The sequence below is a fragment of the uncultured Aquimarina sp. genome, from assembly GCF_947496855.1.
GTDB lineage: Bacteria > Bacteroidota > Bacteroidia > Flavobacteriales > Flavobacteriaceae > Aquimarina.
Genome location: NZ_CANMED010000008.1, coordinates 346,030 through 453,151 on the forward strand (window position 1 = coordinate 346,030; position 107,122 = coordinate 453,151).

At 32.3% G+C, this 107,122-nt stretch carries 100 protein-coding genes (1 of these 100 cut by a window edge); 44 read left to right on the plus strand and 56 right to left on the minus strand.

Going from position 1 to position 107,122, the window contains the following annotated elements:
• Both sucC and Q0921_RS23105 read right to left on the minus strand, forming a co-directional pair.
• Window positions 1-385, minus strand: partial view of an ADP-forming succinate--CoA ligase subunit beta gene (gene sucC / locus Q0921_RS23100; RefSeq protein ID WP_299261218.1) — the 5' portion only. 809 nt of this gene lie to the left of the window's left edge; 385 of the gene's 1,194 nt are visible here — the first part of the coding sequence; the start codon lies at window positions 383-385; its stop codon lies off the left edge, out of view.
• Between the two features lie 155 nt (window positions 386-540).
• Entirely contained in the window at window positions 541-1,176 is a 636-nt protein-coding gene (locus Q0921_RS23105; protein WP_299261220.1) for an LON peptidase substrate-binding domain-containing protein, read from the minus strand.
• 178 nt (window positions 1,177-1,354) lie between these two features.
• Here Q0921_RS23105 and lysA point away from each other — a divergent pair, with 178 nt between their 5' ends.
• Window positions 1,355-2,587 (plus strand): diaminopimelate decarboxylase, encoded by a 1,233-nt coding sequence (lysA, locus tag Q0921_RS23110; RefSeq protein ID WP_299261222.1) that lies wholly within the window; start codon window positions 1,355-1,357, stop codon window positions 2,585-2,587.
• An 82-nt stretch (window positions 2,588-2,669) separates the two neighbouring features.
• Here lysA and Q0921_RS23115 read toward each other — a convergent pair whose 3' ends face one another.
• The 5 genes from Q0921_RS23115 to guaA all read right to left on the minus strand — a co-directional run bounded on the left by Q0921_RS23115 (window position 2,670) and on the right by guaA (window position 9,326).
• Window positions 2,670-4,241, minus strand: coding sequence for an amidohydrolase family protein (locus Q0921_RS23115; protein WP_299261224.1), 1,572 nt, complete (start codon window positions 4,239-4,241; stop codon window positions 2,670-2,672).
• A 180-nt stretch (window positions 4,242-4,421) separates the two neighbouring features.
• Window positions 4,422-4,646 carry a DUF3820 family protein gene (locus Q0921_RS23120; protein ID WP_299261226.1) on the minus strand — a complete coding sequence of 75 codons (225 nt, stop codon included), beginning with the start codon at window positions 4,644-4,646 and terminating at the stop codon, window positions 4,422-4,424.
• A gap of 24 nt (window positions 4,647-4,670) precedes the next feature.
• Window positions 4,671-5,204: a DUF922 domain-containing protein gene (locus tag Q0921_RS23125; RefSeq protein WP_299261228.1), complete on the minus strand. Its 534-nt coding sequence runs from the start codon at window positions 5,202-5,204 to the stop codon at window positions 4,671-4,673.
• Between the two features lie 361 nt (window positions 5,205-5,565).
• Window positions 5,566-7,734: a LysM peptidoglycan-binding domain-containing protein gene (locus tag Q0921_RS23130; protein ID WP_299261230.1), complete on the minus strand. Its 2,169-nt coding sequence runs from the start codon at window positions 7,732-7,734 to the stop codon at window positions 5,566-5,568.
• A 59-nt stretch (window positions 7,735-7,793) separates the two neighbouring features.
• Window positions 7,794-9,326 carry a glutamine-hydrolyzing GMP synthase gene (gene guaA, locus Q0921_RS23135; RefSeq protein WP_299261232.1) on the minus strand — a complete coding sequence of 511 codons (1,533 nt, stop codon included), beginning with the start codon at window positions 9,324-9,326 and terminating at the stop codon, window positions 7,794-7,796.
• Between the two features lie 134 nt (window positions 9,327-9,460).
• Between guaA and Q0921_RS23140 the strand changes: the two genes are divergently transcribed.
• Together Q0921_RS23140 and Q0921_RS23145 are read left to right on the plus strand one after the other, a co-directional pair.
• Entirely contained in the window at window positions 9,461-10,237 is a 777-nt protein-coding gene (locus Q0921_RS23140; RefSeq protein WP_299261234.1) for an alpha/beta fold hydrolase, read from the plus strand.
• 87 nt (window positions 10,238-10,324) lie between these two features.
• Window positions 10,325-10,870, plus strand: a complete 546-nt coding sequence (locus tag Q0921_RS23145) for a pyridoxamine 5'-phosphate oxidase family protein (protein ID WP_299261236.1) — start codon at window positions 10,325-10,327, stop codon at window positions 10,868-10,870.
• Here the strand turns inward: Q0921_RS23145 and Q0921_RS23150 are convergent.
• The gene (locus Q0921_RS23150) at window positions 10,867-11,877 is read right to left on the minus strand and encodes a ThuA domain-containing protein (RefSeq protein ID WP_299261238.1); all 1,011 of its coding nucleotides are present in this window, start codon (window positions 11,875-11,877) and stop codon (window positions 10,867-10,869) included. The two genes, Q0921_RS23145 and Q0921_RS23150, sit on opposite strands and share 4 nt — an antisense overlap.
• 131 nt (window positions 11,878-12,008) lie before the next feature.
• Here Q0921_RS23150 and Q0921_RS23155 point away from each other — a divergent pair, with 131 nt between their 5' ends.
• Complete coding sequence (locus Q0921_RS23155) at window positions 12,009-12,452, plus strand: GNAT family N-acetyltransferase (protein ID WP_299261240.1); 444 nt, start codon at window positions 12,009-12,011, stop codon at window positions 12,450-12,452.
• 2 nt (window positions 12,453-12,454) lie between these two features.
• On the opposite strand, the gene Q0921_RS23160 is transcribed toward Q0921_RS23155, so the two are convergent.
• Entirely contained in the window at window positions 12,455-12,790 is a 336-nt protein-coding gene (locus Q0921_RS23160) for a helix-turn-helix domain-containing protein (protein ID WP_299261405.1), read from the minus strand.
• A 113-nt stretch (window positions 12,791-12,903) separates the two neighbouring features.
• Here Q0921_RS23160 and Q0921_RS23165 point away from each other — a divergent pair, with 113 nt between their 5' ends.
• The 3 genes from Q0921_RS23165 to Q0921_RS23175 are packed head-to-tail and all read left to right on the plus strand — an operon-like array spanning window position 12,904 to window position 14,714.
• Window positions 12,904-13,503: an NAD(P)H-dependent oxidoreductase gene (locus Q0921_RS23165; RefSeq protein WP_299261242.1), complete on the plus strand. Its 600-nt coding sequence runs from the start codon at window positions 12,904-12,906 to the stop codon at window positions 13,501-13,503.
• A 10-nt stretch (window positions 13,504-13,513) separates the two neighbouring features.
• Entirely contained in the window at window positions 13,514-13,810 is a 297-nt protein-coding gene (locus Q0921_RS23170) for a putative quinol monooxygenase (RefSeq protein WP_299261244.1), read from the plus strand.
• Between the two features lie 40 nt (window positions 13,811-13,850).
• Window positions 13,851-14,714, plus strand: coding sequence for a DUF4437 domain-containing protein (locus tag Q0921_RS23175; RefSeq protein WP_299261246.1), 864 nt, complete (start codon window positions 13,851-13,853; stop codon window positions 14,712-14,714).
• A 695-nt stretch (window positions 14,715-15,409) separates the two neighbouring features.
• Here the strand turns inward: Q0921_RS23175 and bshC are convergent.
• Window positions 15,410-17,005, minus strand: a complete 1,596-nt coding sequence (gene bshC / locus Q0921_RS23180; protein ID WP_299261248.1) for a bacillithiol biosynthesis cysteine-adding enzyme BshC — start codon at window positions 17,003-17,005, stop codon at window positions 15,410-15,412.
• A 211-nt stretch (window positions 17,006-17,216) separates the two neighbouring features.
• On the opposite strand from bshC, the gene Q0921_RS23185 reads away from it, so the two are divergent.
• The 12 genes from Q0921_RS23185 to Q0921_RS23240 all read left to right on the plus strand — a co-directional run bounded on the left by Q0921_RS23185 (window position 17,217) and on the right by Q0921_RS23240 (window position 31,816).
• Window positions 17,217-19,697: a M14 family metallopeptidase gene (locus Q0921_RS23185; protein WP_299261250.1), complete on the plus strand. Its 2,481-nt coding sequence runs from the start codon at window positions 17,217-17,219 to the stop codon at window positions 19,695-19,697.
• 97 nt (window positions 19,698-19,794) lie between these two features.
• Window positions 19,795-21,963: a M3 family metallopeptidase gene (locus Q0921_RS23190; RefSeq protein WP_299261252.1), complete on the plus strand. Its 2,169-nt coding sequence runs from the start codon at window positions 19,795-19,797 to the stop codon at window positions 21,961-21,963.
• Between the two features lie 45 nt (window positions 21,964-22,008).
• Complete coding sequence (locus Q0921_RS23195) at window positions 22,009-22,659, plus strand: DinB family protein (protein ID WP_299261254.1); 651 nt, start codon at window positions 22,009-22,011, stop codon at window positions 22,657-22,659.
• 8 nt (window positions 22,660-22,667) lie between these two features.
• A complete protein-coding gene (locus tag Q0921_RS23200) occupies window positions 22,668-23,378 on the plus strand; it encodes a hypothetical protein (protein WP_299261255.1) in 711 nt (236 codons plus the stop codon).
• 23 nt (window positions 23,379-23,401) lie between these two features.
• Window positions 23,402-23,857, plus strand: coding sequence for a tRNA (cytidine(34)-2'-O)-methyltransferase (locus tag Q0921_RS23205; protein WP_299261256.1), 456 nt, complete (start codon window positions 23,402-23,404; stop codon window positions 23,855-23,857).
• Window positions 23,858-23,868: 11 nt separating this feature from the next.
• Window positions 23,869-24,381: a GTP cyclohydrolase gene (locus Q0921_RS23210; RefSeq protein WP_299261258.1), complete on the plus strand. Its 513-nt coding sequence runs from the start codon at window positions 23,869-23,871 to the stop codon at window positions 24,379-24,381.
• Between the two features lie 578 nt (window positions 24,382-24,959).
• Entirely contained in the window at window positions 24,960-25,112 is a 153-nt protein-coding gene (locus Q0921_RS23215) for a hypothetical protein (protein WP_299261260.1), read from the plus strand.
• A 47-nt stretch (window positions 25,113-25,159) separates the two neighbouring features.
• Entirely contained in the window at window positions 25,160-25,336 is a 177-nt protein-coding gene (locus Q0921_RS23220) for a hypothetical protein (protein ID WP_299261262.1), read from the plus strand.
• A 549-nt stretch (window positions 25,337-25,885) separates the two neighbouring features.
• A complete protein-coding gene (locus Q0921_RS23225) occupies window positions 25,886-26,752 on the plus strand; it encodes an AraC family transcriptional regulator (RefSeq protein WP_299261264.1) in 867 nt (288 codons plus the stop codon).
• Between the two features lie 95 nt (window positions 26,753-26,847).
• A complete protein-coding gene (locus tag Q0921_RS23230) occupies window positions 26,848-27,561 on the plus strand; it encodes a pirin family protein (protein WP_299261266.1) in 714 nt (237 codons plus the stop codon).
• Window positions 27,562-27,572: 11 nt separating this feature from the next.
• Entirely contained in the window at window positions 27,573-28,202 is a 630-nt protein-coding gene (locus Q0921_RS23235; protein WP_299261268.1) for an NAD(P)H-dependent oxidoreductase, read from the plus strand.
• A gap of 1,643 nt (window positions 28,203-29,845) precedes the next feature.
• On the plus strand, window positions 29,846-31,816 hold the full coding sequence (locus Q0921_RS23240) for a peroxidase family protein (RefSeq protein WP_299261269.1): 1,971 nt from the start codon (window positions 29,846-29,848) through the stop codon (window positions 31,814-31,816).
• 87 nt (window positions 31,817-31,903) lie between these two features.
• On the opposite strand, the gene rimO is transcribed toward Q0921_RS23240, so the two are convergent.
• Window positions 31,904-33,205 (minus strand): 30S ribosomal protein S12 methylthiotransferase RimO, encoded by a 1,302-nt coding sequence (rimO, locus tag Q0921_RS23245; RefSeq protein ID WP_299261270.1) that lies wholly within the window; start codon window positions 33,203-33,205, stop codon window positions 31,904-31,906.
• A 143-nt stretch (window positions 33,206-33,348) separates the two neighbouring features.
• On the opposite strand from rimO, the gene Q0921_RS23250 reads away from it, so the two are divergent.
• Window positions 33,349-34,461 carry a serine hydrolase gene (locus Q0921_RS23250; protein ID WP_299261271.1) on the plus strand — a complete coding sequence of 371 codons (1,113 nt, stop codon included), beginning with the start codon at window positions 33,349-33,351 and terminating at the stop codon, window positions 34,459-34,461.
• Here Q0921_RS23250 and Q0921_RS23255 read toward each other — a convergent pair.
• From Q0921_RS23255 to rpmB, 5 genes are all read right to left on the minus strand, one after another.
• On the minus strand, window positions 34,458-36,125 hold the full coding sequence (locus Q0921_RS23255) for an amidase family protein (protein ID WP_299261273.1): 1,668 nt from the start codon (window positions 36,123-36,125) through the stop codon (window positions 34,458-34,460). The genes Q0921_RS23250 and Q0921_RS23255 overlap by 4 nt on opposite strands.
• A gap of 99 nt (window positions 36,126-36,224) precedes the next feature.
• Complete coding sequence (gene ftsY, locus Q0921_RS23260; protein WP_299261275.1) at window positions 36,225-37,178, minus strand: signal recognition particle-docking protein FtsY; 954 nt, start codon at window positions 37,176-37,178, stop codon at window positions 36,225-36,227.
• A 127-nt stretch (window positions 37,179-37,305) separates the two neighbouring features.
• Complete coding sequence (locus Q0921_RS23265; RefSeq protein ID WP_299261277.1) at window positions 37,306-37,458, minus strand: DUF4295 domain-containing protein; 153 nt, start codon at window positions 37,456-37,458, stop codon at window positions 37,306-37,308.
• 4 nt (window positions 37,459-37,462) lie between these two features.
• Window positions 37,463-37,645 (minus strand): 50S ribosomal protein L33, encoded by a 183-nt coding sequence (rpmG, locus tag Q0921_RS23270; protein ID WP_118461813.1) that lies wholly within the window; start codon window positions 37,643-37,645, stop codon window positions 37,463-37,465.
• 24 nt (window positions 37,646-37,669) lie between these two features.
• Window positions 37,670-37,909 carry a 50S ribosomal protein L28 gene (rpmB, locus tag Q0921_RS23275; protein WP_118461811.1) on the minus strand — a complete coding sequence of 80 codons (240 nt, stop codon included), beginning with the start codon at window positions 37,907-37,909 and terminating at the stop codon, window positions 37,670-37,672.
• Window positions 37,910-38,420: 511 nt separating this feature from the next.
• Between rpmB and Q0921_RS23280 the strand changes: the two genes are divergently transcribed.
• The 4 genes from Q0921_RS23280 to Q0921_RS23295 all read left to right on the plus strand — a co-directional run bounded on the left by Q0921_RS23280 (window position 38,421) and on the right by Q0921_RS23295 (window position 40,467).
• Complete coding sequence (locus Q0921_RS23280; protein WP_299261279.1) at window positions 38,421-38,822, plus strand: hypothetical protein; 402 nt, start codon at window positions 38,421-38,423, stop codon at window positions 38,820-38,822.
• Window positions 38,823-38,948: 126 nt separating this feature from the next.
• Window positions 38,949-39,284 (plus strand): hypothetical protein, encoded by a 336-nt coding sequence (locus Q0921_RS23285; protein ID WP_299261293.1) that lies wholly within the window; start codon window positions 38,949-38,951, stop codon window positions 39,282-39,284.
• 169 nt (window positions 39,285-39,453) lie between these two features.
• The gene (locus Q0921_RS23290) at window positions 39,454-39,855 is read left to right on the plus strand and encodes a hypothetical protein (protein WP_299261295.1); all 402 of its coding nucleotides are present in this window, start codon (window positions 39,454-39,456) and stop codon (window positions 39,853-39,855) included.
• A 201-nt stretch (window positions 39,856-40,056) separates the two neighbouring features.
• The gene (locus Q0921_RS23295) at window positions 40,057-40,467 is read left to right on the plus strand and encodes a hypothetical protein (RefSeq protein WP_299261296.1); all 411 of its coding nucleotides are present in this window, start codon (window positions 40,057-40,059) and stop codon (window positions 40,465-40,467) included.
• Here Q0921_RS23295 and Q0921_RS23300 read toward each other — a convergent pair.
• Together Q0921_RS23300 and Q0921_RS23305 are read right to left on the minus strand one after the other, a co-directional pair.
• The gene (locus Q0921_RS23300) at window positions 40,464-41,705 is read right to left on the minus strand and encodes a CinA family nicotinamide mononucleotide deamidase-related protein (RefSeq protein ID WP_299261297.1); all 1,242 of its coding nucleotides are present in this window, start codon (window positions 41,703-41,705) and stop codon (window positions 40,464-40,466) included. The two genes, Q0921_RS23295 and Q0921_RS23300, sit on opposite strands and share 4 nt — an antisense overlap.
• A gap of 3 nt (window positions 41,706-41,708) precedes the next feature.
• Entirely contained in the window at window positions 41,709-42,047 is a 339-nt protein-coding gene (locus tag Q0921_RS23305; protein WP_299261298.1) for an Hpt domain-containing protein, read from the minus strand.
• Between the two features lie 329 nt (window positions 42,048-42,376).
• Between Q0921_RS23305 and Q0921_RS23310 the strand changes: the two genes are divergently transcribed.
• A complete protein-coding gene (locus tag Q0921_RS23310) occupies window positions 42,377-44,737 on the plus strand; it encodes a TonB-dependent receptor (protein WP_299261300.1) in 2,361 nt (786 codons plus the stop codon).
• Window positions 44,738-44,739: 2 nt separating this feature from the next.
• Window positions 44,740-45,210, plus strand: a complete 471-nt coding sequence (locus tag Q0921_RS23315) for a thioredoxin fold domain-containing protein (RefSeq protein ID WP_299261301.1) — start codon at window positions 44,740-44,742, stop codon at window positions 45,208-45,210.
• Window positions 45,211-45,227: 17 nt separating this feature from the next.
• On the opposite strand, the gene Q0921_RS23320 is transcribed toward Q0921_RS23315, so the two are convergent.
• The 3 genes from Q0921_RS23320 to Q0921_RS23330 form a co-directional block, all read right to left on the minus strand.
• Window positions 45,228-45,839: a fumarylacetoacetate hydrolase family protein gene (locus Q0921_RS23320; RefSeq protein ID WP_299261303.1), complete on the minus strand. Its 612-nt coding sequence runs from the start codon at window positions 45,837-45,839 to the stop codon at window positions 45,228-45,230.
• Window positions 45,840-45,857: 18 nt separating this feature from the next.
• Window positions 45,858-46,637 (minus strand): 3'-5' exonuclease, encoded by a 780-nt coding sequence (locus Q0921_RS23325; protein WP_299261304.1) that lies wholly within the window; start codon window positions 46,635-46,637, stop codon window positions 45,858-45,860.
• An 82-nt stretch (window positions 46,638-46,719) separates the two neighbouring features.
• Entirely contained in the window at window positions 46,720-47,403 is a 684-nt protein-coding gene (locus tag Q0921_RS23330) for a metal-dependent transcriptional regulator (RefSeq protein ID WP_299261306.1), read from the minus strand.
• Between the two features lie 170 nt (window positions 47,404-47,573).
• Between Q0921_RS23330 and Q0921_RS23335 the strand changes: the two genes are divergently transcribed.
• The 5 genes from Q0921_RS23335 to Q0921_RS23355 all read left to right on the plus strand — a co-directional run bounded on the left by Q0921_RS23335 (window position 47,574) and on the right by Q0921_RS23355 (window position 52,319).
• Window positions 47,574-48,488 (plus strand): zinc ABC transporter substrate-binding protein, encoded by a 915-nt coding sequence (locus tag Q0921_RS23335; RefSeq protein ID WP_299261407.1) that lies wholly within the window; start codon window positions 47,574-47,576, stop codon window positions 48,486-48,488.
• Window positions 48,488-49,225 (plus strand): metal ABC transporter ATP-binding protein, encoded by a 738-nt coding sequence (locus tag Q0921_RS23340; protein WP_299261307.1) that lies wholly within the window; start codon window positions 48,488-48,490, stop codon window positions 49,223-49,225. Before Q0921_RS23335 ends, Q0921_RS23340 begins: the two co-directional genes overlap by 1 nt.
• Window positions 49,226-49,304: 79 nt before the next feature.
• Window positions 49,305-50,435, plus strand: coding sequence for a metal ABC transporter permease (locus Q0921_RS23345; protein ID WP_299261308.1), 1,131 nt, complete (start codon window positions 49,305-49,307; stop codon window positions 50,433-50,435).
• Window positions 50,428-51,591 carry a metal ABC transporter permease gene (locus Q0921_RS23350; RefSeq protein WP_299261309.1) on the plus strand — a complete coding sequence of 388 codons (1,164 nt, stop codon included), beginning with the start codon at window positions 50,428-50,430 and terminating at the stop codon, window positions 51,589-51,591. Before Q0921_RS23345 ends, Q0921_RS23350 begins: the two co-directional genes overlap by 8 nt.
• A 74-nt stretch (window positions 51,592-51,665) precedes the next feature.
• A complete protein-coding gene (locus Q0921_RS23355; RefSeq protein ID WP_299261311.1) occupies window positions 51,666-52,319 on the plus strand; it encodes a hypothetical protein in 654 nt (217 codons plus the stop codon).
• A 242-nt stretch (window positions 52,320-52,561) separates the two neighbouring features.
• On the opposite strand, the gene Q0921_RS23360 is transcribed toward Q0921_RS23355, so the two are convergent.
• From Q0921_RS23360 to Q0921_RS23390, 7 genes are all read right to left on the minus strand, one after another.
• Window positions 52,562-53,392, minus strand: coding sequence for a DUF2306 domain-containing protein (locus Q0921_RS23360; protein ID WP_299261313.1), 831 nt, complete (start codon window positions 53,390-53,392; stop codon window positions 52,562-52,564).
• A gap of 77 nt (window positions 53,393-53,469) precedes the next feature.
• Window positions 53,470-54,147, minus strand: coding sequence for a DUF4386 domain-containing protein (locus Q0921_RS23365; RefSeq protein ID WP_299261315.1), 678 nt, complete (start codon window positions 54,145-54,147; stop codon window positions 53,470-53,472).
• Between the two features lie 96 nt (window positions 54,148-54,243).
• Window positions 54,244-54,786, minus strand: a complete 543-nt coding sequence (locus Q0921_RS23370) for a DUF2807 domain-containing protein (RefSeq protein ID WP_299261317.1) — start codon at window positions 54,784-54,786, stop codon at window positions 54,244-54,246.
• Entirely contained in the window at window positions 54,773-55,153 is a 381-nt protein-coding gene (locus Q0921_RS23375) for a GntR family transcriptional regulator (protein WP_299261319.1), read from the minus strand. Before Q0921_RS23375 ends, Q0921_RS23370 begins: the two co-directional genes overlap by 14 nt.
• 2 nt (window positions 55,154-55,155) lie before the next feature.
• On the minus strand, window positions 55,156-55,908 hold the full coding sequence (locus tag Q0921_RS23380) for a hypothetical protein (protein WP_299261321.1): 753 nt from the start codon (window positions 55,906-55,908) through the stop codon (window positions 55,156-55,158).
• Entirely contained in the window at window positions 55,892-56,743 is an 852-nt protein-coding gene (locus Q0921_RS23385) for an ATP-binding cassette domain-containing protein (protein WP_299261323.1), read from the minus strand. Before Q0921_RS23385 ends, Q0921_RS23380 begins: the two co-directional genes overlap by 17 nt.
• Before the next feature lie 174 nt (window positions 56,744-56,917).
• The gene (locus Q0921_RS23390) at window positions 56,918-57,628 is read right to left on the minus strand and encodes a metallophosphoesterase family protein (protein ID WP_299261325.1); all 711 of its coding nucleotides are present in this window, start codon (window positions 57,626-57,628) and stop codon (window positions 56,918-56,920) included.
• A gap of 468 nt (window positions 57,629-58,096) precedes the next feature.
• Here Q0921_RS23390 and Q0921_RS23395 point away from each other — a divergent pair, with 468 nt between their 5' ends.
• From Q0921_RS23395 to Q0921_RS23410, 4 genes are all read left to right on the plus strand, one after another.
• On the plus strand, window positions 58,097-58,594 hold the full coding sequence (locus tag Q0921_RS23395; protein WP_299261327.1) for a MarR family transcriptional regulator: 498 nt from the start codon (window positions 58,097-58,099) through the stop codon (window positions 58,592-58,594).
• A gap of 290 nt (window positions 58,595-58,884) precedes the next feature.
• Complete coding sequence (locus Q0921_RS23400) at window positions 58,885-59,241, plus strand: hypothetical protein (protein ID WP_299261329.1); 357 nt, start codon at window positions 58,885-58,887, stop codon at window positions 59,239-59,241.
• Window positions 59,242-59,295: 54 nt separating this feature from the next.
• Window positions 59,296-59,469: a hypothetical protein gene (locus Q0921_RS23405; protein ID WP_299261331.1), complete on the plus strand. Its 174-nt coding sequence runs from the start codon at window positions 59,296-59,298 to the stop codon at window positions 59,467-59,469.
• A gap of 43 nt (window positions 59,470-59,512) precedes the next feature.
• The gene (locus tag Q0921_RS23410) at window positions 59,513-59,704 is read left to right on the plus strand and encodes a hypothetical protein (protein WP_299261333.1); all 192 of its coding nucleotides are present in this window, start codon (window positions 59,513-59,515) and stop codon (window positions 59,702-59,704) included.
• Window positions 59,705-60,173: 469 nt separating this feature from the next.
• Here Q0921_RS23410 and Q0921_RS23415 read toward each other — a convergent pair whose 3' ends face one another.
• The 4 genes from Q0921_RS23415 to recR all read right to left on the minus strand — a co-directional run bounded on the left by Q0921_RS23415 (window position 60,174) and on the right by recR (window position 64,320).
• Window positions 60,174-60,938 carry an SH3 domain-containing protein gene (locus Q0921_RS23415; protein ID WP_299261335.1) on the minus strand — a complete coding sequence of 255 codons (765 nt, stop codon included), beginning with the start codon at window positions 60,936-60,938 and terminating at the stop codon, window positions 60,174-60,176.
• A gap of 178 nt (window positions 60,939-61,116) precedes the next feature.
• Window positions 61,117-62,454, minus strand: a complete 1,338-nt coding sequence (locus tag Q0921_RS23420) for a dihydrolipoamide acetyltransferase family protein (protein ID WP_299261337.1) — start codon at window positions 62,452-62,454, stop codon at window positions 61,117-61,119.
• A 90-nt stretch (window positions 62,455-62,544) separates the two neighbouring features.
• The gene (locus tag Q0921_RS23425) at window positions 62,545-63,672 is read right to left on the minus strand and encodes a glycosyltransferase family 2 protein (RefSeq protein WP_299261409.1); all 1,128 of its coding nucleotides are present in this window, start codon (window positions 63,670-63,672) and stop codon (window positions 62,545-62,547) included.
• A 27-nt stretch (window positions 63,673-63,699) separates the two neighbouring features.
• Window positions 63,700-64,320: a recombination mediator RecR gene (gene recR / locus Q0921_RS23430; RefSeq protein ID WP_299261339.1), complete on the minus strand. Its 621-nt coding sequence runs from the start codon at window positions 64,318-64,320 to the stop codon at window positions 63,700-63,702.
• A 319-nt stretch (window positions 64,321-64,639) separates the two neighbouring features.
• On the opposite strand from recR, the gene Q0921_RS23435 reads away from it, so the two are divergent.
• From Q0921_RS23435 to secA, 4 genes are all read left to right on the plus strand, one after another.
• The gene (locus Q0921_RS23435) at window positions 64,640-64,786 is read left to right on the plus strand and encodes a hypothetical protein (RefSeq protein WP_299261341.1); all 147 of its coding nucleotides are present in this window, start codon (window positions 64,640-64,642) and stop codon (window positions 64,784-64,786) included.
• Entirely contained in the window at window positions 64,758-65,333 is a 576-nt protein-coding gene (locus tag Q0921_RS23440) for a cob(I)yrinic acid a,c-diamide adenosyltransferase (RefSeq protein WP_299261343.1), read from the plus strand. The genes Q0921_RS23435 and Q0921_RS23440 overlap by 29 nt, the downstream gene beginning before the upstream one ends.
• A gap of 138 nt (window positions 65,334-65,471) precedes the next feature.
• Window positions 65,472-65,693, plus strand: a complete 222-nt coding sequence (locus Q0921_RS23445; protein ID WP_299261345.1) for a DUF2795 domain-containing protein — start codon at window positions 65,472-65,474, stop codon at window positions 65,691-65,693.
• A gap of 235 nt (window positions 65,694-65,928) precedes the next feature.
• Window positions 65,929-69,285 (plus strand): preprotein translocase subunit SecA, encoded by a 3,357-nt coding sequence (gene secA, locus Q0921_RS23450; RefSeq protein ID WP_299261347.1) that lies wholly within the window; start codon window positions 65,929-65,931, stop codon window positions 69,283-69,285.
• A gap of 80 nt (window positions 69,286-69,365) precedes the next feature.
• Here secA and Q0921_RS23455 read toward each other — a convergent pair whose 3' ends face one another.
• From Q0921_RS23455 to Q0921_RS23480, 6 genes are all read right to left on the minus strand, one after another.
• The gene (locus Q0921_RS23455) at window positions 69,366-69,974 is read right to left on the minus strand and encodes a hypothetical protein (protein WP_299261349.1); all 609 of its coding nucleotides are present in this window, start codon (window positions 69,972-69,974) and stop codon (window positions 69,366-69,368) included.
• Window positions 69,971-70,309 (minus strand): PadR family transcriptional regulator, encoded by a 339-nt coding sequence (locus Q0921_RS23460; RefSeq protein WP_299261351.1) that lies wholly within the window; start codon window positions 70,307-70,309, stop codon window positions 69,971-69,973. Before Q0921_RS23460 ends, Q0921_RS23455 begins: the two co-directional genes overlap by 4 nt.
• A 667-nt stretch (window positions 70,310-70,976) precedes the next feature.
• Window positions 70,977-71,618: a hypothetical protein gene (locus Q0921_RS23465; protein WP_299261353.1), complete on the minus strand. Its 642-nt coding sequence runs from the start codon at window positions 71,616-71,618 to the stop codon at window positions 70,977-70,979.
• A gap of 350 nt (window positions 71,619-71,968) precedes the next feature.
• Window positions 71,969-72,658, minus strand: coding sequence for a peptidoglycan DD-metalloendopeptidase family protein (locus Q0921_RS23470; RefSeq protein WP_299261355.1), 690 nt, complete (start codon window positions 72,656-72,658; stop codon window positions 71,969-71,971).
• An 84-nt stretch (window positions 72,659-72,742) separates the two neighbouring features.
• Window positions 72,743-73,129, minus strand: coding sequence for a hypothetical protein (locus tag Q0921_RS23475; protein WP_299261357.1), 387 nt, complete (start codon window positions 73,127-73,129; stop codon window positions 72,743-72,745).
• A complete protein-coding gene (locus tag Q0921_RS23480) occupies window positions 73,113-73,700 on the minus strand; it encodes an RNA polymerase sigma factor (RefSeq protein ID WP_299261359.1) in 588 nt (195 codons plus the stop codon). The genes Q0921_RS23475 and Q0921_RS23480 overlap by 17 nt, the downstream gene beginning before the upstream one ends.
• Window positions 73,701-73,850: 150 nt before the next feature.
• Here Q0921_RS23480 and Q0921_RS23485 point away from each other — a divergent pair, with 150 nt between their 5' ends.
• Window positions 73,851-74,201, plus strand: a complete 351-nt coding sequence (locus Q0921_RS23485; RefSeq protein ID WP_299261361.1) for a DUF6249 domain-containing protein — start codon at window positions 73,851-73,853, stop codon at window positions 74,199-74,201.
• A 102-nt stretch (window positions 74,202-74,303) separates the two neighbouring features.
• Here the strand turns inward: Q0921_RS23485 and Q0921_RS23490 are convergent, their stop codons facing one another.
• The 6 genes from Q0921_RS23490 to Q0921_RS23515 all read right to left on the minus strand — a co-directional run bounded on the left by Q0921_RS23490 (window position 74,304) and on the right by Q0921_RS23515 (window position 80,416).
• Entirely contained in the window at window positions 74,304-74,942 is a 639-nt protein-coding gene (locus tag Q0921_RS23490; protein WP_299261363.1) for a hypothetical protein, read from the minus strand.
• Between the two features lie 363 nt (window positions 74,943-75,305).
• On the minus strand, window positions 75,306-75,575 hold the full coding sequence (locus tag Q0921_RS23495; protein WP_299261365.1) for a hypothetical protein: 270 nt from the start codon (window positions 75,573-75,575) through the stop codon (window positions 75,306-75,308).
• Between the two features lie 295 nt (window positions 75,576-75,870).
• Complete coding sequence (locus Q0921_RS23500) at window positions 75,871-77,250, minus strand: hypothetical protein (RefSeq protein WP_299261367.1); 1,380 nt, start codon at window positions 77,248-77,250, stop codon at window positions 75,871-75,873.
• Window positions 77,222-77,833 carry a hypothetical protein gene (locus Q0921_RS23505; RefSeq protein ID WP_299261369.1) on the minus strand — a complete coding sequence of 204 codons (612 nt, stop codon included), beginning with the start codon at window positions 77,831-77,833 and terminating at the stop codon, window positions 77,222-77,224. The genes Q0921_RS23500 and Q0921_RS23505 overlap by 29 nt, the downstream gene beginning before the upstream one ends.
• On the minus strand, window positions 77,817-78,308 hold the full coding sequence (locus Q0921_RS23510; protein ID WP_118464003.1) for a sigma-70 family RNA polymerase sigma factor: 492 nt from the start codon (window positions 78,306-78,308) through the stop codon (window positions 77,817-77,819). Before Q0921_RS23510 ends, Q0921_RS23505 begins: the two co-directional genes overlap by 17 nt.
• A gap of 509 nt (window positions 78,309-78,817) precedes the next feature.
• Window positions 78,818-80,416, minus strand: a complete 1,599-nt coding sequence (locus Q0921_RS23515) for an NAD(P)/FAD-dependent oxidoreductase (RefSeq protein ID WP_299261371.1) — start codon at window positions 80,414-80,416, stop codon at window positions 78,818-78,820.
• 86 nt (window positions 80,417-80,502) lie between these two features.
• Between Q0921_RS23515 and Q0921_RS23520 the strand changes: the two genes are divergently transcribed.
• Window positions 80,503-81,063, plus strand: a complete 561-nt coding sequence (locus Q0921_RS23520; RefSeq protein WP_299261373.1) for a DUF2911 domain-containing protein — start codon at window positions 80,503-80,505, stop codon at window positions 81,061-81,063.
• 93 nt (window positions 81,064-81,156) lie between these two features.
• Window positions 81,157-82,215, plus strand: coding sequence for a methylmalonyl Co-A mutase-associated GTPase MeaB (meaB, locus tag Q0921_RS23525; protein ID WP_299261411.1), 1,059 nt, complete (start codon window positions 81,157-81,159; stop codon window positions 82,213-82,215).
• Window position 82,216: 1 nt separating this feature from the next.
• Here meaB and Q0921_RS23530 read toward each other — a convergent pair whose 3' ends face one another.
• Complete coding sequence (locus Q0921_RS23530; RefSeq protein ID WP_299261375.1) at window positions 82,217-83,458, minus strand: acyloxyacyl hydrolase; 1,242 nt, start codon at window positions 83,456-83,458, stop codon at window positions 82,217-82,219.
• Between the two features lie 220 nt (window positions 83,459-83,678).
• The gene (locus Q0921_RS23535) at window positions 83,679-83,969 is read right to left on the minus strand and encodes a hypothetical protein (RefSeq protein WP_299261377.1); all 291 of its coding nucleotides are present in this window, start codon (window positions 83,967-83,969) and stop codon (window positions 83,679-83,681) included.
• Between the two features lie 268 nt (window positions 83,970-84,237).
• Here Q0921_RS23535 and Q0921_RS23540 point away from each other — a divergent pair, with 268 nt between their 5' ends.
• Window positions 84,238-86,484, plus strand: a complete 2,247-nt coding sequence (locus Q0921_RS23540; RefSeq protein ID WP_299261379.1) for a transglycosylase domain-containing protein — start codon at window positions 84,238-84,240, stop codon at window positions 86,482-86,484.
• 71 nt (window positions 86,485-86,555) lie between these two features.
• Complete coding sequence (locus Q0921_RS23545) at window positions 86,556-87,485, plus strand: expansin EXLX1 family cellulose-binding protein (protein ID WP_299261381.1); 930 nt, start codon at window positions 86,556-86,558, stop codon at window positions 87,483-87,485.
• Window positions 87,486-87,705: 220 nt separating this feature from the next.
• Here Q0921_RS23545 and Q0921_RS23550 read toward each other — a convergent pair whose 3' ends face one another.
• The 10 genes from Q0921_RS23550 to Q0921_RS23595 all read right to left on the minus strand — a co-directional run.
• Window positions 87,706-90,960 (minus strand): VIT domain-containing protein, encoded by a 3,255-nt coding sequence (locus Q0921_RS23550; RefSeq protein WP_299261383.1) that lies wholly within the window; start codon window positions 90,958-90,960, stop codon window positions 87,706-87,708.
• 80 nt (window positions 90,961-91,040) lie between these two features.
• Entirely contained in the window at window positions 91,041-91,604 is a 564-nt protein-coding gene (locus Q0921_RS23555; RefSeq protein ID WP_299261385.1) for a phosphatase PAP2 family protein, read from the minus strand.
• 44 nt (window positions 91,605-91,648) lie between these two features.
• Window positions 91,649-91,879 (minus strand): hypothetical protein, encoded by a 231-nt coding sequence (locus Q0921_RS23560; protein WP_299261387.1) that lies wholly within the window; start codon window positions 91,877-91,879, stop codon window positions 91,649-91,651.
• 117 nt (window positions 91,880-91,996) lie between these two features.
• Entirely contained in the window at window positions 91,997-93,067 is a 1,071-nt protein-coding gene (locus Q0921_RS23565; protein ID WP_299261389.1) for an OmpA family protein, read from the minus strand.
• A 141-nt stretch (window positions 93,068-93,208) separates the two neighbouring features.
• The gene (locus Q0921_RS23570) at window positions 93,209-94,597 is read right to left on the minus strand and encodes an MATE family efflux transporter (RefSeq protein ID WP_299261391.1); all 1,389 of its coding nucleotides are present in this window, start codon (window positions 94,595-94,597) and stop codon (window positions 93,209-93,211) included.
• A 129-nt stretch (window positions 94,598-94,726) separates the two neighbouring features.
• Complete coding sequence (locus Q0921_RS23575) at window positions 94,727-96,895, minus strand: glycoside hydrolase family 9 protein (protein ID WP_299261393.1); 2,169 nt, start codon at window positions 96,893-96,895, stop codon at window positions 94,727-94,729.
• Between the two features lie 267 nt (window positions 96,896-97,162).
• Entirely contained in the window at window positions 97,163-99,502 is a 2,340-nt protein-coding gene (locus tag Q0921_RS23580) for a carbohydrate-binding protein (RefSeq protein ID WP_299261395.1), read from the minus strand.
• 129 nt (window positions 99,503-99,631) lie between these two features.
• On the minus strand, window positions 99,632-101,899 hold the full coding sequence (locus Q0921_RS23585; protein WP_299261397.1) for a carbohydrate-binding protein: 2,268 nt from the start codon (window positions 101,897-101,899) through the stop codon (window positions 99,632-99,634).
• A gap of 214 nt (window positions 101,900-102,113) precedes the next feature.
• On the minus strand, window positions 102,114-106,469 hold the full coding sequence (locus Q0921_RS23590; protein WP_299261399.1) for a carbohydrate-binding protein: 4,356 nt from the start codon (window positions 106,467-106,469) through the stop codon (window positions 102,114-102,116).
• Window positions 106,470-106,869: 400 nt separating this feature from the next.
• Window positions 106,870-107,122: T9SS type A sorting domain-containing protein (locus tag Q0921_RS23595; protein WP_299261401.1), on the minus strand; the 253-nt coding region annotated here is incomplete at its 5' end.

A 107,122-nucleotide genomic window follows, 5' to 3' on the forward strand; every position in this document is an offset into this window, starting at 1 on the left:
GTCCAGTAGTACGATTTAACAATACAGAAACATAAAATTCGTCTGGTTCACTATCTCCAGGATAATATACATCTTCTGCAACTAATACTTGGTGTACTTTTTTTCCTTCTGCTGATGTCTGAGGAGTTATCAGGTTCATCCCAATGATCTGTCCTGCTATATCTTCTACTTCCTGAAGATTTTTAGCAAGCTTCACTCCACCGCCTTTTCCTCGACCACCTGCGTGTACTTGTGCTTTTATCACATGCCATCCAGTACCTGTTTCTGCAGTTAATTGTTTTGCAGCAGCAACTGCCTCTTTTGCATTCTGTGCAACAATACCGCGCTGGATACGCACACCAAAGCTGCTTAATATCTCTTTACCCTGATATTCGTGTAAGTTCATAGTCTTATTTTTTGCCTTTTGAATAGGAGTCCCAAAAATAGGAAAAGTGAAGTTACTGTGCCAATCTTTTGTGGTAAAAAAAGTTATATTGAAATAGGAGTCTTGTAATCTAAAAAGTAGCCTTGTAATTTATCTAAAATTGAAGGATAACTTAATTATAATTCAAAATCCTCAAAATCCAGTGGATCAAAATTCTTGAAGTGGCCATTCATCTTAATTACTTCCTTAGCACGATTCATTTCTCTAACTACAGGAATCGTAATTTTAAGATGACCGATCAAGTAGTTCAGTCGTTCTAGTTCACTTCGTAACTTTAGTAAATGATATTCCTGATGTAATGCTAACCCAACCTTATGTGCTACTTGATAACTCACAAATGGAATATTAAAAACAGGAGGTTTTTCAATGGTTAATTCTATATATAAAATAGCAATATTTTTCAGTAATTCTTCTTGGAGTTCTTCTACTCCATTCTCCCTATCTTCTAAATATTCAACCTCACCCCCCGCATATAATTTACCTGGTAATTGTTTATGAAAACTCTTAATCTTAAAAATTCTCGTACCTATACAAATTACGTCACTAGCTCCATTAGGATGTCTTTTTTCTACTTTTTGCAAGGTAACTTCAGTGCCATATTCTAATTTTTTATCGATATAGGCTGGTACTCCAAATGAGATACCTTCCGTTTCGCAATCAGAAATTAACTGCTGATATCTCTTTTCGAAAATATGCAGCGGTAGTCGCTCGCCTGGATACACTACTAATTGTAAAGGAAAGAGTGCTAACATTTTTTATTTTAAAAATACTAAATAAACGCCTACCCTATGTATAATATCTGTTCAAAAATTAAAAATTCGTTATTTAAAGCCACTTTTTTTCAAGTTTAGATAATTTTATACTAATTACGCGGCGCTTAGAGGTAATCTATAGTAAAAATAGTAATTTCGTAAGCTTAATTTTATCAAAATGGAAAACGCAAATTTATTAGCAATCGCAAAAGAGTTTGGGAGTCCTATATATGTCTATGACTCCGAAAAAATTGTTTCACAGTACGAACGCCTAACCGGTGCTTTTAAACAGGTGAAACATGTAAAACTTAACTATGCTGTCAAGGCATTGTCTAATCTTGCGATATTAAAACTAATGAATTCATTAGGTGCCGGATTAGACACCGTATCCATCCAGGAAGTTAAACTAGGATTATTGGCGGGTGTCGAACCAACTAATATCATTTTTACTCCAAACGGAGTTTCCTTAGCAGAAATTGAAAAGGTTTCTGAAATGGGTGTACAAATAAATATAGACAACTTATCAATTCTTGAACAGTTTGGGACAAAACATCCTGATGTACCTGTTTGTATTAGAATTAATCCACATGTTATGGCTGGAGGAAATAGCAAAATTTCTGTAGGTCATATTGATAGTAAGTTTGGTATTTCTATTCATCAGATTCCACATATTCTTAGGATTGTGAAAAACACTGGAATGAATATTAATGGTATACATATGCATACAGGTAGTGATATTTTAGATATTGATGTGTTTCTATATGCAAGTGAAATATTATTTGAAACTGCTAAAAACTTTAAAAATCTCGATTTTATAGATTTCGGAAGTGGCTTTAAAGTTCCTTACAAAGAAGGAGATATTGAAACCAATATTGAAGAGTTTGGTCAAAAACTCACAAAACGTTTTAATGATTTTTGTAAAGAGTACGGAAAAGAATTAACCCTTGGTTTCGAACCGGGTAAATTTTTAGTTAGCGAAGCAGGATATTTTCTAGCAGAAGTAAATGTTGTGAAACAAACAACTTCTACCGTTTTTGCAGGAATTGATAGTGGTTTCAATCATTTGATAAGACCTATGTTTTATGATTCTTATCATGAAATCGTAAACATATCAAACCCTAAGGGTAGAGAACGGTTTTATTCTATCGTAGGATACATATGTGAGACTGATACTTTTGCTACCAATAGAAGAATTTTAGAAATTACTGAAGGTGATATTTTAGCTTTTAAAAATGCCGGTGCTTATTGTTTTTCTATGGCTAGCAATTATAATTCGCGTTTCCGTCCAGCAGAAGTGCTTTGGCATAATGACCAAGCTCATTTAATCCGTAAACGTGAAACTTTTGAAGACTTAACCAAGAATCAGGTAAACACAGAAATCTTTTCTAAAGTTACAGAACCAGCTTCATAAACAATATATTTTTTTATATAAAAAATGCATGCAGATTATTTCTGGATGCATTTTTATATTCATTCAATCGTTTTCAATAATGCTACTCCTTAATACCTGGTTGAACTATTGAAAATTTTTCATTTTTTTTAGCCTCATCTACCATTCTTTTCGCATCCGCAAGTAATTCTTTTGCATTATACACGATGCCATCTTTAATTGTGTATTGAACACCTCCTGCTCTAATCACTTTATTGTCCTTTGTTAATCGAATTGCTCCGGTTCCATAAAGTACCTTTAGGTTTTTAAGAGGATTTTCATTTACCAATACGAAATCGGCAAATTTACCGACCTCAACAGATCCAATTTTATCGGAAACTCCTAAAGCCTCAGCTCCATTTAATGTTGCAGCTCTAATTACTTCCATAGGATGAAAACCTGCTTCTCTTAAAAGTTCCAATTCTCTGATATAAGCAAAGCCATACAACTGAAATATAAACCCGGAATCAGAACCCGTAGTAACTCTTCCTCCTCGATTCTTATATTCATTTATAAAAGTCATCCATAAACGATAATTCTCTTTCCAAGCTACTTCTTGTTCGGTTCCCCAATCGTGCCAATAAGAGCCATGTGAGATCTTACTAGGCTGATAGAATTTCCACAAAGAAGGTAGTGTATAGGTCTCATGCCACTCTGCTCTTCTAGCTCTTTGTAGATCTCTACTAGCTTCATAAATATTAAAAGTAGGATCCAATGTGAAATCTAGCTCTAAAAGTTCATTCATCACTTTATTCCAATGATCTGAATATGGTTTTGCTGCTTGTTTCCATAGTTTTCCGGCTTCTTCAAACCTATCTTGCTCGTTCTGATAATTATAATCTAAAGGATAATGTTGAATAGTTTTATCTTCAAATAGCGCTTCGGGTAATCCATACCAATGTTCCATTGTTGTTAATCCTGCTCTGGCTGAATTAAGGACATTCCACCGAGCTACATCAGTTTGGGCGTGATGACAAGCAGAACCTAATCCTAATTTTTTGTTCTCATCTAGTGCAGCTTTCATAATTTCTGGAGCAGCTCCAAAAAGCTTTATTCCATCCGCTCCTTTTTTAGCATTTTCTCGAACCCAATTCCTAGCCATTTCCGAGGTACTTATAGGCTCTTTACTTCCTTGTCCAAAACCTGTATATGCATAAATACGTGGTGCTATAATTTCATTTCTTTCACTTGATTTTTTGAGTTTCAATGTCCAATCAATTCCTCTTCCGCTTGGCTCTCTAACTGTTGTGATTCCATGAGCCATCCATAATTTAAAAACATAGTCTGAATCAGCTCCTTGGGCAACTCCTCCGATATGACCGTGCATATCTATAAAGCCCGGTAAAAGATACATTCCCTGAACATCTAACTCTTTACCTCCTGGCTTCAATTTTGGTCGTTTGGTATCATCTATATCAACTCCAGGATAACCAACCACTACAATATCTTTAATAATATTTTTTTCTACAACAATATCAACCGGACCTCTAGGAGGTGATCCATTACCATTAATCAAGGTGACTCCCCGAATAATAAGTTGAGAGAATGGCCCTTCTTTAAATTTTTGTGAGTGGATTTCTGTATTACAAACAATAGAAAGAATGAAAAACCCGATGATCAATTTATATATATTCATTTAGATGATTTATATGATATTAGGTAAACGACAATCAATATTTTGAAATAAAGTTACCTAATTCTTGACAAAATCACAGAACTTATGACCAAAGTTTATCTACGACTAAATAACCAAAGAATATTTAAACAAGAAAGTGTCCGACAATAAAGAAGTATAAATAGAAAGAATAGATCTTAATCAAAGTTTTCTAATATTTCTTATCAAATACTCAAGGCCATTCAACTTTAGTTCATAAACGGTCTGCATTTGTTGACCAAGGGTTCCTTTTGGAAATCCTTTGTTATGATACCAAACAATATAATGTTCTGGTAAGTCAATAAGATATCTGTCCTTATATTTACCAAAAGGCATTTTGGCATTGGCAAGTTTGACTAAAAAATCCTTTTGGGATTGTTGATCCATAAATTCGTAGAGGATGAAGTGAGTCTATTTGGTATATGCTTTATAGTATCGCATTAAACTTTTAACCTTCTTTTCCCATTTTCCTTGACTAGTTTTATTTTTAGAATGATCAGTTTCTAAATCATACTGTTCCTGCATATTAATTCTCATTCGCTCCACCCTTTTATACATCTTATTAAGGTCCTTACGAACATTTTTACCAGGTTTATACTCTTTTAATTTCTTACGCATGATTCTTGCGTGCAATTCGGAAATATCAAAATGGAGTTGTTCATGTAGGAGCAAGTATTTAGTAGACTGACCTTTTTTAACCCATGATAATGACGGGTAACAAAAGCTGTCCACTTCGTACTTCAATTCAGTTTTCCCATAATCCTTACTTATAGACCATTGATAAGTTATACCCGTGTTGACGCTAGCATCAAAATGACTGTCTGTTTTAGGTTCTCCTCTAAAATCTGACCAATCTAACTTACTCTTTTCTGCATAAGAAAAACGCTCTACATATCCGTGATTAGCAAAAACTAAAACTAAGAGAATAGTAAAAATTTTACCCATAATTGCAATAATTATGCCCGGCTAAAAGTTGTTGTTTTCTATTTTAGCATCCAAATATATAATACGGGGCAAGTATTAATAATCTTTACTAAAATAGATTTTATTTATATTCAGATATAAAAATTTATATCTGTCCCAATCTATACAATTTTTCCAAAATTCAGTAATTACTTTAGTTTATCCAAATCGTTTTTAAATTCTATATCAATTTCCATGCCATGAGTTTAAAATCAACTGAAAATATAAACCAAAATATACCATTGTTTTATTTTTACATTAAAAAACAAAACAATTCAGCATCTAAAAATAAAAAAAATGATTTTAAAATCCGCTGTAAAATCAATTATTGATGAAATAAATTTTATTCTATCACAGTGAGCTTCAATTCATCATCAAATTTAATAATATAGGAAGCCTTGTTATAGTAGCCTCCCAAGAGCTTTTTAGCGTAATTAAATTTATTTTCCACATATTCTGTTGTTCCCTCAAAAGTTGCTGCGTGATACAAATCATCTGCTGAACCTAATCTCATCAAGATATCATATGTAATATCAAAACCTCTTACTGCATACTTGCTCGGGATAGTTCCATATTCCTTTTTATATCTTGCTACAAAAGGGGTCATATTATTTTCATCATAATTATCAAATTCCTTATCTATTGAAGGATAATGTAAATGTAGATTAGATAAATATTCATTTTTTATATTGTCGTCATCAAATGCTTCGTCCTTATCTGTCGTAAATAATGTAATATTATGACTCTCTGCTTTAGCATTTAGCAAAGGTGTTACATTACTAATCATTGCTACATCATCAGACTCTAAAAAAACCCAATTTGGCTTCTTTTTGTCTAAAACTTTATTCAGATGTAGTTCATATAGATAATTACCCTCTTCTATTCTTGCTATTTTAGCATCTGGAAATTTGGCAATCAACTTATTTTTTATATCCTCATGTTTCTTTTTTCCTTGTTGCACGACAATAATAATATTCTTATCAGTAGAATCCTTTTCTACATAATTAATCAATTTATCCTGAAGCATTATGTCTGTGGGTATAGTCTGAAAGAAATTACTATAGAGTTTAGATTCTTTATTAGACAAAGGAGAAAGGACCGGCGTTTCATATTTTTTTAATTCTGCAGTTACAGCTTCTACATTTGTTTGATATAAAGGTCCTATAACAACATCCATCTCATCAAAATTATTTTGATCAATTAGTTGTTTTATATACCGTGCATTATTATTTCTTTGGGTGTCAAAAACGGTAAGATCAACACTAAGTCCTTTTGTCTTTGCTGAATCAACAGCCATCTGAACTCCTTTATAAAAATCAAGAGCAACTCTAACTCCTCTGGCTTTTCTGCTTTTTAAAAATTCTTCTGTTTCTTGCCTGGCATTAAGATCTAATGTATCCAAACCAAATGGTAACATTATTGCTAATTTCTTTATCTTAAAATTATACAACATATTGTCAAGTGGTACCACTTTTCTTTCTGGAAAATCAATAGCTAATGAATCAACTTCATTTCTTTTAGGGATTGTTATAACCATACCTGCTTTAAGACCATCTCTTAAATATGGATTCATATTAAACAACGAATCTGATGAAATTTCAGTTCGTTTAAGAATACTGTATATAGTTTCTTTCGGTTGAACTTCATACAATTCGAATTCAGGCTCTATAATTTCTTGTAATGGAACGAAAATGGTAGTTGGTACGATAAGTTCCATACCAATAGGGAAACTTGGGTCCAATTCAGGATTCAATTGATTTAATTCGCCAACAGTAATACCGTGCCTTCTAGAGATACTGTATCTTGTGTCTTTTGGTTTTACAATATATTTGGTGGTGGTAGAAACTCTACTATTTAAACTATCTTTAGGAGTTTCTGTTTCCACAACAGCTTCTTCTGCATATATTGGAACTCGAAGCTTATCACGTTTTCGAATTTGTTCAGAGTATAATCTTTTATTATGCTTTTTGATGTCATCAACAGTAACATTATACTTTTTCGCTATACTATACAAGGTTTCTTTTCTTTTTACCTTATGTGTTTTAAATCGAATAATTTGTCGTATTTCTTCTAATGGCTTGATACTATCCAAGATTGGATCACTCACATTTTCTGTAGCAATATTTTTATCAGTATCATCGCTTTTTACCAATTTAGCTACTCGTAAGATTTGTCCAAGATTAATACCGTTAACTGCATCTGGATTTAAGGCATAGATTGCTTCTGGAGTTGTATTATATTTTTTTGACAAATTATAAACAGTGTCTCCATCCCCAATTACATGAATTTCATATTCCTGATCATCGATTACTGGAATTGCTAAAATTTGTCCTTCTTTAATTCCTTCTTTTGCTGTTGGATTTATTTTATAAATTGCCTCCGGAGTTGTATTATATCGTTTTGCGATTCTATATACATTTTCTCCTTGAGCTACTTTATGACTTTTATACTGCTGAGCAAAACCAATATTGGTCAGAAGAAGTACAAAAAAGAACAACAATACTTTTTTCATTCGATTTAATTTTAATGGATTTGATTCTTAAAGAACCAAAGCGTTAATACCTTTTTTAATTACTCCCATTCTATTGTCGCAGGAGGCTTAGAACTGATATCGTACACTACTCTATTAACGCCTTTTACCTTATTTATTATTTCATTAGAAGTTTTTTGTAAAAACTCATATGGAAGATTTACCCAATCAGCAGTCATTCCGTCTGTACTTTCTACAGCTCTTAATGCCACACATTTTTCATAGGTTCTTTCGTCTCCCATTACCCCAACACTTTGCACAGGTAACAATATAGCTCCTGCCTGCCAAACTTTATCATAGAGACCATTATCTTTTAGTCCATTAATAAATATGGCATCAACTTCTTGCAAAATACTAACTTTTTCTGGAGTAATATCTCCTAATATACGAATTGCTAGTCCAGGTCCAGGAAATGGGTGTCTTCCTAACAAATCAGGATCAAGTCCCATAGACTTTCCTACTCGTCTTACTTCGTCTTTAAATAACATTTTTAAAGGTTCCACTACTTTTAATTTCATGAAATCAGGTAATCCTCCTACATTATGATGCGATTTAATGGTAGCTGATGGACCTCCACTTACAGAAACAGATTCTATAACATCTGGATAAATAGTACCTTGTGCCAACCATTTAGCATCTTCAATTTGATGAGCTTCATCATCAAAAACTTCAATAAATACCCGTCCTATTATTTTTCGTTTTCCTTCAGGGTCACTTTCTCCAGCTAAGGCATCCAAAAAACGTGCCGAAGCATCTACACCTTTTACGTTAAGTCCCATTCCTTCATACTGATCTAATACAGAAGAGAACTCATTTTTACGAAGTAATCCGTTATTCACAAAAATACAATGAAGATTACTACCAATTGCCTTATGAAGTAATACTGCAGCCACAGTAGAATCAACTCCTCCACTCAATCCTAAAACTACCTTATCATTTCCTAACTGTTCTTTTAAGGTTTTTACTGTTTCTTCAACAAAAGAATCTGGAGTCCAATCCTGAGCAATACCCGCAATGTTCACTAAAAAATTCTCTAAAAGTTGTGTCCCGTCTTTAGAATGATATACTTCAGGATGAAATTGAATCGCATAAGTTTCTTCTCCTTCAATTTTAAAAGCTGCATTTTCTACATCTTGAGTACTTGCCAGAAGTGTTGCCTTAGTTGGTAATTCTTTAATTGTATCACTATGACTCATCCAAACCTGAGACCCATCGGAAATATTTTGGAACAACTCATTTTTGCTTATATATGACAAGTTTGCTCGACCATATTCTCTTGTATTCGATTCTTCTACACGCCCACCACCAAAATGTGCTAAATATTGGGCTCCGTAACAAATACCTAATAACGGTTTTTTACCCTGTATCTCTGAAAGATCGGGATGCGCAACATTATTACCTCTCACCGAAAGTGGACTACCCGATAAAATTACAGCATTATAATCGCTGATATTTTTTGGAGGTTTATTATACGGATGTATTTCTGAATAAATATTGAGTTCTCTTACTCGGCGTCCTATAAGTTGTGTTACTTGTGACCCGAAGTCTAAAATAAGTACCTTGTTATTTTGCATAGGCAAAAATAAAATTAAATTGCAACCCCTGAAATCCTAACTGACATAATTTTTCACTTAGGTGATTATTTTATAAACACCTTGTTAAATGTCCCAAAAAACAACGACATACTTAGTATATTTATACAAAAACTATGAAATATTTATTTTTACCCCTCCTCTGTTTTGGTTTTCTCATTACCATTGCTTCCTGTAAAAGCGGATTGGACAATAGAGGTTCCAAAGATTATATAAGTAGTATAAATGCAGAATCTTTTAAAGAAATTCCACTAACTCCTGGCAACATAATTAGCACTATCAAAGTCAATGATAAAGAATCTGAATGGAAATATGATCTTACTATTCCCGAAATTAAAGAAGGTGAGAAGGTGCCGCTGTTTATTTTACTACACGGAGGTATAGGTAGCAAGAATTACATTAAGTTCAGTAATTGCCTTGTCTCTCCTGCATTACAGGACGCCGGAGGTTTTATTTTTAGTCCTTCTGGAGCCTGGAGAACTTGGACATTAGACTATCTAGAAAAAAGAATTTTAGATTTTATTGATCTAGCTAAAAAACACTGGCCCATTGATCCTAATAAAATTATATTAGTAGGATATAGTAACGGTGCTATGGCAGGATGGCAATATGCCAAAGATTACTCAACTATTTTTTCTGCTATGATACTTATGGGGTCTGATTGTAAAGTGAAAGAAAAGGTAAACATCCCCATTTATGTTATCCAAGGAACAAAGGATCAATTTTTTTCTATAAAAAAGGCAAGAAAACGTATTGCAGAAGCCAAAGCCTTAGGATGTAATATCACTTTTGTAGAGGCTGAAGGAAAAACACATATAAAAGCTTGTGAATACCAAGAAGTATTAAAAACTACCATTCCTTGGATGGAAAAAGAGGTATGGAAAGCTAGGTAAACATTGCCTAATATTAGTATCTGCTTTTTTTGAGGTTGGCCTATAAATTAATTAACTTTATAATATTCTTAATAAACCCAGCAACCCATGACCGATATTATATTTTCCTCTATTACCGTAGATCTAAAAACAGCTATCGAAACTAAGACACATCCATTTCGGTATTTCACACTAGCCACTTCCGATTTCAATAGTATCCCAAGATTAAGAACTGTGGTTCTAAGAGACGTGGATGATAATTTAAATATGACAATATACACTGATGAAAGATCTAAAAAAATTGCAAATATCCAAGCAAACAATCGAGTAAGTCTTTTGTTTTATGATCAAGAACGGTTATTACAAGTCACTATAAAAGCAAAAGCAGAAATTATCACAGACGATAAAACTACACAACAAATATGGCAAAAAATTCCGGAACAATATAGAAAAGACTATTCTACTGAATTATCTCCAGGTATAGAAATCAAAAACCCGGATAACATTGATTACCTAGCGGGAAAACATTTTTTTTCTGCGATTAGGATTATTCCTATGAGAATAGAATATTTACGTTTAAATAGGCCAAATCATATTCGGGTTGTATTTAAAAAAGAAAACAATAATTGGAAAGGAGCTTATATAGTCCCTTAATTCTTTTTTACCAATTTGAAATTACTTTGTTGTTTCCCTGATGTTATACTCCCTATGTATAACCCATTCGATAAGTTTTCAATATTAATATCAGTAGAAACCACTGAGGAAGGAATTTCATTCTTATATACTAATTGCCCATTAATATCATAAATCCTTAATGATTTTGTTTTTACAACATCAGAAGTAGTAAATCTAAAGACATCACTTACGGGGTTTGGAGCAATATGAAAAGGTATTTCTTGATCCGGTCTGCCCATACTTAATGTATTACCGATCACATATTTTATTCCTTCTTCTACATGCTTTATAAAATCAATATCATTTGTATAATCACTAGAATTGTGACCTAAAGCTGTATAAAAAGAGCGTCCACCTCCATATTCTTTATACCACGATATCGGTCTTTCCTCATCATAATCATTAGAACCTGTAGATTCTACTACAAGAAGATCTATATTACCATTAAATAACTGTCCACCATTATTTTTCCAATAATAATACTCCTCGGATTTATTCCAAGTAGTTCCTAAAAAATCTACGGCTGGATGCGAATTAACAACAGTCATATCCGCATTAAAATTATTACTTGTATGATTGGGGCCTGATTGTACAATACCACCCACGAGTTCATTATAAAATGACCAACTTCGATCTCTATAGGTATCTGTAGCTGCATGGATACCTAAAAAACCGCCGCCATCAGCAATAAAATCTTCAAAAGCTTGTCGTTGCGAAGCATTCAATAAATTATTACCACTGGTATTACACCATATTACAGCACTATACTGCGCTAAATTATTTGCATTAAAATCATTTGCATTATTTGTCTCATCCGTTGTCCAAAGTCCGTTTGCATTACCAAGATTGGTAATCATGGTAACTCCAGCTCCTATTGAAGGGTGTGTAAATCCATTTGTTTTAGTAAACACCAATACTTTATTCTGAGCAGAAAGAAAAAAAAACGAAAAAAGAAATAAGGTTGTTAAGAGGGTTTTTGAATACATGACGTTATGAGTTTAATTTCATAACGTTTATGTCTATTTTAAATTATATTTGTTATAAAAATATACCTGTATTAATTAACAAACACTTCTCTTTTAAAGATATTGTTTATCAGACCGTTATACTTTTCAAAATGAAAACAATCACTGATTTTACTATTGAACCTTGCAATAAGAAAAGTGTAAAAACAATAGTTGATGGAATTAACACATACAATTTAAGCAGAGTTCCTGCTATTTCTGATGTCTGGACACCTCTAGAATTTGTAGTCAAAAATAAAAGCGAAGATGAAATCGGAGGTGTTTTAGGAGGTATTGGTTATTGGAATGGATTAGAAATCAAAATTTTATGGGTAAAAGAAACACTTAGAAAAAAAGGTATTGGAACCCTTTTACTCAGACACATTGAGAAGATTGCTAAAGATAAAGGAGTGGAAGTCGCAATGCTAGACACTTTTGATTTCCAAGCAGAAGCTTTTTATTTAAAAAATGGTTACACACCGATTGGAGAAATAAATAATTTTCCTAAAGGACACAAGAGAATTTATTTTTCAAAAGAATTAACTAACGGAATATAACCCTAATCAGAGTAATTTTCCATCACCAAATCTCCCCAATTAGCAATAGATTGAATTAACGGTGTTAAAGTTTTACCAAAATCTGTTAAGGAGTATTCTACCTTTAATGGAGGCTTAGAAGTATACACTTTTCTATCAATCAATCCGTCTTCTTCTAACGCTTTTAACTGCAAACTTAGTGTCCTCTCTGTAACCGTTGGCATTTCTTTTCTTAGCTCGCTATACCTCAGTGTCCCACTCATTAAATGAAATAAAATAACTGTTTTCCACTTACCTCCTATGAGTCCCATAGTTAAACTTGCGCAACAGGGATATTCCTTTCCTTTAAATTTTAACATTCTGTGCTCAGATACATTCATTTTTTATACTATCCTTTTTGACCGTTATTGCAAAGATATAGAACTATAGTTAATTTTGCTACTATAATTTTTATAGTAATAAATAAGAACTTATGAGCTTTCTAAATTCAATGCAAAACCGGTATACAACAAAAAAATATAATCCTTCAAAAAAAATTGAAGAACAAAAATTACAAGAGTTAAAAGAGATTTTACACTTAAGCCCATCATCCATAAATAGTCAACCTTGGAAATTTACCCTTGTATCTAATCAAGAAACTAAAGAAAAACTTTCGAAAGTATCTTGGTTGAATACCAATAAAGTGATAGAATGCGACACTGTTGTGGTTTTTAGCAGAATCGATAACATTTCACTTTTCGAAAAACAAATAGAAGAAGAATTACCTGCTGGAGCAGTCGGTTATTTTAAAGAATTTATCAAGCCACAATCAGAGGAGCAAATAAAATCTTGGTTTGGACATCAATTATATCTTTCCCTAGGTGTATTCTTAAGTGCGTGTGCAGAAATGGGAATCGATGCAACCCCAATGGAAGGAATTAAACCTTACAATTACAATAAAATATTAGAATTAGAAAACCACCATACGCTAGTGGCAGTTGCTATTGGTTATAGAGATCCTGAAGATAATAACCAACCAAGCAAAAGACCAAAGTCCAGAAGAAAAATTAACAAAGTAATAAATACTATTTAAAGCCTAAAAAATGACAAAGCAAAAACTCACCATTGTTGCAAAAATTCTTGCAAAAGAAGAAAAAAGAGATTTAGTGAAATCTGAATTACTAAAACTGATTGATCTTACTAGAGCCGAAAAAGGATGTATTAATTATGATTTGCATCAGGATAATGAAAATGCAAACCTATTTTTGTTTTATGAAAATTGGGAAAGTAAGGAGTTATGGCAAGAACACATGAATAATTCTCATTTGGCAGCATATATGAAAGCAACTGATGGTGCTGTAGAAGAATTCGTATTAAACGAAATGTACCAAATTGCATAACATAACTTAAAAGTTTTTAATTGTTACAAACAATCAAATAATGAAAAAGATTACCAAAATTTTCACTTTCTTAGCTATAGCAGTACTAATATCTTGTAGCAATTCTGAAAACAAAACAGCGAAAAAAGTTTCTGAAAACATTAAAAACCCAACCAATAAAGTTGTGCTAAGCTCTGAAATTGAATGGGAAAAACTAAATCCAGCTCGAGGTGATCAAAGCCCCCAAGCGGGTACAATATGGGGAGATCGAAAAGGAACTGTAGCGACAGGATTTCTTGCGAAATTTGTAGATGGTTTTTCTTCTCCACCTCATATACATAATGTAACTTATCGTGCAATTGTTATTAACGGTCTGATACACAACGATGACTCCAGTGTAGAAAATATGTGGATGCCTTCTGGTTCTTTTTGGACACAACCAGCTGGAGCACCTCATATAACTGCTGCCAAAGGACAGAAAAATATTGCATATGTAGAAATTGACAAAGGGCCTTATTTGGTGAAACCAACAGATCAAGCATTTGATAATGAAGAAAAACCTATTAATGTTGATGCTTCTAATATTATCTGGTTAGATAGTAATAAAACAAACTGGATCGACTCTCAGAGTAAAGCAGAAATTAGTTTCTTATGGGAGCACAAGGCTAATAAAATGCTTAAAGGTTTATTTATTAAACTGCCAAAAGAATTCAGTGGAGTAATAGAAAGTGAAGGAACAATTCTAAAGTCAGTAGTTATAAAAGGAGAAATAAATTACAAAATTCCTCAAACGGAGGAAATAAAAATTCTAAACCCAGGAAGTTTCTTTAGTTCTTCTGATAAAGCAATACACTCTATTAGTAATCAAAATGATTTAGAGGCTATTTTATACTTACGAACTAACGGAAATATCTCAATCAAATAATTCAAACATTATAACTAAAAAAAGTATTTATAGCTTATATTCTGTATTAGAGGTGACGTCATCAAATGATAACTAGGTAATTGACTATGCTTCTGCATAAGGTGAAATTGAAAAATCAGGGAAGAAAATATTTAAGCAGAATAGCCACAAATGAGAAACATATAATTCCTAATGTTCCTGAACAAAGTATCCTAATAACTGAAACTGATTCAACCAAAACACTGTGAGAATTAGATAGTGCTGTTGATTTTGATTTAGTATATTGTTATCAGAAGGGTCATTTAATTTCCAAATGATTTTTTATCCACAATTAATAAAAAATATAAAACATTGCAAAACCTGTCTTTAAACAAAAGAGAGAAACAAGAATCTGTAAATTAAACTCTGTCTTTTGTTTCAATTCCTCTGGGGCTAACCCCATAGGAATTGGTGTCTAATGTTTAGGGAGATCCTCTCTCCAAATTTAATATAAAGTTCTTGGAATGAACTTGTTATTACAACCATTCGATATTTGGCTATTTCCAAAATGACATAAAAAAATATAACATTATTACCCTTATGGATATATTTACCATTCTGTGACATCGATTCGTAAAATAGTAATAATTAACCAAACAAGCCTCGAGGTATTAAACCTTAAATAGAATAAACAACTATCCCAGATATTACATCAGAGATATACATACTACTGTGCACTATTGTTTTAAAATTACAAATTCCCCTTGTAAAGGATTTAGATTCTTTATCAATTCGGAAATCAAGTTTTCACCGTATTCCAAATACATTTCGGAGAAATTGGTATTCCGTTCCTGTAAACTTTGATTAGGAAATAGTTCGTTTTGGATTGCTGTTAAACGTTGTACCTGATCGCTAAGCTTTATTCTTTGGGCTTTTAGCAATCTTTTTTCTAACACATCTAATCCTTTGAGTTGCTTTACTTCTTGGGCCTTTACTGCATTTACAAAAGTAACATCAGTTTGCTCAGCTAATGCATACATTTCTTCAAATTGCTCTTTTAGAAGCTTACGCTGAGGATCAAAATTAATATCAATATTGGATATTTGTCGCACCTTTCGATTAATCAGCTCATATTGCTTTAAAAACAATTCTGTATCAGTAATAGTTAACTTCTTAATTTTATCCGCTTGTTTTTTGGTTTGAATTAAAACAGAATTACGTAATAATAACATTGGAAATGGAATCTGAACAGCTTCAAAATAATCTTTTAACTCCAACCAATACGCTAATTCTCCTCCTCCACCTATATAGCATAGATTTGGTAAAATTACTTCTTGATACAAAGGCCTCATCATCACATTAGGGCTAAATCGCTCGGAAAACTCAAAGATTTCTTTTAATAGCTCACTCTTGCTCCAAGAAATCTCTGTATCGTTAACAAAATAACTTCCTTCCTTTTCTATAATACGTTCTCTTAACCCATCTGACAGATAAAATAAATTAATTTCTCTGGGATTAACTTGTACTTTATATCCTTTTGCTTCTAATTTTTGAGCTTTTGACAATACACTATTATAAGAAACTTGTTCTTCTAATTCTTTCTTTACATATGGAATAAACAAACGTTTTAACTCTTTATCATCTGCATCTACCACTACCAAACCATATTCTCTAAATAACTCATTCGCCAAGTATCTAGTAGCGTCAGCCAATTTATTATGCTTTAAATAGGCTTCTTTAAAAAGAGACTTTAATCGTTCTGCATTGCGTCCAGAACCAATTTCTGAAGCAAATATTTCAAAAACTTTATCCAATCCTTCCGTATCAAAAACACCTACTGCACCACCATCTTTTCGGTTCCATTGAATTTTTTTCCCTTTAAAATTAAAATAGTTGATTTCATCAAAATCGTGATCTTCTGTTGCCATCCAATATATCGGAACAAAATCATATTCTGGATGCTTCTCTTTTAATATGTTAGTGAGATTAATCGTAGAAACTATTTTATACAAAAAGTATAATGGACCTGTAAATAGATTTAACTGATGTCCGGTAGTAATGGTAAATGTAGTGTCCTTATCAAGAAGATCAAGATTCTTTTGCGTAGCTTCAGAAATATTGACATTTTTATATTGAGAAAACAAAGATGTTTTCAATACCACACGGTTTTCTGAAGGAAAAGATTGTTGCTTTTCCTGAAGTTGATCCTTAAAATTATCAAGCTTTGGAAATCGATGATAAAACTCTTTTAGTTCTGGTTTTTCGTCTAAATAGTCACAAATAAAAGATGAAAAGTAATTTGTTTCTTTAAACGGAATACAGTCACTAGGCATAGGGTCGTCTTTTTAGGTCGATAAATATACGGTAGATTGTTGTTGCATCTGTTTTTTTATATTTTTTTTAATAGTAACTCAGTTAACTTCATTTGATAACAACCTAAAACCGAAATTTATGAATATAAGTTATCTCAAATCCTAAAATTTAGTTAATACAATTTAGATCCTAAATTTAAGGCGGTATTTTACAAAAATTAAAAGTTCATCAATGAAAAAAATTCTCTTAACGCTCCTTGTTGTATCCACAACATGGGTATTCGCACAAAATAATGTTCAATCTCCAGCTTCATTTTTAGGGTATGAAATTGGCAGTCAGTTTACGCGTCACGCAGATGTAGTAAACTATTTTAATCACGTTGCTGCTAACTCTGATTTAGTTACTTATCAAACCTATGGAAAAACAAATGAGCGAAGACCATTAACCTATGCCATCATCACCAGTGCTGAGAATCAAAAAAATATTGAAAACATTCGTCTTGACCACCTTAAAAATACTGGTATCGTGGCAGGAAGTAGTAATCCACAAATTGCAGTAGTATGGCTTAGTTATAATGTTCACGGTAATGAAGCTTCTAGTACCGAAGCATCTATGAAAACTATTTACGAGCTTATTACTACAAAAAAAGAATGGCTAAACAATACGGTAGTTATTATGGATCCTTGCGTAAATCCTGATGGAAGAGATCGCTATGCCAATTGGTACAACCAAACCAAGGCCACACCTTATAATGTAGATCAAAATGCCACTGAGCATAACGAACCATGGCCGGGCGGAAGACCTAATCATTATCTTTTTGATCTTAATAGAGATTGGGCTTGGGCTACACAAGTAGAATCCTATAGCCGTCTAACAGCTTATAACAAATGGATGCCACACGTTCACGTAGATTTTCATGAGCAAGGTATTAATGAACCTTATTACTTTGCCCCAGCAGCAGAGCCATTCCACGAAATTATTACACCTTGGCAAAGAGATTTTCAAACTGAAATTGGCAAAAACCACGCAAGATATTTTGATGCAGAAGGTTGGTTATTTTTTACCAAAGAACGTTTTGACCTATTGTATCCTAGCTATGGAGATACCTACCCTACTTTTATGGGAGCAATAGGCATGACTTATGAACAAGCAGGTCATGGACGTGCAGGGTTAGGTATTCAAACTGATGAAGGATATGTTCTGACATTAAAAGACCGAGCTTTACATCATACAACAACAGGATTATCTACAGTAGAAATTTCGTCGAAAAATGCAGTAAAACTAAATACAGAATTCAAAAAATTCTTTAATAATTCATCGTTAAAATACAAAAGTTATGTACTGAATGGTCAAGTAGATAAAATCAAAGCACTAACGAAACTATTAGACAAGCACGAGATAAAATATGGATACACAAATAGTGCTAAGATATCAGGCTTCAATTTTAGAGAAAATAAACAAGGTAGCATTAATGCAAATGGAGCATTAGTTGTAAGTACAGACCAACCCAAAGGTAAAATGGTGAAAGTACTATTCGAACCCGATGCAAAATTAAGTGAACCTCTCACCTATGATATTACAGCATGGAGCATTCCACACGCATATGGATTAGAAGCAATCGCATCTACTTCTTTGATATCTGCAAATGGAAATAAAAAAAGTAATCAAATTGATAATACTGCCAATGCATCTGGAGCGGGATATATTGCAAAATGGAATAGTCTAGATGATGCAGCTTTTCTGGCTGATCTTTTAAATAATAAGATTAGAGTACGGTTTAGTGAAAAAAACTTCGAAAACAGTGGTAAAAAATTTAAAAAAGGAAGTCTGATTATTACCAAAAGTGATAATCGTAAAACAAAAGATTATGATAAAATTGTAATTGATATTGCTAACAAGCATGATCGTAAACTATACACCACAACGTCTAGTTTTGCTTCAAATGGAATTGACTTTGGATCACCCGATGTGAAACTAATTAATAATCAGCGCATAGCAGTATTAAAAGGAAACTACACTTCGTCTCTAAGTTATGGTGAAATCTGGCATTTCTTTGAGCAACAATTACAATACCCAATTACTTCTATTGATACAGACTATTTCAAAAGAGTTGATCTAGACAAATACGATGTATTGATACTTCCTAATGGGTATTATGGTGGGTATCTGGATAAGAACTCACTCGATAAACTAAAGGAATGGGTTGGAAACGGAGGAAAAGTAATTGCAATTGCTAATGCGGTAAATGTTTTTGCTAACAAAGATGGTTTTGACCTAAAAAGCAACAAACCTGACGAAGAGAAAAAAGATTCTATTGGCAACCTTATACCATATGACCAACGTGAACGTGAACGAGTTAAGGACTTTATTACCGGAAGTATTTACAAAACTAAAGTAGATACTTCACATCCTTTGGCTTTTGGATATGAGGATACTTATTTTAGTTTAAAATTAGGAAGCAGTTCCTATAAATTTTTACAGGATGGATATAATGTAGCTTATATGAAAGAACCTACAAGTGTTTCTGGTTTTTCTGGCAAAGACGCTTTTAAAGGCCTTAAGAATTCGCTAGTTTTTGGAGAAGCAAGAATAGGTAATGGAAGCGTTATTTATATGATAGATAATCCATTATTTAGATCTTTCTGGGAAAACGGAAAACTGTTTTTTGTAAATGCAATTTTCTTTACCAATAACAATAAGTTTAGACTATAGTTCGTGAGTATGTTGACTAAGCTTGGCTTTTGAAAGATAAATCATTTAGAAAAACACTCATAAACTCAATACAAACAAAATAAAATACTCAATCAATATGAATACTCAGCATATCTCAAAAACACTTCAGGCGATAGCGATCTGTTCACTAATTGCCGTGACTAGTTGTAACAAAAAGAAAGACACTGTGGAAAAATCAAATCCAGAAGAAAAAACCTCAAATATATTATTATCAGAATGGACGGGACCTTATAGCGGTACTCCTGCTTTTGACAAAATGAATATTGTCGATATCAAGCCAGCTTTGGAAAGAGGTATGGAATTGAATATAGCAGATATCGATGCTATCACCAGTAATACAGAAGCTCCAACTTTTGAAAACACTATTGTTCCACTAGAAAAGTCAGGACAAGAACTGAACAGAGTTTTTACATATTATGGAATTCTAAGTAGTAATATGTCATCTCCTGAATTTAGGGAAATTCAAAAGGAAATGGCTCCAAAATTATCTGATTTTCGTTCTAAAATATCTCAAAACGAAATTTTATTCCAAAGAATTAAAACGGTATATGATAATGCTCAGAAACAACCTTTGGAAGCAGATCAACAACGTGTAGTGCAATTGACCTATAAACAATTTGCTATGAATGGCGCTGAATTAGATGTAGAAAAAAAGAAGCGCTACGCGGAAATAAATAAAGAATTATCGGAATTATACACCAATTTTTCGAATAACATTTTAGCAGATGAAGAAGGATATGTAACTTATCTTACTAAAGATCAACTAGAAGGATTATCAGAACCATTAATCAAAGCATATGGCAAAGCAGCTATAGATAAAGGACAAGAAGGTAAATATGCAGTAACCAATACAAGATCTTCTATGGATCCGTTCCTCAAGTATTCTAAAGAGAGAACGCTACGAGAAAAAGTTTGGAGAAGTTATTACTCTAGAGGTGATAACGGAGATGATCAAGATAATAATGAGAACATTGCTAAAATTCTAAAGTTAAGAAAAGAGCGTGTAGCATTGTTGGGGTATGATAATTATGCGGATTGGAGATTACAGAACAGAATGGCTAAGAATCCTGAGAATGCCATGAAATTAATGAATGCTGTTTGGCCAGCTGCTATTGGCCGAGTAAAAGAAGAAGTCGCTGATATGCAAGCTGTAGCAGATGCTAATAAAGATAATATCACTATTGAGCCTTGGGATTACAGATATTATGCAGAAAAAGTTAGAAAGAAAAAGTATGACCTTGATTCTGATGAAGTAAAGCAATATTTACAGCTAGGTAAGCTTAGAGAGGCCATGTTTTTTGTTGCTGGAGAATTGTTTAATTATAAATTCACTCCAGTAACAAAAGGAAATGTTCCTGTATTCCATGAAGATGTAAATGTCTGGGAGGTAACCGATAAAACTTCTGGCGAACATATAGGTTTATGGTACTTAGATCCTTTTGCAAGAACAGGGAAACGTTCTGGTGCTTGGGCTACAACCTATAGAAGCCACACTACTTTTGATGGTAAAAAAACAGTGTTAGCATCTAATAATTCGAATTTTGTAAAACCAGCTCCAGGAGAACCAATTTTAGTTTCTTGGGATGATGCAACAACATTTTTTCATGAATTTGGTCACGCACTACATTTCTTTTCATCAGAAGTAAGATACCCAACATTAAATGGTGGTGTTAGGGATTATACAGAGTTTCAATCTCAATTATTAGAACGTTGGTTATCTACAGATGAAGTGATTGATACTTACTTAGTTCATTATAAAACTGGAGAACCTATGCCAAAAGAGCTAATAGCTAAGATAAAAAAAGCAGCTACTTTTAATCAAGGGTTTGCTACTACAGAGTATTTAGCTTCTGCTTTAATGGATATGAAATTTCATTTAGCAGATCCATCAAATATTGATGTAGATACATTTGAAAAAGAAACTTTAGCATCACTTAATATGCCTAATGAATTAGTTATGCGTCATCGCACTCCTCATTTTGGACATGTGTTTTCTGGAGAAGGATATGCAACTGCTTATTATGGATATATGTGGGCTGATGTACTAACATCTGACGCAGCAGAAGCTTTTGCCGAAGCTCCTGATGGATTCTATGACAAAGAAGTAGCAGCAAAATTAGTTAAATACCTATTCGCTCCTAGAAATGCGATGGATCCGGCAGAAGCTTATAGATTATTTCGTGGTCGTGATGCTAAAATAGAAGCACTAATGAAAGATCGTGGATTTCCGGTTACCGTTAAATAAAACAAGGTCAAGTGCATAGCTATAATATTCCAAAATATTTTAATGATGAAAAAATCACCTAACAAGACCAGCAGAAGAAAGTTCATCAAAGGTTCAGCAATACTCACTGCGGGACTTGCAGCTACTCCTTTGATGAGTTTTAGAAATGAAGTTGCTAATCTAGATATTTCTGATAACATCTATTTAGTGGGTCCTCAAAAAGGATATTCTCCACAAATTGGCACATTGCTATCTACAATGACCATGATGAGAGCTTGGGTAATAAGAACTGTTAAAGATCTTACCATAGAACAATTAGATTTTCAGATAGACGAGCAATCCAATTCAATTGGTGCCATGTTATTGCACTTGGCAGCAACAGAAAGATATTATCAGCTTAATACTTTTGATGAAATCTCCTGGAATAAATGGGACGAAGACATAAAAAAAGAATGGGATATTGCCAGTGGTTTAGGCAAAAAGGGAAGAGAAATAATAAAAGGAAACTCTATTGATTATTATCTTCAAACACTTGAAGAGGTTAGAGAAGTAACCAAAAAAGAATTTGCCAAAAGAGATGATGAATGGATCATGAAGTCAGAACCGTTTTTTAGTAATCAACCTACCAATAATTATGCTAAGTGGTTTCACGTATGCGAGCACGAATCGAATCATCGTGGGCAGATGAAATTTATTATTAAAAGGCTTCCTACATAATTAAGGATATGAGTAACCCTTTAAAACTGGATCCCGAAAAAATAATCGATACCATCTCATTATTAGAGAAGCGAATCTCTGATCGATTTCCTGATTCAGGGCTTAAAAAAGTATGTCATAATTTTTTACAAACTGCCCAAGACAGTAAACAAAATATAGATTGGATTTCTAAACCAAACCTCTCTTTGAGAATTTTTGCCTACTTGGTCATATTAATTGGATTAGGTGGATTAATATATAGTATTACCTATGTAGATTTGCAAATCAAAAATACAACGCTTGGAAATATCGTTTCTATATCAGAAGCAATATTCAATGACATCATCCTATTAGGTGCAGCGATTTTCTTTTTGGTTACATTAGAATCAAGATTAAAAACAAAACGTGCGCTTAAATCTCTTAATGAGCTTAGAGTTATCGCTCATGTGATTGATATGCATCAGTTAACCAAAGATCCTAACCTTACTGATTTACCAGAATCAGCAACAAAAAATTCACCAAAACGAACTTTTACTAGATTCGAATTGCAAAGGTATCTAGACTATTGTTCAGAAGCTACAGCATTGGTTGGCAAAGTAGCAGCGTTATATTCGCAAAGCTTACCAGATGAAGCTGTGGTAAGAGCAGTAAATGAGATTGAAGTACTTACAACAGGCTTAAGCAGAAAAATATGGCAAAAGCTTATTATTTTGAACGAATCAAATTCGAATAAAAATTAAAGAGGATAAAAGTAATATAAAGAATGGCATATAATATTGTTCTTGTAGAACCAGAAATACACACAAACACAGGGAATATTGGCCGATTAAGTCTCGCATCCGGATCAAATTTACATTTAGTAAAACCGTTTGGCTTTGAATTAAGTGATAAAAGGCTAAAACGAGCTGGACTGGATTATTGGAAACATATTTCATTAAAAACTTATGAAAGTCTAGATGAATTCTTATCTATACATAAAGGAAAGAAAATGGCTTTTTTCTCTAGTCACGGAAAAACAGATCATTGGTCTATTGATTATGAAGATGATATGTTTCTTATTTTCGGAAAAGAATCAGTGGGCTTACCAAGCAAGATCACAGAAGCCCATTCGGATGATACTTACAAAATACCAATACTAAATGAAAATATCAGAAGTTTAAATCTAGCCAATGCAGTTAGCATTGTAGTATATGAAGGACTGAGAAATCTTACTAAATAAAATATATAAAAGTGATAGTTAAACTTGCTGAGACTAATTTAAAAACCAAATTTGGGGAGTATTGTGAAATTTTGTTTTACGATGGTCAGAAAGAATCCTTTGCTTTAGTAATGGGAAATGTAAAGGATAAAGAAAATGTATTATGTAGAGTACATTCTTCTTGTATTTTCGCCCATCATTTTAATAGTATAGAATGTGACTGCAGGGAACAAATGGAAATCTCACAACAACTTATACAAAAAGAAGGTACAGGAATCATTATTTGGTTAGACCAGGAAGGTAAGTCTAATGGACATCTAGCCTTACTTAAAAGCATTGAATATAAAAACAGAGGACTCTCGCAAGCAGAAGCTTATGAAGCTGCTGGTTTTAAAAAAGATGCTAGAGACTTTTCTCCAGCAGCAAAAATCTTGAATGAATTAGGGGCAACATCTATTCGAATGCTAACCAATAACCCTAAAAAAGTAAACACTTTAAGTGAACTTGGTATTAAAGTTACTGGTATACAACCAACAGTTTTGTAATCTAAAATATTCTGATTATTATCTCCATATCAAAACTGTTATAGATACAAAAAAGGAGCAGTAAGAAAATATGACTAGAACTTATCACACCAAGTGCTATAAATATCTAGTCATAAAAGGTTCCTTATTCTTAAATCGCAACTTTTAGTCAATATCAAAATTAAGAACTACATAAACAGTAGTTTATTTCACTAAACATAACAGTGTGTTGTGTGAGTTATTTTTGAAATATTCTTACAAAAAAGATGTTTTAACAAAGAAATCATCAAAACAAACATTAATAAAGGCTCCAATGTTATCAAATCGTTAATTTGGGTAGTATTTTACTTTTATTCGATTTCTAACATTTACCTCAAAAGATTGCGCATAATTTATCGATTTACTTCAATATGATACGATATATGCAAAATTCCCTCCTATTTATTAAAGACTAAGCACTGCTAACATTACCAAAACCCTTGTAAGTAAAGGGTTGTTAAGATTTTTTTAAGAGTTTAAACTCTTTTTTTAAATACATTTGCACCCGTTTTGAAAAAATAAGGAAACTTAAAAATAACACCTAACTAATTTTTATTAAAATGATCAAAAAAATCCCATTTCTATTTATGCTTGTTATTGCTTTTGCATCTTGCGAAAGTACATCTGTGGAAGACGAAACATTTAATGCAGAAAATGACAAGCCAGAAATCATCGATATTTACGAAGATGAGAGTCACGGCTTAGGAAACTAAAACATAAAATATCCCAAAATAGAATTAAAATAATAAAACAAATAAAAATGAAAAAATTCACATTCCTATTAGTATTAGCTTTAGCTACAGTATTCGTTTCTTGTGAAAACGAAACTATTGAAAGTCAAGTTTTCAACGAAGAAAACAACAATAACGATAATAATGATAATACCGAAGACGATAACACCGAAGGTGATGAAATCGTAATAGGTGGTAATGATTAATTACAACAAATCTCTTTTATAGATTAGAATTAGCAAATAATAAGAGTAAATCTTATTTTAAAGGGAAAGTCCAAACGACTTTCCCTTTTTTATTTGTATTATTATTAACTAATTAAAGAAAATAACTAGATAAATGAACTAAAAAAAGAATTATGAAACCGGTTTCTTTTTATAGTAGCATTCTTTATCAAACAAATAAATATTCATTGATCAAAACTCACTTGGTCAAAATTATAAATTGCTGGTTAGAAAACTCGAAGAATAACTAGGGTTTTATTTTTCGAAAAATGAATGATTACCATACAGATTACTTAGGAACAGTTATAAAAGAGTTAAAAAAAAATCCAAATTTACCAGAGAAGGTTTTCAAACAACTACTGCCAATGAATCTAGGTTTAAGAATTCGCTAATCACTGAACAATTAGAACATCATTATGAATATAATATTTGATGAAGCTATAAACTTTCTTATCAAGAAGGAATAGGTATTGCAGAAGAGATGATCATCATATTATAATAACAAAAACATATCTATACTTAAATCAACAAATGACTTCCATCAAAACATATAAGCTGACGGATAAAACAGAAAAGCAGATCATTTTTGATATAACAAAAATGGAAGATATTTATGATAAAACTAGAGGTGAAATTGACACACCACATCGACACGATTTTTATATCATCCTTTTAGTCTCAAAAGCTAAAGGCACTCATATTATCGATTTTAATAAATTCTTACTTGAAGATTGTCAAGCATTTTTTCTCAGTCCTGGACAAGTACATCAAATTAAGGAAGAACAGAAATCATATGGTTGGGTAATCACATTTTCTAGACAATTTCTTGCTAAGAACAATATTGATCATCGTTTTATCGAAGACATCAACTTATTTCAGGATTATGGTTACACTCCACCTCTTTCTTTAAATGAAATACAATTAAAAAAATTGAATACATATAGTTCACAAATTTTTGAAGCATATCATACTTATTCGAAATTTAAAATAGAAGCTGTTGGTGCTTTATTAAAGCTTCTTTTAATCTATAGCAATACTATTTGTAACGTTGATAAAAAAAATCCGCAACAACTACATTCAGGTTCTATTATACTTAAAGAATATAAAAATCTTGTAGAAGAACATTTTTCGAATTGGCATAAAGTACAGCAATATGCAGAAGTATTGTATGTAACGCCTGATCATCTAAATAGGACTGTAAAATCTCTGATAGGAAAAACTGCTAAAGAATATTTACAATCCAGAATTATTGTCGCTGCAAAAAGACTTCTAAGTTTTTCGGACAAAACTACTAAGGAAATTGGATATGATTTAGGATTTTCCGAGCCCGCTAATTTCAGTAACTTCTTTAAAAAATGTACTGGCTTCCCTCCTTCTCAATTCAGACAACCACATTAAACATCGGATTTTTATAACATTCTTCCGTATTATTATATTTTAGATCATTGTCTAAAAATCGAACTTTGTATTCAAATATAAAGAAAGGATATATTATGAAAACGGTAATGCATAAATCAGATACCCGAGGAGAAGCTAATTTTGGATGGTTGAACTCTTATCATTCTTTTAGCTTCGGAAATTATTACAATCCAGAAAGAATGAATTTTGGTGCATTAAGAGTGCTTAACGATGATACAGTATCATCAGGGATGGGATTTGGTAAACATCCTCATGACAATATGGAGATTATATCAATTCCTTTAGAAGGTGATCTAGAGCACAAGGATAGTATGGGTAATACAACCATCATCAAACAAGGAGATATACAAGTAATGAGCGCTGGAAAAGGTGTCTTTCATAGCGAGTATAATAAAAATTCGGATAAGGAAGTAAAGTTTTTACAAATATGGGTAACTCCTAATAAGAAAAATGTAGCTCCCAGATATGATCAGATTACAATAGAGAATAAAAATATCAAAAATGAATTGTATCAAATCCTGTCTCCCAATCCAGATGACAATGGAGTTTGGATTCATCAGGATGCTTGGTTTCATCTAGGTGAGCTAGAAGATGGCAATAAGCAAACCTATACATTAAAAAATAAAAAAAACGGAGTCTATGTTTTTGTTTTACAAGGAAGTGTTACTATCGAAGATAATTTCTTAGAAAAAAGAGATGGATTAGGCATCTGGGATGTAGAAAGAATTAAAATTAAATCTAACGGAGCTTCTAAAATATTACTTATGGAAATTCCAATTACACTATAAATCATATTCATATGGAACTATTAAAAAATTTAGAATGGCGTTATGCCACTAAGAAGTTTAACCCTAACAAAAGGATTTCTGAATCTGACCTTGAAAAAATTAAGCAAGCTATTTCATTATCCGCCTCTTCCTATGGACTACAGGCGTACAAAGTTTTGATTATAGAAGATCCTGAGATTCGTAAGCAATTACTGCCAAAATCTTGGGGGCAGTCTCAAATTGTAGATGCATCGCAATTGATTGTATTTTGTAATTACTTAAACGTGAATGATAAAGTAATTGATGACTATTTAAAATTAAAAGGAGCTATACAGGATTTAAGTTCAGATGACCTAAAAGGATATGGTGATTTTATGAAGTCCAAAATTACTAAATTCAGCGATGAAGCAGTAAAATCTTGGACCACTAAGCAAACTTATATAGGTTTAGGCAACCTACTTGTTGCCTGTGCGGAACTTAAAATTGACGCATGCCCGATGGAAGGTTTTGAATCAGAAGCCTATAATGACATATTAGATTTATCCGAAAAAGGTTTATCCGCTGCAGTAATTGCAACAATTGGGTACCGATCTGAAGAAGATTTAGCTCAACATAATAAAAAAGTGCGAAAACCTATCAATGAGCTATTCGAAACTATATAAATACGAACTCTAATATCAACATAAGGAGACTTGAAAACTATTAAAATCAAGTCTCTTTTTCTATATCCTATAATAGATAAAAAAATGTTTCAAACTCATTTATTAGATTACAATCAATTTACCATCTCTTTTTTATAGAAAATTATCAAAATAGAGTTTTCAACCTCTAATATTACCAAATTGTTAAGTTTATAATGTATTAGATAAAAATAGCAATAAATATATTTCAATGAAAACGTAAAAATAATACATTCAAACAACTCATTATTTCATAACGTTATTAATATCTCATCCCTTGCCTTTCCTGAGTTACGAAAATCTCAAGTTATCATTTCTTTTAATTATAGAACAAAAACAACCATCACCTTAAATTAAGAATTTCGTATCTCTTTTTTAAATATTTTTGCGCCCGAATAAAATTAAATTAAAAATAAAGCGTTTAACATAAAACTTTGTCCCTTAATAAAATAAAGAAATAAAGTTCTCTCTTATATTAGAATTAGCCAAAAAATCTAAAGAGTATTACGCAATAGAATCGAGGATCGTTATGGTCCTCGATTTTTTTTATCCTTAAAGTAAATTAGAAATACAGATAGCATAAAAACCCAATTCTATCATAAGGTAATCTTAATAGCAGCCTTCAAATTAAAATACATACTAAAAAATAGTTTTTTGTAGTCATTATAAACGCAGAAATTTCTAGTAAAACACCTAAATAAATAAGCTGAGTACGTGTTCGCTTCTCCACTTAAAATTTTTAAGTATTACAGTTATATAAGTTTTCTAAGTAATACCAAAAATTTAGATTATGAACACATAACAAAACTCTTTTAAAAGCTTAAATCTTTAACAAATTTTAAAAAAACATTCATTGAACACTAGCTACTTTTTACAGAAAAGTAGCTGTTTTTTACATAAAACCTCTTTTAAACTATATAAGCCTGCTACTATAAATTTATCTTTATATAGTTTCACATACCATAATTGAATTTTAATCTTTATAAAACCAACCAATGTTTAAAGTTATCTTCTTACCTAAAAACTTATTCTAATGATTGCTTAACAAAACTAGTCCAGGCACCTTATTATAATGAACAAACCTTTAAATCTAACACAAAATCATCATGCTTAAAAAATCTAAAACTATTACGCAAGATCTAAATCAAAGAGTTGACGAAAACAGATATTTCCAAACTACAAAAGACATCTCTAACCAGCATAAATATTATTTTCAAAAATATTAATGGTTCTATCAACCATCACAACGAATTTAATAAAAGAACCTAGCAAGTAGTGCTACTCACTATATAAAAAGACTAAAGTTCAAGTAATTATCTTAAGAAACTTAAAACTATACATTCCTAATTTTATATTATTTCTAAAATTTATTAACCAATAGAAATGGTATCAAGCTTTATTTATTTGGAAATAGTGCACTAGCCATATGTTACACTAGTTTCTTTACTCTTCTTTGGATCTAGCTATTACTTTCTCAAACATAGCTATAAAAAGTTATGCTGTGTTGAATCATAAAATTATTTAAACAACCAATTTAAAATTTTAATTTATAAACACTAATCATTATGTTACACAAACTTTCTATTCTTAAGCTTTTCATAAGCTTTAACTTACTTTTTTTGTTGATGATATCAACAAAAACTATGGCTCAACAGCCTTCAAAAAAAAATATAGGTAAATATTTAACAGGTACTTACTACAGGAATTATGATACTAAGAGTCCCGACAGAAGTCATAATAACCGTGATGAATTTAGATCTATAGATGGCTCTAACAACAACATTAAACCACAAAGAAGAAGTTGGGGTGCTGCAAATAGTATTTTTTATCGAGAATTATCATCAAACTATGGCTCTGAAAACCAAAATGGTGCTTTAAATGATGATAATCGTCCTTCTGCAAGAGAAATTTCTAATCTGGTTTGTGACGAACCCGTTACTCAGTTCAACACACTAGGTATTAACACCATGCATTACTTTTGGGGACAATTTATCGATCATGATATGACTGTAACACCTACAGGTGAAACGGAATACGTGCCTATAGAACTTCCTCAGGATGAGGAGTTATTTACTGTGGATATTCCTTTTTTTAGAAGTGAATATATTACGGTAAATTCTCAAAGAGAACAGTTTAATGGTAATACTGCATATCTAGACGCATCTATGGTATATGGATCAGATAAAGAACGTGCAGATTGGCTTCGAACTTTTGAGGGCGGAAAGCTAAAGATGTCTGAAGATGATTATTTACCATTTAACACCTTAACTAGTGAACGTAATGGCGAAATCGATCCTGAAGCTCCTTTTATGGATGACGATGAAGGAGGAACAGTTAAAGTTTTCGTAGCAGGGGATCAACGAGCTTCAGAAAATACAATTTTGACCTCTTTACAGGTAGTCTTTTTAAGAGAGCATAATAGAATCTGTGATGAATTACTTTCTAAAGGTTATACAGATGATGAAAAAATATATCAAATAGCAAGAAAAGAAGTAGGAGCTATCATACAGGCTATAACTTATAGAGAGTACCTACCTGCTTTAGGAATAGAGTTACCAAAATATAGAAGATATAAGAGTTCTGTACGGCCTGATATTATGAACACATTTGCAGCAGCTTCTTTTAGAATCGGACATACGCAAGTATCCGATGATGTAGTAGTGGTAGATAATGATTGTGAAGAAGTAGGGCCAGGAGAGTTTGAATTAGTAGAAGCTTTCTTTAATACAGACCTTTTTTTGGAATATGGTCCGGAAACTTTTTTGAAAGGAGCTACTGTACACAGGCTTTATAAAACAGATACCAAAATTAATGATGTGTTACGAGACTTCTTATTTGGTAATGTAACTGATGAAATTCGTTTTGGATTGGATCTTGGTAGTATCAATATCCAAAGAGGAAGAGATCATGGGTTACCTGATTATAACACTGCAAGAAAACACTATACCGGTAGAAGAGCTAGAAGGTTTTCTGATATTTCCTCTAATGACACCGTTGCAAGAAATCTAGAGTCCTTATATAATGACATCGACCATATTGATCTTTGGGTAGGTCTTCTATCAGAAGACGAAATAGAAGGGAAATTAATAGGCCGCACCATGTCAGCTATGCTATCTAAACAATTCACTAACCTAAGAGATGGTGATTATTATTATTATGAAAACGATCCTTTCTTTTCTAGATCAGACAGAAGAAGAATCCAAAGAACATCATTAACAGATATTATCCATAGAAACACTTCTCTAACTAGCTTATTCGATGATGCTTTTGAACTTGATTTATGTTTTGGTGATGGAGTTCCTGAAGACAGAAAAGCGATCAACAGTGTAAAAGTATTAGCAAGCGAAGAGAATATAAAGCAAGTAATCTATCCTAGTCTTGTGAAAGATATAATCAATATATCCTTTAATGAAACTTTTGAAAATGGAATCATTGAAATTTATTCCCTTACAGGTTCACTTATTAAAACAAAACATATTGGCGGAACTTTAAAAACTCACCAACTAGATTTAAGTAATTTTAAATCTGGAATATACATTGTAAAAACAAAAACAGATAAACACACAGCGCTGGTTACCAAAATAGTCAAATTGTAAAATTTAACTGACAGATTGGAATACGGTTATTTCTATATACAAAGAGATCGAACTTAGAAAAATATTCGATCTCTTTGTTTTTTTATATTAAATCACTTCACCATATAGATCAAAATCCTCGGCTTCATATATTTTGACAGTAGTATATTCTCCAGTTTTTAAATAAAACTTAGAAGCATCAACTAACACCTCGTTATCTACATCAGGAGAGTCAAACTCTGTTCTACCTATAAAATAAGGCCCTTCTTTTCTATCAATAACCACCTTAAATTCTTGTCCTATTTTCTGTTGATTCAGTTCCCAAGAGATTTGCGATTGTATTTCCATGATCTCGTTAGCACGATCCATTTTCACTTCTTCTGGAACATCATCCTCTAAGTTATAAGCGTGTGTATTTTCTTCATGAGAATAGGTAAAACATCCAAGACGTTCAAAACGCATTTCTTTTACCCAGTCTCTTAGTGTTTCGAAATCTTCTTGTGTTTCCCCTGGATACCCAACAATTAATGTAGTTCGAATTGTCATTTCCGGTACTGCTGCTCTAAACTCATTAAGAAGCTTAGTAGTTTTTGCTTTCGTAGTACCTCGACGCATTGACTTAAGAATTGGATCCGCTATATGCTGTAATGGAATATCGATATAATTACATATTTTAGGCTCTTGCTTCATTACTTCTAATACTTCCATCGGAAATCCTGTAGGAAATGCATAATGTAAACGTATCCATTCTATTCCATCTACTTTTACTAACTCTCGAAGTAAATCTGCCAACTTTCTTTCCTTATAAATATCAAGTCCGTAATAGGTTAAATCTTGAGCAATCAGTACTAGTTCTTTTACACCGTTAGCTGCTAATTTTTCTGCTTCTGTTACCAATTCTTCAATCGGTGTAGATTTATGTTTCCCTCTCATTATTGGAATTGCACAAAAAGAACAAGGTCGATCACAACCTTCTGCTATTTTTAAATACGCATAATTTTTAGGAGTTGTAGTTAATCTTTCTCCTATTAATTCGTGTTTATAATCAGCTCCCAATGCTTTTAATAAGCCAGGTAGTTCTGTGGTGCCAAAATATTGATCCACGTTAGGAATTTCTTTCTGCAAATCTGGCTTATATCTTTCCGACAAACAACCAGTAACAAAAACTTTATCTACTATACCCTGATCTTTTTTCTGTACATATTCCAAAATAGTATTTACAGACTCTTCTTTGGCATTCGCAATAAAACCACAAGTATTAATAACTACAACATTTCCTTCTTCTTCATGAACCACTTCTTTATTGTTCGCTTTCAGTTGTCCCATAAGAACCTCACTGTCATACACATTCTTACTACAACCTAGTGTAACTACATTGATCTTATTTTTCTTTAAAGTCTTTGTTCTCATATCTTCCGGATAAAGGTTTGCAAAGATACAATGAATAACTAAAGTTTAGCACATAATTACCAATAACTCTAGCTGTTAAAAAAAAAGAAAATATTTAAACCTTTTGTATATTGTATTGTCTAAATCTACATAAGCCCCAATGCATGAGAAATTTTATAACTCCATTTCTATTTTTTCTTCTTAGTTTCATCTTTTCTTGTTCTGAGGATGTAAATGAAGCTATCGAAGATGCGGTCATTATATATCCTAACCCTGATCAAAACGAGTTATATTTCCCTCCTGTTACTTCTGAAGAATGGGAAACCATAACTATTACTAACTTGGGATGGAATACCGCAGCAGAACAAACTCTTTATAATTTCCTGGAAGAAAAAGACACCAAAGCTTTTATCATTCTTAAAAATGGAAAAATTGTAGTAGAAAAATACTTTAATGGAGGTTCTGTATCCGATAACAATCCTTGGTATTCTGCAGGAAAAACATTGACTGCTTTTACTGTCGGATTGGCACAACAAGAGGGGTTACTGGACATTAATGAATCTTCTGCAACATACCTAGGAACTCAATGGGCAAACATCGCAACAGATCAGGAACAAGCAATTACAGTCAGAAACCATTTAACGATGACTACAGGCTTAGATTACACTAATATTCTTTTGCAAAATTGTATTAATTTTGATTGTCTTACGTATCTTAATGAACCAGGGAGTTTTTGGTATTATCATAACGCAGCCTACACACTACTGACAGATATCGTTGCTGAAGCTGTAAACACAGATTACAATTCCTATTTTGACACTAAGCTAAAAAGCAAAATTGGAATGAATGGAACATGGGTAAATATTGGATACACTAACATTTATTATAGCACAGCTAGAAGCATGGCTCGTTTTGGGCTATTAAATCTTAACAAAGGAACTTGGAATAATACTCAAATTCTTACGGATCAAAACTACTTTACCCAAATGATTACTACTTCACAAAACCTAAATCAATCTTATGGATATTTATGGTGGTTAAATGGCAAATCGAATTTTAGAGCACCTGCATTCGAAAATGAATTTTCAGGTGAGTTGATACCAGCTGCTCCTGATGACCTCATAGCAGGTTTAGGCAAAAATGATCAAAAACTATATATAGTACCCAGTAAGAATTTAGTTATTATCAGAATGGGTGATGATACTGGACAGGCGTTACTGGGCCCATCAAGTTTTGACAATGATCTTTGGATAAAAATTAATGCGCTTATTAATTAATTATAGTTAACAGGTATTTTACGTTCTTTAGATATCGATTCATACCACAACCCTAATTGTAACAACTTAGCTTCTGAAAATGGCTTTCCGATAAAAGTAAGTCCTTTAGGCTCACCTTTATTTGTATACCCCATTGGTACTGTTAAAGCAGGATATTTAGCCACTGCAGCATAACCTGCGTGGTAATTATTTATTGACAACACAACATCTAGGTTATGTTTATCAATTTGAGAATCGAAATACTTACGAGCTGTAACTTTAAGATCTTCTTTTATTTTTTCCAGATCTTCAGGAGTAGTGCTATCTTTTACAATTCCTTCAAATATCCCTTGTCCATATGGAATCCTAACAAGTGTATCTTGTAAATTGAATGCAATTACATCTTCTATTGTTTTTATATTGACATTATCACTGGCATATAAATTAATATAGTTAGGAAGATCATTTTTCATATCTATATTCAAAATACTAAGAAATCCTGGTAGCGAAGTTTGTTCTGGCTCCACCTCTACAATTTCTCCACCTGCATTTTTTATCTTATCAATTGCTCTAGCATATACAGAATCTTGCAACAAACTCTTAATAACACCAAAACGCTTTCCTTCTATAATAGAATCTTTTATAGATATTATAAAATCTGTTTCGGTATAAACAGAAGTAGCATCTTCTGGATCTTTGCCGATCATTGCATTTAACAAAATAGCATTATCAATTACACTTTTTGTCATAGGTCCTGGTGTATCTAGCGTACTAGAAATCGGAACAATACCAGATCTACTTAACAAACCAATCGTTGGCTTCAACCCTACAACAGAATTCTGACTAGAAGGAGATAAAATGGATCCACTTGTTTCTGTTCCAACTGCCGCTATACAAAAATTTGCTGCTACTGCTACCCCACTTCCAGAACTAGAACCACCTGATTCAAAAACCATTCTCCCATAAGGATTAAGCGTTTGACCACCAATTGCGCTATATCCAACTGGGCAGCCAATACATAAAAAATACGCCCATTCGCTTAGGTTTGCCTTGCCTAAAATTAATGCATCCTGCTCTAATAGTCTTTTAGCAATAAAAGCATCACCAGTTTTATTATCCTGAAGCGCTACCGCACCAGCCGTGGTCTTCATGTATTCGGTTCCAATATTGTCTTTCAACAAAATCGGCATGCCAAAAACCGAATTAACATCAATAGTATTTTTATCAACTTTATCTAATGCTCTTGCCTGTTCTACTACTTTTGGATTTAAGGATATAACTGTATTTAGAGATAAAGAGTTATCACTCTCATACATACGGATTCTATAAATATAAAACTTAACCAATTCTTCATATGAAAGCTCACCTTTTTTGACACTTTGCTGGATAGCAGGTATATCTTTCTCAAGTACAAATTTCTTTAGCTTATTGTAATCTTCTGCAGAAAAATAATCCAGTTCTGACTCTAAAGGTCTCCATATATCATTCTTATCCAAAACTTTAGAATTTACAAGTTTCAAATGCATCCTTTCTTGGTCCAATTTTTTCGTCGACTCTAAATCCTCTATTTCATCATAAGACTCCCAAACTACCTTAGATTGTATCCCTTCTTGTTGTTCTTCTTTCTCTTTTTTACAGGAACTAAAAATCAGAAGTGATATAAATATATATATTAGTTTTCTCATAGATTGATGGTTTGTAAATATTTTGAGAGTTTAAAATATAAAAAAAGGTGTTATGAATATAACATAACACCTTTTTAACTCTTCTATAACAGTCTTAAATTACTTAAAAAACGAATCCACAAATTCATATTTGTTAAACACTTGAAGGTCTTCAATCCCTTCTCCTACTCCAATATATTTAACCGGAATCTGGAACTGATCACTAATTCCTATAACAACACCACCTTTAGCAGTTCCATCTAATTTTGTAACTGCCAATGAGGTTACCTCCGTTGCAGCTGTAAACTGTTTTGCCTGTTCAAAAGCATTTTGACCTGTAGAACCATCTAAAACCAATAAGACATCGTGTGGAGCATCACCGATCACCTTTTGCATAACACGCTTTACCTTGGTCAACTCATTCATTAAATTCACCTTATTATGCAATCTTCCGGCTGTATCTATGATAATAACATCTGCATCCTGATTCACTCCAGATTTTAACGTATCAAAAGCTACAGACGCAGGATCACTACCCATATCTTGCTTTACGATAGGAACATCCACACGATCAGCCCAAACCTGCAACTGATCTATAGCAGCAGCTCTAAACGTATCAGCAGCTCCTAAAACCACTTTCAAACCTTTTTTATTAAATTGATAAGCTAATTTACCAATGGTAGTTGTTTTTCCAACACCGTTTACTCCTACCACCATTAAAACGTATGGTTTTTTATCTACTGGAATCTCGAAATCTGTAGCTTCGCCAGAATTCGTTTCAGAAAGTAAACCTGCTATCTCTTCTCTTAAAATTTGATTTAATTCGTCGGTCCCTAGATATTTATCCCTAGAAACTCGACCTTCTATTCTTTCTATAACTTTTATTGTAGTTTTCACACCTACATCACTAGTTACTAAAACTTCTTCCAGATTATCCAGTACATCATCATCTACTTTGGATTTACCAGCAACAGCTTTACCTAATTTAGAAAAGAAGCTAGTTTTAGACTTCTCTAACCCTTTATCTAAGGTTTCTTTTTTCTCCGAAGAGAATATTTTTTTAAACAAACTCATGTATTATATTCAGAATGCTAATAAGTTAAAATTAAAACACTAACATAAAATCGCATAAATATATAAAAAGAAAGAGCCATTCCAATTAAATTGAAACGGCTTCTTTATAAAATATTTTTCTTGCTAATTACTTTTTACTAAAAAAGTCATTTACTGCATCTGGTTGCATAATTGACTCTACAAAAGTATACGCTCCTGTTTTCGGAGATTTTACCATTTTAATAGCTTTGGTCAACCTCTTTGATCCTGTCTGTAACGATGCTACTGATTTCTTTGCCATTGTCTTATTTTATTTCTTTATGAACAGTCATTTTCTTAAGAATAGGATTAAATTTCTTTATTTCCATTCTATCCGGAGTGTTCTTCTTATTTTTTGTTGTAATATATCTAGAAGTACCTGGTTTACCAGTTGCTTTATGCTCTGTACATTCTAAGATTACCTGAACTCTATTACCTCTCTTTGCCATTATAGTATCTTTTTAAAAGCTGATTTATTTTGTTAAGAAACCTTTAGCTCTTGCTTCTTTTAAAACAGCAGCAATACCGTTTTTATTTATATTTTTTAAAGCCGCAGTAGACACCTTAAGTGTTACCCAACGATCTTCTTCTGGAATATAAAAACGCTTTTTTATTAAATTCGCGTTGAATTTACGTTTTGTTTTATTCATAGCGTGAGAAACGTTATTTCCCACCATCGCTTTTTTACCTGTAAGCTCGCAAACTCTTGACATCTCTTCTTAATTTTGGTATTATTTCAAAACAGGGTGCAAATTAACGAATTATTTATCGAACCACCAATAATAGTTTTGTAATTTTTTTCTCTTTTTTAAAATTTTATTTCAAGACGTCGTTATAGAGTAAAATAAAAGGTTTTTGACTTTTAAAGCATACTTATTAATCGGTTTGATATTCGCGATAAAGATAATGCATTAGTTTTCAGAAAACTACCTCATATTTCTGAAAAAACAGGTATTTATACCTATAGAGTAGGTCGCACATAGCAATTACCTTTACACCAGTTAGTTTTCATAACTGTAACTAACTACTTGATATGGGGTAATTGAGTAGTAAACAAGCGGATCTTAGGATCCGCTTTTTTTATGCATTCGAGTTAAGGTAATATCTAAAACCAAAAATTCTTATTATCAAAATTTTATACAACTAAAAAAACTTAAGAGAACTTCTGCCAAATGATTGATTTTTAGAACCCTAAATTGTATATTAGATAAAAAAACGATTGTTATGTACCAAAATAACACGAATGACTTCATCAGAAAGCATGAACTTGATATAGGATCTTTCTTTTTCTACAAAAACTTTATGATTTCAGAGATGAATGAAGGAGCCTCATTAAATTATGATAAGGCCACAAAATTGTTTTTATTAACCAAAGAATATTATGGAACTAACATACCATTTGTTTATATAACAAATAGAAAAAACTCCTACTCTTTTGAACCCACAACTCATTTTAAATCAGCAAAATTATTCCCTAACTTAAAAGGGTATGGAGTAGTTACATACAACTCTATAAACAATAAAATAGCTTCATTAGAACAGTCCTTTCTTAATGTTCCTACAAAAATTTTTGAAAATCTAGATGATGCAAAACTCTGGGTAAAGGAACTTATCATGCATGATTAAACAATATGAATTTAATAATAAATTAACTATAAAAATAAATTATTAATATTTTAAACGATACAAATATGTGTTTTTAATAAAAAAATAAGTATATTACCATAGTAATAGGAAACACATCGTTTAAAAATGGTTCATAATTTTAATAATAGGTTTACCTATAAGCAGGACCTTAGTATTGGATTATTTTATTTCTATAACAATCATATAATTTCGAAAACAAAAGAAGGCGTCATCCTTACTTTTGAAAATTGCTCTGGCTTACTGGAATTAATTCATTCCTATTACGGAACTATTATTCCATTTATGTATACATCTAATAGAAAAAAATCCTACTCTTTTGTACCTACTGAGCATTTTAAATCTTCAAAGTTATTTCCGAATTTTACAGGATACAGTGTAGTAACTTATGATGCCGTCAATAACAAAGTGGCTACCTTAGAACAATATTTTATTGAAACTTAAACTAAAAATTTTCAATTGTTTAGATGATGCTTTGCTATGGGTAGAATAATTATTAAACAACTAAATGATAACTAATTAAAATCATCTTACGGTAATAACAAGCTACAAAACACTCCATGAAAACTTATTTATAATTTATTAAACTTAATAAAATTGTACTCAATTAAAAATGGCTTTCACATATAACAAAAAACTTGCTCATAAACATGAACTTGACATTGGAATATTTTATTTCCATAAAAATTTCGTGATATCAGAAATAAACGAAGGAGTTATTCTTACTTATCAAAATGCTTCAGAACTCATAAAACTAGGAAAAACACACTACGGTGACAAAACACCATTTGTTTATATCGCCAACAGGATCAACTCCTATTCTTTCGAACCTACAAATCATTTTAAAACAAATGAACAATTTCCTAATGTAAAAGGATATGCTGTAGTAACTTATAATCCTATCGGATCGAAAATTGCTAAGCTAGAAAAATCATTCTTAAAAATTCCAACACGTACTTTCAATAAACTTGATGATGCAATTAAATGGGTAGATAAATTAGTTATCCCAGATTAATTAAAAGCTTATTTCAGATTTTCTTCTAAATAGAAGAGTAGCAATCCATTGTACTAATATTTTCATAATTTTCTAAAAAATAAAACCAACTGTAACGTTTGAGATTAACAAAAATTCACAAAACACTAAATAGCAGACTTTTATAAGAAATTATACCACCTTTTTCACGACTAATCAGTAACTAACAAAATTATTTAGATTATGAAAGCCAAACTAAGTGACAACTTTATTCAAAAATACGATCTCAACCTAGGTACTTATTATTTTTATAATCAATACATTATTGCAGAAATAAATGAAGGAGAGATAATTACATTAAACAAACTTAACGATCTCATCCCTCTGGTGTTAAAACACTATAGCAATGGACAACCATTTACCTATATCTCTGACAGAATTAATTCTCATTCGATTATACCGACAGATTATCTGGATTGTCCTCTAATATATATGGATAATTTTAGAGGATATGGTGTAGTTACTTACAATAAAGTAAGTGAAATGTCAATAGAGGTTGAGAAACATTTTGCCAAAAAGCCTTTTTATCATTTTCGAGACTTAAAAGATGCTATTGAATGGACAAAAAAAGAGGCTACTAAACAACCTAATTAGGTAACCTCGCTAAAAAGCATTTCAAAGGATTTATTTACCGCCTTCCCTATTGTGCGTTCACGTAAATTACTAAACACAAACTTCTCTGAAAAAACACGATCTGGAGTAGCAATCGCTATAAAAACCGTACCCACCTCGACATCACCATCTCCTTTAGAAGGTCCAGCATTGCCGGTGGTCGCAATAGCATAATCTGATTTAAATTTATTTTTTACGCCTAGCGCCATGGCTTCAGCAACTTCGTTACTAGTAACTGTGTGCTGTTTAATTAAGTCACTATCAACGCCCAAAAGATCTGTCTTAGACTGGGTAGCATACGTAACTACACCTCCTTTAAAGAAAGATGAAGATCCTGCATTAGCAGTTATAGATTGAGAAATTTTTCCACCCGTACAACTCTCTGCAACTGCTAGAAACAGGCCTCGTGAAACAAGTATCTTACCAATCATCATCTCTATTGACTCATCCTCTTCATAACCCACAATTATATCACCAATATATTCATGTAAATCGGTAATCTTATTCTTAATAGTATCTATTAATAATTTCTCATCAATTCCACGTGCAGAAAGACGTAATCTAACCCTGCCTAGACTAGGTAAATATGCTAACTTTATAAAAGAAGGTAAATTATCCTCCCATTGTTCTATTTTCTTTGCTATTGCACTTTCGCCTAAACCATAGGTTAATACCGTTTTATGAATAATAAATGGTCTATCAAATTTTTCCTGAAGTCGAGGCAATACCTCATCATTCATTAGATTTTTCATCTCAAAAGGTACTCCTGGCATAGACACAAAAACAGTATTATCTTTTTCTAACCACATTCCGGGAGCCGTACCAAAGTTATTCATAAGAACAGTTGATGTACTTGGAACGAGTGCTTGCATTCTATTAATATCCGTAACAGGAGTATGTATATATTTTTCAAAAAGTGCTTCAATATGACGCAACACTTTATCATTTTGAACCAATGTATCGTCAAAAAATTCGCAAATAGTGTGCTTCGTTATGTCATCTTTTGTAGGTCCTAATCCACCAGTTACAAGAACAATATCTACTCTATTCTTTGCTTCTTCCAAAGCGTTTAGAATATGTTGTTTATGATCCTGAATAGAAGTGATCTGATATACATCCACACCTATCTTATTAAGCTCTTTTCCTATAAAAGCGGAATTAGAATCGACAATTTGACCAATGAGAATTTCATCTCCTATGGTAATTATTTCTGCAAGCATAATTTATTGAAAGTCGGCTTTCAGATCTTCGATAGCACCATTAACAGTAGTAACAATGTGGCTTAGTATAATTTCAATTTCTGATTTTTCTTTACCAGATTTAGACCAGGCCTCCACTTGCTTTATCTCCTTCAAGAGATCAATACCGAATAACTGAAGATTCGGTTTCATTTTATGCGCAAATTGGTATGCAGTTTTTGGATCATTATTTTTTACCGCCTGCCCCATACTATCCAAATCCGGAGGTATCTCTTCTAAAAATGTTTGCACCAATACTGTTATAAATTCATCGTCCCCACCGGACAATTCATTTACACTTTCTAAGCTATACCCTTTGCTCATCTATTTAATTCTTATTGAAAAAATTTGTTGCTTTTCTACAAAACCAGTTAGTGCATCTTCGGCTTTTACAGCATCTACCCCAGCTGGTGTTCCTGTAAAGATAACATCTCCGATCTATAAACTAAAATATTTCGTTAATTATTCTACAATCAAATTATAAATCAATGAGAATGAAAGATGTATTCGAAAGAACAAACAGAATCCATCTTAGTAGTAAAACCACATGAATTTAAACCTAACTAAAAAATATCTTATAATCTGTTGATTTTATTTGTTAGTCTTGGCTAACTTTATATATTTGCCGAAGCTAATACATTTTAATATTAAACATGAAACCAGTTTTATTCTTTTTATTTTCATTGAACACCATCTTGGCAATAGGTCAGACAGGAAAGCTGAAAGGATACATTAACACTAATGAAGCTGCCTTACCTTATGCTAATGTAGCCATATCAAACCCTTTCTTTAATACATATATATCTGCCGATAGAAATGGTTTTTTTGAAATCGAAAATATTCCTTTTGGAGATTACCGCTTAAAGATTAGTTCTTTAGGACACCAAACTTTGACAGAAAACATTTCAATAACACTAAGTACCCAAACCAAAAAATTTACTCTTAAAGAAGATCGTTTAAATCTGGACCAGGTCGTAGTAAGTGCAACTAGAAATCGTGTGAATCGAAAAAATGCTCCAGTGGTTGTGAATGTATTAAGTCCCAAACTATTGGAAGCCACGCAATCTATATCAATTTCTGAAGGACTAAACTACTCTCCTGGAGTTAGAGTAGAAAATAATTGTCAGAATTGTGGATTCACCCAAGTAAGGCTTAATGGTTTGGATGGTAGCTACACCCAGGTATTAATAAATAGCCGAGCCGTTTTTAGCGCACTAAATAGCGTATACGGATTAGAGCAGATACCTACTAATATTGTTGAACGTATTGAAGTAGTAAGAAGCGGAGGATCTGCTCTTTATGGATCAAATGCCATTGCAGGAACAATTAACATTATCACTAAAGACCCAGTTCTAAACACCTGGGAAATTGGAACGTATCTTGGTCTTATTAATGGAGACACCCCAGATCGTTCTTTGAATTTTAATACATCTCTTGTAAGTGATGATTTAAAGTCAGGAATTACCGTATTTGGACTTAATAGAGATCGAGAAGAGTTTGATGCTAATAATGACGGCTTTACTGAATTAACAACACTACAGAACACTACTTTTGGATTAAAAACATTCTTAAAACCAAATGACAGAAGTAAAATATCATTAGATTTAACTACAATTAAAGAATACCGTCGCGGAGGAGATCGTCTTAATCTTGCCCCTCATTTTACTGATATAACAGAAGAATTAGATCATAACACTTTTTTGGGAGGCATTACTTACGAAGTAGAAAATAAAAAAGGAACAAATAATCTATCTATTTATACTTCTGGTCAATACACCGATAGAGATAGCTACTACGGGGGATTAGGCGGCGAAAGGACAAGACAAGATAGTATTCTTGCATTAAACTCTTATGGAGTTACCAAAGATCTATCATTACTTACCGGAATTCAATTTACTAAAACTTTAAAAAATAATCATATTATCACAATAGGTACAGAATACAATATCAGTGATACTGAAGATATTATTGCTGGGTACAATAGATTAATTGATCAACAAGTCCATACTATTGGATCCTATGCACAGTATGAATGGAAACCGAGTGATGATTTCATAGCGCTTATAGGAACTAGATTAGACCATGTAAACATTGAAGGCAAATACAATATAGGTGATATTTCTCGCGATATATCAATAAAACAAACAGTGTTAAGTCCGAGAATAACATTGTCCTACAACCTTCTTAACTCTTTAAAACTGAGAGGAGGTTACGCAAGAGGATTTAGAGCTCCCCAAGCTTTCAATGAAGATTTACATATCTCATCAGTTGGAGGAGAACCTCAGTTCGTGATTTTATCAGAAAACTTAGATACTGAGTTTTCAAATGCTTTTACAGCTTCTTTAAATTATACAAAAAACATAAATAAGATTCAAGCTGATTTTTTATTAGAAGGATTTTACACAAGTCTTGAAGATCCTTTCGCATTAGTTAATACTGGTGCGGTTCTTGAAAACGGTTCTATTCTTGAAGAAGTTAGAAATGGATCAGGAGCAAAAGTATTTGGAACAAATTTTGAAATTGGCATATCTCCATCTAAAAAGTGGCAATTCCAATTAGGAGGAACTATTCAGAAAGCTATGTACGATGAAAGTCAAATACTTTTTGAAAGCGATGGCGCAACACCTGGAGAAGGTAATGTGGTCGTTGATGAATTTGTAAGAAATCCTAACACTTATGGCTATCTTAGTACATCGTGGATTCCAGGAGAACAATTTAATATAAATCTTACTGGAACATATACTGGTGATATGACAGTACCCAGAGTTATTAGTAACTCTGGATTTCTAGATCTTGTTGATACGGATTCCTTTTTTGATATGAATCTAAAACTTGAATATCACTCAGATATTTCAGAAAATTTTCAAGTTACATTTAGTGGTGGAATTAAAAACATATTCGATAGCTATCAGGATGACTTTGATATTGGGCCTCTGCGCGATTCCGATTATATTTATGGTCCAGGAACACCTAGAACACTTTTTATAGGTATAAAATTTGGTAAACTTCATTAATCATGAAATATTTAAAAATCATTATATCATTTTATTTGCTTGTTGCTATAAAGATACAAGCTCAAGAAAATAAAACGATTAATTGGATAACTTTTGAACAATTAGATGACTCTCTTGCTTTAAAACCAAAAAAAGTGATTATTAGTTTCTACACAGACTGGTGCGTGTATTGCAAAAAAATGGATAAAGTAGTTTATACAAAATCAGAGATAATTGATAAAATAACCAAGGATTATTACGCCGTAAAAATGAATGCAGAAAGTAGAGATACAATTGCTTTTGATGGCGCAATTTTTACCAATAAAAATTATTTAACATCTAGAAATACAATTCATCAAATCCCTATGTTATTAGCCTCAAGAAAAAATATATCTTTCTCTTTACCAGCAACTGTATTTTTAGATGAAAATTTTAAAATAAGGAAACGTTATTTCGAATATATGAGTCCAAAGAAAATTTTATCAGCACTATAACTTTGGGACTACAAGTATTATTTCACTTTTATAGAAAACATTTTCTTTTCTTCAATAAAACCACTCAAATTATCATTTGTTTTAACAGCCCCTACGCCTGCTGGAGTTCCGGTAAAGATGATATCTCCTATTTTCAAGGTAAAATATTGTGATACATATTCTATAAGCTCATCTATTTTCCATAACATGAACTGAGTATTACCTTGCTGAACAATTTCTTTATTTTTTTCCAAACGAAAATTAATGTTATTTACATCAGAAAATTCATTCTTAGCAATCCATTCTCCAATAACGGCAGCACCGTCAAAAGCTTTTGCTTTTTCCCAAGGCAACCCTTTAGATTTCAATTTACTCTGTAAATCTCGAGCTGTAAAATCAATTCCTAACCCAATCTCATCATAATATTTATGTGCAAATCTTCGATCAATATGTTTTCCTACCTTTTTGATTTTAATCAAAACCTCTATCTCGTGATGCACATCATCAGAAAAATCTGGAATAAAAAAAGGTTGCTTTTTTAACAAAATCGAAGTATCGGGTTTCATGAAAACCACGGGATCGGTAGGTTTCTCGTTTTCTAATTCTTCGATATGATCCGTATAATTACGACCTATACAAATAAGCTTCATAATTGGTTATAAAAAGAATTAAAGTTTAAGACTATTATTTAGTTTACGTAACCTTACAGCTGTAAGAACTTTCTTTGTATACAAAGGAAAATCTGCATTCTGAAGCCACCCAAAATATCCTGGTTCCTCCTCCATGACCTTTTCTACCAATTTACCTTTATGTTTACCAAAAGAAAACACTTCTCTTCCTTCTTTATCAAAAGCAATAAAACCAGCAAAATCTGCAAAATGTTTTCTAGAACTAAATTCGGCAAGAAACTTAGTGTCATTCTCTAAATCAGGATACCTATCTAACTGAGCTTTTAGAACTTCATAAGTTGCATTCGTATCTGCTTCAGCAGAATGAGCATCTTCCAAATCTTCATCACAGTAAAACTTGTAAGCTGCAGCTAAGGTTCTCTTTTCCATTTTATGAAAAATAGTCTGCACATCCACTGCCACAGTATTTTTCATATCAAAATCTAAATCAGCACGCAGTAATTCTTCCGCTAACAAAGGAATATCAAAACGATTAGAATTAAACCCACCTAGATCACATCCTTTAATCATTTCACTAACATTATTAGCTAGTTGCTTAAAAGTAGGTTCATTCGCTACTTTCTCATTTGTAATTCCGTGTATCTCAGTAGTTTCAGCAGGGATTGGCATTTCCGGATTGACTAACCATGTTTTACTTTCCTTGTTTCCATTAGGAAAAACTTTAAGGATAGAGATTTCTACGATTCGATCTTTAGAAATATTAATACCGGTTGTTTCCAGATCAAAAAAACAGATCGGTCTTTTTAAATTAAGCTCCATAAATTGATTGTGTGATTCAAAGATAATAGGTATATCTTATAAACCCGTATAGTGTTACTTTTTTTTAACATTTATTCTTGTGTTAAATAACCTTCACAAAAACATTATCCGCAAATTTCCTAGTAACTGTTTCTTCTACTTGATTAAACTGAATCCTTATGGAACTATCAAACTCTCTTACTTCCAATACTTTAATCTCGCTACTTAATGCTAAGCCAATTTCGGACACATATTTAAGAAATGTTACGGAAGCATCATTTACAGAAACTAACTGACAAACGGCTCCTTCTTCTAATGAAGATAATGTTATTTTGGGTAAGACAAAATATTCCCCATCTGCATTTGGAATTACTTCTCCATGAGGATCTTTACTAGGAAAATCCATAAAGCGATCCAATTCATTAACTAATTTCTGAGATTTTATATGCTCTAATTGTTCGGCAACCTCATGAACTTCATCCCAACTGAAATTCAAATAATTACAAAGAAATGTTTCCCACAATCTATGTTTTCGGATAAGACGGACTGCTATAGATTTCCCTTCTTCTGTAAGTTCTAATTTACCATATTTTTCACTTACAACATACTTCTTAGCTTTTAGCTTTTTAATCATATTATTTGTAGAAGCGGGAGAAACCTTTAAATAATCCGCCAGTTGATTATTACCAACCTTTCCAGAATCATCTTCTATAAGCAATTGAAAAAGAGCTTTTAAGTAGTCTTCTTCACTTTTTGTTAAATTCTTCAAATTTAATTTGTTAGTCATAACTAACTTTTTTAGTTTTGCTATTATAATTAAACAAAAATACTAAACCTAAAACAAATATAACTAGTCCAATTATAACGCTTTTTCTTTCAAACTTTTTTTGGATATTGTTTTAAGATGCAGTTTTAAATTAAATATATAACAACATCATTGAACTAAAATAAAAAATGATCAAAAAATTTGCAATATTTTTAGCATTAGCAATTACCTTCTTTTCTTGTAAACAAGAACCTAAAGACTTAAACAAAAAACTGAATGTAGTTACTACTACAACAATGATTACTGATCTTGTAGAAAATATAGGAGGAGACTTAATAGCTGTTCAAGGATTAATGGGATCCGGGGTAGATCCTCATTTATATAAAGCTAGCGAAGGTGATGTTACGAAATTAGTAAATGCAGACGTAATCTTCTACAATGGCCTTCACTTGGAAGGTAAATTAGTAGAGGTATTTGAAAAAATGGGAAGCCAAAATATGAAAACCATCGCAGTGGGAGAGGTTTTAGATAAAAGTATTCTTATCGGTTCTGACTACTTCGCTTCTAACTATGATCCTCATATCTGGTTTAGCGTTAAAAACTGGAAACAAGTTACAGTTTTTACTATCGAAAAATTAAAGGAATTAGACCCTGAAAACGCAGTAGTTTTTGAAACTAATGGAAAAGCATATCTAGAAAAATTAAATAAACTTGAAGCAAAAATTAAAGGAATCATAGCGACATTACCGAAAGAAAAAAGAATATTAGTTACAGCTCATGATGCTTTTAGTTATTTTGGGAAAGAATATGCGTTTAACGTAGTTGGACTACAAGGTTTATCGACGGCAACTGAAGCTGGAGTTCAAGATGTACAAAAATTGGCAACCTTTATAATAGAAAATAAAGTGAAAGCTATTTTTATTGAAACCTCGGTTCCCAAACGTACAATTGAAGCTTTACAAGCTGCTGTAAAATCTAAAGATCATGAAGTAATTATTGGAGGAACTTTATATTCTGATGCCCTTGGTAATCCGGGAACATTAAAAGGAACATACATTGGAATGTTTGAATATAATGTTAATACAATTGTAAATGCTTTGAAATAATGAAAAACAAAATCGCTGTACAAATAGATGACCTTACTGTAGCCTACAACTACAAACCTGTTTTATGGGATATTGACCTAACCATTCCGGAAGGTGTTTTAATGGCTATTGTGGGTCCTAATGGTGCTGGGAAATCTACTTTAATCAAATCAGTTTTGGACATCATTAAACCTATTGCAGGAAGCGTAAAAATATATGACAAACCATATAAAAAACAGAGATCTCTAGTTGCATATGTACCGCAGAAAGGGAGTGTGGATTGGGATTTCCCTACCACAGCTCTAGATGTAGTGATGATGGGAACATATGGTAGTTTAGGTTGGATCAAAAGACCAGGGCAAAAGCAAAAAAAAGAAGCTCTTGAAGCATTAGAAAAAGTAGGGATGTTAGCCTTTAAAAGTCGACAGATTAGCCAACTTTCTGGAGGACAACAACAACGCATTTTCTTGGCTAGAGCATTGGTTCAAAATGCATCTATTTATTTTATGGATGAACCATTTCAAGGAGTCGATGCTACTACAGAAAAAGCCATTATTAACATCTTAAAAGAGCTTAGAAAAGCCGGAAAAACAGTAATCGTAGTGCATCACGATCTACAGACAGTTCCCGAATATTTTGATTGGGTGACTTTTCTAAATGTAAAAAAAATAGCAACAGGACCTGTCAAAGATATTTTTAATGATGACAACCTTACTAAGACTTATGGTATTAATTATAAAGTAAGTGTACAACAGTAATAGTTGATAGTTCAAAATTTACAGTTGATAGCTTTTCTATTTATCATAAATCAAGGACTAACAACAATCAACCAAAAAAATGGATATTCTAGAATACATAGAACTTGTTTTTACGGATTATACCTTACGCACCATTACGCTAGGAACTGCTGTTTTGGGAGCAATCTGTGGCATGCTAGGCAGTTTTGCTGTACTTAGAAAACAAAGCCTCCTTGGAGACGCTATTTCACATGCTGCTTTACCGGGCATAGCAATTACTTTTTTAATAATTGGAGCAAAAAACAGTAATGCCTTTTTATTAGGTGCGATGATTAGCGGTCTAATTGGGAGTTTCTGGATTAGAGGAATCATTAGAAAAACACACCTTAAATCTGATACCGCGTTAGGATTAATTCTTTCTTTATTTTTTGGTTTTGGGATGCTTTTACTTACCTATATTCAAAAACTACCAAATGCCAATCAAGCTGGTTTAGAAAATTATCTTTTTGGACAAGCAGCAACTCTTTTAGAGAGTGATGTTTGGATGATGTCTCTGGTAACAGGAATATGTCTTATCGTTTTATTACTCTTTTGGAAAGAGCTTAAGATATCACTTTTTGATGCTGACTATACCAAAACTTTAGGCTTTAATATTAAATTTCTGGACATTCTAATCACTACATTTATTGTTATTGCCATCGTTTTAGGTTTACAAACAGTTGGAGTTGTTTTAATGAGTGCTATGATTCTTGCTCCTGCTGCGGCAGCGCGACAATGGACTAACAGCCTATCAATAATGGTTCTTCTTGCAGCGATCTTTGGTGCATTTTCTGGAGTTATTGGAACAGCTATAAGTGCTAGTCACAACAACCTTTCTACAGGACCTGTGATTGTATTAGTTGCAGCTGTCTTTATATTAGTTTCCTTTATATTTTCTCCAGGACGTGGATTGCTATTCAGAGAAATTCGTTTTAGAAAAAACAGAAATGATCTTCAGTTGCATAAAACATTATCCTTCATGTACAATATAGCTAGAGACCACGAAGATATTTCGCACCCGCATGCTATTAAAATATTGAATAATTTTCAAGGTTTTACAAAAAGGTCTTTACAAAAACTAGAAGATAAAAATTATGTCACAATCCAAGGTAATATGTGGTCTCTAACGGTATCAGGATATGAAACCGCAGCCAACCTATATAATCAATTAACACAGACAAAAGATGAGTAATGCACAGATAGAAATACAGCTAATTGCAAGCTTAGTGGCAATCGCCTGTGCTATTCCTGGTACATTTTTAGTACTGCGTAAGATGGCTTTGATTACAGATGCTATTAGCCATTCTATTTTACCAGGAATTGTGATTGGTTTTTTCATCACACATGATCTTTCTTCTCCGTTACTAATTCTTCTTGCTGCCTTAAGCGGAGTCCTTACAGTAGTGTTGGTGGAATTTATTCAAAAAACCGGATTAGTCAAAGAAGATACAGCTATTGGACTAGTTTTTCCCGCTCTATTCAGTATCGGAGTTATTATGATTGCACAGAATGCTAATGATGTACATCTGGACATAGATGCAGTACTTTTAGGAGAACTTGCTTTTGCTCCATTTGATAGGCTTATTATGAGTGGAACTGATTTAGGACCTAAATCTTTATGGATTATTGGTATCATATTATTGGTTACTCTAGGATTACTTTTGGCATTCTTTAAAGAATTAAAAGTAAGCACATTCGATGCTGGTCTTGCAGCAGCATTAGGACTATCGCCAGTTGTGATGCATTATGGACTAATGACCGTAGCATCTATTACTACGGTTGGTGCTTTTGACGCCGTTGGTGCTATTTTAGTTATTGCATTTATGATTGCTCCTGCCGCTATCGCATATCTACTTACTAATAATCTTAAGAAGATGTTACTAATGGCGTCTATATTTGGTGTAATCGCTGCTTTAGCAGGATATTGGTTAGCACATTGGTTAGACACTTCTATTTCAGGCTCAATGACTACTGTATTAGGTATTCTGTTTCTGGCAGTATACTTATTTGCTCCTAGTAAAGGATATTTTTCTGTTTTATATCGTCAAAGACAGCAACGTATCGAAGTTTCATTGCTTACATTTTTATTACACTTAGGGAATCACGCCGATGATGAAACAGAAAGACATGTAAAACATCTAAATGAGCATATTAATTGGCAAAAAGTTAAATCTAAATCAGTTTTAGATCTAGCCTTAAAAAACAATATGATTGAAATTGAAAATAATATCGTGTCATTAACCGAAAAAGGTCAGCATTTCACTACAGAAGCTATTGATTATATTGTAACGAATAAAAACTCTGAAATAGAAAACATGAAGGATCGGTTTTTCTTATTTAGAGGATAGTATAGAAGTTGACACTGAGTATTTTAAATTTTAAGTAAAGAAAAGCAAATTCTCTACCTTTAGGCAAAAAGAAGATGAAATTAACTCTTAAAACCCATTCTAACCTTGCGATCTATTTCATATCATTTCTTTGTTTTACATTAGTTTCTGCTCAAGAAAAGCCGGTATATTTGATCGAAGATGTTCAAAAAAAACGTACGGTTGTTTATGTACAAAATGACACCAACTCTGACAAAAGTGTTTTTCTCAAAATAGACCCTATAGGTTATCGAAGAAGTGCACAACGCCCAATCATCAAAAACATCCCAGCTAACAGTAAGGTACAAATGATGATTTTAATTCCGCTTACGGATATGGCATCTTCATATACCTACAACCTTATTGTTAATAAAGAATTGGAAAACATTGATGTTAAGCGACAAAAAGAGAAGCCAAAAGAAATTATATTTCAAAACATATCAAAGCATAACTTCTATGTTTACACTAAACAAAATTGTAAACGATGTGATATGTTAATCCAAAAACTAAAGAATAAAAAAATTGATTTTCTCGAGATTGATGTCAATAGTAAAAATGATTTGTTGTCTCCTATATTTTTGAAAAAACTGGAAGATGAAGGACACACTAGAGAAAACATAGAACTTCCGTTTGTTAAAAAGAATAAAACATTATACTATCCTATCCCTGATTTTGATTCATTTATTCAGGAAATCACTAAAAAGTCATAATAATAAGGAAAATTACACATTGTTTACAGAAATAAAACGTTTAGACAAAAAAGATTTCAGGTAAATGAATCCAGGATTTAATTGGATTTAGGAATACCCGTTTAATAAGCAAAAACAATCTAAAATTCCAAAATTCCAATTTATGACTTTTAAAGCTCAGTAAAACTCATTTTAATAAACCTTTCTCAACCATGCCAAATGTAAAAACTGAAAAAGGCTTATTATTTTATACACCTTATTTGTTATAATCTTGGCAACCACATTCCCATTGTAGCTGCAAACACTCCGATTCCGGTAAGCACAGTAAGTATTAGAAGAAAAGCAGATATAACAACCTTAAGTAAGGTACTCTTTTTTTCTTTCGCATAGAGATACATTTCCAGAATAATAAGAGGCACTACGTATTGTCCAATCCCAAGAAAAACAAGAAATGGTCCTCTAAACGTTTCTGGATCAAAACCTACTGGTTCGCCGTGAATAAAAAGCCACAACATTAATCCGATTCTAAAAAACCAAACTCCATTTACTACCAAAAATAAACGTAATGCCCAACGACGATGCGAATCAAATTTACGAGCAACTGCAGTACGCCAGGCCAAAACCGCAAAAAACATAATGAGAACTCCATTAAAACTTACACTGATGTCACCAACAAGTCCACTAATCGTTCCTTTTGTAATAACCATATAGGCGCCGCTAAAACTAATTACAAATGCAGTTAAAATATACAATCGCCCATTCCAGCGATGAAATGAGCGAGCTCGATTTCTGATTTGAGGAACAAATTGCAGTGGTCCGCCAACCATCATAATAACTGCCAATAAAAGATGTATCGCAACTGCTGTATTACCCATAGTTTCTCCTGAGACATATCCATGCGGTAACACACGATTCCATTTCATAAAGTCGCCATCTATGGCTGCGCCTCCATAAAAAGCAATGACATAATATGCAAAGATCCATTGACCTAATACGGCAATTATAAACCAAAACTGAACTGAAATACTCAGTGTTTTGTTTACCCACACATTTGAGTTTTTTAAAGTGCTCATAGCACTGGTAATAGAATTCATAACTGTTCGTTTTTAAGTTCACCTAAGGCGAACTGATTGATGATTGATGATTGATGATTGATGATAAATTATTTGATTTAAACCGTTTCTTGAAGTTTATAAGTACTATTAAATCCTCTGATGATGAGCCATGCTATAAACGTCATTTGACTTATTGCCATAGGCATGTATAGGTACATGGACCCTGTTCCAAAAATTGTGCTTAGTACATTGATAAAAATCAAAATAGCGGCAAAAAAACATAAGACTGATAAAATTCTAGGAACAAATCTTGACTTAAACATTAAATAATAAAAGATAGATAGCGGAACACTAGCAACGAGTAAATCCATCATATGAACCCATCCTCTTGTTCCTTGTAAAATTTTCCCTAAAGTTTCAAGATTATTAGCATCAGACACGCTAAGTTCTTGGTATTGTTCACTGAAAGATACTAAAGATAGTATGATCGTATTATCAATAACACTAATAACGAAAAGAATTACACTAAAGCTTAGATACCAAAATGACATACCTCTGTTCAGTTTTTTAAAAGTTGGAAAAAGCATAATCGCCACACCAACACCTATCGTTTTAGTAATGATAATGAGAAGTACCGAAACTAATACTTGGTTCGTGTTTTCCGAAATCTTCGTAATAAAATCAGAAACAAAAATTAAAGGTCCCAATAAAGAAACATTTATTAGGATCCCAAGGATCATTTGTATCAGAAGGAAAACACCTGTTATTCTTCCTATTTTTTTGATTGAATACATAACTGTTCGTTTTTTAGTCCACCTAGGGTGAACTGATTGATGATTGATTTGATTGATAATGTATTATTTGTGTTCTATACGCTATTCTATTTATAATTAGTTTGAAAAAGTTATTTCTTTAGAATTCCCTTTTAGATTTATTTTAGCATTAGAGGCAGTTTTACATTTCACCAACTCATACGTTACTTCTAAATCACCTGTACTTTCCCCCTTAAACTCAAGTATTAATTCTTTTCCGGTTACTATTCCAATAGTTTTAAAATATGCTGTCGAACTTACTTTTACCGTGTCCAAATGATGATTAGAAATAAATACTTTTATGGTATCATCCGTATTGATGCTTTTTATTTTTTCTATTATTAAGGTTCCATGATTTACCTTTGTTTTTATATGAGGTATAAAATTTTCAGGAGCTTCAATGGTAACTTGTTTTATACTATCTTGTTTAAAATACACCCTGATGTTATCCCGTACATCTATACTTCTAAAATTAGGAGTGCTCCTAGTTTTGGAGATGACAGAACCTACTTTTTCAATTACTCCATTCCTCACATAATTATGTGTAGAAAACTGAAGTACCGTAAAATAAAGGAAGATTGCCCCCAGTACACCTAGCAGAATCAGATTACTTCTTTTCATCATCTATATCGTTTACATATTGATCATATGTGTTTTTAAACTCTTCAAACTTTATATCCAATAGCTTCATTTTTTTAACCACATCCGGCAACATCTCCTCCATAAACTCTTTTCTTTTAATATCAAGTACTGTTTGATATCCATTTTTGGAAACGAAATATCCTATTCCTCTTTTATTATAAACTACCTTTTCATCCTGCAAATGATTAAAAGCTCGTATAGCTGTATTTGGATTAACTTCCACCATAACAGCAATTTCTCTCACAGATGGTATCCTTTCATCTTCTTTCCATTTTCTGGCAAGAATATTTTCATAAAACACATCCACTATCTGTAGATAAATAGGTTTACTATTATCAAAATCCATACTTACACCTCCTTTTCTACCATCTTACAATAGGCTACAAAAAGCATTACTGGTCCAAAAAGCCCAATAAAAAACAACATCCCAAATAATGAAAAATCATTTTGAGCCATACCAAAAGCTTCGGAAGCAAATGTATCTCCAAGATGTACATCATATCGATAATTAAGCATTGTAAAAAGAATGAGATTATAGATAATTACTCCGAAAAACACCATGACAAAAACCAATAATGTTTTACCTATTCTATTCTTTTTAAATGTTAAAGCACCAACAAGGAAAACTGGTTGAATAATACAAAAGAACATTACAAGACCTAGATACTCACCTGATAGCATCGGGAGCAAATGAAAATCCGTACCAAAAAGAACACCCCCAATTAGTATGGCAAATTGTCCTGCCAAAAAACTAAGAATTGAAAATACTATTGTATACAAAATAGTTGCTGTAAACCAAATGGCTGCCATCCTCTCATACACAGAAACCGGAAGTACAAAATATAAATGATTGGCTTTAGGATCGTGGGATTCTTTACAAATAAAAAATGTAAGCAATACGCCTAAAGGAATATAAAACAACCCAAAAACACTGATAAACTCTCCTACGGATATACGATAATCCTCTCTTAGGTTAATTAAGAAAAAAATAAAAAGAATAGCACTTACTACAATCAAAGCAGTACTAATATTGCTTTTTCTAATGGTTAGATCTCTACGAATAAAATGATAGATTCTTCTATAACTAAATTGATGTGTCATAATACTTCTTTTTCAATACTTGGTTTATCCTATCCGATTCATTAAGCACAGCATTAAATAACAACTCTAGATCAACCTCTGTTTCATCTTTATCTAGCTTTGGCAAAACCGCCTTTCCTCCTAACGATGGTTCACCATAGATAATAGCGTGCTTATCTTTTTCTATAGGCTTACCAAACCATAGATATTCTGAAACTTCAAAAAGTGATTCATCAAAGATTACTTTAGATTGATCCAGTATCACTAAATGATTAATCAAACTATGTAAATCTCTAACCTGATGTGTTGCTATAACAATACATTTCCCTTGATCCGCAATTCTTGCTATTATTTTTCTAAACTGACTTTTGGATGGAATATCAAGTCCATTGGTAGGTTCATCCATCATCAATAATTTTGTATTGGTCGCAACCCCAAAAGCTATTAATACTTTTTTCTTCTGACCAAACGATAAAGTTGTGATATTCTCATCTGGAGAAAGATGAAATTCTTTTATCAACTCATAAAATTGGTCCTTAGAAAACTCAGGATAGAAAACAGAATTCATCTCTTCATACTTAGAAATTTTTAGCGCTGATAACTCAAAATCTTCTGGAATAAAGAACACTTCCTGAAGACATCTGATATGCTTCCTAGATACATTCTCTCCAAAAACCTCACAAGCCCCCCCTTTTGGAAACAGTAATCCTGTTATAATTTTCATCAGGGTACTTTTTCCTTCACCATTTCTACCAAACAACCCATAAATATTTCCTGACTCAAAACTTAATGACACATCATTAAGGATTGTTTTACTCTTTGGATAGCGAAATCTAAGGTTTTCAATTTTAATCATAACCAGTGTATTAGTTATCTAGTACACTTCAAAATTAACTAAATCAACTAATTAAACAAATTTTTTAATGAATTTTTTTTAATTACTGTATAAGAAACTACCTAAAAGTGTTGTACTTACAGTAATTACACTCTAGTTTGCTTATTCTTGAAATAGGTGATTGAATAAAAAAAATCAAAACAACACGACTTCTGTATATATCTGTTCGTTATGCAGTTCAATAACTCTATACCCAAATGTATTATTATGTACTTTAATTTCTTCTGGATCTTTTTCTACTTGATACGACGCAGCTGGTGTAATATATTGTGTTATATTCTCATAACTACGATAATCTTCCATATGATAATGTCCGCAGAAAACAGTAATATCATTAGGAACTTCTTGTAATGCATCCTGAATTTTCTCTCTATTCTTTAAAGCAAATCTTGTATCTATGACTGTAGGTATGGGTAAAATAGGGTGATGAATAAATAATAGTATTTTTTTCAAAGTTATCAACTCTGTTTGCAACCATTTCAGCTGTTTATTACTTATATCTTCAGTACTAGAGTCTAAAAAAATACATTTAAAAAAACCAAGTTCCCAACAATAAAAAAGTTCCTTAGGATCCCTGTGCGAATCATTTTTATAATGTTTTATTACTTCAGAAAAATTATCGTGGTTTCCTAAAGAAATTGATAATTGATAATTTTTTAGAGATTCAAAAAACCAGGAGTTTGATGATTTTTTACCGATATCACCTCCATAGACAACCTCTTCTATACTCCTGGATTTCAAATCTTTTAGGATAGTTTTCCAGTTTTTTCTTGAATCCACACCGAGCGTTTCAGGAAAATCTTCATCTAAATGAATATCGGTAATATATGCTATCTTTTTAATCACAAAGGGAATGTAAGAATTTTAAACGAATCTGTTTAACATTCTCATATATAGCACAAAGTATTTATCTCTTCAGGTACCAAGGGAATTTTTACATAATTAGTGAATTCCCCTAGCTTTTTGCAGTAATACTTTTTCTATTTTCTCTATTTATATTCACATCAAATTCATCCAATTTATTATCTGTTATCAATAGTTACCCATCCGTTTCGGAATAAGATAATGAAAAACATTTGATGCTTCATCAATACATCTATTGGTCTCCAATTTAATATTGCGAATGATATTGAGCCTAATTCGTGTAAGAAAAACAAAATGTATTACATAAAAAATCACTCTATGATTTTACAATAAAAATCAAATCAAAGTGAATACTAAATAATTAGAATTGATAAAGATATAGTTTAATCATTCTTACAAGATCCTATATAATGTTTCTATCTTTGTATCAATTATTAAAATAAATGAATTTTGAAATACATTGAAATACTTGTCAAACTACGTAAAATAATTCGCTCTATTAATCTGGAAAGTAAAAAGATCGAAAAGGAGTTTGGTATTAGTATTCCTCAATTATTGGTTTTACAATTTTTATCAGAAAGAGAAGACTATAGAGCTTCTGCTAAGGAAATTAGAGTCTATATCAATCTCAATGCAAGTACAGTTTCTGGAATTATTAGTCGTTTAGAACTAAAAGGGCTAGTTGCGAAATTACCTAAACCTAACGACAAAAGGACCACCTACATCACTCTTACTGCAAAAGGAGCAGACGTGTTACATCGATCCCCAACCACTTTACAGGAAAAGACGACAGAAAAACTACAGAAACTCACCCAGGAACAAATCAACGAACTTGATCGTAACATAGAATTATTAGCATCTATTATGGATGCCGAAAATATGGATGCAGCTCCATTGATTACTATTAAAGAGATGACCTCTGAAAAAGATAAGTCTTCAAAACAATAATATTACATCACTTTTCTTTTACCATTTTTCTCTTTAGAAAGGTTTAAACATTGTACATCCTCTGTTATAATGATTCATTGTGCTACAGCCGTTTTTAATTATTTTCTATAGAAATAAAAACCTAAAAAAGTTCATGTAAATCACCCAAAAACATTTCAAAAACCCTATTATTTAAAGATTTAAATAAAATTATATCGTTAAATAGTTTCTATAGAAACTATTTTTCACTAAATTCGCAGAACTCTTACGTGTATGAACGTAATTAATTTTGTTTAATTAAAAAGATCAGTATGAAAAAGGAAACTTATTTGGATAAAGCATTAGCCTGGGCAGAGAAAAGAGCGACGATATCGCTAAAAGCTGTTCTTGATGGTTATGAAGATCCAAAAGTTTTCAGAAGTACAAAAACAGACCTCAAGATACAACCGGATATGTCTTTCACGACACATGGTGGATCTAAACACTTTTCTGATATTGCCTTAAAAAGCGAAGATGACAAAACATTGGTAATACGATGGAAATTATTAGGTTTTATGGCACAGATGAAAAGAGGAAAATTGCATTTATTAACTCCACGAGGACACAAATCTTTTACAGAAAAATTAGTAGCCCGGCATAATATCAATGCTGTTATACATTCCATTTAAACGCTACGTTCATTCTTACCCAAAATAAATTACAATAATAATCAAAATCAATATATGTCAGTAAACACATTTATTCCGCAAAATAACGGAAGAACAATAAAAACAAAAGATGGAAGAAAAGTAAAAAATGAAATCGATTACTGGAAAACAGAAATTAACGGCAGAAAATGCCAAGAATTTTCTGAAATGTCCTACTGGGAAGTTGTTTGCACCAGTAATGCACTATAATAAAATAACCAACTGATAACCGATCGACAACCTAATATATTTTATGAAAATAATTAAGATTAAAAGAAAAACCGAAGCTAAAAACATTCATTCTAAAAATATGGGTAGATTAAGTGCTCAGGTAACGTCTATCAAGAAATACTTATTAGGAATTCCAATCACCACACTCCATAAATATAGAGAAACGTATTATGGTGAAATAAAAGATTGCAAGGATTGTTTAATACACGCATAAATTATTCCGCTATTGAAATAAGACCAAAACCCTAATCAAGAGATCAAGGTTTTGGTCTTATTATTTTTCTAAAAACTAAGCCAACTTTACTTTTGTCAACATAAGCTTCAATCATCAACTTATATCATTCTCTTGCCTTATCAAACTGCTTCAACAATTGTTGTACATCTTGTTCTTCATACTTACGCGAAAAATGTACCCGAAATAGGTATAATATCCAAGTTTCTCAAATTGTAAACAACGTTATAAATATGTGTTATTAAATCATAAAATGTTATCCTATTTTTCGATTTTTCTGAATATTGATTTTAACTTTTTTTCTCTAAATTTTATATACACGATAATCAGAAGTGTATCGAGAATCATTTTATTATTAAAGTCGCTATTTTCGATACGCCCGTCTGATGCAGGCACACAAATTATCGCGATTTTGATTTTTATAAATCTTCATACTATCGATATTAGCACATCAAGCAGAACAATCACAATCATCAATCAACACTAACCACCACTTTTGATCAGCAATCATAAAATACATGGTTTTAATAATATTTTTTTCTTTTAAAATATCTACTTTAATTTTAGCACCATTTCTATGCTTCATAGGAATATGAATACGCTTAGAATTTCCGGCTTCAATATCAAAATAAGTAGGAAATTGATCTATTTGTGTGTAATAAACTCCATCAGCATCTTTACTTTCATCACAAAAGCCACCTTTAGGAGCTTGATTTTTATACAAAACAAGAGAATCTATTTTCGGATATACCGGTATATAGGATTCAAAACTTGTCAATACACAAGCAGAACCAGGATTAAAAAATCGATTAATCCCTATTTCTTTTTTTATAAACTGATTTATTTTAGGTGACTTAACTTTAATAAGACTATTGACATCTTTTGCAAAAAAGGAAGTATCTAAAAAGTATTTTAGAAAAGGATCTACATTATGTATCGAAGCCTTTTGTTTGATAGAAGTTTGTGAACCAAAAACCCAACCTTTTTTTCCTTTATAATCGATTTGATACCAAAAATCACGATTCCCACGAATTACCTGCGAAACTGATTTTTTTAAAACCAAACAAGTATCTCCTGTGTTTAGTTTCATTAAAACCTTCCCTTTTTTGGGAGTTTCACGAATCCATATATCACTTCCCTCAATAAGCAATTGACTTTGGCTGCATATAATATTAGAAGAAAAAAAAATTAAGACAATTAATACAACTTGTTTCATTTTTAGTCTTATTAAAAAGTATTTATTTGATATAGTAAAAATGAAGAATATCTTGTAAATAAATCACACGGTTTTCAGTGAAATAAAAAACCACGACAATATTGTCGTGGTTTATTTTATGTATTATTTAATAACACCCTTCGACTCTGCTCAGGGTTCAAATTCTAATTATATGATTTTAGAATTCTCTATTCACATCAAAAGCTTCTAGGTAATCTTTTACACGTTGCACAAACTGCCCTCCTAGTGCTCCATTTACAACTCTGTGATCGTAAGAGTGTGATAAGAACATTTTATAACGGATACCGATAAAATCACCGTCTGGCGTTTCAATTACTGCAGGTACTTTACGGATCGCTCCTAATGCTAAAATCGCAACCTGTGGCTGGTTTATAATTGGTGTCCCCATGATACTGCCAAAAGTTCCAACATTGGTCACAGTATATGTCCCGCCCTGGACGTCATCCGGTTTTAATGCATTGGTACGAGCTCGGTTTGCCAAATCATTTACTGCTTTGGTCATTCCAACTAGATTTAACTGATCTGCATTTTTGATTACTGGCACAATCAGATTACCATCTGCTAAGGCTGCAGCCATACCCAGATTGATATTTTTCTTTTTAATAATAGTATCACCTGACACAGAAATATTAATCATCGGGAAATCTCTGATGGCTTTTGCCACTGCTTCCATAAATATCGGAGTGAATGTTAGATTCTCTCCTTCTCTTTTCATGAAATCTCCTTTTACTTTCTTTCTCCAGTTCCAGATATTCGTCACATCGGCTTCGATAAACGATTGTACATGAGCAGAAGTTTGTACAGATTCTACCATATGATGTGCAATCATTTTGCCCATTCTCGTCATCTCTATAATCTCATCCTCTCCTGATGCTACCACCGGTGTAGCTTTTGGTGCTGCCGTTTTCTTAACAGGCGCTGCCGAAGCAGTTTTTTGCTCTGTTCCTACTGCTGTTGTTACAGTAGTAGTTTTACCGGCTTTACGATCTTCTATAAATTGTAGAATATCATTTTTAGTCACCCTACCGTCTTTTCCAGTTCCGGATATATTTTCTAATTCTGCTACAGAAATCCCTTCTGCTGCAGCGATATTTTTTACTAATGGAGAATAAAACTTAGAACTTTCAGAGAAATCTACTTTAGTAGTAACAGTTGCTGTAACTGCAGTCATATCGTTTTCGATTACTGCTGCTGTTTCTGAAGCTGAAACCACTTCTTTAGTCTCTTCTACTGCTGTTTCTAAGGCACCCTCTCCTTCTGTTTCGATAATAGCGATCGTTTGACCAACTTTTACAACATCATCTACTTCAAAAAGTTTTTCGACCAATACACCTTCTACTTCACAAGGAACTTCACTATCTACCTTGTCCGTAGCAATTTCTAATACTGCATCGTCCATCTCGATAGTTTCTCCAACTTCTTTTAACCAAGTTGTTATTGTTGCTTCTGCAACACTTTCACCCATCTTCGGAAGCTTAAGCTCAAATTTTGCCATATTCTTAATCAAAGGTATTTATTAGTTATATTTTTTGCGAAATTAATAAAAGTTAAGATCTTAAATTAATTTTTCTTTATTAAAGTTTCTTTAAAAAGTGATCACTTCTCCTTTTCCATCACTAAAATCACTTCCTAACATAAAATTACATCCTACAGGTTTGATCTTAAAGGTCATATTCGTTTTTTCCAATCGCTGCATTGCATTTATAATCTCACCAAAACTTAATAGCTCATTGTCAAAGATAAGTTCGTTATTAGTATATCCCAAATTCTCCGCGGATTCTAAAGAAATAAACTGTACTTCTTTTTGCAAAACATTGGTAAGCTTCTGTTTTAATTCCTTATTTTCTGAAACGAGATAATATTGATCTACTACTCGTTTTTCTTTATGCTTATTTTTGAACGATTGTATCACTGATGTAAGTCGTATTCCTACTGACACGACAAAATCTAATACCCAATTACTTTTAAAATGTTTTTGGTAAAACAATCGCATCGCTCCATAAAATCGTTTAATATACTCTGCGTTACGGTCAGTACTTTCGCCTTTATAATGGATTACAGATATCGTACCAATATAATAATTTTCTAATCCTTTCTTTTTCATTTTATAAGAGAGGTCGATATCCTCTCCATACATAAAATAATCTTCGTCAAAACCTCCTACAGCTTTGTAATTTTCTTTTTTTACCAAAATAAAAGCACCTACAAGAATATCAACATTACCAATACCATTAATAGGAATATGATCTGAGTAATAATTCTTTACTTTACCTATTCTTATTCTAAAAAGTCTTCCGAATGACGTTAAAGGTGATGGAATATTTCTTTTACTTTCGGGATGAAAAACACCAACACCGCTTATTAATTTTGGACCTCCCATGCCGATACTTGGTAATTCTTTAAAAATTTCAAGCATATTAACAAAAGTATCTTCTGCAACTACAGTATCAGGATTTAAAATACAGATATACTTTCCTTTAGCCACAGCAACTCCTTGATTATTAGCTTTAGCAAAGCCAACATTCTCTTTGTTTTCGATCAATATACTGTCAGGAAAACGTTCTCTGACCATTGCACAACTACCATCAGATGAGTCATTATCAATTACGATAATCTCTGCTTCTAAGTTAGTTACAGCTTCTTGAACACTAAGAATACATAGTTCTAGAAAGTAACGTACATTATAATTAAGGATGACGACGGATAGTTTCAGAAGATCAAGTTTTAAAAGTGATACATATTACGAGTTCTTCAAGGCGTTTTCAAACGGGATTCTATTGATTATACTTCTTCCTAAAGTTACCTCATCTGCATACTCTAATTCGTCATTTACACCAATCCCTCTGGCAATAGTAGCTATTTTTATCTCTACACCTTCTAATTGTTTATAGATATAAAAATTAGTAGTATCTCCCTCCATAGTCGCACTCAATGCAAAAATTAACTCTTTCACTTCACCAGATTTTGCTTTTTCAATTAATGTATCGATTTTAAGATTATGAGGCCCAATACCATCCATTGGACTTATTTTACCTCCTAAAACGTGATATAACCCTCGATATTGACTTGTACTCTCAATCGCCATAACATCTCTAATATCTTCTACTACGCAAATAACATCACGAATTCTATTGGGATTACTACAGATATCACAAACTTCTACATCGCTAATGCTGTGGCATTTTTTGCAAAACTTAACCTCTTCTCTTAGGGTACCTAATGCTTTTACCAAATGCTGTGTCTGTGTTTCTGGCTGTCTCAATAGATGCAATACCAATCGTAATGCCGTTCTTTTACCAATACCTGGCAACTGTGACATCTCATATACTGCATTTTCCAATAACTTTGAAGAAAATTCCATAGCGGTACAAATGTAGTAAAATAGTATTTGAGTTTGTTAGTTTTTGAAGCTATGAGTTTATGAGTTGATTTAAGAAAAGTGAGCGCTCCAATACTCCAATAATCGGCTAACCAAAATACTCATCACTATTTATTACATTTACCACAAAAGAAGAAATCATGTTTGATACACTTTCTGAAGAAACCCAATTAGTATTAGTCGTTATAGGAATAGCACTATTATTTTTTATTGTACGCTGGAATTCAGGACGAAACAAAAAAAAATTATATAATAGAGACAAAAGAGATTTCAGAAAGAATTATTTTAAAAGAAAAAAAAAATGACTTTCTCTTGGTTATGGATTGCTGTATTTATTGGAGCAATCTTCGTATACTTAAATACAGTAAAAGCAAAAAAAGACATTTCTGATTACAAAAAAAACAATCAAGAAAACACAGATGAAGATATATACAAAAACAGGAGATAAAGGTACTACTGCATTATTTGGAGGCACCAGAGTTCCAAAACATCACATACGTATTGATAGTTACGGAACTGTAGATGAGTTAAACTCACATATTGGATTGATTAGAGATCAACAAATAGATGAGTTAAGTAAAAAAGTCTTGATTAACATCCAAGATAAATTATTTACTGTTGGAGCAGTTTTAGCAACCGATCCTGAGAAAGCAATACTAAAGAGTGGACAGAAACGACTTAATATCCCAACTATCTCTCCAGAAGACATAACTCTTTTAGAAACCGAAATGGACCGGATGAATGAATCATTGCCCCCCATGACACATTTTGTTTTACCTGGAGGACACCAAACAGTGTCATTCTGTCACATTGCCCGCTGTGTATGCAGAAGAGCCGAGCGTTTAGCAACAGCTTTATATGAATTAGAACCTTTTGAAGAAACTACTTTACAGTATTTAAACCGACTATCTGACTACCTGTTTGTACTGGCACGAAAGTTGTCCTACGATTTGCAGGCAGATGAAATACAATGGATTCCTAAAAAAAATTCTTGATATTCTATAAAGCCAAAATATTAATAAAGGGAGACCCCGGAAAATCACGTTCTTAAAATTATTGTTTAAATAATTAATTTTTTACTTGACTTTTTAAACTAAAAAATTATTTTTGCAAAAAAATAAACCAGTAAGCATATGTATTGGACTTTAGAATTAGCATCTTATTTAAGTGATGCACCTTGGCCAGCTACCAAAGATGAGTTAATAGACTTTGCTATTCGTACCGGAGCGCCATTAGAGGTTGTGGAAAATTTACAATCTATTGAAGACGAAGGAGATTCATACGATTCTATAGATGAAATATGGCCAGATTATCCTACTGACGAAGATTATCTTTGGAATGAGGATGAATATTAAAAATATTTAAATAGTATTAAAAGTCTCGCAAGAGGCTTTTTTTTTGCGTAAATTACGCCACTTTTTCAAGCTATTATATAGCCTGTAAAGCATTGTATAATATTGCCATTGAGGCGTTGAGATTACACTATATTCCAAGAATTGGAGTTTAACTTTGATAAAGATCTTCACAGGATCAATAAGTTAGTTTCATTTTAAAATTAAAATCTCATAAAAAAACACATAACCATAAACCATGGGAGTTTTAGATTCTGTATTAAAAGTATTCGTTGGAGATAAATCCAAAAAAGATATAAAAGAAATCCAGCCAAAGGTTGAGTTGATCAAAAAGCAAGAACAAGCTATCGCATCACTTTCTGATAATGAACTACGTGCCAAAACATTAGAGTTTAAAAACTTTATCAATGAAGCCCGTGCTGATATCAATGCTAAAATTGATGCGCTTAGTGAAGAAGCGGATGCAACAGAAGATATTGACAGAAAAGAAGATATCTATGCAGAGATCGACAAACTAAAAAAAGATGCATATGAAACTACAGAGTCAGCATTAAACGAGCTCTTACCGCAAGCTTTTGCCGTTGTAAAAGAAACCGCTAAAAGGTTTGCTGAAAACGATACAATTACTGTAGAGGCTACTGCCTATGATCGTGAGCTTTCTGCGGACAGAGAACATATCACTCTAGATGGAGATCAAGCTATCTGGTCTACAAGCTGGGATGCTGCAGGAAAGGAAGTAAAATGGGATATGATACACTATGATGTCCAGCTTATTGGTGGTATTGCTCTACATGAAGGAAAAGTAGCAGAGATGCATACTGGAGAAGGTAAAACCTTAGTAGCAACACTTCCGGTATATCTTAACGCATTATCCGGCAATGGTGTTCATCTGGTAACTGTAAATGATTATCTAGCACGTCGTGATAGTGAATGGATGGCGCCAATTTTCCAGTTTCACGGTTTAACGATAGATTGTGTTGACAATCACAGACCAAACTCTGCAGAACGAAGAGCTGCCTATAATGCTGATATTACCTACGGAACTAATAATGAATTTGGTTTTGACTACTTAAGAGACAACATGTCCCACGCACCAGAAGATCTGGTACAACGCCCGCATAACTACGCCATTATAGATGAGGTAGATTCTGTATTAATCGATGATGCGAGAACACCGTTAATTATTTCTGGACCGATTCCTAAAGGAGATATTCATGAATTTGATGAGTTAAAACCAAAAATCGCAGATATTGTTGGTGTTCAACAAAAATATCTAACTACCCTTCTTGCTGAAGCAAAGAAACTGATCAAAGAAGGTAACACTAAAGATGGTGGCTTTAAATTATTACAAGTATACAGAGGTATTCCTAAAAACAAAGCATTAATTAAATTCTTAAGTGAAGAAGGAGTAAAAATGTTACTCCAAAAGACTGAGAATTTCTATATGCAGGACAACAACCGTGAGATGCATAAGATTGATGCGGATCTGTATTATGTGATTGAAGAAAAGAATAATCAAATCGATCTTACAGATAAAGGAGTAGATTATCTTTCTGGTAAAGAAAACCCTGATTTCTTTGTACTACCGCAAATTGGGATGGAAATTGCTAAAATTGAAGATCTTGGATTATCCAAAACTGATGAAGCTGAAAAGAAAGAAGATCTTTTTAGAGAATATAGTGTAAAGAGTGAGCGTATTCATACGCTAAGACAATTACTAAAAGCATATTCATTATTCGAAAAGGATGTCGAATATGTGGTAATGGATAACAAAGTAAAAATCGTTGATGAGCAAACCGGACGTATTATGGATGGTCGTCGTTATAGCGATGGATTACACCAAGCAATTGAAGCAAAAGAAAATGTAAAGATCGAAGATGCCACCCAGACATTTGCTACAGTAACACTACAGAATTACTTCCGTATGTATGGTAAACTATGCGGTATGACAGGTACTGCGGTGACAGAGGCGGGAGAACTTTGGGAGATCTACAAATTAGATGTAGTAGAAATTCCTACCAATAGGCCTATTGCCAGAAAAGACCAAGAAGATTTAGTTTACAAAACCAAGCGTGAAAAGTATAATGCAGTTATCGAAGAAGTAACTGAATTATCACGTGCAGGAAGACCGGTACTAATTGGTACTACTTCTGTAGAAATTTCAGAATTGTTAGGTCGAATGCTTACGATTCGTAAGGTTCCACATAATGTACTTAATGCAAAGCTTCATAAAAAAGAAGCTGATATTGTTGCTGAAGCTGGTAACCCAGGAGTCGTTACTATTGCAACGAATATGGCAGGTCGTGGAACGGATATCAAATTAACAGATGAAGTAAAGGCTGCTGGAGGCTTAGCTATTGTAGGTACAGAACGTCACGATTCTCGACGAGTAGATAGACAGTTACGTGGTCGTGCTGGTCGTCAAGGAGATCCAGGAAGTTCGAATTTCTATGTATCATTAGAAGATAACCTGATGCGTTTATTTGGATCGGAGCGTATCGCTAAGATGATGGACAGAATGGGACTGAAAGAAGGCGAAGTAATCCAACATTCTATGATCTCTAAATCTATAGAAAGAGCTCAGAAAAAAGTGGAAGAAAACAACTTTGGTGTCCGTAAAAGATTACTGGAATATGATGATGTAATGAATGCTCAGCGTGAAGTGGTATACAAGCGTAGATATCACGCACTATATGGTGAGCGTCTTCGTGTAGATCTCGCAAATATGATCTATGATACTGCAGAGGTCATTACTGAAGGAAATAAAAATACACAGGATTATAAAAACTTTGAATTTGAATTAATTCGTTATTTTTCGATGAGTAGCCCTATTACGACAGAGGAATTCGAAAAAATGGATGCTCAGAAAATTGCTGGAGAAGTTTACAAAGCTGCTTATGAACATTATCAAGATAAGATGAAGCGTAATGCTGAAGCTGCATATCCTGTAATCAAACAAGTATACGAAGATCCTGCTAGTAAATACGAGCGTATTTTAGTTCCTTTTACAGATGGAGTGAAAAGTTTAAATGTTGCCACCAACCTTGAGAAAGCATATGAAAGTCAAGGAAAGCAGTTAATTACAGATTTCGAAAAGAATATTACTTTAGCTATCATTGATGATGCGTGGAAAACACATCTTCGTAAGATGGATGAGTTAAAACAGAGCGTACAGTTAGCGGTTCACGAACAGAAAGATCCATTATTAATTTATAAGTTCGAAGCTTTTGAATTATTTAAATCTATGATTGAAGAAGTAAATAAAGATGTTATTTCTTTCTTATTCAAAGGAGAACTACCTACTGGTAATACTCAGGACATCTCTGAAGCTCGTCAGGTAAAAAGAAAAGAAAATCTGGAAACTTCTAAAGAAGAAATCCCTAATATGGATGAGCGTGCTGCGCAAAATAGAGCTGCAGGACAAACACAACAGCCACAACAAGTAACTGAGACTATCGTTCGTGAACAACCCAAAATTGGGCGTAATGATAAAGTTACCATTAAACATGTAATGAGTGGAGAAAATAAAACTGTTAAATACAAACAAGCAATCCCATTAATCGAAAAAGGAGAATGGGTACTTGTGAGTGAGTAAAACCTAAAACATTTGTATAGATACCCTAAACCCCCTGAAGTTATACTTCAGGGGGTTTAGCTTTACTTTACATTATTCCTCTAAGCAAGCGCTCGCTTATACATTGTAAAAAACAAAAACGGTAAATACCCAATAGCAAAAATAAAAGCTCCTGCTAACAATAGCACCTCTGCTCCCATCAAATGCAACAGTTTAAACAATCCAGATAAACCTACAATAATACCAGAGACACAACCCATAATAATTTTTAATCGTTCCGAAAGTGTTTTCGCAATTGCAACTTTATATCTATCAAAAGCTAACATTGGAACGAAAACTAGTAATAATAGCAGAAAACCAGTTATAAAAAGCTTGTTAGCTCCAGGATACCATAATATCTTAAAAGTAATTCCTGTAGTTAAGGTTAATGCCCCTACAAATCCAATTAAATACATCAGTTTTTTCATCATAATAATTCGTTTTGAGTTTAATAAAAAAAATGTTTTACGTTCTAAATCAATCAAACCGTTCGGTGCTAATTCTGATATAGCATTCTGTAATGATTGATCGAATGTTTTACCAGCTTTTAACTCACTTTCTACAACACAACATAAATGATCTAATATATCATCCTGTAAAGCCGGTATTGTTAGACCTTGCTTATCAACAAAGCCTTTGATTCTTTCTTCTTGCTCAGCACTTAACTTCATATAACATCCAGTTTTGGAAAAATAACCTTGTTAAGAGTTATCATAAAATCTTTAAGTTCTTCTACATAAGTTACTTTTTCATCCTCTCCCATTAATGTTAGCAAATAATATTTTCTAAGCCTTTTTCCGATATACTCCTCTTCACAAGTCAACAAGCCATCTTTTTTCATTTTTTGTAATGCAGGGTATAAAGAACCATCCTTCAATAAGATTTTTCCATCAGAGCGTTCTTTTACTTGCTGAAAAATTTCATAACCATACATTCTCCCCTTCTCTGATAATAAATTAAGAATAATGACAGATAAGGTTCCTTTAAGTAGTTCTTTTGAATACATAGTTCAAATATACATAAAAATACAATACATCATAATTCTATGTATTATATTTTTATTAACCTATACTATAATACCGAATTAGTCTTTTATCATTTTTTAATCTTATAAAAATGATTTTTATGGAAAAGACTTTACTATTGATGATTATAATACTAATCTTTTATTCTTGTAACAATGATAATAAAGTAATTGAAATCACTATGGAACCGTGACCAATGGATTCTTTTTTGGAGATGTCGGAACTGTTTTATTAACCCTAGAATGCAACCAAGGTGATCAAAATAACTTTATACCGACTATTAGCAAAATTTAATATTTTTATTATAAACTAGGATTTATATATTTTAAGAGTAACTAAAACCAGACTTATATATCCTTCTGAAGATAGCTCTTGCATTATAATCACTTATAAATCAATACAATAATTATTCAATACTTAGCTCTTAGACACCTATCTTCAATTATGAAAATTTACGCAACAAGTTATCAGTAAAGATTGGTAATCAAGAATAAATATATAGGAGTATTTTATCTTACATAAAAGTAATTACACTCCTATTATTACGAATTGAATTTACCTTGGGACTTCAAATAGATTAAAAAAAACAAAAGCGGATTCAAAATGAACCCGCTTTGTTTTGTTTCCCCTTTTAATATCTTTTTTATCTCATAAATCTGTAACACTGCTTTGAGCTTCGGTAAACTTCTCGACAATTACAGAATCACCTTTACTATTTTCAAGAAGGTAAACACCTACAGGTAATTGACTAAGATCTATAACATTTGTAGTTTTTGATAAAACGTGAATTGTATCCTTAACTTCGAATAACTTTAATTTATCTCCTTCCTCAAAATCTAATACTATAACAAGGCTACCTTCTCTCTCAATAGCTAATTGATTCTCCTTAGGACTGATATAATTTTCAATGGTTACTTCTTCTGCATTTATTTCTCCATTCTCATCCAAAACGATTTCAGTACCTCCTCCAACAACAAACTCTTCTTCTTGTAAAACAACAGCTCCTTCAATCATAAGCTTTTCTTCCTGACGGTTGATTACTATAGACTGCCCTTGATTGTTCTCTAATAAATAAGACCCAATTGGTAATTGACTTAAATCTATACGTGAATAAGACTTTGATAATATATGATCTCCAGTTTCTACTTCAAACAATTTCAACTTATCTCCTTCTTCAAAATCAACAACTTCAACAGCTAAACCATCTTGGTATACTGCAAGTGTATTGTCCGCATTAGCAAAAATTGAAATAGATAAAAATAGACTGAATATTAAGGCTATAACTTTCATAATTTTGGGGCTTTGAAGTTAAAGTATTATGGTTTTACCTTACAAGTATAGCGCTAAAAACCTACCACACCAACTAGAAATCAGACTTTTAGACAAAATGGTCGAGTTACTCGTTAAACTACAAAGAAAATGTTAAAAAAACAACAAACACCTGTTTATCAGTATTTTATAAATTTAAAAACATTTAAATAACGACGAAAAACTTATTTTTTAGGTCAAAAGACACAAGTTCTACGCTAAAGAATATGTTTTTCTTAAAATTGTAATTATAGCAGAACATAAACGAATAACAAAAACGCTTTCATGATTAGGAATAATTCTAGTATTATTAAACCAACCTCGCAATTCGATTAAATTTTCAGCAGTAAATTAGGATCTGGACAATTCTCTAAATAATATTCTAAATCTCGTTTATTAGATACTCCAGGATAATCTCCTATATTTCCCTGCAAATCTTTTATAATCTGAAAGTGTAGATGTGGCGCATAATCACCATTTACGGATGCATCTCCTAGTTTGGCTATAACATCTCCAATTTCAAAACGCTCACCTATTTTTATATTCTCAATAGACTTTACGGATAAATGTCCATATAAAGTATAAAAGCTAATATCTTGAATTATATGTTTCATAATAATCGTCGGACCATAGTCTCCGAAATTCTTATTATTCTGAAAACTATGTACCGTTCCTGCTAAGGGAGCTAGTACTGCACTTCCTGCATCACACCAAACATCTAACCCTAAATGGATATTTCGTTCGGTTTCCGGATCTTGTTGATTAAAATGTTTACTTCTATTATAGATCCCACGAGTTTCATTATAACCTCCATAAGCCACCTTTGCATTATTTAAGACTAAATACTCGCTTATATAAGCTTCAAAAGCTTTTGAAGAAGATACATCCATAACTTCTAATTTTTTATTACCTATCGATAAATCTATAAAAGTGTATTCTTCGTTAATGAAATTTGAATCAACAACAGGAAGAAAACTTTGAGATAAACTCTGGATAAACTGAGAGAATAAGGTACTGGTCATTAGGTATGGTTTTAAAAAACAGATTTTAGATGCTATAAAAACATATTATTTAGATAATTGGTTTCGATCAACAAACAAATCAATTTAGATAGAGTATATCTTATCTATCCTTCTTTTAATTACGGTAATTTGTACCATAAATAAAGTTGCCAGGAATATGATTCCGTATATTGTAGCATCATGAAGCTTAAAACTAGCAAATGGATTCTTGACACCGTTTAAAAGTGAAAAATCCACCTTATCTAAGATCGATGTTCCTTCTGACAAAAATGGTGAAGAAATTAATATACCTATAATTAATATACCCATCACTAACCAAGCTTTTTTAGAGATCAATGGTTGATAAGCGATAGGTCTATCCGCTGAAGCGATCTTTACCTCACTCATTACTTTTTGTAAAAAATCCACAGAAGGGTTTTCTGTACCCGCTTCTTTTACTAATCTCTTAATGTCTTTATATTGCTCTTCCATTATTAGCATTAATTTCTGGTGAAATATGATACTTAAGTATCGAATATAGTTTTTTTCTACTGCGATATAACTTTATTTTTATATTATCTTCTGTCAAACCAACAATCTCTTTGATCTCTTTGACACTTTTCTCTTCAAAATAATATAAGGTTATAATAGCTGACTCTTCCTCTGGAAGCTTAAGTATACTATCCGATATAAATTGTTTTCTCTCTATATTTTCCAAACAACTTAATGCATCATTAATTACATCCACTTCTCCTTCGCTTATTTCTTCTATGAGTTCTGTAGCTACAAAACGCTTATTTTTCTTTATTGCATCTAGACTTTTACGATATGCAATCGTGTATAACCAAGTCGAAAATTTAGCCTCTCCCCTGTACTTAGACAAAGACTTATATGCTTTAATAAAGGTGTCTTGCGCTATCTCTTCAGCCTCTTCTTTATTTCTAATCATTCTATACACTATCGTATACACCAAACTTTGATAACGCTTTACTAAGCCAGAAAAAGCATTTACATCTCCTTCTAAGACTTGGTTAATATAATATTGATCTGATTGATGGTTCATTTACACATTAGACGACACATTTTTGTTTATGGTTACATCCAATTACTAAAAAGATACAAAATAATTTTTTTTAAGATTTTTTGTAACCGACTTCTGATCGATGGCGTCATAGTGAAAAACGAACAGTTAAATCTTTAAAATCTAAAAATTATGAGTTTTATCGAAGTACTAATACCATTATCAATATTCGGATGTATTTTTGGTGTTTTTTATCTCTTTGTTACTGCTAGAAACAAAGAGCGTATGGCACTAATAGAAAAGGGAGCGGATGCCTCTATTTTTTATAGTAGTAAGCAGAAAAGAGTAACTCCAGTATGGAAAGTTTTTATTCTTAATTTCTCATTATTACTAATGGGTATTGGAATTGGAATTTTTATAGCAGGTATTCTACATTATTCCTTAGGAGTCGAGGAAGGTATTGCTTTCCCAGGGACTATTTTCCTAATGGCCGGTGCAGGATTATTTACAGGTTTTACAATGACAAAGAATCTGGACAAATAAACCCTTCTAATTTATGCAAATTATAAAGACCTATCATTTCTGATAGGTCTTCCCCAAAATTCTACTTATTCTATGATGAATAAAATAAATTTAATCTTCTAATTAGTTATATGCTACTGTATCTTCATATTGAAGCTCTACATCAAACTTCTCTATCATAATAGCTTGCCCTCTATCGTTTTCTAATATATATTTCCCTGTAGGCAACTGAGTAAGATCAACTAATTTTGTTGTCTTGGATAAAATATGAACCTTATCTACAACTTCAAATAATTTAATTTTATCTCCTTCTTCAAAATCAACTACTGTAATAAGATCTCCATCTCTAGTAATTGCTAAAGGATTTACTTCTGAAGTTAAATAGTACTCTTCTAATTCTTCTTCTACACTCATATCATTAACAGGCATTGAATCACTGTCAATTTCAACTATATAATCTGTTCCTAATTCTTCTTCAATAAAAATATCCAAATCTGTTTTCTCAATTACTACAGACTTACCCTCATTATTTTCCAATAAGTATTTACCTGATGGTAATTGACTAAGATCTATTTGACCTCTTGTTTTAGATAAAATATGATCACCTGTTTCTACTTCAAACAATTTAATTTTATCACCTTCTTTAAAATTAACCACAACCACAACAAGTCCTTCTCTTGCAATTTCCAAATTATCATCTTCAATCCTTGCATTAAGGTTTATGAAGAAAAGTAAGCTGAAAATAAATGCTAAAGTTCTCATTAACTAGATTTTTTAATCGTAATAATATTACGTGATTACCACACAATAATATCGTTAAATTATCGTTTCTCGAAAAAAACAACCAACTTTTAGATCAAACGTTTTTGATTTTCGACCAATGACACAAAAAAGTCAATTTTTACAGTTTTAAAACTATAAAAATCTGATTTTCAGTGCTTTAAATTTAAAGACGTTATTAAAACATAGATTAAATGCACGATATTTAGGTAAACAAACCAAAAAGTGTAGTTCTTACAATTATAATTTTCTTAAAAAAACTTTAATAACCAGAGAGATATGTGAAGAAAATTAACAATTATGATAATAACTTACCTACAAAAACATATATTCTTTGGTTTCTAATCATTTACCTAAAAACTGTGAATCGATTCGTTTTTCCACAACTACTTTTCCTCGATTTTTATTAATTAAAAGATATTTCCCAGCCGGAAGTTGGCTTAGGTCGAAAACCTCTCTTCTGGTTTTATAGGTAATAATCTTAGCCATTCTTAACTCAAATAATTTGATTTTATCTCCATCTTTAAAATTCATTACACTTATAATGTTTCCATTACGGCTAACGATAAGGCTTTCGTCATTCCCATTATTTCCAAACACAACTGCAGCTAACATTAAAGAAAAAATTAGCAACAATTTTTTCTTATAAAATTCTTAAAATCAAGTTTTTATGGTTTATATTTCCCGCTTTAAATTTATCCAAAAAAAAAAGTACTCAAAAGAGTCTTAAAGATTTCCGGCTCAAGTTTTTCTATATCCGACGAAATGCACAAATCGCTACAACATAAACTTTAGAATATAATCCCATATTTACAAGGAAAAGAATTTATACAGGTAAAATCAGTCAATAAAAAAGCTCTACTAAACTGATTAGCAGAGCTTTTAAACAATTAACACATTATTATAAAAATTACTTTAGTATGATATCGCTATACTTTGCGTTTATTGTTATCACCTTATCCGTATCCCTGGTTTTGTTAAATCCATTTACAAATACATTCCCAAAATTTCTTCTTGCATTTGCTTCTATGGTTTTAGGTACAGAGATCCTACTTTGTACTCCGCTGTAAGCGATATTAAAAGCAGTCTCAGGAAGGTTTAACTTAAAATCACTATTCTCTATTGCCAAATCCAGAGTAGAAAATGATTCTGAAAGGTTTGCAACTGTAATTGCTCCAAAACTTCCAGAGATGGCAGCATTCTCTTCTAGTTCTTGAATGAAAATATTACTAGAATCTGAATTTATTCTAAGGTTCTTAGCATTCTGAATTCTACAATTTTTCACATAATTTACAGCCAATCTACCATTATTCCATTGTTTAATAACTACTGGAGAATAAGAAGTTCTGATAAATGTACGATCTCCATCAATTACATTAGCTTCTAAACTGGTGTGAGATAAAGAGGCTATCATATTCGTTGTTTTTTCTGCTAATTTCACATTACCATGTCTAATATTCAGTTTTAGCAACGCTTCTTTTGGTAATCTAACTTTCACGATTCTATTTATAGACCCTGAATTGCTCATTCTAGAACTATATCTAAACACTGTTACGTTAGATCCGTTTGTTTGCGTTATTTCTAAATCTCCAGAAAATTGAGAAGCCCATGCTTGCATTCTGCGAGCAAATTCTTCTCCTGCCCAATCCTGAGTAGTAATTGATCCATTCGATTGGATTTGTGAAGTATTCTTACTTAATTCTTTTGTCCAATTTTTTACAACACTTTCGTAATTATCCCCAAATTTTTCTTTAATCTGATCTCCCCATTGTTGAATATATTTTTCTTCATTTTCCTTAAACTTATTCGTATCAAAATTCATACTTGCCAAGTTTTCAGAAAGTGCACTTGGCATTGGGTTGTTTTTTATATTCTTTAGAATAGGTCTTAACATATCCGAAATAACAGGTTCCAACCTTCTGAATTCTGGTAAATCGGCATTCTTTGTATTCGCAGCGGATACATTTCCTGACCAAAAATTACCAGTAATAGAATTTATAGTAATTTCACGACTATTGCCCAATGCTTCTATTCGCCAGTTTTGCAATAAACGTTCTTTGTTGTCTTCTGTAATATCATCACCCTCTATATATGCTTCTATCTCTACGGAATTTTTATTCCAAGTTTCGAATACAACTTCTGTATGACTAGTATTTAGATGAACTGTAACATCCTTATTTACTACAAACTTCTCACTTAATTTATCTTGTCTATTCTGCGCATATACCCCAGAAAAACATACTAAACTAAGTGTAATAAGATTAAGCTTGTATATCAATGTAATTTTCATTTTCAATTTTTTCTAATTCTTTTAGTTTGTCTTTTAGTCTTTTTAAGAGAGAGAGTCTAAGTGTTAAGTTTTCTATCATCGCTTCAGCACTCTGCACATTAGGACCTACTTCTATTAATTCTTTATTAAGGTCTAAATATTCATTATTTAGATTCTCTAATCGTTTCATAAAACTTTCTACCAATTCTCTATTAGAGTCATCTACATTAATCTGAGATAATTGAAATTTTATACCGGTTAATAAGTAGTTTTCTGCTTCTTCATACTCCGGAAACATCTCAGCCAATGAAGAAGTCTGTTTTGTTAATACCACGGTAGCATTCTTTGCTTCTGGCATATCCACATCGACAACCTCAGTTCCATCTATACCATTATAACCAAACTCATTAAAGGCTAACATAGAAATAGAAAATATTACAACTACACTCGCGGCTATCCTTAGCCAACCGGAATTAGATTTTCTTGCTTTTTTAGGAAGCTCTTCTTCTAACTTAGCCATAAAACGATTCTGGTGACCGTCTACTAATCGTTCTACAGGAATCTTATTATCCTGTTTTAGCAATTCTCTAATATCCTGTCCCATCTCTCAAATGTTTTAATTGATCTTGAAGCTGTTTCTTTCCTCTATGTACTAAAGTTCTCGAAGCAACCGGTGTAATATCTAATATCTCACTAATCTCTTTATGATCGTATCCTTCTATTAGAAATAACATTACTGCATATTTATATTTTTCTGGTAATCTTTCTATAGCACTTTTCACCTCATCAACAGTAGTTGAGTCAGACACGGACCAATCATCCATTTCCTCTACTGTACCCATTACTTGTTCATTAATAGCAACCATATTCATTTTTTTTGCTTTGAGCATATCAATACTCTTATTTATCACGATCCTTTTAAGCCATGCACCAAAAGTAACATCACCAGTAAATTGATGGAGTTTCATAAAGGCCTTTATAAAAGACTCTTGCATAGCCTCTTCTGCCTCAAAAGGGTCTTTAAGGAATCGTAATGCAACATAATACATACCATCACAGTATTTATTATAAAGCTTCATCTGCGCTTTACGATTATTTGCCCTACATTGTTCTATTAGCTCGCTCTGTAACAAACTTATCCGAATTTTGGTTAGTGATTACTTCTTTAAAACTGTTCTAATTACTATTCTCTTCTAAAGACGACTTTCAATACTTACTTGTTGCAAAATTAAAGACAAAAATATTCAAAATAACTGAAACTACTGAATATCAAAATATTAATAAAAAATTAATACCTTATCAAATAAATAATTTTTGTTAATAGGTACTAATAATTAATTCATCAACACTTTAAAAAAATGTATTGTCCATATAAAAACAATAATCAGAGCTCAAGGGAATTAGAAAAAATGATTAACCTTATAAAAAAACAATTTAGACTGCTCTAAAGACATCATCAATCATATCGATAATTTTGTAGAAACAAAACAATTACCGAAATCTATAATCGATGCACTGATAACCCAAAGAAATGCATGTGCGATAACCGTAATAAATTTTACTAGAGTAATTAGTGGAATATAACAAGCTAATATTTTGCTGTTATTTCCTTAAATTGTTTACTCATATTCCACTTTATTATGGTCGCTGCGGTTAGTATACCACTTCCCATGGCACCTCCTACTCCAACCAGTGTAATATCTTGACCAGTTAGATATAATCCTTTGACATGAGTTTTAGGGCGCAAAACTCGAGTTTGATAGCGTTCTGGAGCATGAGTAACTCCATAAATTTCTCCTTGAGTATAATTACTAAATTTTCGAGTAGAAACTGGAGTAGAAACTTCAGCGTGAATAATATGCTCTTCTAATTGCGGATATAACTCTTTTAATAAAGACAATCCTTTAGTTTTAAACTCTTCTTTTATCTTATTATACTCTTCTCCTCTATTTAACCAAGGTTCATCTTCATATTCACTGAAATCCTTATACCATGCTCTACTTATTAATTGTATAGTAGCCCGATCTGGGTTTTCTGATGACCAAAGGCTATCCTTAGCAGATGGAAATGATATGTAAGCAAATGATAATTTATCATTTGACAAATTTTCTTTATCATTAAGAATACTATCTGTATCCTTATCTGTATACCACCATATATTATATTTTGGTAGTTTTAACGCTGCATCACTTTTATCGAGTCCTATGTATAGACAAAGGTGACAGGTAGAAGGGTTAATTTTCTGAAAATGTGAATGCTTTTTATCACTAACAGATGGATCGAGTAATTTTTGAAACGTATTACGAGCTCCTGCATTACTTATAACTCTTCTGCAAGTATACTCGTTGCCATTAATCAACAACCCTTTTACAGATCTTCGTTTGGTAATAATCTTCTCTACTCTTGCTTTGATAAATACCTGAACTCCTAATGATTCTAAATTATCAATAATAGTTTCATGGATACGATTTGCACCTCCTCTTGGGTAGTAACCGCCTTCCATGAAATGATTAATTACAATACAATGTGATGCAAAACTACTTTCTTTAGGAGATAACCCATAGTTCCCGCATTGAGCACATAATACTGCTATAAGTTCCTGATTATCTGTTATACCGCTAAGAACTTCATAAGTTGTTTTGCTAGCAATTGGTTTTTGTATCCTTCTGAATAATGGTCCTAATAGTATGCTTAATAAGCTCGGAAAAGCCTTTTGCATAAAATACAGAAGGTTTTTTCTAGTTGATTTTTGTAGTAGCTCTAGATATTTATCAATTGCTAACTTATCATTTGGAAAATACTCGTAAAACTTCTTCTTAAAATTTTCCTTACCACCAACGAATTCAAATTTACGACCTTCGATATACGCTACATCATACGGATCTCCCATTGGATCCCACTTTAGTTTATTATCTGACAAATAATTAAAGATCCTTCGCAATCCTGAATTCTCATCCATATTACCCACATAATGAACTCCAACATCCCATACCAAACCTTTACGCCTTTTGAAGGTGTGTGTAAATCCACCAGGTGTATAATGCTGTTCTAACACTACCACTTTCTTTCCTGCTTTTGCTAGAAAAACCGCAGTACAAAGACCTCCAATCCCTGACCCGATAATCACATAAGTATCATCTGTAAATACAATATCTGAAGTGAATTTCTTATAGGATTTTTCAACCATAAACTAGTAGTAAGAGCTCAAAAGTAAGCAATTATATGTACTTTCATAAGCAAAATAAGTTATCTTTAATCATCAAATCTTAACATATGTCAAAGCTTCTAAAAAGATCTCTCATTATTCTTATCGGAATTGTAATTATTGGTATTGTAGGTAAATCTATACTAAAATATAACACTAAAAAGCATAGTCCCGAACAGGTTTTAACCCATAAGAGTAAAGATGCCAATTTTACTGTATTTTATAATAAACCTTCTAAAAAAGGAAGAGTAATTTTTGGAGATTTAGTTCCCTTTGATCAAATATGGAGAACAGGAGCGAACGAGGCTACAACATTTACAACTGATAAAGATATTCTTGTGGATGGCACAGTATTAGAAGCTAGTACTTATAGCTTATGGACAATTCCGGGTGAGAATTCTTGGAAAGTCATTTTTAATAGTGGTGCATATAATTGGGGAGTGAATTTCACGGATGGAAATCCATCTCATGATTCTAAATATGATGTCTTAATTATTGAGGTTCCAGTTCAGCGATTACTTAATGTGATAGAACAATTTTCTATTTATTTTCAGGAAGCCAATGACTTTACTATTATGTATCTGGCATGGGATCAAACAGCAATTGCAGTTCCTATAAAATTAAAGTAAACTATTTCCTCTTTGTATTACCTCTAAAAATAACAAATTTACTAAAATGAATTTATAAATTTGTTCTAAAGCTTCATTGTGAATAAAAATGATATGGAACATCAGGATCAACCTTCTAAAATACCTTCTGGAACAAATCAAGATACTATTAATCGATTTAAAAAACTGCAACAAAAAGAGGTATCCATACCTGATTTGTTCAAAGGAATTATTTCACAAAACACCACATCTCTAAGCAAAGGGATCACTTTGGTAGAAAGTACACAGGAGAAACACCATAAAAAAGCGCAAGAGTTGATCGAAAAATGTTTACCTCTTGCAAATAACTCGATAAGAATAGGGGTTACGGGAGTTCCAGGTGTAGGTAAAAGCACTTTTATTGAAGCTTTAGGTAACCTTCTCATAGCGAAAGGTAAAAAAGTAGCCGTATTAGCTGTAGATCCTAGTAGTACTATTTCCAGAGGTAGTATCTTAGGTGATAAAACTAGAATGGAATCATTAGTAAGATCACCTAAAGCTTTTATAAGACCGTCACCTTCAGGAAATTCTTTAGGCGGAGTAGCTCAAAAAACTCGTGAATCTATTATTCTCTGCGAGGCGACAGGATATGATGTGATTATTATTGAAACAGTGGGGGTTGGTCAAAGTGAAACTGCTGTACATGGAATGGTTGACTTCTTTCTTTTACTAAAATTAGCTGGAGCAGGTGACGAACTACAGGGAATAAAAAGAGGTATTATCGAAATGGCTGATGCGATTGTTATCAATAAAGCAGATGGAGATAATCTAAAATCTGCACGAGAAGCTAAAAACCAATTTAGAAAAGCATTGCATTTATATCCTTTGGCAGAAAACAGTTGGTCGCCAGAAGTACTTATGTGCAGTGCACTTAAAAATATTGGTATAGACGAAGTTTGGAAATTAATTTTACGGTATTTAGAAGTTTCCTATAACAACGGTTATTTTGAAAAAAACAGAATCCAACAAAATAAATTTTGGTTATTACAAACTATAGAAGAGCAGCTAAAAAACTCGTTTTATAATCACCCTAAAATCAAAGAAGTATTATCTGATCAAATCGAAGCTGTACAACAACACAAAATAACTCCTTTTGCAGCTGCTAAGCACTTATTATCAATAAACAAAGAATAGATTAAATATCCAATCGATGTACATATCCTAAGCTTAATTCTGAAAAATCTGCTTGACCTAAATTAGCATTGATATGTGCAGAAATAAATAAATTATTTTTAGGAGTTTTATTAGTATTAATAAGATAAAGCTTAAGTCCCATTCTACTAGAAATTGTTCTTTTTATTTCATAATACCAATCTAACTCTGCCGGAACATACACTTCATTATACGTTTTTCCTTGACTTAATTGCCAGTCTATTTTATAAAATGGTTTAGATATATTCAAACCTATTTCGAATTCCATTCCTACATGTCCTAAAAATAATTCTGCTGTTCCAAAAAAACCATAATTAGAAGCATACCTCACTGGATTATTTTTAAAAAAAGGAAATTGTTCCACTACAAGCTCTCCATCATTTTTTATATAATCATAATAATGTTCATAAAAACGATAATAGAAACCTCCTCCATACTTGAACGTTTTATTAATAATTTTCCCTATTGCAAAAGCACCAGAATACACCTCCTTCTTTTCATTAAACACTTCTGAAAGCACATTTTGTCCGATTCCTCCGCGAACAGAAAAATACATCTGAGACGTCCGCTTCCTTTCTGGTTCTTGCAAAAAACTCTTCGTTTTCGGAGCTATTGGCTTTGTATTGATCATTCCTGAAATGCTCAGCAAAAATGAATTGAGCCCTTGATTAGGTAATCTAGTATGACCATTAGAATGATGTATATATCCGACTCCTAAACGCCAATTGATTTTATTTCTTCGCATAAAATCATAATATAAGAATGATCTATAAGACCAATTTACTTTCGTAGTTATAGCTTTATTAAAAGGATTAGTATCGGGATCAAATTGTGTATCCAAATATGACGCTCCAAAAGCTATATGAAGATTAAATAGCTGTGACTTTTTTTTAAATAACCCAAATTCAACAAAGGGCATTACGGTATATGCAACCCCCACCTTGTCTATATTACCAAAATCCGTAATACCAAGAGAAATCCCAGTTTTAGGATTCCTTAATCGATACGCCCATTCGTTTTCATTCGAATTATTGGTTTTTCCTAAATTTAAGAAAAATCCATTCTGTAAATTGGTTTTTGGGAAAAACGTATTCGCTTCCATCGTCTTACCAACTAAAATTTCAGGGGTTATAAAAAAAAAATCTTTGTTTTGTTGATCGGATATTTGTCCATTAATCTGCACACCAATAAACAAGGTGAATAGATAAAAATAGGTATATTTCATGTAGTCTGGTTATTTTCTACAACAATCACAAGATGTTCTAAATTAAGTTAATTAATCACAATCTTTCTTGGAAGTCTAGAAATTTAAAGATGTAAATATGTCTTTTAAATTTCATTAACCAAAATACTAGACACAAAAACACCGGTGTAATTTCGTTTTAGTATAAAATTACATAAGATAAAACCTTTTTATTAGTAAATTAAAAATTACTAAAATGCAATTAGTCATCAAGACTGAACTCACTACCTACTTGATCATTTACAATAGCAACAGGAACATCTGTTTCTGATGTATTATCATCATAATCTTGCATAACTCCAGCAAGACGCTCACTTATTTTTACTAAATAAATAGTGTCATCAGTTTTTACTTCTACCGCTTCAATTGTATCACGATGATGATTTTTAAAATAAATAATATCCCGATCCGAGTAGCCATCAGGAAATTTTTCTACTAAAAGATTCAAAATATCTTTATTCAATTTTTTGTAGTCAACGATTACTCTATTCATAGTATGGAGGATTATAGTTGGTTACTTTCTACAATACATTTCAAAGTGTTTTTAAAAATTCACTTTAAACAAATTCTCTTCAGATATTATATGTCAAAATTCACTCTACAATTTAAAATAAAAAAAATTAACTTTTGAAAAATTAACTTACAAAAAAGTAAGTACTACCCTCAATATTTTGATGGGAAAAAATATACACTTTATGATTAAAAGAAAGTGAGTATTCCAAATAATACGTCATTTTTCGCGTTATTAGTAGTCATATAGTATGATTACAATAAGAATATTACACAAACGATGGATTAAGTGGTCTTTAATTACGCTTGGAGGCTTTTTTTTAATGTTCGCTTTTTTTTATGGAAGCATTTATTTCGGATTTTGGGGAGAAATACCAAACAAAAATGAATTAAGCTCTTTAAAACAAGCTGAAGCAACTCAAGTATTAGATAAAGATGATCATCTGATTGGTAAATATTTTGTCTATGACAGACAACCTATTGTCTATGAAAATCTTCCTAAACATCTGATTGATGCCTTGATTGCTACCGAAGATGTACGTTTTCATGAACATGATGGTGTAGATAATATAAGTTTGTTAAGAGTATTTTTTAAAACGATTTTATTTAGGGATAAATCTTCTGGAGGTGGAAGTACGATTACACTTCAGCTAGTAAAAAATATTTTTGGAAGAGAAGATTACGGCGCTTTTAGTATTATAGTAAATAAGCTTAAAGAATCTATTGTAGCCAAACGTATTGAAGATTTATATAGCAAAGAAGAAATTCTTACTCAATACTTCAACACAGTTCCATTTCCAGACAATACCTATGGAATCGAAAGTGCTTCTCAAAAGTTTTTTAATAAATCTACTGCAGCACTTACGTTATCGGAAGCCAGTACGCTAATTGGCAGTTTAAAAGCTAATCACAGCTACAACCCTAGACTATTTCCAGAACGCAGCCAGCTGCGACGAGATGTTGTTTTACAACAAATGACAAAGTACGAATATATCACTCAAGACATTGCGAATCAAGTAATGAATCAAAACATCGTTCTAGATTATCAATATTTTAATCATGATCTTGGGTTAGCTCCTTATTTTAGAGAAGAAGTAAAAAAAGAACTTAATGAGGTTTTAAAAAAATATAAGAAAGCGGATAGCAGTGCATACGACATTTACAAAGACGGATTAATTATTCATACTACTTTAGATTATAAAATGCAATCATTGGCAGAAGAAGTAATGAAAGATCATTTACAAATTTTACAAAAGACATACGAAAAAGAGTATGGAAAAGAAGCCCCTTGGAAAGTAAATACAAATTTGATCGATAATGCACTGAAACAATTACCTATTTACCAAAAATATAAAGAACAAGGTCTTAGTCAAAAACAGATTACAGACTCTTTTTCTATCAAACGAGAGATGGAACTATTTCAATGGGAAGGAAATATTACTAAAAAAGTTTCTACCAAAGATAGTTTACAACATTATTTGAAATTTCTGAATGCTGGAATGATTGCTATTGATCCTTCTAGTGGAGCAGTTAGAGCATATTTAGGGGGTATCGATTATAGATATTTCAAATATGACCATGTGTCTCAAAGTAAAAGACAAGTAGGTTCTACTTTTAAACCATTTGTATACACTACAGCTATAGAGAATGGTATGAAACCCTGTACCTATTTCCCGTCAAAAGAAGTGACATATACGAACCTTAAAGATTGGACACCCACAAATTCATCTGAAGAAAAAGATCCTTATTTAAATTATAACTTAGAAACAGCTTTAAGTAACTCTGTAAATACAATTGCAGTAAAAGTGCTTGGTGAAGTAGGTATTACCAAAGTATTTGATCAAATAAAAAGAATGGGGATCACTGAAGAGATGACTGAGCAACCCTCAATAGCACTAGGAACGGCTGGAATTAAAATAAAAGAATTAGCAGGCGCATATGCCAGTTATGCAAACAATTCTAAAGGAGTCCATCCTTTTTATATCACAAAAATTGAAGATAGACACGGCAACCTTATTGCTTCGTTTGAACCTAAAATTATAGAAGAACCTGCTTTTAGTAATTATACAAGACAAGTATTATTAGAAATGATGAAATCTACAGTTGATAAAGGTACAGCAACCAGATTAAGAACCACCTATGGTCTTAAAAATGAAATTGCCGGAAAAACTGGTACTACTCAGGATAATAAAGACGGCTGGTTTGTAGGAATTACACCAAAACTTGTTACGGTAACTTGGGTAGGTAATGACAATTATGCCATTGGATTTAAAACAACAGCTCAAGGACAAGGTGCTAATTCTGCCTTGCCTATTTTTGGTAAGCTTTATCAAAAAATGAATGAAGACACGGATTTTGATTATTTTACTAAAAGTAGCTTCGAAAAAACACCAAACAATGTTTTAGAGGATATGGACTGCCAACCAGAAAAACGTGATAATTTCTTAAAAAGACTGTTTAGTAAAAAGAAAAAAAAGAAGAAATTCAAAAAGAAATAAAACTCAGAAAATAATTTAAAAACATACTAGTTAACCTGTTATAAACATTAATAAAATCTGATTAAATAAAAATGAAATCACACATTTACATTTTCTGTTTTTTAGTAGTTATCTCAGTTATAAAGATTTCTGCTCAGGAGTGCAATGATACCGTACATACTGGTGAGGGCACATTTTATGACGGTGTAGCCGGAGGTACTTTTGGTAATTGTTCCTTACCCGTAGCAGCTGGAGATTATATGCATTGCGCTCTAAACAATATTGATTACGATGGCAGCAATGCTTGCGGAGCTTGTATCGAAGTAACTGGAGTAAAAGGAAGTGTTATTCTCAATGTAGTAGATCGTTGTCCAGAGTGCGCTTCTGGCGATGTAGATATGACAATGGAAGCCTTTGATATGATTGCTGATGTTATTGACGGTAGAGTACCAATAACATGGAAATTTGTACCCTGCGAAACGATGGCTAATAGTGAAACTATTAAAATTAATTTTAAAGAAGGTTCTAGTGAATTCTGGACAGCTATTCAATTTAGAGATATCAACCACGCAATCTCTAAAATGGAGTACCAGTTACCTGACAATACCTGGATGAACACTAATAGAGAGCTATTTAACTTTTTTATAGAGACCTCTGGAATTCCATCACCAATGAATCTGCGAGTAACTTCAATTTTGGGAGAAGAGCTGATATTTGAAAACATTGTATTGGACCTAAACGAAGATTTTGATACTGGACTTCAATTCTCTACTCCTGAAGGATGCAATCAAGAACTTTCTATACCAGAATTCGATGTTACTGAAGCAATCGTGTTATATCCCAATCCTACATCAAGCATTATACATCTCACAGAAAATGCTAATAAATGGAAGTTGGTAAACAGTTCTGGAAAAATTTTAGATCAAGGTTCCAGCAAAGAAATAGACTTGTCATCTTATAGTAATGGTATATATTATCTTTTATTAGAAGACAAAAAGACTATGAAATTAGTAAAACAGTAACAAACGAGATAACTAACAGTCTTAAATAATATGATTTTTTAAGCTTAAAAAGAATACTAGAGATCTAAACTATAAGCAATGTACCGATCTTTAGAAAAGTCCATATATAAACTGATATAATTTTTAAAACAGCTGCTTTAAGGCAACACGCAAATTCTACTATACCTATTAAAAAGAAAAAATTTAGAGAACAGATTATTAAATCAAAAAGTTACTAAAATTAAAAAACAATTTTAGCAATCACTTCCTCATTATCTTTCTTAGTCAATCTAATAACTCTAGTTTCTCTGCTCTCTTTACTTGAGCCATATTTCTTAAACATTGTGATTTTCATAAAAGTAGGATTTTCAACTTTTTGATATCTATCCCCATAATATTTAATCTTAACAAAATATATCCCTTTTATGGCTTTTTTTAGCGTAAACTCTTCGGGACCAAAACCTTCTGTCATATCCTGAGACATATGACCTCCTATGCTTGTTTTGTTATGACTGTAATAGCACTCTTCCAGATTAGGATCGATAATGTGCAAATCAATATCCGTATCATTATGATTCCAATCTGTTGTTACTCGAATATCATAGACTATAGGAGCTAATAATTCTTTGTCTATTTCACTGAGATCCATATCATCTTTGTATTTATCAATAAGCGTTCTTATTTCATTTTTGGCAATATCTTCGATTCCTTTAAACACTCGCCTCTTAGAGTTTTTATAGATTTCTCCTGTTACAATCTTATTGAGTAAATCAAGTGCTTCCTGACATTTTCCTTCATTTTCATAAGCCAGTGCTAAGTCCCTATATGATTGAGAATCTTCTGGTCTTAATTCTAATATGCGTTCAAAAATAAATACTGTATGCTTATTGTGATTAGTAGCTTGTAACTGATATCCATATACTTTTAATAATTCATAATTATCAAAATCTGTTTCCGGTATATTGGATAATATTCTGGATGCATACATATTATCATTAAATCTTTTTCTAAAATGATTAGAAACATCAACAAAATATGCCGGTATTTTTATATACTTTTCTCGTTGCTTTAGATATATGTTATAAGCTTCTTCTTTATTTTTCGCTTTTCTTAGTTCTAGTACATAATCGAGCATTATTTTTCTATCTTTTATTGTAAGATCTCCTGAATATTTTTTGAACGATGGTCTAATGATATTTGTTCTTGCCGATGATACATTACTATTAGGAGGTAATGTATTAGCTCTCAAAACCACGCTGCCCTCTAAAGTATATGTATTGGCTGATCTACCATTATTTTGCACATTTACTATAATAGGAAGGACATAATTTACATCAACGGATCTATTCCTTTGTTTTCCAGGAGTCATTTTAGGTAATAGTTTTAATACCCTGATTGCTTCTTCTGCTAATTTATTATGAGATCCTCTTACTTCTATATTAACTACATCACCTTCCCTATTAATCATAAATCTGGCATACATTCGTTTAACTCCTGGAGATAGGTTAAGATCTCTAGTCATCTGAGAATTATAATTACCATTAACTAGATTTTTCACACTATCAGAAAAGCATTTCTTTCTATCGTCATTGCTAATATTTTGTTCACACCCAGGAAAAACTGGTACTTGCTCTATTACAGAAAATGGTACTGATAACAATTCTTCGTCTTCTTCAGCATCCACTATTTCATCTAGCTCTACTATTTCCTCTAAACCATCATTAACCGATTGTAATAAAGGTGATTCCGCTATTTTTTCTTCTTGTACGATTTCAAAACTTTGTTCAACTGGAATTTTTTCTCCAATATCATCCGCAGAGATTGACTGACTATTTACCCGATCATTCTTAATTACATCTTTTGATGCGAGAATCTGATTGTATTCTTCTAATAATTCTTCTGGAGGAGTTATCTGATATGTTATATAATCTTGTATATCTTCTAAAACAATTAACGATGTAAACGCTGTTACAAGACTATAGCTTTTTCCTAAAGCAGTAATCTGTTCTTTGTTTTTTTTCGTATCCCGTTGTAATTGATCCAACTTCTTTTGAGCCCAAACTCTTCTAACATTGATATTTTTTGTTGGATTCGCATTTATTTTTATTGGTATGCTTTGTGTAATTTCAGTACCATATCCAAAATTCAATAGCAAGGTTTCATTTTTTTCAAAACCTTTTCCCGCTATAGAGAAATCATGTGACAAACTAACGGGTATATTGGGATATACTTCTCCATTTTTTGTTTTGGATTCATATCCTAAAAACTTAAATGACTCATACTTAATAGCAGTCATCGCATCAAGTATTGATTTTGTTTTCAGATTAATATAAGCGCCATTTGTGTTTTCTGCACTGTTTTTTAATACTGAATGATTTGCTTTCACTATACTATTTACAATAAATACAGGGCGGTTATTCTCCATCGAATATTCACTTAAACTTGCGATACCATCAGAAAATAAAAAGACAATATCAGAGACTTGTTTTCCTCCAAAAATGGAATCATACGAGGTTCCTCCATCATACGATACAGTCTCTATTTTGCTTCTCAAAGATTTCCAATTACCATCTTTTATTCTGAATTTTTTTTCTGATAACCGGACATTACTAAATGTTATGAAATTCACATCTATATTTGGAGTATATAAAAAGTAAGCATTCAGAAAATCTAATTCCTTCTGAAGCTCTCTCTCTTTCATAGATAAAGAAGCATCCCAATATATAGTAATCTCTTTAGCTTTTTTTCTTAATCTATTTTCTGGTTGCACTGTTTTGTATACATAAAAATAATTCTCAGAAGTAATTATTTTCTCTGTATTTAATGGCACAGGTATTTTTATTAATAGATCCTTATTAGGTATGTAATTCTTTTTAGTTATTGTAGTACTGTAATGTTTTTCCCAATTAGAAAACTCAAGTCCTGATAGCTGTCCTTTCTCTATAATGGGTTTGCTTTTTTGATCAAAAACAATCATTTTTAGTGAGAAATGATCTAGTTTGTTTTTAAAACCTAGTGGTAAATCATAATAATGTGCATTATCGGTATACACCAACTCTTGTTCATATGCTAATACAATTCTTTTATATCCATTAGCAGGTATTGGATAAATACGAGCTTTATAAGTGTTTCCTGTTCCTTTTTCTAATAAAGCAGGGTCCACTCTTTTTCTTACTACTGCTTCAAAAGCAATTCTACCTAGCTCCTTTTCCACAACAACTGCTTCTCTAAGTTTACCATTAACATCTAATGCAAAACGGGAAACATCGTGTCCTTCTCCTAAAGGAAATGAAAGTTCACCTTCCAAAACATTTCCTGTAGGATTATAAAAAAGCATATCATAGGTTGTGGTTGCTATATTACCTATAACATCAACTTTTACGTCTAATGAAGACAATCCAATTGGTTTATCTGAGACTTTTAAAACTGGAATTTCCTGAGCAGATACTAAAAAAGAGAATAATAAAAATAGGACAGAAGTGTACACTTTATTCATAAGATAAGAATTAGCTAATGATTGATTTAATTGGATCAAGTTTTATGCCAATTGATCTTATCCTAAAAAATCAGAGAATATCACCCATATTTCTTTACAAGCAATCCGTGTAACTTAAACGCTGCTACTCCTAAAAGAATTCCCACAGCCATACCAGTAATGATATCTCCAGGGTAATGTACTCCAACATAAATTCTACTATAGCTAACAACTGTAGCCCAAATTACCATAAAGGGGAAAATATATTTCACTTTTTTCTGCAATGTCAATCCTGTAAAAAAGGCTAACGCCATTGAATTAGTTGCGTGACCAGAGAAATATCCATGTCGTCCACATCTTTCTGCAATAAATCGAGTAAATTCTGCTACACCCTCTGCTCTGCATGGTCTGGGACGCAAAACGATAGTATTTTTAAACAATACAGAAATTTGATCTGATGCAGCAATTAAGGCTGCTACTATAACTAATGTTATAATCGTGCCTTTAATACCAAAATATTTATAAAAGAAATATAAGAGGATTAAGTACAGTGGAATTTGGTAAAATTTTTCTGTCATAAACAACCAAAAACCATCCCATAAAGGAGATCCTAAATTATTAAGATACAAAAATATATCTTTATCTAATTGTATAAGTTCTTCCATAATAACCCGTAGTTTTTATATCTATTTTTAATCAAAAGGAATATCTATTTATCTTCATAATGTTTTATCTCACGATCATAAAAATCATTTGCCTCCTGAAATAGATTCTCTGCTTCGCTTTCTAATTCTTTTTCATCACTTTTATCAAACTCTTCTAACCATTCTACTTCATCATTTTCTAGATTTATAATAAATCGAGGAAACTCTGTATGAACCACAAAAATGGCGTTTGGATAATCTGTATTATCCCCTAATAAGAATTTTGGAAAACTCATATGCTAAAAATTATAAGTAACAAAGCTACGAAGTTTACAATCAAAGTAGCAAAAACAATAAGAGGTAAATTTTGATTTAAAATTTACCTCTTCAATATATCTATTATTTTCTAATCTTTATTCTATAATAATCTGTACTCTGGCATTAGATCCTAATTCTGTATTATCAATACCTTCTCCTTCTTTAGGTTCTGTATTGCTAATCCCAATATGTTCTATTAAAGTTTCATCTATACCATTTTCCACCAAATATTCTCTAACAAAACCTGCTCTTGCCGATGAAAGAATTTCATTTTCAAACTCAATTTCAGAATCATTAGCATGTCCAACTATTTTGATACTATTAAACTTAAAAACTTTTAAGTATTGTAAATATGAATCTAGAGCTGTTTTAATTTCCTCATACACTTCACTTTCACCTATCAAATATTCAATATCAGAAAAGTCTAAGGCCATATCACAAATATTATCCACATCCACACCCTTTACATCTTGCATTTCTCTTAGTTCTACATCATCTATATAATAGTATGCATCACTGAAAGATCCTCCTTTTAATGATTTTCCGTTAGGTGTATCTGAAAAATAGCCTAGAGAGATATATTTTTCTGTTCCTTTAGCTTTATAAACTCCACATACTTTAGTCCATTCTTTAGTATCACATATCATCTCAGAAGATTCTATATGTAACTTATATTTTGATGTTTCTGTAATCCTAGGAACTCTTGCTGTAAAATAAGAACCTATAGAAGAGGTACAGGAATTACTTACTCTTCCTTCTCCAAGTGATACATACATATGAAAATAATAATACCTTCCGGCTTTTAAAGGACTAACTAATTTGGTTACAATTGATTCTTTTGTGTTATTACCGGTTACATATAATCCTACTTTCGATTCTCCTGTTCTAGGTTCTTGCGGACCAAACTGTTTTAAAAAACCTGCTGCTTTATGATCAAATTTCACTTCACTCACTCCTGGATGATGTGCATCTGGGGTATTTGTTAACGATTTCCAATCAGCAATAACACCAAAGTTTCGCATCTCATGTTTCAGTTTTTTGACTGCTGCATTTGTGTTTTCAAAACTAGGATTCGGAATTAAATTTTGTGCCAAGGCGCTATCATTAAGGCCTATAACAAAAAATACAATAAGTAAAAGGTAAAGGTTAGATTTTGGGCTATTCATCTCTTTTCTTTTCGGTTTTAGTTATATTCGAAATATAGTTAAATATTCCTTAATATGAAATATATTTTGACAAGTAACAAAAACTAGTCCAAAAAAGAAACGGAGTAAAACTCTCTATATTGTAGCTATTAAAAAAGATTATCACAATGATTTTGCATTACCTTTTTTCAGCATTAAATCTTTACTCAAATAATTAAATCTAATGTACAATAATAATGCTGATGCTGTTAACCCAGCCAATAATCCTATCCAAATACCGGAACTCTTGTATTCTGTATATAAACCCAGATAATAACTAATAGGAAAACCAACAATCCAATATGCAAAAAATGTAATCGCAGTAGGTATTTTTACATCTTGTAACCCTCTTAATGCGCCAAGAACTGCCACTTGAATACCATCAGATATCTGAAACAAAGCAGCTATAATCAAAAGCTTCGCAGCTATTCCGATTACTTCTGTATTATCTGCTAAATTTTCTGTGTCGTTTACATCTAAATAAATCTCTGGCAATATGTTATTAAAAATAACAAAACACAAGGCAAATATAATTTCGATAAAAAACGTTAATAAAAAAATTGAAAATGCAATTCTTCTTAATTCTTTATATTGTAAAAGTCCTTTTTGATTCCCTACACGTACCATAGCCGCTACACTCAATCCCATAGCTACCATAAAAGTCATTGCTGACAGATTTAACGCTATTTGATTAGCCGCTTGCGGATTTTTACCTAAAATTCCTGAAATCCAAATGGCAGAAGTAAATATTGCAACTTCAAAAAACATCTGTAATGCAGAAGGAAACCCTAGTGTTACTATGTTTTTTAGCATACTACTCTGAAGAACAAAGAATTTAATATTGGTAACATATGCTTTTGACTTTTCTTTATATTTCAGAAAAAGCCATAAAAAAATTACCATTACAAATCTGGATACTAATGTACCAACTGCTGCACCAACAATACCCATTTGTGGAAAACCAAACTTCCCAAAAATCAACAAATAATTTAAAACTACATTTACGATATTGGCGACTAGAGTTGCATACATCGGATATCTGGTCATGGATAATCCATCCGAAAACTGTTTAAAAGCCTGAAAAACTATTAAAGGAATTAAGGAAACTGCAACTAAATCCAAATAAGGAATTGCCAACTCTACTACCTCAACGGGCTGTTTCATTAAATACATCAGTGGTTTCGCAACTAAAACCCCAAAGAATAAAGCTACTCCGAGTGTAGTACATAAAAATAATCCATGCTTAAATGCTGATTTACCTTTATTAAAATTACCCTCTCCATCTGCCTCTGCTACAAGAGGCGTAATTGCTGTAGAAAATCCAATCCCTAAAGACATCGCAATAAACATAAAGCTATTCCCTAAAGATACCGCTGCCAATTCTGCAGTACCTAATTGCCCAACCATAATGTTATCAATTAAACCCACAAAAGTATGCCCTAACATTCCCAGCATGACAGGTGCTGCCAATCTTAGATTATAGTTAAATTCTTTTGTGTATTGATAAAGCATCTTTACATGTTGAACCAACAAATATAGGGAGATTAGTAACGGAATTACTTCTTGTTTAAAACAACTTTATTCAAAAAAAAGGTGCTTACTAATAAGCACCTTTTTTTCAAAGACATGAAAACTACTATATTAATTCTTCAAAAATTTAGTAGTTGCTTTAGCTCCGTTATTAGCTGTTAAACTAATAAAATACATTCCAGATGATAGATTCCAGGTTGGTATTGAAACTCTATCTACAGCAACATCAGATACTTTTATCGACTTTATAACATTTCCAGTTATTCCAGAAATTACAACAGTCGAATTTTGAATATTTATTAGATCTCCAGAGATGTATAGTACATTTTTTGTAGGATTAGGAAATAATTGTAATCCTAGCGTATTAAAATCAGTCACCGATAATGATCTTGAAGGTTCAGTTCCCCAAACTAATACTCCATCAGCATAAATAGGAACTTTTTCCGATTCAATAAGTGTATTGCTCAGGTTTTCGTATGAATAATCATTAGTAGGATCCCAAGAACTATCAGAAGCATCGTTAGGCACAGAAACTCTTACTTGAATTTCTTTTCTATGTTCTCCCTGACCACCTGGAAAAGGCATATTATCATTATCAATTCCTACTTCTACAAAGTATATATTATTATCGGCATTCCAAACTTGTAAACCCTCTGTCGCTCCTCCGTTACCTCTGCTTGTAATTTCATAATCACTAGAAGTATATCCTGCATTAATTCCTTCGGTAATATCTATGAAATAGCGTGCTGTTAAACTTCCAGGAATCCTTGCGGGCCAAGCCGACCTGTTATTTAACCAAATTGCTAATTCTGTAAACCTTCCTGATTCACTATTAATTTTAGTTTCGTTTAGAAATTCTACATTTGCTGGTTCTTCTTGTGGAAAATTATCCAGTTCTGTACCTCCAAATTCCATTACCATTCTAGCTAATACTCCCTGATAACAAGCATTATAATCGCAAGCAACTTCATTAGCTTGAAAATCTGATCTATCCTCTACAAACATATCGTCAGGGCTTCCTGGTCCTCCCATCAAAGCTCCCCAAAGCGTATGTCTTGACTCTTCTGGTACACTCTCACTTCTTGACCAACTAGAATGTTGTCCTCTGTGATGTGGTTTTGTAGGAGGGTTTACTCCAAAACCAGTAACCAAACTTCGATTGTTTGGGTTATCCCCTAAAGCATAATTAACTTGATCAACGGCAAAATCGTGATATTCTTGTTTACTTGGAGTATCTACAGTATCGCTAAATATCAAAGCTGTTAATGCTGCATTCATAGAATGACGTAAAGATCCCCATTGTGTAAGGTGTGCTTGACCTCCTGCGGAGTATGTTATACCATTTCCATTATCTATCCAAAACTGCAAATGCCTTTCTGTATTATCGATATATTGTTGCTTCCCTGTAAGTTGTGCTAATAAAACCATATTTCCGTATCGTTTATCATCCCATACAAAACTCCATAAGTAATCCGGTTCTCCATAAGCTGCTTCTGCTTTTTGAAGATATGTATTATCCCCTGTCGCTTTGTATAACCATAAAGCACCCCAACTCAATTCATCTTCATATCCACCAGAGGAGTATGTCCCTACAGCTGGGATTCCACCTTCTTCTGTATACTTTCCTTTATAGGTTTCTCCAAATTCATATAGATCCTTAGCATGCTGTAATAAAGTAGCGCTATATGCAGGATCACTATCTTTAAAAATGATACTAGCAGATGCTAAAGCAGCAGCAGTTTCGCAAACCACTTCAGTTCCTGGATGATCAATATCTAGTTTAAAAGACTCTCTTTGTCCATATTGTGGGTGAACATCTATCATTTCGGCAGGCATCCAAAAATTATGATCCTGTCCCTTCTTAGAAACTTGGGCATAAAATTCAAACTTAGAAGGATGACATTTAATAAAATAGTCGGTTACCCATTTAATATTCCTTTTGTAGTGTTCCGTTTGATTTACAGCATCATAACCTTCTTTATATTCTAAAAACCCCCAATTCAAAGCAGTTACGGAAAAGGCCATAGGAAAACCGAATTTAATATGGTCTCCTGCATCAAACCATCCACCTGTTAGATCTAATCCAACGTCTTGGCCATCATTGACACCAGCATCGCTTCGCCAGCTAATTCTATTCCAATCCGGAAGAACTCCCGATTGTTGCGCTTCATAAAACAATATTGATTTTTGTAAAGCTTCTCCATAATTGTGTTGTGCGACGACCTGTGTTCCTTGCAACCCTAAGAAGATTAGCAATACGTTTAGTAAGTTTTTTTTCATGTTTAATTGATTTGTGTATTATTAATTTATGTGAGGTTAAAGGTTTTAATAACTCCTTTTTTTGATTATATATTGCTGCTTTTTCGAATTGTTAAGAGAGTGATAAGATATTTTTATATCATTTGAAAAAAATTCTTACAAAGGCCTTTTTCATGTTGTTATAAAATTAAGAAGAGAAACTATCCTTTTTAAGGGATAGCTTCTCCTAACTGAGTTTGTGTAAAAAATATTAGTAGTTAACTAATATTTACTTTTATTACTGTCGCCCTATTGCTTTATTATCTTCTTAGAAATAATTAACTTATTTGATTTACCAGATTCTAAAACGGTGATAATATAATATCCAGACGATAAGCTGCTTATGTCTATAGAGTTTTGACCAGCTTCTAAAATGGTCTCTTTCATCAATACTCCAAGAACATTAAACACTTTAACTATTTTACCTTCCATATTAGAAGAAAAGTTAATTGTATTTACCACTGGATTAGGATACACTCTTACATCATTTGAATTATTCTCATTACTACGATTTGTAGTATAAGTAATCACCAATTGAGGTTTTGCTGCTGATGTATTCTCTTTTGAAGCAAATGCAAAATCATTCCCTGAAAGCGCCTCTATAATTAATGAAAGTTTATTTCCTGAAATTTGTGCTGTTTTCAAAGGGATTGTTTTAGTGCTACCAATTGGAAAATTATCATTTAACGTTCCTAATTGTGTCCCTTTCCCTGGCTTATTGGAATTAGACAAATTAGTTTCTGTCCAATTATTACTATTTCCTTTACTAACAATAATATTTCCATTTCCAGCATCTGAATATACAGTAAACTTAAGATCAGCTTTTGTAATAGTTCCACTAATTGAGGAAAGATCAAACATCAAATATCCCGAACGTTTATTTGACTCTATACGAATCATATTAGAGTTATTTCTGGTGGATCCTTGTAAATAAGCATCTTGTATTGGAGTTAGAGTAACTGTTTGTTCTACAGATTGAATCTTTGTTGCTACAACCTTATCTATATTGTATAAATATCCAGTACCTCCTTTAAAAGATAATCTCAATGTTTTTTCTCCTGAAGTTAAAGAAATAGTGGTAGTATATTTCTTGTAACTATGCCATTGTCCTGTAACCGGAATATTTATAGAACCTATCACAGATCCTGACTCTAAAATATCTACTGTACCTCCAGTTCTATTACTAGAAGCGTAGATATCAAACGTATACTTACTACTAGAATCAACATTTACTGTATAATCAGTATAATCATCATTTTTAATAAACCCAATGTTTTTGTCAGAAGTTGCTGGTGTATCTTCAACACGAACACTTCCTGATTTTCTAGTAAAATCTTCTGCTTGGAATGTTCCTGGAATTGATATTATAGGGCTCTCCTCATTTAAAATCACAGGATATAGTGTTCCTCCCTTTGGAGACTCACTTGCTGATAATGCCGGAAAGTTTGTTGCGGGATTTGAAGGTTTCACTTCTCGAGGTCCTTTGTACAATAAATTAGAATCTGACCACGGTTTAATATTGTTATGGTTTTCTTCAAGGCAGTTATTTTTATATATAAAGTTGGGCTTTTTTGAATTCTGATGTTGAATAGACCAAGGTCCCATAATTGCATAATAGTTGGGTTCATTCCTATTATTATAAGCCGCATTAGGTGTATCAGCTTTAGAGTTGGGCATATCCTTGGGTAATACAATCCTGTTATTTTCTATCAGGTTATTTCCATTGTCACCACTATGGAAGCTTACTTCTTGTCTAAAATTATTATCATATACCACATTATATTCAACATTACTCCCTTGTAATGATATATGGCGTAAATGAGTAACCTTACAACCTGTAATAAGATTATAAGCTCCTTGTATGAAAAAATATCCTTGTGCTCCACCTGCCTTTTTATGGGCCCCATCTACTATTAAATCTCTTAAAGTTACATGGTTAGAAGGAACTCTTACAGGGTCTTTTGCTGAATTAATAATAGTTACTTTATCTAACCAACAATCAGGAGAATCATTAAACTTGACAGATATATTATCATTACCTCTTAATTCATCATTAGCATTTAAACTATAATTCCAGTCGTATTTTGGTTTTCCCCAACTTCCTTCGATTGTTAATGTATATATCCCACTTTTACTAACTCTATAAAAACTAAAGGCATCACTATTATTCATCCTAATAATGCATTTAACGCCTTCTCTACTCTCTCCTATTAAAGAGACGTTTGATTTCATAGAAACTCTTTTATTAATATTATATGTCCCATTTTTAAGAAATACGGCTACCAATCCATTTTCTTTAGAAGCATCATTAATTGCTCTATTAATTGCATCACTATCTGCACCATTAGTAAGAGTTTTTACAATTTTTATATCCTTCAAAAAAGGGATACCGCCTCGAACACCTGCTTTTTCCCATTCTTTCATCTGTTGATAGCGGTTATCAAATTTTTCGGAATCAAAAGTAACCCCTGGATCTCCCACTCTCAATTGGGCTTCCAATTGTGTGGTTATAAAAATCAATAGAAATAACACACTTCCTATAGTTTTACCCATAGAATATTTATGTTTACTTGAAAATAAATTTTTCATTCTTTGTTATTAAAGTTTATTTTAAAATTAAGAAGAGAAACTATCCTTTTTTAAGGGACAGTTTCTCTATACTGAGTTTGTGTAAAAAATACTAGTAGTTAACTAATATTTACTTTAATTACTGTCGCCCTATTGCTTTACTATTTTCTTAGAAATAATTAACTTATTTGATTTACCAGCTTCTAAAATGTTGATGATATAATATCCAGATGACAAGTTACTTATGTCAATAGAGTTTTGACCAGCTTCTAAAATGGTCTCTTTCATCAATACTCCAAGAACATTAAACACTTTAACTATTTTACCTTCCATATTAGAAGAAAAGTTAATTGTGTTTACCACTGGATTAGGATACACTCTTACATCATTTGAATTATTCTCATTACTACGATTTGTAGTATAAGTAATCACCAATTGAGGTTTTGCTGCTGATGTATTCTCTTTTGAAGCGAATGCAAAATCATTCCCTGAAAGCGCCTCTATAACTAATGAAATTCTATTACCAGAAATTTGCGCTGTTTTCAAAGGGATTGTTTTAGTGCTACCAATTGGAAAATTAGCATTTAACGTTCCTAATTGTGTCCCTTTCCCTGGCTTATTGGAATTAGACAAATTAGTTTCTGTCCAATTATTACTATTTCCTTTACTAACAGCAATATTTCCATTTCCAGCATCTGAATATACAGTGAACTTAAGATCAGCTTTTGTAATAGTTCCACTAATTGAAGAAAGATCAAACATCAAATATCCAGAACGACTATTATTTTCAACACGAATCATGTCAGAATTGTATTTGGTGGATCCTTGCAAATAAGCATCTTGTATTGGAGTTAGAGTAACTGTTTGTTCTACAGATTGAATCTTTGTTGCTACAACCTTATCTATATTGTATAAATATCCAGTACCTCCTTTAAAAGATAATCTCAATGTTTTTTCTCCTGAAGTTAAAGAAATAGTGGTAGTATATTTCTTATAACTGTGCCATTGTCCTGTAACCGGAATATTTATAGAACCTACCACAGATCCTGACTCTAAAATATCTACTGTCCCTCCAGATCCCTGGCTTGAGGCATATATATCTAATGTGTACTCACTTGTTACGTCCACATCCACCTTGTAATTTGCAAAATCTCCATTTTTAATAAATCCTAAATTCTTACCTGCATTTGTTCCAGGAGTATTTTCTACACGAAGGCTTCCTGATTTTGAATCAAAATCTTCCACCTCAAAAGATCCTGGAATATTAATAACATCAATCGGTGGCACCGAGTCGTCTTTAACAGTTATACTTACTGATTGTGATGTCTTAACTGCTCCATTATTATCTGTAGCTTTTGCAACTATTGTGTAATTTCCAGGACTAGATATTGTAGTAGAACTTGCATAAGGTGTTACTTGTTCAGTAGCTACTAAATTATTATTAATCAAAAATTCAACTTTAGTAACACTACCGTCAGCATCAGATGCATCCGCACTAAGTGCAATATTTTCACCTACTTCATAAATAGATCCGTTTACCGGAGATGTAAGTTTTACCGATGGTGGATTATTTGGATTATCATCATTAACTAATTTATATGAACGAACCCAGTCATAATAGGTTGTACGATTCTCAAGAGAATTATTCATTCCATCTTGACCAGATTTTGGTGGGTTCCAATCATAAGTTTCTACTACCATGCGCAAGTACATAGGAAGATCAAAGTCTGCTGGAGGCTTTATTTGCCCAACGAATTTATCATCTAAATAAAATAAAATTTCACTCTTACTTTTCCACCAAACTCCATATGTGTGATAGTTCTTCCAGGATTCTTCTCCAAGAGGAGCTTTGTTTCCTTGTTGACCAACTGGAGTACTATTACAATTCGTATTTCTACTATGTGTATTAGAGTTCATGTTTACGATCATATTATCCACCCAGTTCGCTCCATTTGAATTTACACCTACTGTCTCGGTTATATCTAATTCTGTGGTTCTAATATCACAACCATTACCTTCATTACTTTTATTAATTAACCAAAAAGTAGAAGACATAAAGGTTTTATTACCTTTCATGCGTGCTTCATAATATCCATAGGTATTCCTAGTATTAGATCTAACAAGACCTCCATTATGCGTCCATCCATTAAAAGGATTTGTTTTTTTTGAAGCAGAAATTTTAAGATTTCCATCTGAAACGGATACTGATGATGTTTCAAATCTAGCTGGTCTTCTACCTTCCCATTGAGGACTATTTATTGCCCATTTGGTGTTATTAAGAGAAGAGCCATTGAATTCATCAGACATCACATCTATTTTTTCCCACTTTTTTCCAGTAGGTGCTGCCGGTTGTGCAAAAACACTTACTGCGACGAAACATAGCAATAAGGCTAATAATAAATTTGTATTTTTTTTCATGATTAAAACAGGTTTGTTTTGTCAAATAAACTTTAGGAGTTTTAGCTATCTATAAAAGAAATAATAACATAATCCCGATAATGATTTTCATACTATCTAGAATTATGCTATTATCTCTTAACTATAGATGATAAACAATCACATAAAAGCTGATCATTTATTACTTTTCTCCTTAAATTATTTTTTTGATTTTATAAGGATTAAAGAGTTTCTCTTAACGTTTCAATACTTTCTTAGCAGAAAGAATCTTATTCGTTTTACCAGCTTCCAAAATATTGATGATATAAATTCCTGACGCTAAATCACTCATATCGATCGTGTTTTGATTTTCTTGTAGTACAACTTCTTTAACAAGAACTCCGATAGTATTATACATTTTGATAGTCTTACCGGCAGTTTCTCCAGAAATATTAATTACATCAACTACAGGATTAGGATAAAAAGTTATATCATTAGAAATATCAAGATTATTATCTCTATTAGTATCATAAGTAACAACTAATTGAGCTTGAGTAACCGATCCATTTTCCTTAGATGCAAATGCAAAATCATTACCTGAAAGCGCATCTATAATCAATGAAAGTTTATTACCTGAAATCTGAGCTGTTTTTAACGGTATTGTCTTAGTACTACCAACTGGGAAATTAGCATTTAATGTTCCTAATTGAACACCTTTACCAGGTTTATTAGAGTTGGACAAATTACTTTCTGTCCAATTACTACTATTACCCTTATTGACACTTATGTTTCCGTTCCCTGCATCTGAATATACCGTAAATTTAAGATCAGCCTTAGTAATTGTTCCATTAATTGATGAAAGATCAAACATTAAGTATCCAGTTCTATTATTTAACTCTATGCGAACCATATCAGAATTATCTCGAGCTGAACCTTGTAAAAAAGCATCGTGTATTGGAGATAGTGTAACCGTTTGTTCTACAGGTTGAATCTTTGTTGTTACAACCTTATCGATATTATAAAGGTATCCGGATCCTCCAGTAAATGATAATCTAAGTACTTTCTCTCCTGATGATAAAGAAACAGTCGTAGAGTATTTCTTATAACTATGCCATTGTCCTGTTACTGGAATGTTTATAGAACCAACAACAGTTCCAGATTCTGTAATATCTACTTTACCTCCAGTTCCATCGCTAGAAGCATAAATATCAAATGTATACTCACTACTCGAATCAACATTGACAGTATAATCAACAAAATCTTCATTATTGATAAATCCTAAGTTTTTACCCGAAGTTGTTCCTGGAGTATCTTCTATACGGACACTACCTGACTTCAATTCAAAATCTTCTGCTTCAAAAGTTCCTGGAATGTCTATTGCATCAGTTGGTGGAACCGAATCATCTTCTACTGTAATATTTACCGATTGAGATGTTGTTACAGCTCCATCATTATCAGTTGCTTTAGCTGTTATTGTATAATTCCCTGGATTAGCAATCGTAGTTGAAGTGTTGTAAGGTTCAGATTGCTCTGTAGCAGCCAGGTTATTATTGATAAAAAATTCAACTTTAGCAACTGTTCCATCTGTATCGGATGCATTTGCTACCAAAGGAATAGTCTGATCAATATCAAAACTAGCTCCGTTTGCAGGAGAAGTTATTGACACTTGCGGTAGCTTGTTTTCATCACCACAATCTACTAAAACTTCATCAGGACCATTTCCTGTTGGTTTTGTATAACTTTTAGACAATACAAATTTATCCATTTCGAATCCATCTTCTCTCATAGAAAAAGAAATCGTGTGAACACCTGCAGAAGGTACGTTTATGTATATTTTTTCTGCCTCACCACAATGATTAGCATTGGTACGTTGTTTACTCTCCCAGGTCCACTGGTTTTTACCTGCACACCATTGCATTCTAGCCCCTGATGCTGGCCAGTTTCCATCGATACCTACGTGGATTCCATTATCCTCTGATCCAGTAGAATGTGCTCGTACCCATACAAAGTATTTTCCAGGAGTTGTAAATTTCACTTTATAATTTATGATTGCTACCTGTCCCGGAGTATTACTAAAACTAACTCCATTAGCAAGTGGGTCACTATGTGTTACTCTCGTATCCGGTAAGATTTCTAAATATCCTCCGCTACTAGCTCCACCTGCATGTGCAGGATCAGGGTCAGGAGTAGGTGTAGCTGCACTACCATTCTGCGTATACCACTTTCTGTCATTTACTTTGGATTGGTCTAAAAAGTGTTCAGCCTCTACTGCTACAACTCCATTTTGTTCTAGAGCAACACAATCACCATCACCATCACCATCGCCGCCATCGGTACAAATGAAATCTAACGCAGTCCATCTTCCTCTTGAGTAAGCTGTACCATTACCCTCTGGTATAGTACCGTTGGTATGTGAACTAAATGCTACTCTTATTTTATCTCCTTTATTAATTTGTATACCAGTAAAAGTGGCACCAGATGGTGAATAATCAGTACTAGACGTTGGGTTCGTAAACTCTCCTATTTCCTTACCATCTATAGAAACTCGATAAGTAGATTCCCCGTCTGTTTCTGTAAGTGTTGCTAATCTAATATCATATGTACCTGTATCACCGTTAAAAGTAGCTTCTGCTGCTGCAAACTCGTCTTTGTATTGAGAAGCGTCAATTGCCAGTGCGTTTCTAGTATTATCTTTATACGCTGGAGAAAAACCAGTAACTGCAATTGTTGGGAAATCAGAAATCGCTTGCATCGAAATTGTTCCGCAATCTCCACCACCATTATCGCCATCTTTACTAATAACAAGTGCTACCCAATCATTATTATCAGGTGCTACTAAATTACTTCCCAAAGTAGTTTTAGCGGTTAACCCACCCCCACTTCTAGGATTGTACCATTGTACATCATATTTATTATTACCTCCAGGTAAACTTAATCCTGTAGAACCTCCATTTGGTCTGTAAACTGCATAGATATTACCTGATTTTGAAAACACATAATCGTTATTATCTGAAGTTACACCATCAGAACTTATCATGTTTGCCATATCCGACTGGAGATAACGATTAAAGAAATTAAGTGCATACCCTCCTTCTTTATATTTGTTACCTCTTTTTCGATGATCGTTTCCATTTATATCACCATCATCATTTGTATATCCACTATAATATTCCACTCCTGTTCCACCAGCCATCAGTGTTGCCCATAAGATTCTATGTCTTACTTCTTGGTCAGAAATTCTAACTCCTGTAGAAGCAGGTCCTTGCTCATCATTAGCAACTACCCATTTCTTACCAGCGTTTCTAGATTTTTCTAACCATCTGCGTACATCATTGTGAACATTATTTTTCCCAGTTTGGATAGAAGCTCCAGTTAAATCTGAATTATTTCCTAACAATGGATTATATCGTTGATCTTGTTGATTAGGATACGTATGGATAACTATATTATGATCATATGGATCTACATTTTTGATATACGTAGCGGTTGATTTCACAACATTATCTGTCAACGTTGTTTCTTCGGTTAGGTTCCAATTAAGTGCTAAGTGATGTCCAAATCTAGCTATCAATTCACGATAGTATAATTTTCTTTCACGTCCAAAACCATTTCCATCCATCAAATTATCATTTTCTGTTTCCATGGTTTTGAAATGCAAATAAATACCCTTTTTATCAGCATACTCCATTACTTTTTCCCACTGCGCCATCTTAGAAACATCAAAACGATCTTTGTTTACCTTACTCCATTGTTGATTACGAGATGTATTACCATATTCTTGTAAGGAAACCTTCAATGTATGAGGAAAAACTGCACCACCATCACCACTACTGTTCCACGTTAAAAAAGACATTACATTTGCTCCTTCTACGGAAAGATAATTTAACATACCTAAAATCTCAGTTCCTTTACCATTATTCCAGGTATATGAACTTGCATCGTTAGCTACATAATCTCTTTGATGTGGTTGCCATGTTTTGCTTCCTATTTTATTAAGATTATTATTATAACTAGGTGTAGCATCAAAATCAACATAATTAAAAGCATTTTCTGGAGAATCTGCTCCGGCTTTTACAAACCATGGTCCATTAGGACTACTAGGGTTTGTTCCTACATGCCTTAAATAATGCTCTCCAACATATTTTAATCTACCAAGATTTTTGCTTCTAAAATCTCTATCAGATTTATCTGATTCAGAAATATTAAAAGATCCGGTATCTCCATTCATAAATCCAGCATTAGCTCCTCCACCATTAATAGCTACGTTAGATCCTGATTTAAATGAAGCAGACCAATTCCATGTTCCGGTTTGATCTGGTGCAAAGTTTACTCGCCATTTATTTCCAGAATCACAGCTATTATTTTCTGCATTTCCACAAGCAGCAAAATAGCCTGGTACTTTATAACTTCTATTACTTCCTGAATGCGTAAAAGTTACTTCTAATAGATAATCCGAAAATGGATTTGGATTCGCGGCCTCTGAGGTGTTAGGACCGTTGAAAGTCAAAGTGACTTTATGCCACCTTTTTAATTCTCCTTCTGGAGTTTGTGCTTGGAGCAAAAGCCCAAGAAACAAAAATGTTAAAAAAACGTTTAGTTTAGTTAGTTTCATGATTTTAAATTGTTTTTTGTGTGTGTTTGGTTTTAAGATATTTATTTTGTTAGTGTAAATATTCAAAGAACGTCTTTTATTATATTTAATTTCGAGTCAAAACAACTAGAAAACAAATAGTTAACAAGTTTTAATACGAAATTAAACACTTCAAGATTTCTCGAATTTAAGACCTCAAAAGCTTATTGATTTTATTAAAACTATTAAGCGATCTTTTCGAAATAGAATTCGTTAAAATTCATTTAGAATTCGATTCTTTATCTATTAATTAGTCATTATCACTTCTGAGATCTTATTGGATCAATTGGACTTCCGTCCTACTTATAATTATTTTTTTTTAACTTTTAATTAACTATTTATTTGTGTTTTATAGTTTTAAAAAAATGTGTCATTAATCGATTTAATTCTTAACGAACTGTACTTTATCCTTACCAAATACTGATAAAATATAAAGCCCAGATGCCATATCTGAAATAATCAATGATTCATTATTAGTGGTTAATTTAGTTCGCTTAATAACCTTGCCCATTAGGTCATATATAGTTAGAACATCGTTCTCTTCCACCCCTTTAATTATTATAGAATTAGATGAAGGGTTAGGATACACTGATAGAATTTCTGATTTTACTTCTTCTGGCTTTTCTCGATTACCT

Excerpts from the sequence above, each read along its gene's own strand:
- Q0921_RS23105 (WP_299261220.1), bottom strand. The coding sequence starts at position 1,176 with ATGTTAGCACTCTTTCCTTTACAATTAGTAGTGTATCCAGGCGAGCGA.
- lysA (WP_299261222.1), top strand. The coding sequence starts at position 1,355 with ATGGAAAACGCAAATTTATTAGCAATCGCAAAAGAGTTTGGGAGTCCT.
- Q0921_RS23115 (WP_299261224.1), bottom strand. The coding sequence starts at position 4,241 with ATGAATATATATAAATTGATCATCGGGTTTTTCATTCTTTCTATTGTT.
- Q0921_RS23120 (WP_299261226.1), bottom strand. The coding sequence starts at position 4,646 with ATGGATCAACAATCCCAAAAGGATTTTTTAGTCAAACTTGCCAATGCC.
- Q0921_RS23125 (WP_299261228.1), bottom strand. The coding sequence starts at position 5,204 with ATGGGTAAAATTTTTACTATTCTCTTAGTTTTAGTTTTTGCTAATCAC.
- Q0921_RS23130 (WP_299261230.1), bottom strand. The coding sequence starts at position 7,734 with ATGAAAAAAGTATTGTTGTTCTTTTTTGTACTTCTTCTGACCAATATT.
- guaA (WP_299261232.1), bottom strand. The coding sequence starts at position 9,326 with ATGCAAAATAACAAGGTACTTATTTTAGACTTCGGGTCACAAGTAACA.
- Q0921_RS23140 (WP_299261234.1), top strand. The coding sequence starts at position 9,461 with ATGAAATATTTATTTTTACCCCTCCTCTGTTTTGGTTTTCTCATTACC.
- Q0921_RS23145 (WP_299261236.1), top strand. The coding sequence starts at position 10,325 with ATGACCGATATTATATTTTCCTCTATTACCGTAGATCTAAAAACAGCT.
- Q0921_RS23150 (WP_299261238.1), bottom strand. The coding sequence starts at position 11,877 with ATGTATTCAAAAACCCTCTTAACAACCTTATTTCTTTTTTCGTTTTTT.
- Q0921_RS23155 (WP_299261240.1), top strand. The coding sequence starts at position 12,009 with ATGAAAACAATCACTGATTTTACTATTGAACCTTGCAATAAGAAAAGT.
- Q0921_RS23160 (WP_299261405.1), bottom strand. The coding sequence starts at position 12,790 with ATGTTAAAATTTAAAGGAAAGGAATATCCCTGTTGCGCAAGTTTAACT.
- Q0921_RS23165 (WP_299261242.1), top strand. The coding sequence starts at position 12,904 with ATGAGCTTTCTAAATTCAATGCAAAACCGGTATACAACAAAAAAATAT.
- Q0921_RS23170 (WP_299261244.1), top strand. The coding sequence starts at position 13,514 with ATGACAAAGCAAAAACTCACCATTGTTGCAAAAATTCTTGCAAAAGAA.
- Q0921_RS23175 (WP_299261246.1), top strand. The coding sequence starts at position 13,851 with ATGAAAAAGATTACCAAAATTTTCACTTTCTTAGCTATAGCAGTACTA.
- bshC (WP_299261248.1), bottom strand. The coding sequence starts at position 17,005 with ATGCCTAGTGACTGTATTCCGTTTAAAGAAACAAATTACTTTTCATCT.
- Q0921_RS23185 (WP_299261250.1), top strand. The coding sequence starts at position 17,217 with ATGAAAAAAATTCTCTTAACGCTCCTTGTTGTATCCACAACATGGGTA.
- Q0921_RS23190 (WP_299261252.1), top strand. The coding sequence starts at position 19,795 with ATGAATACTCAGCATATCTCAAAAACACTTCAGGCGATAGCGATCTGT.
- Q0921_RS23195 (WP_299261254.1), top strand. The coding sequence starts at position 22,009 with ATGAAAAAATCACCTAACAAGACCAGCAGAAGAAAGTTCATCAAAGGT.
- Q0921_RS23200 (WP_299261255.1), top strand. The coding sequence starts at position 22,668 with ATGAGTAACCCTTTAAAACTGGATCCCGAAAAAATAATCGATACCATC.
- Q0921_RS23205 (WP_299261256.1), top strand. The coding sequence starts at position 23,402 with ATGGCATATAATATTGTTCTTGTAGAACCAGAAATACACACAAACACA.
- Q0921_RS23215 (WP_299261260.1), top strand. The coding sequence starts at position 24,960 with ATGATCAAAAAAATCCCATTTCTATTTATGCTTGTTATTGCTTTTGCA.
- Q0921_RS23220 (WP_299261262.1), top strand. The coding sequence starts at position 25,160 with ATGAAAAAATTCACATTCCTATTAGTATTAGCTTTAGCTACAGTATTC.
- Q0921_RS23225 (WP_299261264.1), top strand. The coding sequence starts at position 25,886 with ATGACTTCCATCAAAACATATAAGCTGACGGATAAAACAGAAAAGCAG.
- Q0921_RS23230 (WP_299261266.1), top strand. The coding sequence starts at position 26,848 with ATGAAAACGGTAATGCATAAATCAGATACCCGAGGAGAAGCTAATTTT.
- Q0921_RS23235 (WP_299261268.1), top strand. The coding sequence starts at position 27,573 with ATGGAACTATTAAAAAATTTAGAATGGCGTTATGCCACTAAGAAGTTT.
- Q0921_RS23240 (WP_299261269.1), top strand. The coding sequence starts at position 29,846 with ATGATATCAACAAAAACTATGGCTCAACAGCCTTCAAAAAAAAATATA.
- rimO (WP_299261270.1), bottom strand. The coding sequence starts at position 33,205 with ATGAGAACAAAGACTTTAAAGAAAAATAAGATCAATGTAGTTACACTA.
- Q0921_RS23250 (WP_299261271.1), top strand. The coding sequence starts at position 33,349 with ATGAGAAATTTTATAACTCCATTTCTATTTTTTCTTCTTAGTTTCATC.
- Q0921_RS23255 (WP_299261273.1), bottom strand. The coding sequence starts at position 36,125 with ATGAGAAAACTAATATATATATTTATATCACTTCTGATTTTTAGTTCC.
- ftsY (WP_299261275.1), bottom strand. The coding sequence starts at position 37,178 with ATGAGTTTGTTTAAAAAAATATTCTCTTCGGAGAAAAAAGAAACCTTA.
- Q0921_RS23265 (WP_299261277.1), bottom strand. The coding sequence starts at position 37,458 with ATGGCAAAGAAATCAGTAGCATCGTTACAGACAGGATCAAAGAGGTTG.
- rpmG (WP_118461813.1), bottom strand. The coding sequence starts at position 37,645 with ATGGCAAAGAGAGGTAATAGAGTTCAGGTAATCTTAGAATGTACAGAG.
- rpmB (WP_118461811.1), bottom strand. The coding sequence starts at position 37,909 with ATGTCAAGAGTTTGCGAGCTTACAGGTAAAAAAGCGATGGTGGGAAAT.
- Q0921_RS23280 (WP_299261279.1), top strand. The coding sequence starts at position 38,421 with ATGTACCAAAATAACACGAATGACTTCATCAGAAAGCATGAACTTGAT.
- Q0921_RS23285 (WP_299261293.1), top strand. The coding sequence starts at position 38,949 with ATGGTTCATAATTTTAATAATAGGTTTACCTATAAGCAGGACCTTAGT.
- Q0921_RS23290 (WP_299261295.1), top strand. The coding sequence starts at position 39,454 with ATGGCTTTCACATATAACAAAAAACTTGCTCATAAACATGAACTTGAC.
- Q0921_RS23295 (WP_299261296.1), top strand. The coding sequence starts at position 40,057 with ATGAAAGCCAAACTAAGTGACAACTTTATTCAAAAATACGATCTCAAC.
- Q0921_RS23300 (WP_299261297.1), bottom strand. The coding sequence starts at position 41,705 with ATGCTTGCAGAAATAATTACCATAGGAGATGAAATTCTCATTGGTCAA.
- Q0921_RS23305 (WP_299261298.1), bottom strand. The coding sequence starts at position 42,047 with ATGAGCAAAGGGTATAGCTTAGAAAGTGTAAATGAATTGTCCGGTGGG.
- Q0921_RS23310 (WP_299261300.1), top strand. The coding sequence starts at position 42,377 with ATGAAACCAGTTTTATTCTTTTTATTTTCATTGAACACCATCTTGGCA.
- Q0921_RS23315 (WP_299261301.1), top strand. The coding sequence starts at position 44,740 with ATGAAATATTTAAAAATCATTATATCATTTTATTTGCTTGTTGCTATA.
- Q0921_RS23320 (WP_299261303.1), bottom strand. The coding sequence starts at position 45,839 with ATGAAGCTTATTTGTATAGGTCGTAATTATACGGATCATATCGAAGAA.
- Q0921_RS23325 (WP_299261304.1), bottom strand. The coding sequence starts at position 46,637 with ATGGAGCTTAATTTAAAAAGACCGATCTGTTTTTTTGATCTGGAAACA.
- Q0921_RS23330 (WP_299261306.1), bottom strand. The coding sequence starts at position 47,403 with ATGACTAACAAATTAAATTTGAAGAATTTAACAAAAAGTGAAGAAGAC.
- Q0921_RS23340 (WP_299261307.1), top strand. The coding sequence starts at position 48,488 with ATGAAAAACAAAATCGCTGTACAAATAGATGACCTTACTGTAGCCTAC.
- Q0921_RS23345 (WP_299261308.1), top strand. The coding sequence starts at position 49,305 with ATGGATATTCTAGAATACATAGAACTTGTTTTTACGGATTATACCTTA.
- Q0921_RS23350 (WP_299261309.1), top strand. The coding sequence starts at position 50,428 with ATGAGTAATGCACAGATAGAAATACAGCTAATTGCAAGCTTAGTGGCA.
- Q0921_RS23355 (WP_299261311.1), top strand. The coding sequence starts at position 51,666 with ATGAAATTAACTCTTAAAACCCATTCTAACCTTGCGATCTATTTCATA.
- Q0921_RS23360 (WP_299261313.1), bottom strand. The coding sequence starts at position 53,392 with ATGAATTCTATTACCAGTGCTATGAGCACTTTAAAAAACTCAAATGTG.
- Q0921_RS23365 (WP_299261315.1), bottom strand. The coding sequence starts at position 54,147 with ATGTATTCAATCAAAAAAATAGGAAGAATAACAGGTGTTTTCCTTCTG.
- Q0921_RS23370 (WP_299261317.1), bottom strand. The coding sequence starts at position 54,786 with ATGAAAAGAAGTAATCTGATTCTGCTAGGTGTACTGGGGGCAATCTTC.
- Q0921_RS23375 (WP_299261319.1), bottom strand. The coding sequence starts at position 55,153 with ATGGATTTTGATAATAGTAAACCTATTTATCTACAGATAGTGGATGTG.
- Q0921_RS23380 (WP_299261321.1), bottom strand. The coding sequence starts at position 55,908 with ATGACACATCAATTTAGTTATAGAAGAATCTATCATTTTATTCGTAGA.
- Q0921_RS23385 (WP_299261323.1), bottom strand. The coding sequence starts at position 56,743 with ATGATTAAAATTGAAAACCTTAGATTTCGCTATCCAAAGAGTAAAACA.
- Q0921_RS23400 (WP_299261329.1), top strand. The coding sequence starts at position 58,885 with ATGAAAAAGGAAACTTATTTGGATAAAGCATTAGCCTGGGCAGAGAAA.
- Q0921_RS23405 (WP_299261331.1), top strand. The coding sequence starts at position 59,296 with ATGTCAGTAAACACATTTATTCCGCAAAATAACGGAAGAACAATAAAA.
- Q0921_RS23410 (WP_299261333.1), top strand. The coding sequence starts at position 59,513 with ATGAAAATAATTAAGATTAAAAGAAAAACCGAAGCTAAAAACATTCAT.
- Q0921_RS23415 (WP_299261335.1), bottom strand. The coding sequence starts at position 60,938 with ATGAAACAAGTTGTATTAATTGTCTTAATTTTTTTTTCTTCTAATATT.
- Q0921_RS23420 (WP_299261337.1), bottom strand. The coding sequence starts at position 62,454 with ATGGCAAAATTTGAGCTTAAGCTTCCGAAGATGGGTGAAAGTGTTGCA.
- recR (WP_299261339.1), bottom strand. The coding sequence starts at position 64,320 with ATGGAATTTTCTTCAAAGTTATTGGAAAATGCAGTATATGAGATGTCA.
- Q0921_RS23435 (WP_299261341.1), top strand. The coding sequence starts at position 64,640 with ATGACTTTCTCTTGGTTATGGATTGCTGTATTTATTGGAGCAATCTTC.
- Q0921_RS23440 (WP_299261343.1), top strand. The coding sequence starts at position 64,758 with ATGAAGATATATACAAAAACAGGAGATAAAGGTACTACTGCATTATTT.
- Q0921_RS23445 (WP_299261345.1), top strand. The coding sequence starts at position 65,472 with ATGTATTGGACTTTAGAATTAGCATCTTATTTAAGTGATGCACCTTGG.
- secA (WP_299261347.1), top strand. The coding sequence starts at position 65,929 with ATGGGAGTTTTAGATTCTGTATTAAAAGTATTCGTTGGAGATAAATCC.
- Q0921_RS23455 (WP_299261349.1), bottom strand. The coding sequence starts at position 69,974 with ATGAAGTTAAGTGCTGAGCAAGAAGAAAGAATCAAAGGCTTTGTTGAT.
- Q0921_RS23460 (WP_299261351.1), bottom strand. The coding sequence starts at position 70,309 with ATGTATTCAAAAGAACTACTTAAAGGAACCTTATCTGTCATTATTCTT.
- Q0921_RS23465 (WP_299261353.1), bottom strand. The coding sequence starts at position 71,618 with ATGAAAGTTATAGCCTTAATATTCAGTCTATTTTTATCTATTTCAATT.
- Q0921_RS23470 (WP_299261355.1), bottom strand. The coding sequence starts at position 72,658 with ATGACCAGTACCTTATTCTCTCAGTTTATCCAGAGTTTATCTCAAAGT.
- Q0921_RS23475 (WP_299261357.1), bottom strand. The coding sequence starts at position 73,129 with ATGGAAGAGCAATATAAAGACATTAAGAGATTAGTAAAAGAAGCGGGT.
- Q0921_RS23480 (WP_299261359.1), bottom strand. The coding sequence starts at position 73,700 with ATGAACCATCAATCAGATCAATATTATATTAACCAAGTCTTAGAAGGA.
- Q0921_RS23485 (WP_299261361.1), top strand. The coding sequence starts at position 73,851 with ATGAGTTTTATCGAAGTACTAATACCATTATCAATATTCGGATGTATT.
- Q0921_RS23490 (WP_299261363.1), bottom strand. The coding sequence starts at position 74,942 with ATGAGAACTTTAGCATTTATTTTCAGCTTACTTTTCTTCATAAACCTT.
- Q0921_RS23495 (WP_299261365.1), bottom strand. The coding sequence starts at position 75,575 with ATGTTAGCTGCAGTTGTGTTTGGAAATAATGGGAATGACGAAAGCCTT.
- Q0921_RS23500 (WP_299261367.1), bottom strand. The coding sequence starts at position 77,250 with ATGAAAATTACATTGATATACAAGCTTAATCTTATTACACTTAGTTTA.
- Q0921_RS23505 (WP_299261369.1), bottom strand. The coding sequence starts at position 77,833 with ATGGGACAGGATATTAGAGAATTGCTAAAACAGGATAATAAGATTCCT.
- Q0921_RS23510 (WP_118464003.1), bottom strand. The coding sequence starts at position 78,308 with ATGAAGCTTTATAATAAATACTGTGATGGTATGTATTATGTTGCATTA.
- Q0921_RS23515 (WP_299261371.1), bottom strand. The coding sequence starts at position 80,416 with ATGGTTGAAAAATCCTATAAGAAATTCACTTCAGATATTGTATTTACA.
- Q0921_RS23520 (WP_299261373.1), top strand. The coding sequence starts at position 80,503 with ATGTCAAAGCTTCTAAAAAGATCTCTCATTATTCTTATCGGAATTGTA.
- meaB (WP_299261411.1), top strand. The coding sequence starts at position 81,157 with ATGGAACATCAGGATCAACCTTCTAAAATACCTTCTGGAACAAATCAA.
- Q0921_RS23530 (WP_299261375.1), bottom strand. The coding sequence starts at position 83,458 with ATGAAATATACCTATTTTTATCTATTCACCTTGTTTATTGGTGTGCAG.
- Q0921_RS23535 (WP_299261377.1), bottom strand. The coding sequence starts at position 83,969 with ATGAATAGAGTAATCGTTGACTACAAAAAATTGAATAAAGATATTTTG.
- Q0921_RS23540 (WP_299261379.1), top strand. The coding sequence starts at position 84,238 with ATGATTACAATAAGAATATTACACAAACGATGGATTAAGTGGTCTTTA.
- Q0921_RS23545 (WP_299261381.1), top strand. The coding sequence starts at position 86,556 with ATGAAATCACACATTTACATTTTCTGTTTTTTAGTAGTTATCTCAGTT.
- Q0921_RS23550 (WP_299261383.1), bottom strand. The coding sequence starts at position 90,960 with ATGAATAAAGTGTACACTTCTGTCCTATTTTTATTATTCTCTTTTTTA.
- Q0921_RS23555 (WP_299261385.1), bottom strand. The coding sequence starts at position 91,604 with ATGGAAGAACTTATACAATTAGATAAAGATATATTTTTGTATCTTAAT.
- Q0921_RS23560 (WP_299261387.1), bottom strand. The coding sequence starts at position 91,879 with ATGAGTTTTCCAAAATTCTTATTAGGGGATAATACAGATTATCCAAAC.
- Q0921_RS23565 (WP_299261389.1), bottom strand. The coding sequence starts at position 93,067 with ATGAATAGCCCAAAATCTAACCTTTACCTTTTACTTATTGTATTTTTT.
- Q0921_RS23570 (WP_299261391.1), bottom strand. The coding sequence starts at position 94,597 with ATGCTTTATCAATACACAAAAGAATTTAACTATAATCTAAGATTGGCA.
- Q0921_RS23575 (WP_299261393.1), bottom strand. The coding sequence starts at position 96,895 with ATGAAAAAAAACTTACTAAACGTATTGCTAATCTTCTTAGGGTTGCAA.
- Q0921_RS23580 (WP_299261395.1), bottom strand. The coding sequence starts at position 99,502 with ATGAAAAATTTATTTTCAAGTAAACATAAATATTCTATGGGTAAAACT.
- Q0921_RS23585 (WP_299261397.1), bottom strand. The coding sequence starts at position 101,899 with ATGAAAAAAAATACAAATTTATTATTAGCCTTATTGCTATGTTTCGTC.
- Q0921_RS23590 (WP_299261399.1), bottom strand. The coding sequence starts at position 106,469 with ATGAAACTAACTAAACTAAACGTTTTTTTAACATTTTTGTTTCTTGGG.